We start from the raw sequence: 112,332 nt of genomic DNA, 5'->3' as shown, positions 1-112,332 counted from the left end.
CTTGTCGAGCAGGCCGGACACGGTTTCGCCCTCGACGCGGTCGCCCTCCTGCAGCCGGCGGGTGCGGTCTGGCCGGGGATCCTCGCGCCGGCCGTTCTTGAAGTCCTTCGCCAGCTTGTCGGCCTTCACGATCGCGTCGCGCACGGTCAGGCTTCCACCGCCCGCATTCGCATCCCACCGCCCCAGCGTCGGCAGGTAGGGTTTTCCGTTGACGCGGTGGAACAGCACGAATGATTTGGTGCCGGCGGCGGTGACGCGCACCGCGAAACCGGCCGGGGCCTTCTTGCCCTGCAGGCTGGCGCCGCTGAAGTAGTGCAGCTTGTTGCCCTTGGCCGGCACAGGAAGTGCGGCAACGATTTTTTCGCTGATGGTCGGACTGGCTGGCATTGTGTGGGCCCCCGTGTCTGCAGTATGTCTGCACGTCGAACCATACACGGGATATAACGAAACACAAGGCAACATGACGGGGTTATGGCGAAATGTCAGATAAAACTGTGATTTTCCCAGCCGACACGGAAAAACGTGTCTGCGTCAGCGACTTAGGAAATCGGCATATTTTCATTCGTAATGACGGGGTCACAGGTTCGAGTCCTGTTTGCGGCACCACGCCTTTCAAGAAATTGCTTGAACAGTCGGCGCGCGCGTCACCGGTGCGTGTGCGTGACCTGTCTCACATCGGGGAACCGGCTGCCCGGCATAGTCTCCGCCTCGACCTCAAGGGGAGACACAAACATGCGTAAATTCATTCTCATCACAGGGTTCGTTTTGGCATCCGCCACAGCTCAGGCTGCTGATCGGAGCTTGTCGCTGGCCGGCAGCGAGACGCAGGCCGCTCCGGCACCCATATCGAAAACCGCGGAAGCCCCGCAGGCTGCGGAAGCACCAAAATATGTCGAGCGGCCGGCCGTCGTCGAGCCTAAGCCCGAGACGAGCAAGGCCGAGACGGCCACGCCCAGGGCGGCCAGGGCAGCCAGGATGCATCGGCCCGCTGCCCGGCCTGCGAGCGCCGGTCCCGGAAGGCCTATGGCCCGGAGAGCAGCGTACATGTCGAGGAGCGCGAGGCCGCACGGCGTTCGCTACCGGATCGCGCGCATCATCGGTGCGCTGCACCGGCACGGCATCTACTGGTAATTCTGCGCCGCCGATCAATCTATGTCGTCATGCCCGGGCAACAGCGCGAAGCGCGTCTTCGCGCTAGATGTCCCGGGCATCCACGTTCTTGAACGAAGGAGCGAAGAAAGACGTGGATGGCCGGGTCAAGCCCGGCCATGACGGTGGTTGGTGAAGTGCCGACGCCCGCGGGCGCTGCTGTCCTTACTGCGAAACCGTCTGCACCACGCTGCTGATCGGGCGGCTGGCAACCGCCGGCACCTTCTGGTCCTTCACCAGCATCGCATCGTATTCCGGCAGGGTTTCGAGCTGCTCCTTGGCCTTCATCTGGACGACCTTGTAACCGCCGGCTTTCAGGCGGCGCAGCAGTGTCGGCAGCGCAATCGCTGTGTTCTTCTGCAGATCGTGCATCAGGATGACGCCCTTGCCCTGCTTGTCGAGCTTGGTCATGACGTTCTGGATGACCTGGTCGGGACCCGACGTTCTGAAGTCGTTGGAATCAACATCGACTGAAAACATCGAGATGTTGCGCGAGGCGAGATAGCCGAGGGCCGGTTGCGTGTGCGCAAGCCCCGGGAAACGGAAGAACGGTGCGGGCGCGGTCCCCAGCGCCATCTTCACGGCGCTAAAGCCCTTCTCGATCTCTTCCTTGACCTGCGCTTCGGTCAGTTTCTTGCTGTCGAGATGGGCGTGCGACCAGGTGTGCGAGCCGATGGTGTGGCCGGCGGCCGCGACCTGCTTCAGAATCTCCGGATGATAGGTGATGTGCCTGCCGACCGGGAAGAACAGGGCTTTCGTGCATTCATCTGCAAGCGCCTTGAGCACCGCCGGCGTGGTGGGCCACGGACCGTCGTCGAACGTCAGCACCACTTCCTTGTCGGTCAGGAAATCGAACTGCTTGTATTGCAGGAAGCCGAAGCCGGGACCGCCCGTGGTGTCGATCACGACCATGCGGCTAACGCCAAGGGCGTCGGGATTGGCGCAGGTCGAGCGCATCGGCTGCGGCGCGGGGATGGGCGCCGGGGCCGGGGCCGGCTTCGAGAGAGAAGCCGTGATCTCGACGTCGTCCTTCAGCGCGAGCTTTGCCGTGACCGGCGCCGGCAACGGCTCGGCCTTGCGGGCAGCGACGGTTTGAGGTGGGGCCGCGTCGGCGCGCGGCGAGGAGGTCCAGAACCAAACGCCGGTGATCAGAACCGCCGTCACTACACTGGCCAGCATCAGGCCCAACGCATTACGCATCGCTACTCTTTCCAGATACTCGGGGTACACACGCAACGACGCATTAATGCCAACAAAGTCTTAACACCTCGCGAACAAGCGCCGGTTACGCGAAGAAGATGAGGGGTTTATGTTTGAGTGACGTCAGTCACAGTCGCCGCGCGACTCCAGGCGCATGCTGCAACCATCAACAGCCGGTCCGCGTAGCTGGACCAAATGGAGCCGAAAATGACCGCACTCTTCACCGCCACCGTTCGCAAGGTCAGTTTAGTGCTGGCCTTGACCACCTCTTTCGCCGCCGTTTCCTCGACCGCGAGCTTCGCTTTCAGTTCGGAAGCGCAGCAGCAGTGCACCGGCGACGCGTTCCGCCTCTGCAGCTCGGAAATCCCGAACATTCCGAAAATCACCGCCTGCATGATCAAGCATCGCGCCGATCTCAGCACCGGGTGCCGCGGCGTGATGGACCGCGAACTCGCAGCGCAGAAGTCCGGCAAGCTCGCCGCGCACTAACCGGCTCTCTCTTTTGGCTCTCGGGAACGCTTGCGTCGATGCGACGCAGGCGTTTTTCGTTTCGCGGCGCTCACAAGGCGAGCGGTTGGGCCATTTCACCGTTCACAAATGCGTGCGGCCGGGATTTTGGCGCACTGGATTCCCGTTTTGATGCGTTTTCCTGATGCGAGCCGGTTCCCACCTCGCTCGAAAACGCTATAGAACGCGCTGATTGCGTTTCTCCGGTGTGAAGGCATAGCAAATGACCAAGATCCTTTTCGTCATTCCCCTGATCCTGATGGCCTCAAGCGTGTCGGCGCAAACACAAAAAAAGGAGGGGCATGACGAGTGCTCGCGCGACGTCTCGCGGTATTGCCGGGCGCAGATGAACGAAGGCGATCAGATCATTCTGGCCTGCCTGAAGCAGAACCGGTCGAAGATCAGCAAGGCCTGCCAGCAGAAGCTGACGAGCGCTGGGCAGTAGAAGCCGCCGGGCAGCCGCGACCTATCCCGCTCCATTGCCGTTGGCGCGCAGCGATTGGTAGAAATCATAGATCAGCAGCGCCATCACCAGTACGCAGATGATGATCAGCGGCACCGCCTTGATCCACCAGAGCATGATGCCGAGAAACGCGCAGACGCCGGCAATGCCGATCAGTCCGGTGATCAAATTGGTCATCTGCCGCTCCTTGTTTTCGCGCGTGCACCGGTCTTCGCAGGCGCAGCTCTGCCGCGGCCGCGTTTTCCGAGAGTTTTGACGAGCCAGTTGGCGGTCCGGAGCAGCCGCGCATCGTTGCCGCGGCGCCCAACCAACTGCACGCCGACGGGCAGGCCACTTTCCGATTGCAGCAGCGGCAGCGTCACCGCCGGCGTGCCGAGATATGTCCACAGCGAGCAGAATGCCGGGTTTCCGGTACTGTCGAGGCCGCGCGGCGCCGGGCCTGGCGCGGCCGGGGTCAGAATCGCGTCGTATTCGTCGAACACACCGTCGAGCGCCGCGTTGAGCGTCGCGCCGCCGGCCAGCGCCCGGGTGTAGTCGACGGCGAGAACCTTGCGCCCACGCTCGATCAATGCGCGCAGCACCTGGCTCAGGGACTCGCCGCCCTGCTCGAAATCGCGGTGCAGGTTGTGCGCCATCTCCACTTCCATGACGGTGCGATGCATGTCGATGGCGCGGTCGAAACCCTGCCCGATCGCGACCTCGGAAACGTGCTCGCCCAGCGTTTCCACCAGTTCGGCAAACGCCTTCATGGTCACCTTCTCGGCATGCGTCCAGGCCGGCGAGCGGACGAAGGCGAAGCGCGGCGGCAATGGCGGCTCGCTCGCCGCCACCTCGACGAACGGCGGACGGGCAAGGGGCTGCGTATCCGGATCCTGTTCGTCGAAGCCGGCAAGCATTTCGGCAAGCAGTGCCGCATCGTCGACCGAGCGCGCAAAGACGCCGACATGATCGAGGGCCCGCGACAGCAGCAGCGCGCCGCTCCGCGGAATCAGTCCATGTGTCGGCTTGAAGCCGACCACGCCGCAGAAGGCGGCGGGACGGATCACCGAGCCGTTGGTCTGGGAGCCGATCGCGCCCGGCACCATCAGCGCTGCAACGGCAGCAGCCGAGCCGGAAGACGATCCGCCCGGCGTGTGATCCGGGTTGTGCGGATTTCGGGTCTTGCCCGGATTGAAGTAGGCGTACTCGGTCGTCACCGTCTTGCCGAGGATCACGGCTCCGGCCGCCCGCAGACGCGCCACAGCCGCTGCATCGCGGCGCGGCGTGCGTCCGGCCCACAGTTTCGAGCCGAATTCCGTCGGCATGTCGCCGGTGTCGAAGATATCCTTGATGCCGACCGGCACGCCATGCAGCGGGCCTATGGCTTTGCCCTGCTTGCGACGATCGTCGGCAGCCGCGGCCTGCAGCATCGCGTGGTCGCGATCGAGGAACGCCCACGCGTCGATATCGCGGTCGACCTCATCGATGCGCTTGAGGCAGTCGCCAACAAGCTCCACCGAACTGAGCCGGCCGTCGCGGATTCCGGCGGCGGCTTCCGTGAGGCCGAGCGCATTGAGGCTCATGCGCACCCTTTCAGCGTCTCACCCAACCTGCTCACCGCGATCCATAGAGGTAGCCGGGCAGCCACAACGCAATTCCCGGGAAGATGTAGACCAGCGCCATGGTGAAGAAGACCAGGCCAACGAAGGGAAGCGCGCCGGAGAAGATGTCGGTGAGTTTCACCTCCGGTGGCGCCACGCCTTTCAGATAGAACGCGGCCATCGCCACCGGCGGCGTGTTGAACGCCGTCTGCGTGTTCAGGGCGACCAGGATGCCGAAGAAGATCGGATCGATGCCGTACTGGGGAAGCAGCGGCAGGAAGATCGGCACGAAGATGATGATGATCTCGGTCCATTCCAGCGGCCAGCCGAGCAGGAAGATGATCACCTGGGTCAACAGCAGGAACTGGATCGGCGACAGGTTCATCGAGGTGAAGAACTGTTCGACCACCGTCTGTCCGCCAAGGACGGCAAACACCGCGGAGAACGTCCACGACCCGATGAACAGGTAACAGACCATCGCGGTGGCGCGCACGGTCAGATACACCGATTCCTGCATCATCGTGAAGTTGAGCGAACGATAGGCGGCGGCCAGGACGATGCTCATGAGGGCACCTACCGCGGCCGCCTCGGACGGCGTCGCCAGGCCGAACAGGATCGCGCCGAGCACGGCAATGATGAGCAGCGCAAGCGGCAGGAACGATGTGGCGAGCGCCCAGATTACCGTGCCGAGCGGCACGTTGGTCTGCTCGGGCGGCAGCTTCGGCGCGAGCGCGGGATTGATCATCGCGCGCACGATCACATAGACGACGTAGAGTCCGGCCAGCAGGAACCCCGGAAAGAAAGCGGCCGCATAAAGCTTGACCGCCGAAACGCCGGCGGTCGCCGCGTAGACGATCAGAAGAATGCTCGGCGGAATCAGGATGCCGAGGCAGCCGCCGGCGCAGACGACGCCGGCCGACAGCTTGGTGTCGTAACCGGCGCGCAGCATCGCCGGCAAGGCCAGCAGGCCCATCAGCGTGACAACGGCGCCGACGATGCCGGTGGCGGTCGCGAACATCGCGCAGGTGATCAGCGTGGCCACCGCCAGCGCGCCCGGCACGTTCTTCATCGACAGTTGCAGCGCGTGAAACAGCCGGTCGAGGATGTTTGCGCGCTCGATCAGATAGCCCATGAACAGAAACAGCGGAACCGCGACCAGCACGTCGCTGGACGTGACCTCGAACGTCTTCTGCACCAGAAGCGTGAATATCCGATTCTCGAAGAAGTCCTGGCCGGCCGTGTAGTACGCATAGTAGCCGAACGAGACGCCCATCGCCATCAGCGTGAAGGCGATCGGGAAGCCGAGCATGATGATGAAGATGAACAGGCCCAGCATCAGCATGCCGAGTTGTGGATCGGTCATGCGCCTGCTCCCCTCTCGCCCTGCTGCGCAGCCGCCGCCTGCTGATGTTCGCGAATGATGAGGCTCTCGGTCTCCTCCACGTCGTGCAGGCGCTGCGGCCATCGGCCGGTGCGGATGCACAGCATGCAGCGGATGATTTCAGCCACCCCTTGCAGAAACAGAAGGACACCGGTCGCCGGGATCAGCGCCTTGAGCGGAAACACCGGCACGCCGGCCGGGCTGAAGATGCTGACTTCGCGGAAGCGCACCGACATATCGGCATAATTCCAGCCGGAATACATCAGCGCCGCGATCGCCGGCAGGAAGAACAAAATGTAGAGAACGAGGTCCATCGTCGCCTGGGTGCGCGGCGACCAGAGGCGGTAGACCACATCGGCGCGCACATGGCCATTGCGCGAGAGCGTATAAGCGCCGGCCATCAGGAACATCGCGCCGTAGGTGATGTAGCTGATGTCGAAAGCCCAGGTGGTCGGCGCACGCAGCACGTAGCGCACGAACACCTCGTAGCTGACACCCAGCGTCAGGACGAGAATCAGCCAGGCGAACGCCTTGCCGACCCATGTGCTGAGCTCATCAATGAAGAAGAGAAAATTTTTCATGCGAACTTAACTCGCCGCGAGTCGCACATGCGGATGTCCCCCACCATTTTCGTGACCGGGCGGCGCCTTGACTGCGCCGCCCTTCGTTCATACAGCATCTGCGATGCGCCGCGAAAGCCGTCAGAGCTTGATCACGCCCGGGAAGTGATGTTCGAAGGCGCCGCGGTAGTCCGTCGTGTTGTAGGTGTTGTAGTAAACCACGCGGCGCACCCATGCCTTCTGCGAGTCCATCACCTTCTTCATGAACGGATCCGAACCAAGCTGGGTGATCAGGCCATCCCATGCCTTGATCTGCGCATCGAACACCGATTTCGGCGTCCGCACGACGTTGACCTTGTCCTTGCTGATCAGTTCCTGCAGGTCCTTGGAGTAATAGTCCATCGCCTTCCATTCGTTGGCCGATGACACGGCTTCCGCCGCATACTGCAGAATGGCCTTGTGCTCGGCGGGAAGGGCGTTGAACTTGGTCTTGTTGAACATGATCTCGAAGTATTCCGTCGCCTGATGGTGGCTGCCCATCATGTAGTTCTTGGCGACGTCCTGCGCGCCGAAGCGCCGGTCCGAGGTCGGATTGTTGAACTCGAATCCGTCAATTACGCCGCGCTCCATGGCCGGCACGATCTCGCCGCCGGGAAGCTGCGCGACGGATGCCCCCATCGCCTGGAAGAGATCGGCGGCAAGGCCCACTGTGCGATACTTCAGGCCCTTGAGATCAGCCTCGCTGGTGATGGGCTTCTTGAACCAGCCGAGCGGCTGGGTCGGCATCGGCATGGCGAAGAAGCTCTTGATGTTGACCTTCATGATCTGGGTCTGGAGCTCTTCGAACAGCTCGCGACCGCCACCGTTGTGGATCCAGCCAAGGCCTTCATTGGCGTTGAAGCCAAACACCGGACCTGTGCCGAACAGCGAAGCTGCCTTGTGCTTGCCGTACCAGTAGACCGTTACCGTGTGTGCGGCGTCGATCTGGCCGCCATGCACGCCGTCGAATACCTGGAACGGATGCACGACCGAGCCGCCGACCAGATAGTCGATGCGCAGCCGACCCCCGGCCATCTCGTTGACGCGCTTCACATAGTCTTCGGCCATCTCGTTGAAGACGTCGGCCTTGCCCCACGAGCCCTGCATCTTCAGGGTCGCTGTCTGCGCCCGGCTGACCTGCGGCATCGCAATCACCGCGCCGCCAGCGGCGGCCGCCGTCAGGAAACGGCGGCGCGTCGTCTTTGTATCGCTACGCTTGCTCATGAGTTCCTCCCGGTTGAAAGATCGCCCGCTGCAGCGCGGGCTTGTTTTGTCTTGACGCCAAGTCAAAGGCTTGTGCGGCACTTTGGCAAGTGGGAAGTGCATTCGCTCATGGTGAATCGCGCATGCGGTAAGGCAGCGTGTTGTTTCGCAGGCGCGAAACGGGGCCTTTCTTTCCGCTCGGCGGAGCGAAGGCGCACCGAAGTCTTGCACTTTAGTCGCAGGAAAACTGGTTCGCGCGAATCGGCGGCGGCTTGAATCAGATTGGCCGGTTTATTCCCGCGCCATTCTGCGCCCAATAGCCGCGTCGCGTCATGCTTTTAGCGGATCAGGTCAGGTGCTGCTGCCGGCCGCCGTCGCGACCACCGGCAAGACCTCGTTTGCGGCGCGGTCGGGGGTGTCTTCCTTCCAGCGTACCGAGCCGAACGGCCGCTCCAGCATGCGGCGGACGCGGATCGGTTCGGGCCCGAGATGAAAATCGATCGCGCGTTGGTGCAGGGCGCGCTCGGACTGGGTGGAGCGGCTGCGCTGCCGCAGATAGTCCAACCAGGTCGGGCAGTGATAGCGCTCGGTCCACAGTTCGGGGTCGGCGATGTCGCGCGCGATCGACCAGCCATAGGCGCCGTTGCGCTGGCGGCTGAGCTGCACTTCCTGCATCACGTTATGGAACGCACGAGCGTTGTCCTGCGCCACGCGATACTCGATCTCGACCACCAACGGTCCGCTGCGTCCGGTGAGCGACAGCCGCACTTCGGGATCGGCAAGAAGCTCGGTGGCATCCTCGTTGCGCGCGCCGACCGGCGGCATGCGCAGCCAGATTCCGAGCAGCGGCGAAAGCAGCATCAATCCGGCGGAGACCAGCAGCGCCACCTCGACGCCGGCGATGTCGGTGAGGTTGCCCCAGCCCCAGCTTCCGATCGCAATGCCGCCTGCAATTGCGGCCTGGAACGCCGCCAGCGAGCGGCCTGCGACCCAGCGCGGCGCCGAAAGCTGCACGCCGATATTGAACAAGGCCACCGCCAGCATCCAGACCGCGCCGGCCAGCACCAGGGCAATCCCCGTCAGGACGGCGTTCGTGCTCATGGCGACGGCGGCGATCGCACCGGCCAGCGATATCGCACAGGCGCGCACCGCGGCCTCGCCGCTCATGCGCCGGCGCACCTCGCCGATATTCAGCGCACCGAACACCGCGCCCATGCCGAAGGCCCCCAACATGATGCCGTAGGTTTGCGCGCCGCCATGCAGGAGGTCGCGGGCGACCAGCGGCATCAGCGCCGAGATCGAGCCGCCGATCACGCCGGTGACCAGTGTGCGGATCAGGACGACGCGGATCGACGGCGAGTTGGCGATGTAGCGCACGCCGGAGACCATGGCGCGGTTGAGGCGTTCGCGCGGCAGGCGCGACGGTTCGTTGGTGCGGTTCCACAGAAACAGCACCACCATCAGCGGCAGATAGAGCGCGGCATTGACGGCGAACGCGGCGACAGCGCCCGCGGTTGCAACCACAATGCCGCCGACCGCCGGCCCGAAACTGCGCGCGATGTTGTAGCTGATGCCGTTGAGCGCGACCGCCGCCGGCAGCGTTTCCGCCGGCACCTGCTCGCTGACCGAGGCCTGCCAGGCCGGCCCGAAAAGCGCCATGCCGCTGCCGACGACGAAACACAGCGCCAGCAGGATATTCGGCGTGACGAGGCCGAGCCATGCCATGACGGTTAGCACGGTTGCGCCGACCAGCGCGATACCGAGCGAGACCAGCGCGACGATCCGCCGGTCGTGCATGTCGGCGATGGCGCCGGCCGGCATCGAGATCAGCATGATCGGCAGCATCAGCGCGGTCTGCACCAGCGCGACCTTGTCGGCGGAAGACGTCATCTGCGTCATCGCCCAGGCCGCGCCGACGCCCTGGATCAATATCCCCAGATTGGAAACCAGGCTGGCGAGCCAGATGCGCCGGAACACGGCATGCCGCAACGGCGCTGCGATGCCGTCAGTCGCAAGACGCGAGCGTTTCGGCTGGTCGGTCATGATAAGTTCCGTTGGCGTTCTGTCACCGGCTTGATTCCATTCGACCGTAAAGTGATGCCTGCGAAAACCCTGGCCTGTCCAGTCGCAGAGCCGCTGTCGACGGTGCTATCGCACAGCTAAAGTATTGAAAAGCAACGAGAGGTTTGGAAATGAGGCTGTCGCGGCGGTCGATCCTGAAGAGTGCAAGAGCTTTGCCTTTGCTGGCGGGCTCATTCGGTTTTCCGGCTTTTGGTTCGCAAGCCTTTGCGCAGACGGCGCCGGGCGCATCCGCGCCAGCGGAAATGCCGCCGGTTCTGTTCGTGCACGGCAATGGCGATCATGCCGCGCTCTGGATCACCACCCTGTGGCGGATGGAATCGAACGGCGTGCCGCGTGATCGGATGTTGGCCATCAATTTCACCAATCCACTGGCGCGCACCGACGACAAGGTCGAACAACCGAACCGTTCCTCGACCGAAGACCAGCGCCGCGAACTCGCCGACGCTGTCAAGGAATTCAGGCAGCGCACCGGCGCGGCGCGCATTGCGCTGGTCGGCAGTTCGCGCGGCGGCTATTCGATCCGCAATTACATCAAGAATGGCGGCGGGGCCGATATCAGCCATGCCGTGCTGTGCGGCGTTCCCAACCATGGCATCTATGAATGGGACGAGGGGCCTGGCGGCGAGTTCAACGGCCGCGGCCCGTTCCTGCGCGGCTTGAACGAAGGCGAGAGCGAGGTAACGCCGGGCACCGCGTTTCTCACCTTGCGCAGCGACGGCATCGACAAATATGCGCAAGCCGACGGGCGCTTCGTCGGCAAGCCCGGTACGCCGACCGGGGTGACGTCGGACGGCCCTGCGCTGAAGGGCGCGACCAATCTCGTGCTCGGCGCGCTCGATCATCGCGAGGTCGCATTTCATCCACGCGCGTTTCGCGAGATCTACAAATTCATCGCAGGGAGGGAGCCGTCACGCATCGAGATCGTGCCGGAAGCGGAAGTCAAGCTGAGCGGACTCGTGACGGGAACGCCGGGTGGCGTTGTCACCAACCGGCCGGTATCGGGCGCGACGGTTGAAATCTATCGCGTCTCTCCGGAGAGCGGCGAACGCATCGGCGGCCCGATCCATTCTTCGCAAACCGGCGCCGACGGCCGCTGGGGCCCGGTGCAGGTCGAGCCGGCCTGGTATCTCGAGATCGTGCTGACATCGGCCGGTTCGACAACAACGCATTCCTATCGCTCGCCGTTTCCGCGCTCCTCCGACGTGGTGCATCTGCGCGCCGCACGCCCGCTCGGGTCGGCCGATGCCGGCGCGGGTGCCGTGGTCCTGATGTCGCGTCCGCGGGGTTACTTCGGCTTGCCGCGGGACGTGGTGCTGATCGACGGCAAGGAGCCTAGGGACGTGAAATCCGGCGTGCCGGCCGATTCGGTCACGATTTTGCGGCTTCCGGCGGAGGAGGTCGGCCGTCCCGTGGTAACCATGTTCAATGGGGAGCGGATCGTGGCGCGGGCCTGGCCGGCCTCCGAGAACCGGATTGCGGTTGCCGAACTGACTTACTAGCTGTTCTGGATGGATGCGCCCTTATGGCGCCCGGATCGAAAGACATAATTTCGGCAGCAGCCCGCATGAGCGAAGCGATATGCGGGGCTTTGGCAGGATCCCGGATATCGCCGCGCTCATCCGGGCTCTACGAAAGTGGCACTCATGAGCATAGCCGAGGCCTACGACATGCCGGGCGCACGTGCGCCGCTGGTGCCGCCAAGCCCGCCGCGGGCGCCCGACGACATGACGATGTTCGGGCGGATGAAGGCGATCCGCATCAGCCCGATCGGGAGCTGGGGCCAGCGTGCCTATGAGGAAGATATCGTCCAGGGCCGCTTTCTCGGGCGCAACAGTTTCATCCTCAACACGCCGGATGCGATCAAGCACGTGCTCGTCGACAATTATGAAAACTATACAAGGACGCCGGTCGGCATCCGCGTGTTGCGTCCGATCCTCGGCCAAGGCCTGCTGATTGCCGAAGGACGCGCGTGGAAATACCAGCGCCGAACGCTGGCGCCGGCCTTCACGCCGCGCGCGGTCTCGACGCTGGTTCCGCACATGCTGGCGGCGACCGACGAGACAGTTGCCAAGCTCAGGGCCGCCAGCAATGCGCCCGTCGATCTGCGCCAAGCCATGCAGCGGATGACACTGGAAATCGCCGGCCGCACCATGTTCTCGTTCGGGATGGATCGCCATGGCGCCGCGCTGCGCGACTTCGTCATGGAATATGGCGAGCGGCTGGCGCGACCGCATTTTCTCGATATGCTGCTGCCGCTGAACTGGCCGAGCCCGCAGGATATTTCGCGCGCCCGCTTCCGCAAGCGCTGGACGGCCTTCGTCGGCATGCTGATGGCCGAGCGCCGCGCCGCCGGCAAGGACGAGGGCGCGCCGGCGCACGACCTGTTCGACCTGATGGGTGACGCGCGCGATCCTGAGACGGGCGAAGCCTTCACCGACGAGCAGCTAGGCGATCAGGTTGCAACCATGATTCTCGCCGGTCACGAAACCACAGCCACGGCGCTGTTCTGGGCGCTCTACCTTCTGGCGCTCGATCCTGCGATCCAGCAGGACGTCGCGAAAGAGGTGGAGAGCGCAACCGTCAACGGTACGCTCGATATCGAGCGGCTGAAGTTCACCCGCGCGGTCATCGACGAGACCATGCGGCTCTATCCGCCGGCGTTCCTGATTGCGCGTGCAGCCAGCGGGCCGGATACGATCATGGGGCTTCCGATCAAGAAGAAGGATGTCATCCTGATCGCGCCGTGGCTGTTGCACCGGCACGAAAAACTCTGGCGCGATCCGAACGCCTTCATCCCGTCCCGCTTCATGACCGGCACGCCGCCCGATCGCTTCGCCTATCTGCCGTTCGGTGTCGGCGCACGCATCTGCATCGGCGCGCATTTCGCACTGGTCGAGGCAACGCTGGCGCTGGCGAAGATGATCGGTGCGTTTCGCGTAACACTGGTCGACAAGGAGCCGGTGATGCCGATCGGCGTGGTGACAACACAGCCTGACCGTTCGCCGATGTTTGCCATCACGCCGCGATAGCACGGCGTTTTCGAGCGAACGGGATACCGGTTCGCATAGCAATTAAGTTTACGCAGATTGCGTAGACTTGTCTGAGGTAGAAGACGCGTCAAACAAAAAGGAGAGCACCTTGCGGTGCGGCTCCGGGAACGTCATCTAGGTTGTCAGCATGAGCAATACCCAGGCCCAGTTCTCGGTTCTGCGGCAGACCGCCGATCCCGCGGTGGTCGAGGCCATTTTGCAGTTGATCGCTAAGGGTGAGGATCGCGACCTCAACCGGATCAACCTGCTGGATTTTTCCGCGCGGAACGGGCTCGACGAGGAAAAGGTCATCTCGGCCTTCCTGCATGCAGCGCGGCTCGGGCTGTTCGATCTCAGCTGGAATGTGCTGTGCCCCGGCTGTGGCGGCGTGCTCGGTGCGCACAACACCCTGAAATCGCTACGGCACGACGATTACAATTGCGCGTTATGCGCTCAGGGCTATGAGGCATCCGTCGACGACCGCGTGGAGGTTTCTTTCACCGTCAGTCCCCGCGTCAGGCGTATCGCGGCGCATGATCCCCATACATTGCCGATCTGGGAATATAACCGCCAGATGTTCTGGAGCTCGGGGATGGACCTGAGCGAGGAATCGATCACGCGGCTGATCGATGAGGTTTCGCTCGAAGCCATCGAGTTGCCGGCCGGCGAAAAGGCGGTGCTGTCCCTGCAACTGCCCAATCAGTTCGTGATCGTGTTTGAGCCGGTGACGCATTCGGCGCATTTTCTGGATATCCAGGGTGAGCCGACCCGCGAGCGCCAGCAGTTTTCCATCGTCTTCAACAAGCTGCACGCGCCGACCGGCACGACCGTGATGCGTCCCGGGCCGCTGCGGCTATCTCTCGAAAACCAGACCGACCACCGGGTGCTGCCCGCAGTATGGATCGCCAACGACACGCTCCACGAGCTGCTCGGCAAGCGCAAGCCGATCCTCACCGCCAAGCGGATGCTGTCCAACCAGACTTTTCGCGACGTCTTCAAGGCTGATAACCTCAACGTCGATCAACGCCTCAAGATCACCTCGCTGACGTTCCTGTTCACCGACCTGAAAGGCTCCACTGCGCTCTATGAAAGGGTCGGCGATCTCGCCGCCTTCGATCTGGTGCGGGCGCATTTCCATGCGCTGCTCGAAATCATCGCGTCAGAGAAGGGCGCGGTCGTGAAGACGATCGGCGACGCCGTGATGGCCACTTTCATCAGGCCGGAACATGCGATCGTGGCAGGCTTGCGAATGCGTGCGGCGATGGCCGCACTCAATGTCGAGCGCGGCAGGGCGGACCTGATCGTCAAGATCGGCATCCACGAAGGCCCGTGCCTTGCGGTGATGCTCAACGAGCGCCAGGATTATTTCGGCCAGACCGTCAACATCGCATCGCGTGTGCAGAGCCTGTCGACCTCGCAAGAGATCCACATCACCGGCCCGGTGATCGAATCGCCGGCGGTCGCCACGATCCTTCAGAAACAGGCGATCAGGCCGATCCAGAAGGAAGCCGCGCTGCGCGGCATCGCCGACAAGATCGTGGTGTACGAGATACCTTGAGGCGCTACGCAGGCGCGAGGTCGCTATTCGATCACGATCTCGCCGGTCATGCCTAGTTCGGCATGCGTCTTGCCGTCGCTGGTCTTGATGTCGCAGCGCAGGTCGCTGGCACGGCCGGCCGCGATCGGCACCAGCCACCATTCGGCGGATTGTCCCGGATAGACCTCGATCTCGCGGATCGCGCCCTTGAATTCGGCGAGCGTCACGGCCTTGCCGTTCTGCTGCTGCGTCACCTGCACCTTGCGCGTGAACACCATCTGCGAGAACGCATGCGAGGTGAAGTAATGCGGATCGCTGCTCGTGTTGCGCAGGATCAGCTTGTAGAGCTTGCCGGTTTCAAACTTGAGTTGCTTCGGCGCGAATTCATGTTTGCCGGGTGAGCCGAGATCAACCGTCACCTCGATCGGCGTCTGCTTCGACAGGTCGCCTGCCGCCAGCGCAGCTCCCGAAGCGATTCCCAACACAACGGCAGCACCAAGTGCGAAGCGGAAGGAGGCCATGTTCGTTTCCTTTTGAAAAATCGCTTGCCGGAACAACGAGTTCACTCCTAATGCAAATGCGAATGACTTGCAATTAGATATCGGCCTCGCTGCCTGCGGCGAATCGCGCAGTCAGCCTCTGGCCGACAGGCCGTGTCTTCTGAAGGCGGCAAGGTTTCGCGCGTTGAACCCACGCCGGCGGCTCCGACCCAACAAAAAGCGAAGGCTCGGCAGGTCGCTGCGACATTGTTGGCGCTGCCTTAAGGTTTCGCGCAGATGTTTGCGTACATTCACGTGACGTCGATTTAATCTGCCTGCACTGTCAGGCATTCATCGCGTGCATTGCGCAGGCCAAGTCTTCAACCCATATTCGCAGAACAGCTTCCCCGATTTTGCAGGTAGATTGATGCTCGACGGACTGCGCCAATTCATTGCCGATATCGTTGCGCCCAGTGCGGATCCGGATCTGTCGTTCGACGATACCGGGTATCTTCTGGCGGCGACTGCGCTACTGGTTCACGTCGTCTCGCTCGATGGCGAGCCGAGCGCGGTCGAGAAGCGCAAATTGCACAGTTTGATCGAAAGCCGCTTCAAGCTCGATCCCGGTACGGCGGATCATTTGATCGCGTCGGCGACGCGGGCCGAAGGCGACGCAGTCGATCTCTATCGTTTCACCAGCGTCATCATGCGTTCGGTGAATGAGGAGGGCCGCCTCCGCATCATCGAGATGATGTGGGAGCTGGTATACGCGGACGGCCAGGTCAGCGAGTTCGAGGATAACGTGGTCTGGCGCGCCGCCGATCTGCTCGGTATTTCATCGCGCGACCGGATCGATCTCAAGCACAAGGTGGCGGAGCGGCAGCCGGCCTCTTCTGCGGGCGCGCCGAAGGCCGAAGACGCGGCGATGTGACGACAATAAGCGGTGCGGCCATGCGTCAATTGCAGATGACGAAATTTTAATGTGCTCCGCAATCGGCTGCGGTAACGTGCGGTAAGCCTGAAAATATAGAGATTTCAGCGCCTGGAGCACATGGGTCTGCATGGCGCCATGTTTGGGGGATGGCTTGCGCCGCAGCATGCGCCTATGCTCTCGTTCCAGTGCTTGCGGCGTAACCTTGAATTGATTTTAAGAGTATTCAATCGTGACCGAGCGTGTGACGCTGATTACCGGTGCATCGGCGGGCATAGGCACCGAACTGGCGCGCGTTTTTGCTTCGCACGGTCATCGCGTGGCGCTGGTGGCGCGGCGCGCCGACCGCCTGGAAGCGCTGGCCAGTGAAATCAAGACGGCCGGCGGCGCCGCGCCGATCGTCATTCCCTGCGACCTTGCGCAACCCGACTGCGGCGACAGGATTGCCGAGGCCCTGACTGCCGCCGGCGTAGAGGTCGAATACCTCGTCAACAACGCCGGATTCGGCGTGTTCGGCAGAGCGACCCAGCGCGATCGGTCCGATCAGCTCGAGATAATCGCCGTCAACATCCGCGCGCTGACCGACCTGTCACTACGGTTTTCCGATCACCTGATCCGCAATCGCGGCGGCCTTCTCAATGTCGGCTCGATTGCAGGCTTTCTGCCGGGCCCGGGAATGGCAGTCTATTACGCATCCAAGGCCTATGTACTGTCGTTCACCGAAGCCATGCGCGCGGAACTGGCGTCACATGGCGTGCGCGTGACGGTGTTGTGTCCCGGGCCCGTGCCCTCGGAATTTCAGGCGCGCGCCGGATTTAGACCTGGTTACGATTCGTCCATCCTCAACGTCTCGTCGGCCGAGGTCGCACGGCAGGCCTACAGCGGATTGATGGCGAATAAACGGGCAGTGTTGCCTGGTTTGGGCATCAAGATCGTGCCGTTCCTGCTCCGGCTGTTTCCACGCTCCTTTATCCTCGGAGCGGTTGGCCGCTTCCAGCTCCGCAAGCGCTGAAGAAATCCCGGGTTTTTGCGGGGCCAAAGCCTGTTCGCGCCGCGGTCGGGCGCGCTGACCACATCTGGCCCACGGCTTGCTTACATTCTTGGAAGCGTGCGTGAACTCACGCGAAATTAAGAATCACGTAGGTATGGTTTCGGTTTGAGACACTGAGCAACGCCGATGTCGTTCCGGTCAAACAGTGGTCACGAAAACGTGCTGCCCTTTCGGGGCCAACGCACGTTGGGTGCGACTGACCCAAATTCCCTCAAGCCAGTCCTGATCGTTCTGCACCAGGAAACCTCGACACCGGGCCGGGTCGGCAATGCGCTGCGGGCGCTCGGCCACCCCCTCGATATCAGGCGTCCGCGGTTCGGCGACGCGCTGCCGGAAACGCTGGACCAGCATGCCGGCGCGGTCATCTTTGGCGGCCCGATGAGCGCCAACGACTCAGATGATTATGTCCGCCGCGAGATCGACTGGATCGAAGTTCCCCTGCGTGAGCAGCGGCCGTTTCTCGGCATCTGCCTGGGCGCCCAGATGCTTGCCAAACAATTGGGCGCGCAGGTCGCGCCGCATCATGAAGGCCGGGTCGAGGTCGGCTACTATCCGATCCGCCCGACGGAGGCCGGACATGCGCTGTGCCCGGACTGGCCGGAGCGTGTTTACCACTGGCACGGCGAAGGATTTCAACTGCCGCATGGCGCAAAGCTGCTCGCCGAAGGCGACGACTTTCCGGTGCAGGCGTATCAGCACGGTCATGCGTTCGGCTTCCAGTTTCATCCCGACGTCACCTACGCGATGATGCACCGCTGGACCACGCGCGGGTGCGTGCGCTTGGATTCGCCGGGCGCGCATCCCTGCCATCTTCACTTTGCCGATCGCGCGGTGCATGACGTGATCGAACGCGCCTGGCTGAAGAATTTCATAACCGGCTGGCTCGCGCGCCCGTCGCGCTCGATCGTGCTGGAAGCGGCGGAATAGCCGCCGCGCGGAATTTCATCCGTGCCTGCGAGCATCTTTCAAAATTCCTGGATGTGATAGTGTCGCGGCGCGGCCGAAAGGCTCGCGCGCGAAACGCCAATGATAGAAACGACAGGGAGGTCGCGGTGAACTATCAGCATATTCTCTACGAGGTGAACGACAAGATCGCGACCATCACGCTGAACCGGCCGGATCGGATGAATGCGTGGACCGCGACCATGGAGCGCGATGTGCGCCACGCGATGGAGGCTGCGGCCGGTGATGATAACGTCCGCGTCATCGTGCTCACCGGCGCCGGTCGTGCCTTCTGCGCCGGCGCGGATATGGAGGCGCTGCAGAGTATCGATCCCAGCGAGATCAGGCGCGGCGAGAACACACCGCCGTTCGACATGAACCGCCGGGCGGACTGGCAGACGCGCTACGCCTATTATCCGGCGATCCCTAAGCCCGTGATCGGCATGCTGAACGGCGCCACCGCCGGCATCGGCCTCGTCCATGCGCTCTATTGCGACTTGCGCTTTGCCGCCGACAACACCGTTTTCACCACCTCGTTTGCGCGCCGCGGGCTGATCGCCGAGCACGGCATCAGCTGGATGCTGCCGCGCATCGTCGGCCACGCCAACGCGCTCGATCTTCTTATGTCCGCGCGGCGGGTGGGCAGCGAGGAGGCGCTGCGGATCGGGCTGGTCAACCGCCTCTATCCGCCGGACCAGTTGCGCGAGCAGACCTATGCCTATGCGCGCGATCTGGCCGATTTCGTCTCGCCCAGCGCGATTTCGGTGATCAAGCGCCAGCTCTACGACGTGCCGTTCCAGACGCTGGCGGAAGCCACCATCGACGCCAACCGCGAAATGCAGATAGCACTGAAGGGGGACGATTTTCGGGAGGGCGTGGCGAGTTTTGTGGAGAAGCGGGCGCCGAAGTTTACGGGGAGGTGAGGGGGGTCTACGGGGCGCCGAGGCCCGCCGTCGCCCTTCGGGCTATGGCGAGGCAGCCTTCGCACGATGGAGGCTTGCCCAGCCGAAGCAGGCGCAGCCTGCGAAGGCTGGTGGAGCCAGGCGGGATCGAACCGCCGACCTCGTCATTGCGAACGACGCGCTCTCCCAGCTGAGCTATGGCCCCGTCGCGACCGCCTCGAAGTGACCCGAAGCGACCGACAATCGGCGCCATTTACAGTCCGGCCCAAGGCCAAGTCAAGAACGGTGCAAGAAACTTGAAACGGCCGATTTTGGCGTCATTTTGCGGGGAACTTCCCTTGTTTGCGGGGGGATGAACCGATATCTAGCTGATACCCCTCCTCGCGAGCCCCCTCCACATGCGCGCTGTCCTCGATATCGTCATCATCGTCCTCGACCTCTATGTCTGGCTTTTGATTGCTTCAGCCATCCTGTCATGGCTGATCGCATTCAATGTCGTGAACACGCGCAACGGGTTCGTGGCGGCGGTGGCCGAGTTCCTCTACCGGATCACCGAGCCGGCGCTGGCGCCGATCCGCAGGTTCATGCCCAATCTCGGCGGTCTCGATATCTCGCCGATCATCCTGATCCTGATCATCCTGTTCATCCAGCGGGTGATTGCCTACTACATCTATCCCAACGTCGTCTGATCGCGGACGCCGATAGCTGATGGATGCCCGATGGATCCCTGGCGCTATTCCACCGAGGGCATCAGTGTCGCGCTGCGGGTGACGCCGCGCGGCGGCCGCGACGATATCGACGGGATCGAGACGCTCGCCAACGGCCGCTCGGTGGTGAAAGTTCGTGTCCGCGCCATCGCCGATGGCGGCGAGGCCAATCGTGCGGTGACCGAGCTGCTGGCAAAAGCGCTCGGCGTGCCGAAGGCGAGGGTGAAGATTCTTTCGGGCACGACCTCGCGCCTCAAGCAGGTCGCCGTCGACGGCGATCCCAGGGTTCTCGGCGAAACGCTTCGGAAGGCGACCGCCGCCAAGGCGGAAAAGACGAAGGATTGAGATGACGGCCCGCATCATCGATGGAAAGATCATTGCATCCGAGCTTCGCGCCCGCGTTGCCGACGAGGTTGCGCGGGTCAAGCGCGAGCACGGGCTGACGCCGGGCCTTGCCGTGGTGCTGGTCGGCAACGATCCTGCCAGCGAGGTCTATGTCCGCAGCAAGCACACGCAGACGCAGGCCGCCGGCATGGCTTCGTTCGAACACAAACTGCCCGCCGATGTAGCGCAGGCCGACCTGCTGGTGCTGATCGCAAAGCTCAACGGCGATCCCGCCGTGCACGGCATTCTCGTGCAATTGCCGCTGCCGAAATCGATCCACACCGAAACGGTCATCAACGCGATCGATCCTGCCAAGGATGTCGACGGCTTGCATCCCAACAATGCCGGCCGGCTGGCTGGCGGCTTTGCAGCATTGTCGCCATGCACGCCGCTCGGCTGCATCATCCTGACCAAGAGCGTGCATGCCTCGCTGGAAGGCATGAATGCGATCGTGATCGGCCGCTCCAACCTGGTCGGCCGCCCACTGGTGCAATTGCTGCTCAATGAAAATGCGACGGTGACGATCGCGCATTCGCGCTCAAAGGATCTGCCGCAACTCTGCGCCCGGGCCGACCTGGTCTATGCCGCCGTAGGCAAGCCCGAGATGGTGCGCGCCGGCTGGATCAAGCCGGGCGCCACCGTGATCGACGTCGGCATCAACCGCCTGCCTCTGGCCGATGGCAAGACGCGGCTGGTCGGCGATGTCGCGTTCAAGGAAGTGGCCGAGGTCGCCGGCGCGATCACGCCGGTGCCCGGCGGTGTCGGGCAGATGACGGTGGCGTGCCTCCTGGTGAATACGCTGCGCGCGGCGTGCGCGATTCACGGGCTGGCCAAGCCGGGGGTGTGACGCGGAACGCGCTCTCACCCGTCATTGCGAGCCACCCGGTCGGCGCGTAGCGCCGCCGGATGACAGGCTCCGCGAAGCAATCCATTTCACCGCTTGCTGAGACATGGATTGCTTCGCTCCTCGCAATGACGAAGGAAGAACTACTTCTTCTTCGCCCGTTCGATGCCTTCCAGGATCAGCCGGTGGGCGTCCTCGGCGCCGCACCAGCGCAGCACCTTCACCCATTTGCCCTTCTCGAGATCCTTGTAGTGCTCGAAGAAGTGCTGGATCTGCTGCAGCGTGATGTCGGGGAGGTCGCTGTACGTCCTGACCTTGTCGTAGCGCTGGGTCAGCTTCGAAGACGGCACCGCGATGATCTTCTCGTCGCCGCCGGCCTCGTCTTCCATCAGCAACACGCCGACCGGTCGCACGCTCATCACGGCGCCCGGCACGATCGCGCGGGTATTGGCGACCAAGACGTCGCAGGGGTCGCCGTCGCCGGACAGCGTATGTGGGATGAAGCCGTAATTGCCGGGATAGCGCATCGCCGTATAGAGGAAGCGATCGACCACCAGCGTGCCGGCTTCCTTGTCCATTTCATATTTGATCGGCTCGCCGCCAACGGGCACTTCGATGATGACGTTGACGTCGTGCGGCGGATTTACTCCGATCGGGATGGCGTCAATGCGCATGCAAGGCTCCGTCGCTGATGGTTGATACACGATCGTCATACGCGGGCTTGACCCGCGTATCCATCGCGAAAAAGGCGCTTTAGGAACGATGGATTGCCGGGTCAAGCCCGGCAATGACGGCCAGGACTCAGTTGGTCCAGGCGAAAGCGACTTTATCGAGCGACTTGGGCCCGAACTTCTCCGAGGAGCGCGCCACCATCCGGCCGCCGAGCGCGCGGTAGAATTCCGTCGCCGGGTCGTTGTCGGACAGCGCCCAGATCACCATGCTCTTCAGCCCGCTCTGCATCAGATCGCGCCGGGCGGCGGTGAAGAGGCGGCGGCCGAAGCCGAGGCCCTGGAATTCCGGCCGCAGATAGAGCTCGTAAATCTCGCCCTCGAAATGCAGGCTGCGGGCGCGGTTGCGGCCGTAATTGGCGTAGCCCGCGACCTTGTCGCCGAACACCAGCACGCTGACGCGGCTGCCTTTGCGGATCGCGCTGTCCCACCATTGCGGGCCGCGGCGGTTAATGAGTTTTTCGAGCTCGGCGCCGGGAATGATGCCCTGATAGGCGGACCGCCAGGCTTCATCATGGGTAGACGCCACCGCGGCTGCGTCTGCAGCCTTGGCCGGTCGGACCTCGATCAGGGTTGTGCTCATGATCTGATCAAAGCAAGTCGGCGGGCCGGCTTCAAGGTCCATCGTTAATTATCGGTTAACCTGTGGATTTTCTGCATCAGTTTTACGTTCTTCTGTATCGAAAGAGGACAATGGTGCTGTCCTTAACCGGTTTTTGCCGATGAATGCGGGGAAATGGTTGTCAGAATCACCTGCGGAAACGCCTCCGCGAATTCCGTTCACGGAAAAGCGTACTGGATTTGATTCGCCGGCGGTATTCTGTTGGTGACTTTCGCAAATGCCCCTCCGTCGGCTGTGTCAGGCCTGTTCATGCACCCGCCAAACCTGCTTTTTGCGCTGGTTCTCGTTGCCGCGCTCGGTGTGAAGGCCGCAACGGCGCAGCCCGCCCCTGGCGCGCAAGGTGCGGAAGGCGAGCCTCACCGGCTGCAGCAATGGCTGGTACCCTCTCCCGATCCCGTCGCCGCGGCGCATGCGGTGCTGTTTCGGCCGCCCGGCGAGGGACCGTTTCCGCTGGCCGTGATCGCGCACGCCACCACCCAGAACGTGCTGCGACGGGCGCAGATGCCGCAGCCCGAGTACCGCGCGCTCGCCGGCTGGCTGGTGGCACGCGGTTTTGCCGTGCTGGTCCCCGAGCGTCCGGGCCATGGCGCGACGGGCGGAAAGTATCTGGAGGATCAGGGCGGTTGCGACGAGGCCGACTACGCCAGGTCTGGCCGCGTCACGGCGGATGAGATCGCCGCGGCCGCCAGCTTCATACGCAAGCAATCCTTCATCCGCCCCGAGGGCATGGTCGTGATCGGCCATTCGGCCGGCGCCTGGGGCGCACTGGCGCTGGCCGGTGAAGATCCGAAGGACGTTGCCGCCATCGTCGCGTTCGCGCCGGGGCGCGGCGGGCATGCCAATGATTTTCCCAACCGGGTCTGCGCGCCGCATACGCTGATGGCCGCGGCGGGCGAGTTCGGCAAGACTGCGCGCGTAAAGGTGACCTGGCTGGTGGCTGCCAATGACAGCTATTTTTCGCCCGCATTCTCGCGTCAACTGGTCGATGCGTTTCGCGCCGCCGGCGGCAAGGCCGATTTTCGCGTGCTCCAGGCCCACGGCAGCGAAGGCCACTGGCTGGTGGAAACCGGAGGCGGTGTAAGCCTTGCCGGAGCTGAACTCGATCGCGCCTTGAAGGCGCGATCCCGGACCCCGGCGGCCAGGCGATGACGCTGTATTTCCTCGTCAAATATCTGCATGTAGCAGGCGCGATCGTCATTCTCGGCACCGGCACCGGTATCGCCTTCTTCATGCTGATGGCCCATCGCAGCCGGGACGCGGCCTTCATCGCGCGTACGGCTGAAACCGTCGTGATCGCCGACATGCTGTTCACGCTGACGGCGGTGCTGCTGCAGCCGGTGAGTGGCGGCGTGCTGATGTGGCTGTCGTCGACCACGTGGAGCGAGCGCTGGCTGATGACCTCGCTCGGGCTCTATGCGGTTGCGGGGCTGTTCTGGGTGCCGGTGATCTTCATGCAGATCGAAATGCGCGATCTCGCACGCAAGGCGGCTGAACAGAACCAGAAGTTGCCGCCGCGCTATTTCGCACTTTTCCACCGCTGGTTTCTGTTCGGCATTCCCGGTTTTGGCTCTGTCATGGCTATTCTCTGGCTGATGATCGCCAAACCGCTTTAGGCAAGCATGCGCGCCGGTAACCGAAAAATCCTCGTGCTCGGCGCATCCGGTCTGATCGGCCGCTTTGTTACCGACGATCTGCGCACCCGGGGATTTTCTGTGGTGGGCGTTGCCAGAAGATTGTCCGCCTCGCAGAAGAGCGGCCCGCTCGATCTCGAACTGCCGGTCATGTCGATGGAAGCGGCAGCGCTGGCGCGGCTGCTGCGTGATCACCGCATCGATGTCGTCGTCAATTGCCTCGGCGTGCTTCAGGACGGCCCCGGCAGCGACACCGCCGCCGTGCATCGCGATTTCGTCGTGCGGTTGTTGCAGGCGATCCGCGAAAGCGACCGCGCGATCCGGCTGGTGCATATCTCGATTCCCGGCACGGCCGAGACCGACCGAACCGCCTTCAGCACCACCAAACGCGAGGCCGAGCGGCTGATCGCGGAATCCGGCGTTGCGTTCACGATCCTGCGGCCGGGCTTTGTGGTGGCGCTTGCGGCCTATGGCGGCAGCGCCATGGTGCGCTCACTGGCGGCGTTTCCGCTCGATCTCCCGGCCGCCGAACGGGCTGCGCCATTCCAGCCGGTCGCCATGGAGGACATTGCCGCGACCATCGCCTGGCTTGCCGCGCGCGATCCTGGCGAGGCGAACGCCGTGACATGGGACCTGATGCAGGAGCAGCCGGTCACGCTCGGTGACGTGATCGATCAGTTCCGCGAGGTGTTCGGCACCGGCAGATGGTGGCGCATCGTCATGCCGATGTTCCTGCTCGATCTCGGCGCCAGGCTCGGCGATCTCGCGAACCAGTTCGGCTGGATGCCGCCGATGCGAACCACCGCGATCGCGGAGCTGCGCCGCGGCGTCAGCGGCGATCCCGCCGACTGGATGGCAGCGACCGGCATCGTGCCGAAGCGCATCGAACAGACGGCTGGAAAACGCCCGGCGACCATCCAGGACAAATGGTTTGCCCGGCTGTTTCCGATCAAGGCGCTTGTCATCGCAAGCCTCGTGCTGTTCTGGGTCGTCTCAGGCTTTATTGCGCTGGTGATTTCCTATGACGCGGCGGCGGGAATCCTGAGCAGTCACGGCTTTCCGCCGGCGCTCGTCGGCCCCATCACCGTCGGCACCAGCCTGATGGATATGGGCATCGGCGCGCTGATTGCGTTCCGCCGCACCTCGGCATTTGGCCTGATCGCGGGTATCATCGCATCGCTCGGCTACATGGTCGGTGCGGCGATCCTGACGCCGGACCTTTGGATCGAGCCGCTCGGCGCGCTGGTGAAGACCTGCCCCGCCATCGTGCTGATGCTGGTGGCGCTGCTGACCCTGGACAACCGATGACCCCAAATCCATGACCCCAAGCCCATGACGCAATGGCCCGACGATGACGTGATCCTCTATGACGGCGTCTGCGTCTTCTGCTCGCGCTGGGTCCGCTTCGTGGCCACGCGCGACGCGGCGGCGCGGTTTCGCTTCACCGCGATCCAGTCGCCTTACGGCACAAGGCTGGCACAGGCTTTTGGCATCGATCCAAACGATCCCGATACCAATGCGGTCATTCATGGCGGCGTCGCTCACTTCAAATCCGATGCCGCGCTGATGGTGCTGGGTGCACTGCCGGGCTGGCGATGGACACGCGCACTGTTCGTTGCGCCGAAACCGCTGCGCGATACCGTCTACAGCCTCGTCGCCCGTAATCGCTACCGGATTTTCGGAAAATTTGATGCGTGCTTCGTGCCAGATGCAGATATGCGCGCGAGGGTGCTGGAATAGCCTCAGCGCCAACGGTTACACGCCGATCGGTAGTTCTTGATGAAAACAGACCGAAGTTGATACGGTATTATTGCACTACCTCAGGTAATCGGGCTAGAATTGCTTGATGGCTTTTGAATGAGGACCTTTCCTTCTCCGAGCAACATCTTGCTCCGACTTACCTGATACGAAACCAAGCAATGGGTGAAAAGTGTTGGAGGAGTTGGGAAAAGATGACGCTGTCGGGCCAGCCGGCCCGGAACAACTGAGACCCGAAACGAATAACCGCAAGTCTTGGCACGTTGCGCCTGATCTCTCGATTTCCGCCTCGGAAATCTCGATCGTTCCGGGCCAGATCGAGGTGGCCGCACCGCACCGCGACCGGCGCGAAGAGCGAAACGAGACGGCGCAGAGCACGGCCGGGCATGATCGGGCAACACCGGCTTATTCGGCGTTCGAAATTCCGTGGCAGGATCGGCTGCTGGAGTGTCTTCTCAAGATGAAACCGTCGGCATTCGAGCGCCTGTGTCAGAGGATCTTGAAAGACTCCGGGTTCATCAAGGTCGATGTCACCGGACGAAGCGGGGATGGGGGAATCGACGGCATCGGCGTGCTTCGCCTGAATCTTTTATCGTTTCACGTCTTCTTTCAATGCAAGCGGTGGACAAGGATCAGTCGGCGCGTCAGTGATCAGGGATTTCCGCGGGGCGATGGTTGGCAGGGCAGACAAGGGACTGGTCATGACGACCGGAACGTTCTCCACCGACGCGCGGAAAGAGGCCACCAGGGATGGCGCGCCCGCGATCGATCTGGTCGACGGCGAAACCCTGTGTGCGCTTTTGAAAAGCCTAAAGATCGGCGTCTCGATCCGGAACGTCGAGCACGTGTTGGTGGAGCAGCACGTGTTCCTGGAATTCTAGGACAGGACGATTTTGGATTGAAGTACTCGGCCCGCGAGCGCGGCTTTAATGCGGCTGGTGATGGAGTGATCCGTCATTGCTTCACGTCGACACTCAACACTTCCCCTACTGCCTTCTCGCCGCTGTCCCGCGTCCCTACCGGATGCGGATGTGCGGACGAGGGGTGATGGAGTAGGACAGTTCGAGACGTTGGTAGCTATCCAAGAAGTCAAGGCTGCTCTAGGTTGAGGCAGATTGGGACGACGAGCCGTCGTAGGCCTTTGAGTATGACCAAAGCAGTCTTCACCACTAAGGTTACTCCGAGCTACAAAGATTTGCCTGAGGATCGATATCATTTTCCGCGTACCTATTTGAACCATGTTCAGCAGACCCTGGGCGATTACATAGTCTACTATGAGCCGCGAAGGTCTAGTGCAGAGCTTTCAAGTCGTGGCGGTCGTCAATCCTATTTTGGCGCAGCCCGGGTTATGTCGGTGATCGAAGACACCGACATGCCAAACCATTACTTCGCAATCATTGATCGCACCACTTATTTGGACTTTGACACACCGGTTCCTTTTCAGGAGGGCGGACAATATTACGAGAGTGCTCTCGAAAAGGACGATGGCACCACCAACAAAGGTGCGTTTGGCCGCGCTGTGCGTCTTATTCCGGATGCAGAGTTCGATCGAATTTTGAAGTCTGGATTTGCTCCAGTTCTTGTCGAAGCGCTTTCGACCGAAGCTATATTGCCTGGATTCTCTGAGCCTCCAGAAGTATTCGAACGTCCAATGGTCGAAATGCTTGTTTCCCGTCCATTTCGGGAAAGATCTTTCATGCACAATGTGCGTTCTGCTTATTCGAATAGATGCGCCATGACGGGATTGCGATTGATCAATGGAGGTGGTCGACCCGAAGTGCAGGCTGCGCACATTCAGCCTGTGACTTCAAAGGGGCCGGACTCTGTTCGAAATGGACTAGCTTTGTCTGGAACGGTGCATTGGATGTTTGATCGAGGTCTCATTTCGATCGGTGATGATTACAAGATTCTGGTCGCCACGAATCATGTTCCCGAAGATGCGGCTCGTCTTCTGAATCAAAACGGATCAATCAATCTACCCGAAGATGAAGCCCTCTATCCGAATGCACATTATTTGAAGTTTCATAGGGACAAGGTTTTCAAGGGTTAGTGCCGTATGACAGGTGCCGTTGCGTATCCAAAACTGCATGTGCCGAAGGGTGAAGACTTCCTGCTGCTTTCGCCGACGGCGCAGGCCCACGCCTACCGGAATGTGGATCGGATGTTTGCGACGCGGACGATCCGCCGAGGCAATTCGGTTCTGCAACTGGAGCGCGGACAGGAGATTTCGCCCCGCTATCAAGCGGGGCAAGAGGTCCATGGCGTTGACGCGTACATGGATCGCGCCAACGTCGCGGGGCTGCTCGTCATCAGCCACGAAAAGATTGTGCTGGAGCGCTACTCTCTCGGATTGGAGGAGAACGTACGCTGGTCATCGATGTCGATGATCAAGTCGCTGACGGCGACTTTGGTTGGCGCCGCCCTGCAGCAGGGGACGATCTCAAGCCTGGACGACGCGGTGTCCAAATATATCCCGGCGCTGCGCGGCTGCGCCTATGACGCGGTAACCATTCGCAACCTGATCACCATGTCTTCGGGTGTGCACTGGAATGAGGACTACACGGATCGGAATTCAGACGTTAATCGTTACAGCAAATCGCTTGGTGACAAGGTTCCGGGAGGCGTTCTGGCGCTGATGCGGAGTTTGAAAGCCGAACATCGGCCTGGCAGTCAATTCAATTACAATACCGGCGATACCTACATCCTCGGCAGCTTGATATCGGCGGCCACGGGAAAAACCCTGGCCGACTACATGTCCGAGATGATCTGGTCCCGCCTGGGTATGGAGTTCGACGCGTTCTATACGCTGGAATCCGAAGATGGGCAGGAGATCGGCGGCAGCCGCGCTGGGATCGCGCTGCGGGATTTCGGCCGCTTCGGCGTCTTTCTTCTGCGCAACGGCGTTATCGATAGCACGCCTGTCCTCCCGCCCGACTGGGTCGAACATGCAGGACGCCCGGCATTCGTCCTCGACCCAGCAACCAATCGCTACGGAGCGACGGGATATGGTTACAGTTGGTGGCTCGATCCGGACGGTTCGATGGTTGCCGTCGGTTTTGCCGGTCAATCGCTCTACGTCAATCGGAAGGACAAGGCCGTCATCGTCACGCTGTCGTGTCAGCCGCAGCCGCCCTATTCGGCCGCCAGTGACGTCGATCTCCAGACCGAGTACCACGCTTTCAAGAATGCCGTGCTCGCCGTGTGCGGCTGATCCGGGAACGTGAGCTACTCGCTCGCGAGCGAAGCCATAACTTCCTGCGCCGCCCGCTCTCCGCTGTCCCTCGCGCCATGCGCCGTCGAGAAAAATTCCGGCGAGGTAGCTTCTCCCGCAAAGAACAGCCGTCCATCGACCGGCGCGGCGAGCACTTCGCGATCTCCTGCGTGGCCCGGCAGCGCATGCGAATACGAGCCTCGCGCGAAGGGGTCATGAGCCCAGCGCGATTCCGCGAGCGGCTTCAGCTTGCGGCGAAAATCGTTGCCGAGGATTGAGACGATCTCGTTGATGCTCTCGGCCGCGAGCGAGCCGGGGCCGGCGTCTTCCAGCGCTTGCGCGAAACGGCCGCCGAAAAAACCTTCGATGCAGGGCTGGCCGAACGGGCGCAAATGATACGTGCCCATTTCGGTGCGCATGGTGGCGGCGCGCAGATTGCCCTCGGTCGGCAGTGCCTCCGGCTCGTCAAGCGCGAGCGTCACCTTGTCGGCGAGGCCAAGCGGCAGGCCGCGGGCGGCGTCGACTTTTGCCGGCAAGGGCGGGTGAAAGCGGATCGTCCCGTCGGCGATCAGGCTGGTCGGCACGGTGACGATGACCTTGTCGGCCGTCAGCGCGCCCTGCGAGGTCTCGATGCGGACGCGTTTTGCCGAATGATCGATCAGCGTTACCTTGCAATTGAGCGCGGTCGGACATGTCGCGCCATAGGCGGCAATCAGCGCACCGTAGCCGCGGCGGATGCGCCAGTGGATGTCGGTGTCCTCATAGGCGTCCATGTCGAGAGTGGAGACCTGATCGAGCTCGCAGCCGTTGACGTAGGTCGAGATCGCATCGATCATCGGATTCCAGCGATTGCCGGGTTCGAGATAGAGGCTGGCGGCGCAGTCGCGGCCGGTCTTCGCAGCTGCCACCGCACCCTGCTCGGCGCGGTCATAGAAGGCATTGAGCGCGCGCATGAAGTCGTCGCGGTCGTCTTGTGGAAACGCCTTGCCATAGGCGCGTTCGTCCCAGGGCGGCAACGACCGGTTGATCTCGAAGCCGAGCTGCTCGGCGAGTGCGACGAAGGAATTCTCGTCTGCCGAATGCAGCCAGCCGCAGCCGACGTCGAAGGTGACGTCAGGCGAGGCCATGATGGTGTGCGCCCGGCCGCCGACGCGGTCGCGCGCTTCCAGCACGAGGACGGAGAGGCCGGAATTCTTCAGCGCATTCGCAGCGCCAAGGCCCGCGGCGCCGGCACCGATGATGGCGACATCGACTGAGGAGGGGAGGGACATTGCGTCGTCTGCTTCATTGTCATGCCCGGGCAAAAGCGCGAAGCGCGTCTTCGCGCCAGATGTCCCGGGCATCCACGTTCTTGTTTAGCAGTATCGAAGACGTGGATGGCCGGGACAAGCCCGGCCATGACGGGTTGTTCGGTGGACAGCGGCTTACGCCACCGCTTCCTTGGCCTTTTCCGCGCGCTTGCGGTCGTTGGCGTCCAGGAACTTCTTGCGCAGGCGGATCGACTTCGGGGTCACTTCGACCAGCTCGTCGTCCTCGATATAGGCCAGCGCCTTTTCCAGCGTCATCCGGATCGGCGGCGTCAGGCGCACCGCTTCGTCCTTGGAGGTGGTGCGGATGTTGGTGAGCTGCTTGCCCTTGAGCACGTTGATCTCGAGGTCGTTGTCGCGGGTGTGCTCGCCGACGATCATGCCCTTGTAGACCTTGCAGCCCGGCTCGATCATCATCGGGCCGCGGTCTTCCAGCTTGAACATCGCGTAAGCCACCGCGTCGCCCTGATCGTTGGAGATCAGCACGCCGTTGCGGCGGCCCTGGATGTCGCCCTTGTAGGGCGCGTAGCCGTGGAACAGGCGGTTCATGATCGCGGTGCCGCGGGTGTCGGTGAGCAGTTCGCCCTGGTAGCCGATCAGGCCGCGGGTCGGCGCGTAGAACACCAGCCGCAGGCGGTTGCCGCCGGACGGGCGCATCTCGATCATCTCGGCCTTGCGCTCGCTCATCTTCTGCACGACGACGCCGGAATGCTCCTCGTCGACGTCGATCACGACTTCCTCGATCGGCTCCTTCCACTGGCCGGTCGCCTCATCCTTCTGCAGCACCACGCGCGGACGCGACACCGAGAGTTCAAAACCCTCGCGGCGCATGGTCTCGATCAGGATCGCAAGCTGCAATTCGCCGCGGCCGGACACTTCCATGGCGTCCTTATCGGAGGCCTCGACCACGCGCAGCGCGACATTGCCTTCGGCCTCGCGCAGCAGGCGGTCGCGGATCATGCGGCTGGTCACCTTGTCGCCTTCGGTACCAGCGAGCGGCGAGTTGTTGACGATGAACGACATCGACACCGTCGGCGGATCGATCGGCTGCGCCACCAGCGGCGTTTCGACCGACGGATCGCAGAAGGTGTCGGCGACGGTGCCCTTGGTGAGGCCCGCAATCGCAACGATGTCGCCGGCGTCGGCTTCATCGAGCGGGGTGCGTTCGATGCCGCGGAAAGCCAGGATCTTGGTGATACGGCCCTGCTCGATGGTCTTGCCGTCGGCGCCAAGCACCTTCACGGCCTGGTTCGGCTTGATCGAGCCGGAAGTGATGCGGCCGGTGATGATGCGGCCGAGATAGGGATTGGCTTCGAGGATGGTGCCGATCATCCGGAACGGGCCTTCCTCGACGGTCGGCGGCGCGACGTGGCGCACGATCAGGTCGAACAGCGGCTGCATGCCGACGTCTTGCGGACCATCCGGGCTGTCGGCCATCCAGCCTTGCTTGGCCGACCCGTAAAGAATTGGGAAATCGAGCTGCTCCTCGCTGGCGTCCAGCGCTGCAAACAGGTCGAACACCTCGTTGATGACTTCGGTCGGGCGGGCGTCGGGACGGTCGACCTTGTTGATGACGACGATCGGCTTCAGTCCGACCTTGAGCGCCTTGGAGACCACGAATTTGGTTTGCGGCAGCGGACCTTCGGCCGCGTCCACCAGCACCAGTGCGCCGTCCACCATGTTGAGGATGCGCTCGACCTCGCCGCCGAAATCGGCGTGGCCGGGGGTGTCGACGATGTTGATGCGGGTGTCCTTCCACTGCACCGAGGCGGCCTTGGCCAGAATGGTGATGCCGCGCTCGCGCTCCAGGTCGTTGGAGTCCATCGCGCGCTCGGTCACCTTCTGGTTCTCGCGATAGGTGCCGGATTGCTGCAGCAGACGGTCGACCAGCGTGGTCTTGCCGTGGTCGACGTGGGCGATGATGGCGACGTTACGAAGGTTCATGGTTCTTCTTCTGGTCGTGCAAAGGTTGACGCGCGATCTCACCGGAAAACCGGGACCCACTTTTCCGGATCGCGCTCTAAAACCTGGAATACTGGCGCGTGATGACGCTTCTTCGAATCGTCATCCCGCTCCATCTATTTTGTTTGAGCATGATCTCCGGGCAAACGCGTACCGCGTTTGTCCCGAGGGAAAACCGGTACCCACTTTTCCGGATCATGCTCCAGGGGCGCTTTTCCCCTAAAAAGGAAGCCCGGCCAAAAGGACCGGGCACACCTTACGCGTTGCGGCGCAATATATTCAGAAAACGCCAAAAAACAATGGTTGGTTTGGCATTTGGTTAGCCGATTTTGGGCGTGTCGCCGGCCTCAATTGCTCTTTTCGGGATCGGGGTAGACCCCCGCAAAACCTCGTCAAATTGACCCTTCACGGCCTCGTTGCAGCCGCAGGACCGGTTTCGCAGCAGATTCGGGTTGCGGATCAGGATCGAGCCGCGCCGGGTTCTCCGTTTATGTGTTCAGTAGTGGACAGACGGTAGAACTTACATGTGGTGGTCTCAGTTCCGGAACCGGCGATGCGCTTTTACGGGCGTCGGCTGGCGATGCGCGTTCCGCGGCTTCGGCCCGGGCCTCTGATCCAATGCTGAACCTTGAACTGGCGAGAGACATGGACCCCGCCTCTTACGACGGCATGCCCAACGATGTCTTGATCGTCGAAGACGATCCAATCATTGCGCTCGACTGCGAAGACACGATTTTGGAGTTTGGCGTGAAAACGGTGCGGACCGCCGCGAACGTGGCCAAAGCGCTCGATATGATCGCCGACCGGCCGCCGGAATTCGCGCTGCTCGATGTCAGCCTCATTCGCGAGAAGAGTTTTGCCGTGGCCGAACGGCTGGAGGCGCTCAAGATTCCGTTTGCCTTCGTCACCGGCTATGGCGCCGACGCCCGGCTCCCGGCCGCATTCGCGGCTAAGCCGAGGCTACCGAAGCCCTATTCGACCGACGCGCTGCAGGCGATAGTGAAGAACGGCGGCATAAAGCCCTGAGCGGTTGCGGCCGTCGCGACGGCTACACCGGTTTGGGATCGAGCGTTGTCGACCACAGCGCCACGTCGGCGCGGTCGCGCAAGGCCACCGTCATCTGCCCGCTGGCACCGTCGATCCTGACGTGGCCGAAGAACTGCATTCCGGCCGACGGCGGCAGGTTTTGATTGCCGGGCCCCGGCGCCTTGATGAACTTCAATTCGGGTCCGAAGGTGTTGTCGAGTTCGTTCGGGCCAAACGTGCCGGCGTGCAACGGTCCGGCAACGAACTCCCAGAACGGGTCGAACTCCTGAAACTGCGCCTTGTCGGGGTTGTAGTAGTGCGCGGCCGCATAGTGCACATCCGCCGTCAGCCACACGGTGTTGACCATGCCTGATGTCTTGATGAAGCGCAGGAGGTCGGCGATCTCCAGTTCGCGGCCGCGCGGCGGCCCGTCGCCCCGCGCAACGGCCTCCGAGCCCTTCTTGTTGCGTGCATCGTCATAGACGACGATGCTGAGCGGCATGTCGGATGCGATCACCTTCCAGGTGGCGCGCGAATTCAACAGCCCCCGTTTCAGCCAGGCGAGTTGCGCAGGCCCGAGAAAGAAGCTTTCCGGCCCGTAGGCCGTCTCCTGGTTCTCCCCGTTGGCGCCGCGATAGCTGCGCTCGTCCAGCATGAACACGTCGAGATGCGGACCGTAACTCAGCGTGCGATAGACCCGCCCCGGCTCCGTGATGCTCTCGCGCATCGGATACATTTCGTGGAACGCGCGCGCCGAACGGGCGGCGAGCAGGGTTATGTTGCGTTCCTTGTAGGCCGCGGGCAATTCCTTCGACGGCGACCAGTTGTTGGTGACTTCGTGGTCGTCCCATTGCACCAGGACCGGCACCTCGGCGTTGAACGCGCGCAGATGCTCGTCCATGAAATTGTACTTGTGCGCGGCGCGGAATTCGTCGAGCGTTTCGGCGACTTTTGACTTCTCCGGGGTCGTGAAATTCTTCCAGACCTTGCCGTCGGGAAGCGTCACCTCGCTCTTGATCGGTCCGTCGGCATAGACGGTGTCGCCGGAGTGCAGCAGGAAGTCCGGGCGATGCTTGCGCATGGTGGCGAAGGTGAACATGCCGCCATCGTCAGGGTTGATGCCCCAGCCCTGTCCGGCAACGTCGCCGCCCCAGACGAAACTGACGTCGCGGCGATCGGCCGGCGCGGTGCGGAATCGTCCGACCACCGGCTCGCTTTCGATGCCGGTATGCGCGAGGTCGCGAAACCGGACACGGTAGAAGATATCCTGCCCGGCAGGCAGGTTCTCCAGCAGCATTTTCGCGGTGAAGTCGCTTTCGGGCAACGCCGCGATCGGCGGCAAGGTCCGTGCGTTGGCAAAGGACTCCGACGTGGCGACCTCGACCAGCATTTGCGAGGGGCGGTCGGCGCGCGCCCACACCACGCCGCCATCGGCGCCGATATCGCCGGATTGCACGCCGGAGGTGACGACCGGCCGGTCGGCGGCGCGGCTGAGGTAAGGCATTGCAAGGGCGCCCATCGCGCCGGCGCCAGCAAGAAAACGCCGCCGGGAAAGTCCGCGAGAAATCCTGAACGTCATGCGTGCTCCCTTCGGTCCGGTGCGAGAATGCAGTGCCGGCCCCGCCAGAGCTAGAAAGAATTGATGACCGTTCGATTACGGGATTTGCAGATCAGGCGTTGCCGGCCGCGCGGAATTGCGCGCTCGCCCGTTGCAGGTTTTGCGGCATGCTCATCAACAGCGCCTTGCGGTCGGCCACCGCGTTGTGGAACTGCTCGATCGCGATGTTGAACGCGGTCAACGTGCCTTCCTCGATCGCGCCGTGCTCGAAGCATTGCAGCGTGTCGCGCAGAATGGCGTCCGCTTCCGACTGCATCTGGTCGAGTTCTTCCATCGAATCGCATTGGCGGGCGGCGGTCAGCATGTCGAGAAGCCGGTCGCGCTGCGACGTGTTGATGCCGCGATCGTCCTTCTTGAGATATCCGGCGAACCATGCGCCGGCGGAACCCATCGCCGACAGCGCCATCAAGGCCCACCAGATGTAATCGCTGTAGCGGTCGAGGAAGGTTTTTTCCTCGCCGTCGACAAAGGCTGCGGCGCCGGGATGAACCGGGATCGTGGCGTCCTTGTCGGTATCGGGCGTCTCGATCTTGGCGGCCAGCGGAAATTCGTTCTTCAGCGTCTGGCGGATCGCAAACAACTGCCGCGTAAAGATGGCGATGGTCGATTCCGCAATACCCCTGCGCGCCACGATGTGGTGCGAGAAGCTGATCGTCTTGATCTCTTCCTCGGGCCGGCCCGGCGCGCCGCCAAATGTTCCGGCCGGGATGTCGGAGGCTTCGTAGGGAGGATGGTTCTGCGCAATCGCCTCGGCCGAATCGATCGCGAGGAATTTCGGCGTGCCGCCGTCGCGCACGGAGGCGGCGATCGCGTCCGCCGTGATCTTGCTGTTGACCGGGCCGGCGGCGAGATAGGCGTCTGCCTTTTGGCTACGAATGGCCTCGGCAGCCTCGTTGGCGGGGAACTGGACGATCTCGACCTTTGCCGGATCGACGCCGTATTGCCGCAGGATCACCTTGAGCAGATTGACGTTGGCCTGTGTGCGGCCGACGACGCCGATGCGGCGCCCGGCGAGCTGGCCGATTTTCGTGATGGCGGGCGCGGCCTTCTTTCCCTTGGTCTTGGCCGCAGGCGGCACCCACAGCACCACGACATTCTTGCGCAGCGTCGCCACGGCCTGCGCATTCTTCGGCACATCGAGGTCGCCCCTGATGATGGCGAGATCGGCCTTGCCTTCGCCGAGCAGGCTGGCGCTCGCCAGCGCGCCATCGGTCTGCACCGGGCGCAACCGGACCACGCTGTTTCGCTGGGTGTTGAAGGCCTGCGTCAGGTTCTGAACGACTTTGAGGTCGTCGCTGTTGGCCGGGCCGACGGCGATCCGCAGCGTCACTGGCCGCATGGCAAAGTAATAACCGGCGACCAGCGCGCCGACGATGGCCAGCACGCCGGCCAGCGTGACGAATGTCAGCCGTTGTTTCGCTGAGCGGGGCGAGGGTGGGGCCGGCTTTTCCGAAGGGAGGGGGCCGTCGCTCATCAATCCCTGGATGATCGTTCGAGGTGCAATTTTATGCCGCCGGCACGCTTACACGAATACTCTAGCAAATTTCCCGCTTAACCATTGTTACATCTCCGTCATGGTTACCGGCGCCCACGCCGCCATTGTGCGCCTGTTGCGGCCTATTTTGGGCTGGGGGACCCCGATGCGGCCTTCGGTGTTAGAGTACGAGGAGCTGAAACGGGAGGCGATCATGGCGGAACGGCTGTCGGCGGAGGCGCGGAAATCGGCGCTGGCGGAACTTCCCGGCTGGTCCGAGACGCCGGGACGCGAGGCGATCGGGCGGACCTTCACCTTCAGGGACTTCAACGAAGCCTTCGGATTCATGTCCCGCGCTGCTCTGGTGGCGGAAAAGAACGACCATCATCCGGAATGGAAGAATGTCTACAAGACGGTGGACGTGGTGCTGGCGACCCACGACGCCGGCGGCGTGACCCTGCTCGACATCGAGCTGGCCAAGGCGATGAACGCGATCGCCAGGCAATTGGGCGTGGCCTGAGTTGGCGTGGCCCGCGATCTTGTAGCGGCGGCCCGACATCCCCAATTCTTGAATCATACGAAGCGGCCGCGGCGATCTGCCGCGCCGGGTTCCGAGGAGCGCCGCGATGGCATCGTCCGATCATACCGCGGGTTCTGAACCGGCCGACCGGCTGGCGCAGGACCGCGAGAGCGCGCGTCGGCGCTTCTGGATCAAGTTCAAGCAGGTGGTGGCGCAGCTTCCCTTCGCCGAAGACCTGCTCGCAGCCTATTACTGTGCGTTCGACAAAGAGACGCCGCGTCACGTGCAGGCGGCGCTGCTCGGCGCTGTCGCCTATTTCATCCTGCCGCTCGATTTCATGCCGGACATGCTGCCGTTGCTCGGCTTTACCGACGATGCCGCCGTCCTGGCCACCGCCATCCGCTTGGTCGCGGGCCACATCACGCAGGAGCATCGCGATGCCGCCCGCGCTGCGTTGAAGCGCGGGATCGACACTGGGGACGCGACGAAATAGTAGCCGCCCGTAGTCTTTTGCGTTCCGATTGAATCGGAACGGGCTCAGGATTTTTGGTGTGACGCGTTTTCTTGACGCGAACCGGTCCCCACCCCGGATCAAGTCCGGGGCAGGTTTTCGCTGGAAGACGCTTTAGTTAGCGCTGCGCCGGAGCCTGCGCCCTTGCGCTTCGCTCGGCTTCCCAGGCCTGGAATTGCCTGAACAGGGTTTCCTTGTCCGCGTCCGTCTTGACGTTTGCCGCGGTCGCCGGGCTCTGTTTCAGGAAATCATCGAACCTGGCGCGCGATACGGCCTCCACGTTGTGGCTCTTGAGCCATTGCTCGGCGACCGGCAGGCGCTGCCAGTCGGGCAACGGCGTCGACAGCGAGACCTCCTTCCACTTCGGGTGGAACGGGGGGTTCTGGAACTTCGGAAACTTCGTGAAAAACGCGTCCACGAACAGAGCCAGCTTGCGATAACGGTCGGTGTTGGGGGCCCAGTTGTAGGCCGCGAGCACAGCGGGCACCGCGATGGTGTCGACGCGTGCGCCTTCCGCAATCAGGTTGGGATAATCCTTTGAGGTGAGCGTGGCCGGCAGATAGTCGGTCTGCAGCGGCTTTGAATAGTCGACCGGAACCAGATGGAAGCGGTCGTCCTTGAACGCTGCGACGGACTTGTACGGTTTGCCGCCGACGGCAATTACGGCGTCGATCTCGCCGGCCCTCATCTTCTCCATCGCGATGCGCTGTTCGAGATAAAGGAAGTTGGGCTTGATGCCGAGCCGCTCGAACACGATCGCGGCGGTGACGAAGGTGCCGCCATTGGGAAGATCGACACTGACCTTCTTGCCGTTGAGCTGGCTGATGTTGGTGACCGATTTCGAGGCGAGGACGTACATTTCTTCATTGTAAAGCTTGGTCACATAGGTGAACTGCTTCTTGATGTCCTTCGCAAAGCCCTTCTTCTCGAGATAGTCGAGCGTGTCTGCGCGCACAATGCCGAGGTCGACGCCCTGCAGGAACAGGATGTCGGCGACGCTCTGCACGGAGCCGCGCCCGACGATCGGAAGTACGCGCAACTTGTTTCCGTCGTCGAGCACGGAAGCGAGGTCAGCACCGAACTGCACATAGGTGCCGCCGATGGTTCCCGAGATCAGCGTGACAGTATTGGCGTTCAGCGCCTGCTTGGTGGCAACCGAACCGAACTGAAAAATGGCCTTCAGGCTTTCGCTGACTTTGGCCGGATCGTATTCCGGCTCTGCGGCACGGGCCGCTGTGTTGCTGCATGCCATCGTCATGGCAAGCAACGCCATTCCGAACAAATGTCGCATAGATACCTCTGCGCTGATCTAGAGTAATTGCTTAGTTCTGCAGCTGACCGAGCCGCCGTTTCGCGTCCGCCGAACCGAGATCTGCGGCCTTCTGATACCAAACCCGCGCTTCCGCAGGATCGGGTGCGACACTCCGCAAGTCCTGGCTGCCCAGCACCTGCGGATCGTATGTCCCCGCCAGCATCAGCGCCGCGTCGGCCTCCTGCGCGTCCGCGGCCCGTTCGAGCAGCAGTCGGGCGGAAGTGATGTCGCCGATTGAAAGCAGGCTCTTCGCCCGCTTCAGCAGCGCCGCAAGCTCGTCCGGATCGATGCGTCTTGCCGGAACCACCTCCCGCGTCACCGGAACGGGCTCACGAACGGCCGGAGCAACCGCGACGACCGTGGCCGCCGGAGTTAGCGCAGCGACCTCGCGGGCAGCGTCGCGCGCCACCGGCTCAGGCGCTGCGACCTTGCCCTTGAGCGCGCTCTGATAAGCCGCGGCGATTTCGTCGCGCGTCGGCGATGCCGATGCCAGCGCATTGGGCGGCGAGCGGCGAGCGGCCGCAATCTCCGCGCCGGACGGCTCGGCGGCCAGCGGCGGTGCGGCAATGCGCTGCGGCTGCGCAGGCTCCGGCATCGCCGCGGCAAGCTGGGCCGGCGGCGGCGCGCTGCCGCCACCGCCGCCGAGCGAGGCGTTGAAGATGACGGCACGCGTCGAGTCGATGGAAAACAGCGCGAGAACGGCCGCTATTGCCGACACCACCACGACGCCGGTTACGATGCGCCCCGCGCGCGGTTTCTTCCGGCTGCCGCTCGCGAAAGTATATTCGGAGAGTGCCTGATGAGCCTCTTCCTCATAGTTGGAAAGGAAAAGCGGCACCGGCTCGTGCGGCGGCAGCTCCTCTGGCAGCGCATCCGTCCGATCATACTGCAGCGCAAAGGGCTGCTCGTATTGAGGTGGCTCATATTGGGGCTGCTCATATTGAGGCTGCGGCTCATATCGCAGCTGCTCTCGTAGCTGCTGGTATCGAGCTTGATCGGCCTCATACAACCGAGGATCGCTGATGGCTTCGTCGAACCTGTCGAACGGATCTCTCGGCTGAGTTGGCAGCCTTGTATTCTCCACCATGGTGATGCTCCCCACTACTGAACGCAACGACGGGCGTTCCCCTGCACCTACTTCTTGCTCTTCTTGACGTACAGGAGCCCCTTAACTGATGGTTAAAGTCGCACACGGAATGGGCTCAAAAAACGGCGGCGGCAGGCGCGAATTGGGATATATTTTGGTATAATTGAGGCAGACAAGCGGCATAAGGGGGTTCTGGAACACGCATTGTTACCGAGAAATGATCTCGGTGATATGACGTGGAGGCATGTGTCACACAGCGACACACCTCTCCGGCCCGCGCATCGCACGGACCGTTTGCACTTCTTCAAGCGGACGACAATTCAACAATTCAACGATTCAACGGGCGATCCGGCATCTCCACTCAGGGATGCAGGATCACCTTGCCCATCGCCTTGCGGCCGGCGAGCACCTTCAGCGCTTCGGCGGTTTGCGCCAGCGGAAACGTGCGATCGACATGCGAGGAGATCTTGCCTTCCGCAGTCCACCTCACGAGCTTTTCCAGGTTGGCGCGGTTCTTCTCCGGATTGACCCTGGTCCACGCGCCCCAGAACACGCCGCGGATATCGCAGCCCTTGAGCAGCGCGAGGTTGAGCGGCATCTTCGGAATGTCGCCCGCGGCGAAGCCGATCACCAGGAAGCGACCTTCCCAGGCGATCGCGCGCAAGGCGGCTTCGGCGTAAGTGCCGCCGACCGGATCGAAGATGATGTCGACGCCCTTGCCGCCGGTGAGCCGGCGCAAACCCTCTTTCAGGTCTTCCTTGCTGTAGTTCAGGGTGAGCTCGGCGCCATGCGCCTTGGCAAATTCGAGCTTCTCGTCCGATGACGCGCAGGCGATCACCTTCAGGCCCATCAGCTTGCCGAGTTCGCAGGCCGCAAGTCCGGTGCCGCCGGCAGCGCCCAGCACAGCAAGCGTTTCACCGGGCTTCGGGCTGGCGCGGTCTTCCAGCGCGTGCAGCGCCGTGCCGTAGATGATGATGATGCCCGCGGCGCGATCGAAATCGAGGTTGTCGGGAATCTTCACAATAGAGCTTGCCGGCAGCGCGATCTTTTCGCGCGCGCCGTTATGGCCGCATGACGCGACCACGCGGTCGCCGACCTTCAGGTCGGTGACCCCTGCGCCGACGCTTTCGATCACGCCGGCAACCTCGGCGGCCGGCGAAAACGGGAATGGCGGCTTGATCTGGTACTTGCCCTGGATCATCAGGATGTCGAAGAAATTCAGCGCCGCGGCCTTGATCGCAATCACGGCCTGTCCCGGTTCGGCCACCGGATCGGGGACGTCGGCCAGCACGAGGTCGTCGGGTTGGCAATATTGCGAGCAGAGAATGGCTTTCATGGGCGCACCTGATTTTCGAAACCGGAAGGCTGGCAGCTTCATGCCGGATTTGAAGCCGGGCTACAATCCGCTTCGGATGCATGGCTTCATGGTGGTCGAGGGAGATTCAAACGATGTTTGAAAAGGGCTTGCTGGCGGGAAAGCGGATATTGGTCACCGGTGGCGGATCGGGGCTCGGGGCTGCGATGGGACACCGCTTCGTCGAGCTCGGCGCCGAACTGATCATTTGCGGCCGCCGGCTCGAACTGCTGGAGGCGACGGCCGCGCGGATGCGCAGCGAACTCGGCGGCAAGGTGGGCGTGATCGGTTGCGATATCCGCAACAGTGCTGCGGTCGATGCCATGATGGAAGAGATATGGCGCGAGGCGCCGATCGATGTGCTGGTCAACAATGCCGCCGCGACCTTCATCGCGCAGACCGAACATCTGTCGCCGCGGGCGGCCGACGCGATCCTGGCGCCGACACTGCACGGCACGATGTATTGCACGCTCGCCGCGGGCAGGCGCTGGATCGACGGCAAGCATAGCGGCGTGGTGCTGAGCATCCTCTCGACCTCGACGATCACCGGCCGCGCCTTCACGGTGCCATCGGCGATGGCGAAATCCGCCGTGCTCGCGATGACCAGGAGCCTTGCGGTGGAATGGGGACCCAAGGGTGTGCGCACGGTCGCGATCGCGCCCGGCGCGTTTCCGACACCTGGTGCTTCGGGTCAGCTCCGCCCCGAGGGCCGCGATGAAAGCTGGGCGCAACGCAATCCGCTCGGCCGCGCCGGCGAGCATGGCGAACTTGCTGACCTGGCGAGCTTTCTGATTTCGGACCAGGCCGCTTATATCAATGGCGAGATGGTGGTGCAGGATGGCGGCGCCCATTTGCGAAGTTCCGGCGCCGAGGATCTGTTGCAATGGACCGATGCGCAGTGGCAAAAGCAGCGCGAGCGCCGTCCCAAGGGCTGAAACCAAGGCTCGCGTTTTTGATTCGCCAAAGGGATCTGGGACGAAGCGTCGCCGCGGCGGTAGGCAACACTGTAACTGCCTTCCCAAAAAAGCATTTCCCGGCTATCCATCCCCGGCGGCGCGAAGCGCTCTCGGGCCATCTTCCAGTCACAATGATAAGGGAACCAGTTGTCCGTGTTGCGAATACTGACATTTCTGGTTGCGGTTGCGGCATTGTGTGGGGCGGCATCCCTCGCGCAAGCACAGAGCGCTGCGTCGAAGGGCGCCAAAGAATCGGCAAAGGAAGCGGCCAAGCCTGCGCCTGCACCGGCGGCAAAGCCTGGGGCCAAACCTGCGGAACCGGCGGCGGCCGCTGCAGGCGGCGCAGAGCCCACCTTGATCGGTCAGTACGGCACCTGGGGCGCCTACACGGCGACGCCGAACGGCAGGAAGGTCTGCTTCGCGCTGGCGAAGCCATCGTCATCCAAAACCAATCCGCCGAATCGCCCGCGCGATCCCGCCTACGCTTTCGTCTCGACGCGTCCGGCGGAAAAAGTCGTCAACGAAGTTTCGATCATGATCGGCTACGCGCTGAAGCCGGGCTCGGAATCCGCTCTCGAGGTCGGCGGCTCGTCGTATGCGATGTATACCCAGGGCGACGGGCTCTGGATCAAGAACGCCGCAGAGGAAGAGCAGATGGTCAGCGCCATGCGCAAATCCGCTGAAGTCACCGTCAAGGGCGTTTCGGCCAAGGGCACCGAGACCACGGACGTCTTCTCGCTGAAGGGGCTGTCCCAGGCGCTCGACCGGCTGGCGCAGGACTGCAAGCGCTAAGCCGCTTTTAAGCCCAGAATGACGTTGTTTACCGGCCCTGGAAGGCCTATTTGAGTGCTACCTCGTAGGGTGGACAAAGGCGCATTGCGCCGTGCCCACCGTTAACGCTTGCGGTGGGCACGGCGGAGTTCATCATCGGGCGCGCATTCGCGCGAGCCGGTGGCTTTGCCCACCCCACGTATCTCAAGAACAGAAACACAATGACCGTCGCTTCAATCGAGAGCAGTTCCTCGGCCCAGGCTCCCCTCGAGAAGGTTCCGCTCGAAACCTACGTGTCGCCCGCAAAACCCTCGCTGATCGGCCTGTCGCGCGCCGAGATCGCCGACCGGCTGGGCGAGGTGGGCGTTGCGTCGGCGCAGCGCAAGATGCGCACGCAGCAGCTCTGGCACTGGATGTATGTCCGCGGCGCCAAGGCGTTCGACGAGATGACCAGCATTTCGAAGGAAATGCGTGCGCAGCTAGAGCAGCATTTTACCGTCGATCGCCCCGAAGTGGTGGCCGAGCAGGTTTCCAACGACGGGACCCGCAAATGGCTGTTGCGCCTGCCGAGCGGTGACGCGTTCCAGAAGGCGCATGAAGTCGAGTGCGTCTACATTCCCGAAACCGATCGCGGCACGCTGTGCGTTTCCTCGCAGGTCGGCTGCACGCTGAATTGCTCGTTCTGCCACACCGGTACGCAGCGGCTGGTGCGCAATCTCACCGCCGGCGAAATCGTCGGCCAGATCATGGTGGCGCGCGACCGCCTCAATGACTGGGCCGATCGCGAGACGCCGACCGGCAGCCGCCTCGTCACCAATGTCGTGATGATGGGGATGGGCGAGCCGCTCTATAATTTCGACGCGGTGCGCGATGCGCTGCTGATCACAGCCGACAATGAAGGCATCGGCATTTCCCGCCGCCGCATCACGCTGTCGACCTCGGGCGTGGTGCCGAACATCATCCGCACCGGCGACGAAATCGGGGTCATGCTGGCGATCTCGTTGCATGCGGTGCGCGACGAGTTGCGCAACGAGCTGGTGCCGCTGAACCGCAAATATCCGATTGCCGAATTGCTGCAGGCCTGCCGCGACTATCCGGGCTCATCGAACGCGCGGCGCATCACCTTCGAATATGTGATGCTCAAGGGCATCAACGATTCCATGGATGATGCCAAGCTGCTGGTGAAGCTGCTCAAGGGCATTCCGGCCAAGATCAATTTGATTCCGTTCAACCCATGGCCCGGCACGAAGTATGAGTGCTCGGACTGGGATCAGATCGAAAAATTCTCCGAATATATCTTCAATGCCGGCTACTCCTCGCCGGTCCGCACGCCGCGCGGCCGCGACATCCTCGCCGCCTGCGGCCAGTTGAAGTCGGAGACCGAAAAACTGTCCGCGCGCGAGCGCCAGGCGCTGCGCGCCATGGCGATGACGGATTGAGTGAATGATGCGTCGCCACGCAGGCCGTCATTGCGAGCGAAGCGAAGCAATCCATCTTTCCGCTTGCTGTGAGATGGATTGCTTCGTCGCGGAGCCTGTCATCGGGCGCGCATTCGCGCGACCCGTTGGGTCCTCGCAATGACGGTGCGGGCATGGCGTTAATCGGCCGCATTTTCGTCATCCTGTTCGCATTTCTCGCCGCCTGCTTCGTGGCGGGAATGATCGTGGTTGGCGCGGTGCTGTATCCGGAGTTCAGCGATCTCGACGGCGGGGCAATAGACCAGAGCGCGATCAATGTCGTGCTCGGCTTCGGCTTCATCTTCCTGTCCGGCTTTGCGCTGCTGCCGGCGCTGATCGTGGTTTTGATCACCGAGGCCTTCTATATCCGCAGCGTGCTCGCTTATGCGGTCGGCGGCGCAATCGTCGGAGCGGCCTGCTATCTCGGTCTTATTCCGTTCGACCCCGAGACGCTGCGTTTCGACGGCATCGTGCGCCGCCACCTCGAAATCATGACCGGCGCGGGCATCGTCGCCGGCCTGGTCTACTGGATGATCGCGGGCCGATCCGCCGGCGCCTGGCGCGAACCGCGGCCTCCGCTGCGGCCACCGCCGCCATTGCCGTCGCAGTCCCGGCCGCTGTCGTGACGCTAGGTGTCGTCCCTTTCTTCCTTCTGGGTTTGAGCCTTTTCATCCCCGACCGCCTCGGCTAAACCCCGCGCCATGAACCGGACCGGACTTGTTATCGCGTTGGGCCTATCGCTCGTCATCGGACTGCTGTTCGGGATTTTCCCCGAACTCGACTTGAAGCTGGCGGCGTTGTTCTACGATCCCACGAGCACATCGTTTCCGCTGAAGCAGAACGGGCTTGCCGCCTTTGCGCGCGATGGCGCGATGTGGATCGCCTGGGCGCTGGCGCTGCCGGCGCTGATTGCCATCGTGGGAAAGCTGGTGCGGCCGGATCGGCCGATGCTGGTTTCGGGACGCGCGGCGGTGTTTCTGCTGGTCACCATCCTGCTCTCCGCCGTCGTGCTGACCAACCTCACCTTCAAAAGCTATTGGGGACGGCCGCGGCCGGTGATGGTGACAGAGTTCAATGGCCCCTGGCAGTTCGTGCCGTGGTGGGATCCGCGCGGGGAGTGCGGGCGAAACTGTTCATTCTTCTCCGGCGAGGGTGCCACCGCGTTCTGGACCTATGCACCCGCGGCCCTGACGCCGCCGGCATGGCGGCCTCTGGCCTATGTCGCGGCGACCGCGTTCGGGGTTGTGACCAGCGTGCTGCGGATGGCGTTCGGCGGGCATTTCTTTACCGACGTCGCCGCCGCGGGCCTCGTCAGCTTTTTCGTGATCTGGCTCTGCTATGGCTGGATTTACCGCTGGCCGTCGACCCGGCGGTCAGACGAGCAAATTGAGGCCGCGCTGGCGCGTTGGGGCTGGCCCGGCTACCGGCTGTTGCAGCGCTGGCGCGGGCGTGAAGTAGGGTAATCCGATCCCGCCGCCGTACCTCACTATTAAACGCGTGCCCATCAGCGCGAAATTTGATATTCGCGCCCCCAAGCCGCATCCGCCATTTCGACCGATTGGAAGCTCCATGAGTACGATCTTGAAAAGCCTGCCCAAGGGGGAAAAAGTCGGCATCGCTTTCTCGGGCGGTCTCGACACCAGCGCGGCGCTGCTCTGGATGAAGCAAAAGGGCGCGCGCGTCTTTGCCTATACCGCCAATCTCGGCCAACCTGACGAGGCCGATTACGACGAGATTCCGCGCAAGGCGCTCGAGTTCGGTGCCGAAAAAGCCCGGCTGGTGGATTGCCGCATGCAATTGGTCCACGAAGGCATCGCCGCCATCCAGGCCGGCGCCTTCCACGTCTCTACCGGCGGCATCGCCTACTTCAACACCACCCCGCTCGGCCGCGCTGTGACCGGCACGATGCTGGTGTCGGCAATGAAGGAGGACGGCGTCAACATCTGGGGCGATGGCTCCACCTACAAGGGCAACGATATCGAGCGGTTCTACCGCTACGGCCTGCTGGCCAATCCGAGCTTGCGGATCTACAAGCCCTGGCTCGACCAGCAGTTCATCGACGAGCTGGGCGGTCGTGCGGAAATGTCGGCATTCATGACCGCCAGTGGATTCGCCTACAAGATGAGCGCCGAGAAGGCGTATTCGACCGACAGCAATATTCTCGGCGCAACCCACGAGGCCAAGGATCTCGAGCGCCTCGACAGCGGCATCAAGATCGTCAATCCGATCATGGGCGTGCCGTTCTGGCGCGACGACTGTGTCGTCAAGGCCGAAACGGTCGTCGTGCGTTTTGTGGAGGGCCAGCCGGTCGCGCTGAACGGCCAGACGTTCGCCGACCCGGTCGCGCTGTTGCTCGAAGCCAACGCCATCGGCGGCCGGCATGGCCTCGGCATGAGCGACCAGATCGAGAACCGGATCATCGAGGCCAAGAGCCGCGGCATCTACGAAGCGCCCGGCATGGCGCTGCTGCACATCGCTTACGAACGCCTCGTCACCGGCATCCACAACGAGGACACCATCGAGCAATACCGGATCAACGGCATGCGCCTCGGCCGATTGCTCTACCAGGGGCGGTGGTTCGATTCACAGGCCCTGATGCTGCGCGAAACCGCCCGTTGGGTGGCACATGCCGTCACCGGTGAGGTGACGCTCGAGCTGCGCCGCGGCAACGACTACTCGCTCCTGAACACCGAGAGCCCCAATTTGACCTATCAGCCGGAACGGTTGAGCATGGAGAAGGTGGAGGATGCGGCGTTCACGCCGGCGGACCGTATCGGCCAGCTGACAATGCGCAACCTCGATATCGCCGATACCCGCGCCAAGCTGAAGCTCTATTCAGACACGGGCTTGCTGACGAGTGGCGACGGTTCCGAGATCTTCAAGCTCGGTAACGACAAGAGCTGAACCGCGCGGCTCGAGTGCTGCGAGCCAGGGCCCATTCTACTTTGCATGGGGTCGTTTTCGCGATTTTGTTTCCGGGCTCCTGCCGGCACCGCCCAAGGCGCTTCCGACCAATGTCCGGATGCCGTTGTAATCGCGGCGTCATTTGGCACGGCTAGATTCGCCACCCAGCGCGTGCACGTGTTCGTCGGCGCGCCATCGACGATTGCGGAGTACAAGACATGACCATGATCAAGCCATTCGTCGCAACCGCGCTTGCGGCCGTGCTGTCGGGATCGCCTGCGCTGGCCCAGACCATCTATCCGATCGACCGCGCCGAGATCCTTGCCGGCGCGCGCTTCGACTTCAAGGTCGAATTTCCAGATCGGGTCGATCCCTCGAAATTGAAGGTGACCGTGAATGGCGAGGACTTCGCCGCCGCCTTCGGCCAGCCCGGAACGTTCGTCGAGCGCGAAGACGGCAAGGATCAGTCGGCGCTGACGCTTCGCGGCGTAACCCTGACCAGGCCGGGCAACGTCACGGTGGAAGTCAGCGACGGCACGCGCAGCCGCACCGTCGCGTGGACGGTTTACAATACCGGGCCGCGCAAGGCGAAGAACGTCATCCTGTTTATCGGCGACGGGCTGTCGCCGGCGCATCGCACGGCCGCCCGTCTGCTCTCCAAGGGCATCGCGGAAGGCAAGAGCCTCGGCAAGCTTGCGATCGACCACATGCCGCACATGGCGCTGGTGGCGACCGCCGGCTCGGATTCGATCATCACCGATTCGGCGAATGCCGCCAGCGCCTACGCTACCGGCCACAAGACTGCGGTCAATGCCATGGGCGTCTATGCCGACCGTACCGCCAATCCGTTCGACGATCCCCGGGTCGAAACCATCGCCAGCCTGGCGAAACGACGGCACGGCATGGGCATCGGCATTGTCACCAATACCGAAGTCGAGGACGCCACGCCGGCGGCAATGGTGACGCATACCCGCAGGCGTGCCGCCTATGACGAGATTGTTGAACAGCTTTTTGCGGCAAAGCCCGACGTATTGATGGGCGGCGGAGCTGCGAATTTCCTTCCGCAAACCGCCCCCGGGTCGAAGCGCAAGGACGACGTCGATTATGTCGCCAGATTTCGCGACGCCGGCTACTCGGTTGCGACGACAAAGACCGAACTCGATGCGGTGAACGCCAGATCCGACACGCGCAAATTGCTCGGCCTGTTCGCCACGGGAAATATGGACGGTGCGCTGGACCGCAAATTTCTCAAGGGCGGCGACGTCAAGAAATTTCCCGACCAGCCCGATCTGACCGAGCAGGTGCAAACCGCGTTGAACATTCTGTCGAAAAACGATGCCGGCTTCTTCCTGATGGTAGAGTCCGGGATGATCGACAAATACGCTCATCTGCTGGATATGGAGCGCGCGGTCTACGACACCATCATGCTCGACAACGCTGTCAGCCTTGCCCGCAAATGGGCGCAGGCGCGCGGCGAAGATACGCTGATCCTGGTGCTCGCGGACCACAATCATCCCAACAGCCTTGTCGGAACCATCAGCGACGACATGAGCACGACGCCCAACGTGCCGCTGCGCGAGCGCGTGGGCACCTACGACAAAGCCGGATTTCCCAACTATCCGGCTCCCGATGCCGATGGCTATCCGTCGCGCGTCGACGTCAGCCGGCGGCTCGCGATTTTCTCGGCGAGCCTCCCGGACCATTACGAGACCTTCCGTCCCAAGCTCGACAATCCCAACGAGCCCAGCGTCAAGGGCGATGCGCCGGGCACGTTCAAAATCAACGAGAAGTACAAGGATGTCCCGGGCGCCGTGCTGCGCTTCGGCAATCTGCCAGCGATGATGGGCGCCAGCGTGCATTCAGGAGAGGACGTCATCCTGACCGCGGTCGGTCCGGGCAGCGAACGGATTCACGGCTCGATGGACAACACCGATGTGTTCCGCATCATGGCGGACGCGCTTGGCCTCGCAGCCGCGGGCCAATAGCTTCGCGCCAGCGTTCCCCGCGCGTCAGGAGACCGGCGGCGCGGCAAACATCAGCTTGACGCAGCTGCGGAAGATCAGGATCTGCCGTTCGAGACGGCTCGGATCGTTCAGCGTCTTCGACATGATGATGGCGCCGTCGACGATGCAGGACAGCATGTCGGCGACATCGTCGAGGTCGACCGGTTCTCTCGGCGGATACACCGCGGCGATGCCGTCGAGAATCCCGCGGAAGCGCGCGTTCCAGTCCCGCACCGACTGCGCGGTCAATTCGCGCACCTCGCGATCGAACAACCGTTCCTGATAGCAGATGCTGGCAATCAGGCAGCCGGGATGGCCGTTCGGCAGGTCGGACATCGTTTCTGCGAGCAGCTTCAGCGAAATCAGGAAGGACTGCAGCGGATCGTCGGACAATTGGCGGCCGCGCGCGAAGATTTCGTCGAACAGGTGGTCATTGGTCGCGACATAGCGGCGAAGCATCTCGCGGGCGAGCGCATTCTTGTCCTTGAAGTGGTAGAAGAAGCCGCTCTTGGTGAGGCCGGCCTCGGCGATCACTTCGTCGATCGAGGTCGCGCCAAATCCCTTGGCGAGAACTGCGGCCTCCGCGATTTCGAGAATTCGCTCGCGCGTTGCCTCGCCCTTTCCCATCCGCTTCTCCAAAACTGCACTCACGGTACGGTTTCTCCATTGCCGACGGTGCGGCGGCTTTGCGTCTTAAGCCGCAACCATTTGAATTTGTATGTTTTTGCAGCTTCAGGTTCATCCGCACCACGGGCCGCCTAGCAAGCCGCGACACTATGAGGCACCAACATCGCCCGACCCAGACCTGGGCGGGAACGACCTACCGACGGCACGAAACGTTCCGGAGATGTTGAGATGGCCAAATACAGAGACGATCTTCCGCAACGGCGCGGCGGCATTTTCCTTACCGATGGCGGCATGGAAACCACGCTGATCTTTCACGAAGGAATCGAACTGCCGCATTTCGCCGCCTTCGTACTGCTCGACAGCGCTGAAGGCCGGCAGCAGTTGAAGCAGTATTATGCCAGCTATCTCGCGGTCGCGCGCGAGCATGGGGTCGGTTTCGTGCTCGACAGCCCGACATGGCGTGCCAATCCGGATTGGGGCACAAAGCTCGGCTACGACGCGGTCGCGCTTGAGGAGATCAATGTCCGCTCGATTGCATTTCTTGAGGAGTTGCGCGCCGGTTGGGAGAGGCCAGGCGCGCCCTGCGTCATCAGCGGCGCGATCGGCCCGCGCGGCGATGGCTACAAGGCAGGCAACATGGCGGCTGACGAGGCCGAGTCCTACCATCAGGCGCAGATCGCCGCCTTCGTCGAGGGCGGCGCCGACATGGTCACGGCCTACACGCTCACCAGTATCAACGAAGCGATCGGTGTCGCGCGGGCAGCGCGGGCGCTGCGGATTCCGGCGGCCATCTCGTTCACCGTGGAGACCAACGGCCGTCTGGTGAAGGGAGAGACGTTGCGCGAGGCGATCGAGACCGTGGATCGCGAGACCGGAGGGTCGCCCGAATACTTCCTGATCAATTGCGCGCATCCAACGCATTTCGAGGATGCGTTGAAGGCGAGCGAAGCCTGGACGGCGCGCATCCACGGCGTCAGGGCGAATGCTTCGACGAAGAGCCACGCCGAACTTGACGAGTCCGTAACTTTGGATTCGGGAGATCCGTCCGACCTCGGGCGGCGTTACCTCAATCTCAGAGGTGCATTTCCGAAGATGCGTATTCTCGGCGGGTGCTGCGGCACCGATCACCGGCACGCCAAGGCGATTTGCGATGCCTGTGTGCCGCCACGTGCGCTCAGCGCCTGAAGGGATAAAAAATGGCCGGGATTGCTCCCGGCCATTTTTCATTTTGTAACGATGTGCCTCAGCGTGGCGGCGCGGTGCCGGGCGGGGGCGGCGGCAGCGACGCCTGACCGCCAGTGAGCAGCGGCGTGATGTTGCGGATGGTGACGCGCCGGTTGATCGGGCTCGGCCCGTCGATCTGCTCCTTCAGATACTGCTCGCCATAGCCTTGCGAGGTCAGGTTTTCCGCCGGCACGTTGAACTGCTGCGTCAGCAGGGTGGCCGCGGACTCGGCGCGGCGATCCGACAGCGACAGATTGTCGACGTCGTTTCCGACCGCGTCGGTATGGCCCTCGATCAGGAATACCGCGCGCGGATTTTGCTGGATCGCCCGGTTGAGGCCGTCGGCGATCGCCTGCAGCTTCGATGCCTGATCGGGCGGGACTTCCCAGGATCCGGTTTCGAAGTTGATGGTGTTGACGTCGATGCTCGGCATCCGCTGCCGCACCGTGGGGCTGTAGCGGATTTCGTCCAGCGAATAACGCCGTTCGATCCGCTCCACTGGCGGCGCCATCATGGTCTCGTAGAGCACCTCCGGCGACGCCTCCTCGGCGTCGACGATGTAGCGGTTGTAGGGAATGCGGACCACCGGCGGCGCCAGGTTGACATAGAATCCGCCGCCCCCGCGCGGATCGCGGTAGCTGTTGTCGATGATGATGATCTCGCGACCGCGCTCGTCGCGGCGGATCCGCCGCAGCAACTGGCCGTCGCGGCCGACCACGGTGATCACCTGCGTGCCGTCGGGCCTGATCACGACGGTGCGGGTTTCCCCGCCGACGGTCTGGGTCTGGATGTCACGCGCACCGTAGCGGAAGCGGTCCACCTCGCTGTGACGGACATATTGCTGTCCGCCGGGATCGCGAATGATGATCCGGCCCGGCTCGGTGATGATGGTGCGGCCGCCCTCCTGGCTCTCACGGCGCTGGCCGCGGAAGTCGTCCAGCCGGGTCGGTCCGGATGGCGGTGCACCGCGGGCAATGGCTCTGAGCCCGGCTTCCGGCGGCGGGGCCGCTGGCAGCGGTGCGGTGACCTGAGGTGCCTGGCGGAAGGCCGGCGCGACGGTCGGTGGTGCGTTCTGTGCCCGGCCGGCCGGTGGCGTGGCGGCGGGCGTGCCTGGCACGGCGGCTGGCGCCGCGGGGGCCGCGGCTCCCGGTGCCGTCGGAACGCCGCCGGCGCCCGGCGCGGGGCTCGTCGTCGGTGCAGGGGTTGCCGTCGGTGCGGTTGCGCCCGGCGTAGCCGGAGGCAGTGCGCCGGGTCGTCCCGGCGGTGTGGTCGGCGCAGTTGCGCCCGGTGTAGTCGGAGCTGGCGCGCCGGGTCGTCCCGGTGCTGCGGGTGTCGGCGCAGCTGTCGGGGCGCCCGCGCTCGGAGGCGGTGTCGGCGCGCCAGGACGCGGCGGCGGCGCCGTCGTCGTTCCGCCGGGCGGAGGGGCGGTGGTCGGTGGCGCGGTTTGGGTTTGCGGAGCCGGCGTGGTGGCAGGCGCCGGCGGCTGCTTGGCGCCGGCCGGCGGGGGCGGCGTCGGCGCAGGCGATGGCGTCGCCTTCTGAGATGAAGGCGGCGGCGGTGGCGGAGTCGGTGCAGCCGGTTGCTTCGGCGCGGCAGGCGCCGCTGCCGGCGGAGGAGGTGGCGTCGGGGTCGGGCGCGAAGGGGCAGCCGCCGGAGGTGGCGGAGGCGGTGTGGGTGCCTTCGGCGCGGCAGCCGGGGGCGGCGGAGGCGGTGTCGGCGCCTTCGGTGCGGCAGCCGGAGGCGGCGAGGGCGGTGCCGGCGTCGGACGCGGCGGCGGAGCCGCAGCAGGCGGTGGGGGCGGCGGAGCCTGACGGGGTGGCGGTGCAGCCGCCGGAGGCGGCGGCGGAGGGGCTGCCGGACGCGGAGGTGCCGCAGCCGGGGGTGGTGGGGCAGCCGGCGCCGGTGCCTTCGGTGCGGCAGCCGGCGGCGGAGCACCCTTCGGCGCCTCCTTGGGCCTACCGCCCGGGGCTCCTTCTTCCCTTTCCTTGGCTTGCGCCACGACAAGCGGCGCGGTCTGCGCATGCGATGTGAAGGTCGCGAGCTGCGTCGCCGTCAAGGCAGTCGTGGCGAGCAGCAGGATGCGAAGGTTTGTCATGATGTCCTTTGTCCCCGAAGAAAGGCCTGACAGCAACGGAACGGCCTTCATTGACATGTCAGTTGGTCGATTGAGCGGCTAATCATTAGGCCGGATTGTGGCGGCCTACAAATGGTCGGATGCTTTTTATTTCATAAGCACAATGGGTTGCATGCAGCATTATTCATTGTGCGTTCAGGCGAGGCAATTCATCCGGCCCCCGGATCGGTGGCTGGATTGGGGGTGTGGGGGCCGTTCGGCCCGCGTATCGGCAACTCATCCGGCATCTTGCCCGGCAACTCCTGCGGTTGCGGTGGTTGACCGGGTTCATGGAGTGGCGGTGGTACCTCCGGACGAGGACTGCCCGGAGGGCTCTCGCGCGGCGGCTCGGTCGGTTGTCCCGGTGTCGCCGGCGGTATCTCCGGCGGTTCGATCGGCATCACGCCTCCTGAAGCTTCAACTCCAAGAACAGCAACGGCGAGGCCGCCGCAAAGTTCCCGCGCGTCTCGCCAATGGAACCGGCTAGCTAGGCTGGCGCGTGGCAGACGGCTTCGATGTTGTGGCCGTCGGGGTCGAGCACGAACGCGCCATAATAGCTCGGATGATAGTGCGCTCGAATTCCCGGGGCGCCGTTGTCGCGCCCGCCGGCGGCCATGGCTGCCTTGTAGAAAGCGTCCACCGTGGCACGGTCCTTCGCCACGATCGCGACATGCAACGGCTTGTCCAACCCGCCTTCGCCGCCGATCCAGAAATCCGGCTTTCCATTGGCGCCGAACCCTGCGGCGGGATCGTGGCCGTGTTGCTCCTGCGTGACTTCCATCACGAGGGTGTAGTCGAGCGGCGCCAATGCCTTCAGATAGAAGGCCTTGGAACGATCGTAATCCGAAACCGGAAATCCAACGTGGTCGATCATCAAGCTCTCCTGCGGTTTGAGGAATGGCCGGGCAAAGGAAATTCAGCCTCGCGCCAGCAGCGTGTTGCTGCGGGTCTTGCCCGTCTCGATATAGCCCCGCGCGCGCATATCGGCGATGCAGTCTGCCAGCCACTCGTCCTTCGACAGATGCTCGATCACGATCGCGCGGGGCCACAATGCCTGCGGTGCGTCGGCGAAGAAACCGGTCAGCACGCGATCCTCAAAACCTTCGACGTCGATCTTGAGCGCGTCGACACGCGAGACACCGGCTTCCTCGAGGATGCGCTGCAGCCGCAGCGACGGCACCTTGATCGCCTTGCCGGACGCCTCGCCCGACACGATGTGGCTGGCGCCGAGATTGTCGCCGTCGGTTTCGATCAGCAATTCGCCATCGTCAGGACCGGCGGCGGCCGCGACCAGTCTCACCTGGGTGGTGCCGGAGGCTGTGTTGTTGAAGGCGAGTCGCGCATGGGTGACCGGATGCGGCTCGATTGCAATCACCTTGCCGCCGGCGCCGACATGACGCGCCAGCGCCAGCGCATAGGTGCCGACATTGGCGCCGACATCGACGAAGACGCCGCCGGCGGGCACATGCGCACGCAAGAAATCCAGCTCCTCGATGTTGTAGGCGGGGTTGAACAGCGCGCCCCGCTCGGTGGCGCTGGCCTGATGGTAGAAGCGGAACGAGGCGCCCTGATATGGTACGTCGACCGGACCTGCGCGCAGCAGATTCACCAGCCGCGATAGCATCGGTCGAAACGCGCCGCGCTTCAGCCGCGTGCGGTGGGCCAGCGAAATGATCGCGGCCTGTGCGGCATTCGGGGCGAATGCGCCGAACGGCGCGGGCGAAGGATCGTTGTCGGGCGTCAAACCTGTGTCCTCGATGAAGCGGCGCATGCATAGCCGGTTTTGCGGCCGTGAAACAGGTTCGATTGTGGTGGTATTCGGCCGGTCGCTATGCCCTTGCAAAGGCGGAGTATCAGTACGCCACGGCCTATTCGCGTCATTGCAAGGACGGGGAAGTGGCGGTTCAAATCACTTCGTTGGTGCGCTTCACCTTCTGCCGGCCTGTCCGGTGCAGCACGCGGGAAAGCTGCTCGACGGAATAGGGCTTTTGCAGCAGCTCGAAACCGTAGCTGCCGTGCTCCGACAGCACGTGACTGTAACCGCTGGTCAGCACGACCGGCAGGTCGGCGTGCCGACGGCGGATTTCCTGGGCGAGTTCGATGCCGGTCATGCCCGGCATCACCACGTCGGTGAACACGACATCGAAACGATCGGCGCCGGCGGCCAGCTCTTCGAGCGCATGCGCGGCGCTGCCGACCAGGCGGGTGGTGTAGCCGAGATCGGCCAGTGCGTCGGTGGCAAATTGCCCGACCTCGGCGTTGTCTTCGACCACCAGCACCGACATCCCCCGTCCGTCGAGCGCCCGCACATCTTCCGCCGGCATCAGTCGCGATTTCCCGCTGCCGGCGGTGCGCGGCAGATACAGCGTGAAAATGCTGCCTTTGCCGACTTCGCTGGCAACTGCTACCTCGCCGCCGGATTGCTTGGCGAAACCGAACACCTGCGACAGGCCGAGCCCGGTGCCATGGCCGGCCTGCTTGGTCGTAAAGAACGGCTCGAAGATACGTTCGAACTGATCCGGCGGAATGCCGCTGCCGGTGTCGGCGACGGATACGGCAACATAGCCATATGGATTTCGCGACAAGGGCGCGGCGTTGGGCAGACTGGCCGCCATTCCCACTGCAATCGTCAGCCGTCCACGGCCCTCCATGGCATCCCGCGCGTTCACGGCCATGTTGATGATCGCCGTTTCGAACTGGCCGGCGTCGGCGTTGACGAAGCACGGCTCGTCCGGACCGAGGATGACGATCTCGATGCGCGAACCGATCAGGGTGCCGATCATTTCGGCCAGCGTCTGCACGCTTCGCCCGACCTCGAACACCTCCGGCTTCAACGTCTGCCGCCGCGCGAAGGCCAGCAACTGCCCGGTCAGCTTGGCGGCGCGGGTCACCGTATCCGAGATCGCCTCGATATAGCGCAGCCGCCGCGGCTCCGGCAGGTCGGGCCGCCGCAACAGGTCCGCGGAAGCGCGGATCACCGTGAGCAGATTGTTGAAGTCGTGCGCGACACCGCCGGTGAGCTGGCCCAGCGCCTCCAGCCGCTGGCCGTGCTTCAGCGCTTCCTCGGCCACCTGCCGCTTGTCGGCCTCCAAATAAAGATGCCGCGTCCGGCGCAAGGCCAGCCCCAACAGGGCAAACAGCAGCGCGGTGGCCGGCGCGCCGAAGACCAAATGCTGGCTCACGGTGGAGAGCCAGCGCGCGCGTATCGCCGAGGTCTCGAGGCCGGCGCCGACATAGATCGGGTATTCCGCGAGCCGCCGGTAGCCGAGACGGCGTTCGATGCCGTCGGTCGGAGACGTCACGGTGATGAGGCCGGCCTTGGGATTGGCCGCGATCAATTGTCCGATCGGCCCGTTGCGGTCGAGGCGGATGTCACGATCGATCGTGGGGAAGCGCGCCAGCACGGTGCCGTCCGTCCGGCCGAGCGCGAAGTAGCTGCCGGGCTCGCGGCCGATCCGGGCGTAGTAATTCTCGAAATATTCCGGGAACACGGAAGCCTGCAGCACGCCGGCGAAGCTGCCGTCCTCGCTCGGGCGCCGTCTGCTGACGCCGAAGAACGCGGCACCCTGATAGGGCGGTCGCGGCTTCAGCGCTTCACCGATATAGGTTCCGATATCGCCGGCCGCGTGGGCCCTGAAATAGTCCCGGTCGGAAAAATCGATCTCCGGCGCCGGGACGACGAGGCTGTTGACGAGCGCGTGGCCCTTGGCGTCGAAGATCCAGACCGACTTCACCTGCGGCAGCGACGCGACCAGTTGCTTCAGCCGCAAATGCAGCGTTTGTTCGCGGGCAATGATATCAGCATCGGGAGTGCCGCGGATGATCTCGGCGACCTCCGACAGGCTGCGGTCGATGGTCTCGAAGACTTTCAGCCCATGCTCGTGCGCGATATCCAGCGCGCGCTCGATTTCGCGGTCGGCGGTTTCGCGGATCGAGACCCAGGAGACGGCGGATGCAAATACAAACAGCGCCAACGGAAGGGCCAGCGAAGCGACCATCATCCATTGCAGCAGTCTCAGCGAATTACGTTGCGGGGTCTGCACGGGCGCTCCGACTCCGCGCCAAGCTTAACGCAAGATTTCGTTGAGAACAAAGTTGAGCGGCAATGGAACCGGGATTGATAACAATCGATTCAAATCCGGCCGCTTGCGCTCCCGTAGCCCGGATGGAGCGCAGCGTAATCCGGGGTTCTCGCCGCTGGATAAACCTGTCCCGGATTGCGCTTCGCTCCATCCGGGCTACGGGACGACGCCAGCCGCCTAGATCTGCCGCTCGACCATCTTCAGCTTGAGCTCGGCGATGGCCTCCGACGGGTTGAGGCCCTTCGGGCAGGCCTTGGCGCAATTCATGATGGTGTGGCAGCGGTAGAGGCGGAACGGGTCTTCGAGGTTGTCGAGCCGCTCGCCGGTGGCTTCGTCACGGGAATCCTTCACCCAGCGCGTCGCCTGCAACAGCGCGGCAGGGCCTAAGAAGCGGTCGCTGTTCCACCAATAGCTCGGGCAGGAGGTCGAGCAGCAGGCGCAGAGGATGCACTCGTAGAGGCCATCGAGCTTTTCGCGGTCCTCGTGGCTCTGCTTCCATTCCTTCTGCGGCGTCGGCGTGGTGGTCTTCAGCCACGGCTCGATGGAAGCGTATTGCGCGTAGAAATTGGTGAGATCCGGCACCAGGTCCTTCACGACCGGCTGGTGCGGCAGCGGATTGACCTTGACGGCGCCGCCCGCGGCCACATCGTGCATCGATTTGGTGCAGGCCAGCGTGTTCTGGCCGTCGATGTTCATGGCGCAGGAGCCGCAAACGCCTTCGCGGCAGGAGCGGCGGAAGGTCAGCGTCGGATCGATGTAGTTCTTGATCCAGATCAGTCCGTCCAGCACCATCGGCCCGCAATCATTGATGTCGACGTGATAGGTGTCGACGCTCGGGTTCTTGCCGTCGTCCGGGTTCCAGCGATACACCCTGAACTCGCGCGTTTCGGTCGCGCCCGCCGGTTTCGGCCAGGCCTTGCCGCCGATGATCTTCGAATTTTTCGGAAGCGCGAATTCAGCCATATGTCCTGCCTCTACGGTTCTCCTCGTCATTGCCGGGCCTGACCCGGCAATCCATCCTCTCTCGAAGATGGATGCGCGGATCAAGTCCGCGCATGACCAGTGCGATCAATAAACCCGCGCCTTCGGCGGGATGTACTGAACGTCGTTCGTCATCGTGTAGTCGTGCACCGGGCGGTAATCGATCGTGGTGTTGCCACGTTCACTGATCCACGCCAGCGTATGCTTCATCCAGTTCTTGTCGTCGCGCTCGGAAAAGTCCTCGCGCGCATGCGCACCGCGGCTTTCGGTGCGGTTGGCCGCCGAATCCATGGTGACGACCGCCTGCACGATCAGATTGTCGAATTCGAGCGTCTCGATCAGGTCGGAGTTCCAGACCAGCGAGCGGTCGGTGGTCGCGATGTCGCCGATGCCGCCATGCACCTTGTGGATCAGGTTCTGGCCTTCGTGCAGGATCTCGCCGGTGCGGAACACCGCGCAATTGCTCTGCATGACGTGCTGCATGCTGTCGCGCAGCTTCGCGGTCGGCGTGCCGCCGGAGGCGTAGCGGTAGTGGTCGAGCCGGCCGAGCGCCAGATCGGACGAATCCTTCGGCAGTTCCGGCTGCTTGCCGTTCGGCGTCAGCTTTTCCGCAAGCCGCAGCGCAGCCGCACGGCCGAACACGACGAGGTCGATCAGCGAATTGGAGCCGAGCCGGTTGGCGCCGTGCACGGAGACGCAGGCCGCTTCGCCGATCGCCATCAGGCCGGGCACCACGGCATTGTCGTCGCCGTTCTTCTTGGTCAGCACCTCGGCGTGATAATTGGTGGGAATGCCGCCCATGTTGTAGTGCACCGTCGGCACGATCGGGATCGGCTCGCGGGTAACGTCGACATTGGCGAAGATCTTGGCCGATTCGGAAATGCCGGGCAGGCGCTCCTGTAGCACGTTCGGATCGAGATGATCGAGGTGCAGGTAGATGTGGTCTTTCTTCTTGCCCACACCGCGGCCTTCGCGGATCTCGATCGTCATCGAGCGCGAGACCACGTCGCGCGAGGCGAGGTCCTTGGCTGAGGGCGCGTAGCGCTCCATGAAGCGCTCGCCTTCGGAATTGACGAGATAGCCGCCTTCGCCACGCGCACCTTCGGTGACAAGGCAGCCGGCGCCGTAAATGCCGGTCGGATGGAACTGGACGAACTCCATATCCTGCAGCGGCAGGCCGGCGCGCAGCGCCATGCCGCCGCCGTCGCCGGTGCAGGTATGCGCCGAGGTGCAGGAAGCGTAGGCGCGGCCGTAGCCGCCGGTCGCCAGGATCGTGGTCTGGGCGCGGAAACGATGCAGCGTGCCGTCGTCGAGCTTGAGCGCGATGACGCCGCGGCAGACGCCCTGGTCGTCCATGATCAGGTCGATGGCGAAGAACTCGATGTAGAATTCGGCCGAGTGGCGCAACGCCTGGCCGTACATCGTGTGCAGCATGGCGTGGCCGGTGCGGTCGGCGGCGGCGCAGGTGCGCTGCGCCTGGCCCTTGCCGTAGTCCATGGTCATGCCGCCGAACGGGCGCTGGTAGATCTTGCCGTCCTCGGTGCGCGAGAACGGCACGCCCCAGTGCTCGAGTTCGTAGACGGCTTCCGGCGCGTTGCGCACCATGTATTCGATCGCGTCCTGGTCGCCGAGCCAGTCCGACCCCTTGACGGTGTCGTACATGTGCCAGCGCCAGTCGTCCGGATGCATGTTGCCGAGCGAAGCCGAAATGCCGCCTTGTGCCGCAACTGTATGCGAGCGGGTCGGGAACACTTTGGTGATGCAGGCGGTGCGCAGGCCGGCCTCGCTGCAGCCGACCACGGCGCGCAAGCCGGCGCCGCCGGCGCCGACCACCACGACGTCGTAGGTGTGGTCCTCGATCGGATAGGCTTTTCCGTTGGTGGCCGGACCACTGCCGTTGGTGGTCTTGCCGTTACCTTGAGCCGCCGTCCTTTGAGCAGCCATGGGTTAAACTCCCGATGACAATTTGAGGATCGCGTAAATCGAGGCCAGGGCCACCGCGATACAGAAGAAATTATTGGCCATCACGCCGGCGAGCTTCAGCTTCTCGTTGTGCACATAGTCCTCGATCACGATCTGCATGCCGATCCGCATGTGCCAGGTGCTGGCGATGATGAAGAGGACCAGGATGATCGCGATCGGAAGCGAGCCGAGGATTTGGGCGGCACCGGCCTGATTGCGGCCGATCAGCATCAGGACGATCACGATAACAGGCACGATCAGCAGCGCCATCGCCACCGCCGTGAGACGCTGGCGCCAGAAATCGGTGGTGCCGGAATGCGAGGAACCGAGATTGCGGACGCGGCCGAGCGGCGTGCGCATCGAGCGAGGGCCGCTCATCGTCCGCCTCCGACCGTGTAGGCGATGATCCAGACCAGGACGGTCAGCGAAATGCCCGCGATCAGCGCCCCCCAGGTCAGCGCCTCGCGCTCATTGGCCTTGAAGCCGTAGCCGAGGTCCCAGAAGAAGTAGCGGATACCGCTGCACAGATGATGCAGCAGCGCCCACGTGTAGCCGAACACGATCAGCTTGCCGATGATGCTGCCGGTGAAGGCCTGGACATTGGCGTAGGCCCCGGGGCCGGACGCCGCGGCAATCAGCCACCAGGCGAGCAGCAACGTGCCGAAATAGAGCGCCATTCCCGTGATGCGGTGGATGATGGAGAGCGCCATCGTCAGGGTGACGCGATAGGTCTGCAAATGTGGCGATAGCGGTCGTTCGATCCTGGCGGTCATTCGGCGGCTTTATGTTGTGTGGAACCGCAGCCGGCCCATCGGGGAGCGCGGTAGATAAATTCTATTTACGTAGTCGCACCAGTCCGCGCAACGATCAAATCGCTCGAAATCGAACCATCGTTCATTGCTAGGAGGCTATGAAACGCGGTTCATCAGCGGCTTGGTATACCACGGCCATTTGGCACGGTTTAAGAATTGAATATTGATTCTGTTTATCTGCCAGCGCAGGGCTGTGCGCCAAACGGAACGATGCCGCGCCAGCGCTCGACGAGATAGTCCACGAAGGCCGTGATCTTCGGCGAAGCCAGCCGCGACGGCACGCGCACGATGCCGGCGCCTTCCTTCGCGGCGGCGGCGAGCCCGTCGAGGCTATTCATCCAGAGCCGACCGGATATGCGGATTTTGCGGCCCGCTTTGCTGCCGTCGGCGAAGCGCCATTCGGCGCTGCCGGGCGCGTCCGAGAACACAGGCAGTCATGATGCGCGCGATCGCTCGGCGTCTGCGGCACGCCGCGCGCCGCGAGATAGGCGGGCGACGCGCAGACAATCATCCGCAAATCCGCAAGCTTGCGCACGACCAGTTGCGAATCGTGCAGGCGGCCGCCGCGAATGACGAGATGGATGTCTTCCTCGACCATGTCGACGGCGCGGTCGACCAGCAGAAGATCGACCGACAGCGCCGGATAGCGGCGCAAGAATTCCGCGAGCAGGGGCGCGATCACAAGCCGGCCTATCAAACTTGACGAACTGACCCGGATCCGCCCCGACGGCTGGTGACGGTCGCGCGACAACGCCGCCTCTATCTCCTTCACCTCGCCGAGGATCGCCTTCGCGCGCTCGTAAGCGCGTAGCCCGGATGGAGCGAAGCGAAATCCGGGAACGATCTGTCCATTTGCGAGAACCCCGGATTGCGCTTCGCTCCATCCGGGCTACGACATCGAGTTACTTCGCGTAAATTTTCGCGTACGTATCCCGCAAAATATTCTTCTGCACCTTGCCCATGGCATTGCGCGGCAGTTCATCGACGACGAACACGCGCTTGGGCATCTTGAATTTGGCAAGTCGTCCGTCGAGCGCGTTCAGCACGCCCGCTTCGGTGACGTCGGCGCCCTTGTTGCAGACCACCACGGCGGTAACGCCTTCGCCGAAGTCGGCATGCGGCACGCCGATCACGGCGGATTCGATCACGCCCGGCATGGCGTCGATCTCGCTCTCGATTTCCTTCGGGTAGACGTTGAAACCGCCCGAGATCACGAGGTCCTTGCCGCGGCCGAGGATGTGCACATAGCCCTTGGGATCGATCTTGCCGAGATCGCCGGTGATGAAGAAGCCGTCGTCGCGGAATTCGGCTTTTGTTTTCTCCGGCATCCGCCAGTAGCCCTTGAATACGTTCGGGCCCTTCACCTCGATCATGCCGATCTCGTTGCGCGCGAGTTCCTTCGCCGTTTCAGGGTCGGTGACGCGCACAGAGACGCCGGGCAGGGGATGGCCGACCGCGCCGGGCACGCGCTCGCCGTCATAGGGGTTGGAGGTGTTCATGTTGGTTTCGGTCATGCCGTAGCGCTCCAGCACGGCGTGGCCGGTGCGCGCGGCCCATTCGCGATGGGTATCGGCGAGCAGCGGCGCCGAGCCAGAAATGAACAGCCGCATATGTTTGGTCGATTCCTTCGAAAGCGCCGGGCTCTGCAACAGCCGCGTGTAGAAGGTCGGCACGCCCATCAGGACGGTTGCGCGCGCCATCAGCTTGATGATCATTTCGGGGTCGAATTTCGGCAGGAAGATCATCGAGGCGCGGGCGAACAGCGTGACGTTGCTCGCCACGAACAGGCCGTGGGTGTGATAGATCGGCAGCGCGTGGATCAGCACGTCCTTGTCCGTGAAGCGCCAGTAGTCGACCAGGCTGTAGGAGTTCGACGCCAGATTGTCGTGCGTCAGCATCGCGCCCTTGGAACGGCCTGTCGTGCCGGAGGTGTAGAGGATGGCAGCGAGGTCGTCATTGGCGCGCGCGACGGTCGCAAACGCCGCTTCGGCCTTGGCGGCGGCCTCCGTCAGCGATCCCTTGCCGTCGGGCCCAAGCGTTTCGACTTTTGCCCTTACTTTCGCGGCGATCGCGCCGATGCCTTCCGCTTTCGAGGGGTCGCACACGACCAGCGACGGCTCGGCGTCGGAGATGAAGTAGTCGAGTTCGTTGAGCGTGTAAGCGGTGTTGAGCGGCAGATAGACGCCGCCCGCGCGCACGGTCGCGAGATAGAGCACCAGCGCCGGCACCGATTTCTCGGTCTGGGCTGCCACGCGGTCACCGGGCTTGACGCCGCGCGCAACCAGCACATTCGCCATCTGGCCGGCACGGGCGATCAGATCGCCATAGCTGATGCGCGTGCCGTCAAGCATTTCGATCGCGAGCCGGTTCGGATCGTCGAGCGTATCGAACAGGCGGGAAAACAGGTTGGCGTTGGCGGCGGTGTTCATGCAACATTCCCTGAGGGGCGGAAAGCCAGCGGAATTTCGCGGGCTGGAATAGCAAGAACGCCCTTCATAAAGCAACGGAGACAGTTTGCATGACAAATAGCGGGAAACGCGTGGCCTGGGTGACGGGCGGTGGCAGCGGAATCGGCGCGTCAGGAGCGGAATTCCTGGCGGCGGATGGCTGGACCGTGGTGGTTTCGGGACGGCGGAAAGACGCCCTCGACAAGGTCGTGGCGGATATCGCCAAAAAGGGCGGCAAGGCCGAGGCGATCGCGCTCGATGTCAGCAACAAGGCCGACGTGGACAAGGCGGCCGACCAGATTCTCGCCAAACACGGCCGGATTGATCTTCTCGTCAACAGCGCCGGCATCAACGTCCCGAAGCGAAGCTGGGCCGACATGGAACTGGAGGGTTGGGACAAGGTCGTCGAGATTAACCTGAACGGCGTGCTCTACTGCATGCGCGCGGTGCTGCCGGCGATGCGAAAGCAGCAGGACGGCTGCATTATCAACGTCGCGTCCTGGGCCGGCCGTCACGTCTCGAAAATGCCGGGCCCGGCCTACACCACCACAAAACACGCCGTGCTGGCGCTGACCCATTCCTTCAACATGGACGAATGCGTCAACGGCCTGCGCGCCTGCTGCCTGTCGCCCGGCGAGGTCGCGACCCCGATCCTCAAATCGCGCCCCGTGGTGCCGTCGGAGGAGGAGCAGGCGAAAATGCTGCAGCCGGAAGATTGCGGCCGCACCATCGCCTTCGTCGCCAGCATGCCGCCTCGCGTGTGCATGAACGAGATCCTGATCAGCCCGACGCATAATCGCGGATTCATCCAGACGCCGCACAGCCGGGATTGAACTCCCCGTAGCTCGGGTGGAGCGCAGCGTAACCCGGGATATCTCTCGGCTCAGAAGAATCCCGGATTGCGCTGCGCTCCATCCGGGCTACGGCTCTGCGCGCCGCCACCGCACGATCCGCGTCCGCAAAAGTTTCAGCCATCACGATAATTTATTCGCCGAAACCGCACCTAAAACCTCCCGTAGCTCGGCCCAACGACGACGAAATCAACCGGTCAATGACCAGCGTCGTTGTTTCCACCACCGGCGGATGCCCCGCCGGCCATCGCAATCCTCGGGAGAAGATTCCATGTCCAAACGTATTGCACTTCTGTCCGCCGCCGTGTTCAGCGCTCTGGCTTTCACCGCCACCATCACCGCGCCCGCCAGCGCGGAGGAAAAGACCGTGATGGTCGGGGGCGCGGCGATGTTCCCCTCCAAGAACATCGTCCAGAACGCCGTCAACTCGAAGGACCACACCACGCTGGTTGCCGCGGTGAAGGCTGCCGGCCTGGTCGCAACCCTCGAAAGCAAGGGCCCGTTCACGGTGTTCGCGCCGACCAACACCGCCTTCGGCAAGCTGCCGGCCGGCACGGTCGAGACGCTGGTGAAGCCTGAGAACAAGGCGACGCTGACCAAGATCCTCACCTACCATGTCGTGCCCGGCAAGCTCGCCGCGTCCGACCTGAAGGACGGCATGAAGCTCAAGACCGCCGAAGGCGAGCAACTGTCGGTCAAGCTCCAGGACGGCAAGACCTGGATCGTCGACGCCAAGGGCGGAACCTCGATGGTCACGATCTCGAACGTCAATCAGTCCAACGGCGTGATCCATGTGGTCGACACCGTGCTGATGCCGGCGTCCTGAGCTCCCGCGCGCCCCTGACTGGTCCCAACAGGGCGTGTGGATTGGCGGGCCGGGGCAACCCGGCTCGCTTTTTTGTGAATTCGATACGCGCCAGGCATCGATCTGATAGCGTCACGGCAGTAACGAAAACCCGGTCCCGGGCGTATAATTGATAGCGAATTGCAAGCGGGGAAGAGCTATGTCGGCCCTCACAGTCAGCGATGAACACGCCGCGTCAACCAAGGCCAAGGTCATTCAGCCGGCCTGGGTGCGGGTGCTGCATTGGACCAACGCCTTTGCGATGGTCCTGATGATCATGTCGGGATGGCAGATCTATAACGCCTCGCCGCTATTCGGCTTTACGTTCCCCCGTTCGATCACGCTGGGCGGTTGGCTCGCCGGGGCGCTGCTCTGGCATTTCGCCGCGATGTGGCTGTTGATGGTCAACGGCCTGATCTACCTGGTGATGGGCTTTGTTACCGGCCGCTTCCGCAAGAAGCTGCTGCCGATCACGCCGGAGGGCGTGATTTCAGACACGAAAGCTGCGCTGACCGGCAAGCTGTCGCACGGCGACCTCACCAGATACAACTACGTGCAGAAGCTGCTCTACGCCGGCATCATTGTCGTCGGCATCCTCATCGTGCTGTCAGGTCTGGCGCTCTGGAAACCGGTGCAACTGCAATACCTCGCGGCGTTGTTCGGCGGCTACGAGGGCGCCCGTTACGTCCACTTCTTCTGCATGGCGGCGATTGTCGCCTTCATGGTGGTTCATGTTGTGCTTGCGCTTCTGGTGCCGAAGAGCCTGCGCGCCATGATCATCGGCCGCTAGTTCAAGGGAGCAACAACCATGGGCCGTATGCGCAAGCTTCTGATCCCGGGCGTCGACAAGACGCTTCTGGTCAGGGATGTCATCAAGACCATGCCGGATCTGACGCGCCGGCGTTTCATCTCGGGTGGCGCCAGTCTCGGCGCGCTGACACTTTTGACCGGATGTGACGTGACCGACAGCTTTTCGGCCGAAGAGATGCTGAAGCAGGTCTCGAAATTCAATGACGGCGTGCAGTCGTGGATGTTCAATCCCAATGCAATGGCGCCGACCTTCCCGGAAAGTGCGATTACAAAGCCGTTCCCGTTCAACGCCTATTACGACCTCGACGAGGCGCCCGAAGTCGACGGCAGGACCTGGAAACTCGAGGTGCGTGGCCTCGTCGAGAACAAGAAGTCCTGGACTCTGGAAGAGCTCTATCAATTGCCGCAGGTCAAGCAGGTGACGCGCCACATCTGCGTCGAAGGCTGGAGCGCGATCGGAAGCTGGACCGGTACGCCGCTGCGGGATTTCCTGAAACTGGTCGGCGCGGATACGCGCGCGAAATATGTCTGGTTCCAGTGCGCCGACAAGGACGGCTACAATTCGCCGCTGGATATGCAAAGCGCGCTGCATGCGCAGACCCAGATGACGTTCAAGTTCGGCGACGAGATCTTGCCCCGCGCCTACGGTTTTCCGATGAAGATCAGGGTGCCGACAAAACTCGGCTTCAAGAATCCGAAATACGTGATGTCGATGGAAGTCACCAACGACTACAAGGGCGGCTTCTGGGAAGACCAGGGGTATAACTCGTTTAGCGGGAGTTAGCCCGCGCATTTGTGGAGTGTTGTCCAAAACCGGCGCGAAAGCGAACATACCTGCGAGTCGACTTTGGGCAAGAGGACTCGCCGGGCTCGATCACTTTGCTCGCTTCCAAATCACGTCGACCACCTCTCCACCTGGAGGACGAACAGTCAGCGTCAATTGATCTCCCACAATCGCGACGAAGCGTTTCTGATCCGACCCATTCCAGTTTGGAAAGGAGCTGCCTTCGACGTGAATTGTGATGCTGTCATCTACCTCGTTTGTCGAATATGTTCCAAAATAGGTTATCGTGCCGTCGGCCGTCTCTTTATTTTCCTGAGGGCTCCCCTGCCACAAGGTATTGCTCACATATTTGGCGCGGTCGGACTTCATCACCGTGATAATGTATCGTCCATCTGCATCAAAGAAGGCGATGCCCTTCGGGTTGGTCCCGTAACGCTCGACCTTGGTGCCGTCAGCCTTCTTCTGCTCCCATGAGAGCAGAGTCCAAGTGCCAACCAGTTGCTCTTTGAACGGTCGTTTCTGCCCGAGCGCGTCGAATGTCATCGTTGACGATCCAAAAGCCGCGACAGCGCATGCTACAAAAATCACTCGCAAATTCATTGGTCTTTCCCAAAGGGAAGACGAAGAGTGTTTGGTCGAGTGCTGCAATCTCTAGACGTTAGCACGCTCCTGCGAAACGAGTAAGATAGCGCCGGCATGGCCGTTGAGGTCAAAGGCGGCTGTGAGGTGGCTATTTTCGGGTTAAGGCCAAATCCAACCGGCGCGCGAAACGACTACGCGGCTGCCATGTCCATCCGACGGCAGAAGCAGGATGCCTTTATCGGAATCTCCGCCCGCGCCTGCGCCAGGTCGAGCCGCTGCCTGATCAAGGCCGTCTCGACCTTTTCTCCGCGACGAACCAGGCATTCGTGCAGACCGTGCAGCGACCACAGATTATCGGGATGCTGGCAGGCGCGGCTCAACTTGCCGTCAAGACCGAGATCAGAGCGGTATACCGCCTCGGCTTCCTCGATCCGTCCCTGCTCGAGGAGAAGTGCCCCCAGCGCATGGCGGGTCGGCTGCATCCATCCCCATGGCTCATCATAGGGTAGTCCGTCGCTGAGTTCGACCGACCGGCGCAGGTGCGCGAAGGCTGTGTCATGGTTGCCCTTTCGATATTCCAACTCGCCATTCAGCATCGCTTCGGCCACGCTCAGCAGACCAACGACATGATTGTTGTGTACGCGGCGGCTCTCGGGCACCCGGGTCTTCGCCGCCATGAACAATGCCTTCTCCTTCTCAGCTTCGGCGACATTGCCGAGCGCCGAATGCGCTACCGCCTTGGCGTAATGGATCATGGCGACATTGGAGCAGTAGAGATCCCGATCCCTGGGTAACTCCTGTTCGATGATTTCTCGCCATTTGCCGAAGCGCACGAGGACGTGCTGCTTCATCGTCAGGTAGCCTTCGAGGAAATCCGCCATCGGTGGCGATTCAATACGCAGTACCGCCTCGGGGATCGTGGCGATCAATTCCTCGGCTGCCGCGATTGCGGGTGTGTACTGGCCAAGGAACATTGCGCCGTAGATCGCGAAGTGGAAGTCGTGGATGACGTAGACCAGATAGACACCCGGATCGTCCGAATAGGCGAGGAACCTGCGGTCGGTCGCCAGCGCCTTCTGATTATGGACAAGGACGTCGTTGTAGTGCCCACACAGCACATCGAGATGCGTCGGCATGTGGATGAGGTGACCGGAGTCCGGGACGATCTCGCGTAACCGATCTCCGGCTCGCAGCGCCCGCTGCGGAAAAGGCGACATCTCCATCAGGTGGACATAGAGATGTAACAGGCCCGGGTGATCCCATGCAGTGGGCATTCTGCCTAAAGCGTATTCCAGCAGCGCCCTGCATTCCTCGGTGCCCGCTCCCTCGGCAGGTTTGCCGGAGGGCAGGTCCCACATCTGCCACGGTGTCTCGTTCATGAGCGACTCGGCAAAGACCGCCCGGACCTCGAGATCGTCGGGAAAGGCATCGAAGACCTTGCGCATTTCCCTGGTGTAGGCCTTGTCCCAGGGTGCCATATCCTCGATCGCCTCGCGCTGGGGATAGCGCGCGGTAAGGGCCTGGATCATCGCCCGCTCGACTGGACTCGCCTTCGCGGCGTGCGCGAGCGCTCCCTGCATGGCATCGTAGGATGCCGACAGCGCCATCTGCCGGCCGAGCGGGTCATAGCGAACCCAGGGCAGATTATAGTTGGGCCCCGAGGCGTAGCTTATGCCCCAGTGGGCCATGGCGCATTCGCCGTCGTGCTTCAGCGCCTTCTGAAAGCACTTGATCGCTTCGCTATGGTTGAACCCAAACAGCCAGTTGAGGCCCCGGTCGAACCAAAGCTGGGTGTCAGGCGACAAAGTGGTGACTTTGCGGCTGTACGGCCCGAGATCAAAATAGGTCATGCCCGTTTGCATGGTCGCTTCTCCCTTTTTGCGTCGCCGATTGCTTCGGGATGTCAGCTGCCTGGCTTGGTGTGCCGCTTACGCGGCAGTGCCGAGCAGACACCTTACCACAAGGCAACGTCACTTTACGCCGCAAACTGCCGCAGGCGATCGTCACCTTAGAGCCAGAAGCATCCGAACTATGCGAGCACAAGGGTGAGCTGCCAGCGCTCTCGTTCAAGAGCTTCGTATCTTCCTCTGAAACGCCGATAACACCGCACCCAACGCCAGCATCGCGGCCGAAACGTTCAGCGCAAACGACAGGCTCCCCACCGCATCCGTGATCGCACCGACCACGATCGGCCCCAGCGTCTGGCCGATGCCGAACGAAATCGTCATCGCGGCAATCGCCGTCGGCCAGGCCTGCGGCGGATAGTTGAAGCGCACGAAAGCGGTGGTGGAGCCGACCACCGCGAAGAACGCGACGCCGAACACCAGCGCCGAGATCGCGAGCAGCCATACCGAATGCCCGAAGATCGGCATCGCCGCGCCAACGGCATTGACGCCGAGAATGATCGTGGTGGCGAGGCCGCCGCGGTCGAGCGCGAGCACGCGCCGCCACACCCATGGGGTCACGAATGCGCTGAGGCCGATCAGGCTCCAGAATGCACTCTGTGCCAGGGCGCCGCCACCGGCGTCGCGGACATAGGCGATCATGAAGGTCATGTAGGCGATGTAGCCGGCACCGAACAGGAAGTAGCCGGCGAGGTAGATCAAGACCGGCGCCACCGCGAATTTGGCCGTTGTGGTCGCGGCGGCGGTCGCGCCGTCATGGAGCGGCGCGAGCAGCACGGGGATCGTCATGACAACGGCCAGCCCCGTCATCGCCCACCAGACGATCCACCACGAGCCCGGCCCAAATCCCTGCAAGACAAACGGCGCCACCAACCCAGACGCCAAAATGCCGATTCCGGGTCCGGCATAGAACAGGCTGAGCAGGAAGTTCGCCCGTTCGGGCCGCGACTGCGCGATCGTTGCCGCCAGCGCGCCGCCGCCGACAAATCCGGCCGCGGCGCCGACCCCCGCCAACAGCCGCGCGAAACTCAGCACGTAGAAATTGCCTGATACGGCGCAGAGCGCCAGCGACAGCACGCATGCAAACGTGCCCCATCGCACCGAGTTGGCCAGCCCAAAGGTCCTGATCATGCGTGAGGCGAGCAGGGCGCCCGCGAGATAGCCGGCCGCGTTGATGGTGTTCATGAATCCGGCTGCGGAATAGGACCACGCCAGCGTATCGCGCATGTCCGGCAGCACCAGCGCATAGGCAAAGCGGCCGATTCCGAGGCCGACGGTCGGCGCCAGCGACAGGATGAGGATCAGCCGCGCGGGATGCGGGTAAATCAGGGGGCGGTCGGGGGCGTGCAATAAATTACTCCGGCGAACATTATTGTGGCAGGCATGGCCGGGCTTGCACAGGCCGCGCGGCCGCAATGGTGTCTTGCCAACCGCGCAATGCCGCTTTAGCACTCCGGCCGACCCGCCATTCCGGGGCGCGAACCATGATGTGCAATTGCACATCAGGGAATCTCGTTGCATCAAAATCTGGGGATTCCGGGTCCGGCGCGTTGCGCCGTCCCGGAACGACGAACAAAGCAAGGACCTTCCATGGCGACCCATAAACTGCTGCTTCTCCCCGGCGACGGCATCGGCCCCGAAGTGATGGGGGAGGTGCAGCGCCTGATCGACTGGCTCAATGCGCAAGGCATTGCGACATTCGAGACCGAGCAGGGCCTGGTCGGCGGCTCCGCCTATGACGCGCACAAGGTGTCGATCTCGGAAGCCGATATGGCCAAGGCTGTGGCCGCTGATGCCATCATCTTCGGTGCGGTCGGCGGTCCGAAGTGGGACAGCGTGCCCTATGAGGTGCGGCCCGAGGCCGGCCTGCTGCGGCTACGCAAGGATCTCGGCCTGTTCGCCAATCTGCGCCCCGCGGTGTGCTACCCGGCGCTGGCGGATGCCTCGAGTCTGAAGCGCGAGGCGGTCGAAGGCCTCGACATCATGATCGTGCGCGAATTGACCGGTGGCGTCTATTTCGGCGAGCCGAAGACGATCACCGATCTCGGCAACGGCCAGAAGCGCGCCATCGACACGCAGGTTTACGACACCTATGAAATCGAGCGCATCGGCCGCGTCGCCTTCGATCTGGCGCGCAAGCGCCGCAACAAGGTGACCTCGATGGAAAAGCGCAACGTCATGAAGTCGGGCGTGCTCTGGAACGAGGTCATGACCCAGGTCCATGCGCGCGAATACAAGGACGTGACGCTGGAGCACCAGCTCGCCGATTCCGGCGGCATGATGTTGGTGAAGGCGCCGAAGCAGTTCGACGTCATCGTCACCGACAATCTGTTCGGCGACATGCTGTCCGACATCGCGGCGATGCTGACTGGCTCGCTCGGCATGCTGCCTTCGGCCTCGCTTGGCGAAGTCGATGCCAAGACCAAGAAGCGCCGCTCGCTGTTCGAGCCGGTGCACGGTTCGGCGCCCGATATCGCAGGCCAAGGTCTCGCCAATCCGATCGCGATGATCTCCTCGTTCGGAATGGCGCTGCGCTATTCCTTCGACATGGGCGCGCTGGCCGACAAGGTCGACGCGGCGATCGCGGCCGTGCTCGCCAGCGGCCTTCGTACCGCGGACATCAAGTCCGAGGGCACGACTTCTGCCTCAACCACACAGATGGGCGAGGCGATTCTGAAGGAGCTGCAGAAGCTGCACGCGTAAGCGATTTGTGGGGGGCGTAGCCCGGATGGAGTGAAACGAAATCCGGGGTCTATCTCGCAAGTGGCTGGATTTCCCGGATTGCGCGGAGCCTGTCACCGGGCTCGCATTCGAGCGACCCGTTGGCTCTATCCGGGATTTGGGGTGGATGGTGGACACGGCGCCAATGCGCCTTTGCCCCACCCTACAAACCTACGCCACGCTTTCCAGAAACGCCTCTTCCGCGGCCTGCACCGCGTCGGGGGTTCCGACATGCATCCAGACACCGTCGAGCCGCAGGCCGAACAGCCGTTCCTGCTCGTTGGCGCGGTCGAACATCTTGGTCAGCGAAAACTCGCCGGCGGGCGCGTCGGCGAACAGCGAGGGCGACATGATCGCCGCGCCCGCATAGACGAACGGAACCACCTGATGTTCACGCCGCTTGCGCAATGCGCCGTCCGGCAGCATGGCGTAGTCGCCGCGGCCGGCATAGCCGATGCTGCTCGTGGTCGGCGCCATCAGGAGCAGGATGTCCATCCGGTCAGGATCGAAGGTTTCGGCCAGCCGCTCCAGATTGGGCCGCACGCCGTCGATCCACATCGTGTCGGCGTTGACGTGGAAGAACGGCTCCTGGCCGAGCAGGGGCAGCGCCTTCACGACAGCGCCGCCGGTGCCAAGCACCTCGTCGCGTTCGTCGGAAATGATGATGCGGGGCCGGGCACGGTTCGCGGTGTGCTCAATGATCTGGTCGGGCAGGTAATGCACGTTGACAACGGCCTCGCTGACGCCGGCACCGGCGAGCTTGTCCAGCACGTGATCGAGCAATGGCTGGCCGGCCACGCGGACCAGCGGCTTCGGCATATGGTCGGTCAACGGTCGCATGCGCAAACCGAGACCGGCGGCAAGGACCATGGCTTTGGCGGGCGTAACGGACATTCCTGGAATTTCTCGAACCATCAAATCGCGCCGCGGATCATACCACGGCGATTCGCTTGAACCAGCAACCATGAGGCCTTAGTGGCCGCAGATGACGGCCGTACGACGGCCGCCGGCGCGGCCAAACCTCAGACTTCGGCGTCCTCGGCCCCGCGCTTGGCCGCCTTCTTCTTCTTGTCGCCCTGCTTCAGGAAGTTGACGCCGATCTGATCGCCATTGACCCAGGCCAGTTCGCAGCGCCGATAGGCCAGCCCGGTGGACGACAGCAGCAGGAAGAATTCCTTCAGGTGCAGGCCCTCGACCGAACCTTCGACCGTCAGTTTGGCGCCGGTCTCGGAGACATCTTCCATCACGCAGTCACGCCGCCAGGTGCCGTCGATGCCCATCATGTGCGCCGCAAAGCCGCGCTCGAATACGACTCGATCTCCCTTGCGCCGTTCCGCCGCCGCCATGGCCGTCTTCCCACTTCAAAACTGGCTGCGCCACGCCGGCTCGGCATGGCCGGTTCCAGATTAAGTGCAGGGTGGCTAACAGGAGGTAAATCAGGAGAGCGGCGGCGGCACGTTGGCGGCATACCATTCGCGAAACGCCGCCAGCGCCGGGTGCGCCAGCGAGCGGTTCAGATAGGTCCAGATCCGGGGCTGGTGGCGCAGATATTGCGGCTTGCCGTCCCGCCGGTTGAGCCGGGCGAAGGTGCCGAGCAGGCGGGTATTCCGCTGCGCCGACATAATGGCGTAAAGCTCGGCAAAGCTGGCCGGATCGAACTGACCATCCGCCGCGCGGCGCGCCTTGATGTAGCGGGTCAAGAGCGTCAATTCGAGCTGCTCGGGAACGTCGAGCCGCGCGTCCTGCAGCAGCGACACCAGATCGTAGGCGGCGGGGCCAAGCACGGCATCCTGGAAGTCGATGATCCCGACGCGCAAGATCCCCGTGCGCTCGCCGAGCCAGATGATGTTGGGCGAATGGAAATCCCGCATCACCCAGGTTCGCGGCGCGGCCGCCGGCTTTTCCAGCAGCGTTCGCCACATCGTGACGAATTCGTCGCGCCGTTGCTGGCTGACTTCAGTGCCGCGGTCCGGCAGATACCATTCGAGCATCAGGCCGATCTCGACCAGCCATGCATCGATATCGTAGACCGGAATTTGGTATGAGCCTTCCGGCTCCAGCGGCGCCGTTTCGGGCAGGGTTTTGCGATGCAGCTCCGCCAGCATGTCGGTCGCCGCCTCGTAGCACTCGACGATCGGCCGCGGCGGGTCGCCCTCGACGATGCCGGCGCTGCCGAAATCTTCGGTGATCAGGAAACCGGAATCGAGATCGGCGTGGCGAATCGCGGGCGCCGAGAAGCCGTGCGCGCGCAGGCCGTTGTCGATGGCGACGAACGGCTTGACATCCTCGGCGAGATGAACCGCAGCGCTGTAGGATTTTCCCTCGTAGACCGCCGGGCCATCCGGACGGCGCGGCGAATTCATCAGGATCGACGTGCCGTCGTCGCGGATCAGCCGCGCATAGGAGCGCGTCGAGGCGTCGCCGGGCATGCGCTCGCGCCCCGCATTCAGGAAGCCGGCATTCTCGAGAAATTTGCGCAAGCCCTCCAATCGCGCCACCTGCGCCGCCGCCTTGCCGTAGCCGGTGATCTCGGCGGCGCGCGCGGTGGACCCGAGCGCCGGGCGATGGCTGAAGGCGATCTCGATGCGATCATCGGGCAGCGCATCGCCTGCGCGTTCCGGCCATTCGATCAGCGCCAGCGCGCCTTCCGGCAGCGGCGACAATCCGATTTCCTCCAGCTCGCTCGAATCATTGATCCGGTAGAGATCGGCGTGAAGAAGCGGGAACGACAGATCGTAGCTCTGCGCCAGCGTGAAGGTCGGGCTTGGCACTTCCAGCGCGGAATCGTTGGCGAGATAGCGGATCATGGCGCGCGCCGCCGCGGTCTTCCCCGCACCGAGATCGCCCGAGAGCGTGATGACGTCGCCCGGACCGACCAGCAGTGCGAGGTCGGCCATCAGATGCGCCGTTGCCGTCTCGTTCGCCAGCGCTGACGTAAATGTCGCTGATACGGTCATTCGGCGGCGTTGCGATGCGCGTTCTGGTCGATCGGAAAGTCGCAGGTGACCGTCGTGCCCTTGCCGACCACCGAATCGACGCGCACCTTGCCGCCATGCAGCTCGACGAAGGAGCGCACCAGCGACAGGCCGAGGCCGGCGCCGCGGTGCCGCGAGCCATGGGAGTGGCTCTCGAACCAGTCGAACACCTTGTCCTTCACGTCAGCCGGAATGCCGGGTCCGGAATCGCTGACGGTAAAGATCACGCGATGCTCGGTCCGCTGCGCGCTGATCGTGACCGCGGCATCGTGCGGCGAGAATCCGACGGCGTTGGCGAGCAAATTATAGAGCACCTGCACCACGCGCCGCTCGTCGCCGATGAAGTTGCCGATATCGGGATCGATGTCGACCTTGAGTTCGATGCGGTCGGTTGCCAGCCGATCCTGAATGCCTTCGGCGGCAGCCTGGATGGCTTTTTCGATATTGACCGGGCCGAGCTCGAGCTTCATGGCGCCGGCATCGATGGTGGCGAGATCGAGGATGTTGTTGGTGAGCGCAAGCAGCGCGTTGGTCGATTTGGTGACGTAGTCGAGGTACTCGGCCTGCTTTGGCGTCAGCGGGCCGGTCGAGGGGTCGCTGAGGAAATGCGCGAAGCCGATGATGGTGGTGAGGGGGGCGCGCAGCTCATAGGACACGTGGTGGACGAAATCGACCTTCATCTGGTCGGCGGCTTCCAGCGCCTCGTTGCGCTCGCGCAGCGCCCGCTCGACATTTTCGGTGTCAGTGATGTCCTGGAAGGTCAGCATGGTCGCGCCATCCGGCAGCGGCATGGTCATGCAGTCCAGCACGCTGCCGTCCTTGCGCTCGAGTTTCAGCGCCACCTGCGCCCGGTTCTCGATCGCGGTGATCGCTTCGCGCAGCGCCCGCCAGGTCAGCGCGTCGTCGAACAGCGGTTTGCACCATGCTTCGACGGTCTCGATGTGGGGTTGCTCCTTCAGCGCTTCCGCCGACAGCTTCCACATTTTCTCGAAAGCGGGATTGAACAGCTCCACGCGGCCATTGCTGCCGAACACCGCGACCGCTTCAGCGAGATTGTCGAGCGTCTCATGCTGAACCCGGGTCAGCCGGTCGTAGCGGCGCGCGAGATCGAGGCTCTCGGTGACATTGTCGAACAGATAGGTGACGCCGCCTTCGAGGTTCGGCGTGGTGACGACGCTGACGGCGCGGCCGTCGGGCAGGAACCAGGTGTAGTTCACGGGCTCCACGGCGCGGTAGGCTTGGTGCAGCTTGGCCTTCCAGGCCCGGAAGTCGGGCTGTTCGGGCAGTTTGCGCGCCGCGCGCAGCCGGTCGAGCACGCTTGAATCGTCGGGATTGGAATCGAGGAAGGCCTGATCGAGGCCCCACAGCCGCCGGTAGGATTCGTTGTAGAAGGCAAGCCGCCGCTGGCCGTCGAACACGGCCACCCCCGACGACCAGCTGGTCGAGGGTGCGGCGATGGGCTTCCGCCATCCGCTCCATCGCGTCGCGCAATGCGGTCGCCTCGCTGGCGTCGATGGCGATGCCGGCGCTGCCGCTCCCGAGCTTGAGCGCCTGAACATCATAGATGCGCCGCTCGCCGCCCACCACGATCGGCAGCCGCGCGCTAAAGGTGGAATTGTCGTTCAGCACCCGGCCCATCTCGGTGCGCTGGTCGTTCTCCAGCAGTTCGAGGCTGCGGTGGATCGTATCCGCGACGCTTGCGCCCTCGGTGGCCCGCACATAGGCCGCATTGGCGTAACGCAGATTGCCCTCGACGCTTTTGGCCCAGATCGGCCAGGGCGCAGAGGCGGCGAAGTCGCGCAGCAGCTCGGTCTCTTCCACAAGCGTCCTGTAACGGAGATTGGATTCGGCGAGCTCCCGGCGCAAGCCGCCGAGTTCGCGAATCCGCACAATGGCTTGCCCCCCGATGGCGCGGCCCATCGCTTCGATGGCGCGGCCGCTCGAGGTGGAGAGATTGAGCAGAAAACCTTCGCCAGCCTCGCGCAGCGCGTCGACCGCACGGTCCATCTGCAGCGCCGGTTCCGGTGGCAGCCAGGTTCCAAAGGCGAGGATACGCTGCGGCGAATTGGACAGCGCGTCCTGCGAGATCAGAAGCGAGGTGTCACCGCTGATCTGGGGCCGGTTGTCGCCCGCGGCCCAGGCGATCAGGATCTGGGGCTCGGCAAACAAGAGCGCGCGCAGCCGGTCGGCCTGCACCTGCAGGTCGGCGATGTCGGAGCGCAGGTTGAGTTCCATCCGAGTGGCCTGGACGCGCGTGCGCATCAGCAGGATCGCAGCCACCACGGTAAAGCCGAGCAGCGACAGCGCCGTCGTCAGTACCGCAAATTCCTGGTGATTGAGGTCGAATAGGGCGGAAATCGTCTGCGTGATGGTCAAGTCAGCGGCCAACGCGGGTTCCGGCGAGACGGAGAGGGCGGTGGCGAGCGCAATCACGCCGTGGCGCGCCGGTGAGGTGCACGACAGCAGGGTTCGACGCATCGCCGCGACTACGCCCGACATTATTTGCCCCAAAAACGCACGACTGGGCCCGGCGCTACCCCCGCCGAGCACGAATCGGGTCGAGAGTATCCCCTTCGGGAGTCGACCGGTAAGAGTCCAGACCGTGAACGCAAATATGGCTGTGAAAAATTCAGCCGGTTACCGTTGAGCATAGTCTTTACTAAACGATTCAGCGTCCAGTCGAGCCGAAACCGCCACTGCCGCGATCGGTTGTTGAAAGCGAGGCCACCGGAACGAGTTGCGCCTGCACGACCGGCGCGATCACCATCTGCGCGATGCGCTCGCCGCGCCGGATCGGGAACGGCGTGTCGCCATGATTGATCAGAAGCACGTTGACCTCGCCACGGTAATCCGCATCCACCGTGCCCGGCGAATTCAAGACGGTAACGCCATGCTTGGCGGCAAGCCCGGAACGCGGCCGCACCTGCGCCTCAAAACCGGAAGGCAGTGCGATCGTCAGCCCGGTCGGCACCATCGCATATTTGCCCGGAGGCAGGATCAAGGGCGTGTCCGTCGGAACTGCGGCCAGCAGGTCGAGCCCGGCGGCGTCAGCGCTTTGATAGGCCGGCAGCGGAAGGCCTTCGCCATGCGGCAGTTGGCAGACCTCGACTTTCACGTTCGCGCTCACGAATTCTTCTCCACGGTCTTGGCAATCTTCGCCACCAGTTCGGCGGCGACCTGCTCCTTGGTCATCACCGGCCAGGACTCCACCTTGATGCCATCGCCATTGATGTCCTCGCCGTCGCGCGTCAGCAGATGAACGGTGTTGCGGTCGCCGCCCATCACCCCCAGCGCGGGCGAGACGTCGTTGGCGACGATCCAGTCGCAGCCCTTGCGCGCGATCTTGGCCTTGGCATTGTCGATCAGATGCTCGGTCTCGGCGGCAAACCCGATCACCAGCGGCGGACGCTTGTCCTGCAGCTTCGAGATCGTCGCGAGAATGTCGGGGTTTTCGACCAGTTGCAGCGGCGGCATTCCCGCAGAAGTCTTTTTCAGCTTCTGCTCGCCCTCGTTGGCGACGCGCCAGTCGGCAACGGCGGCTGCGAAGATCGCGATGTCGGCCGGCAACGCAGCCTCCACCCGATGCAGCATGTCGCGCGCCGATTCGACACGGATGACGGTTACGCCCGCGGGATCGCGCAATTCCACAGGTCCGGAGACCAGCGTGACATCGGCGCCCGCGGCCTGTGCGGCGGCGGCGATGGCAAAACCCTGCTTACCGGAGGAGCGGTTGGCGATATAGCGCACGGGATCGATCGCCTCATGCGTCGGCCCCGCCGTGATCAGCACGCGCTTGCCCGCCAGCGGACGCGGTCGCGGTGGGCGGAGAATGTCGACGGCGGCGGCTGCGATTTCGATCGCCTCCGACATCCGCCCGACCCCCGCTTCCCCTGCCTCGGCCATTTCGCCGGCGCTGGGGCCGATCATATGGATACCGTCGCGCCGAAGCTGCAGCACGTTGCGGCGGGTGGCGGCATTGTTCCACATCAAGGGGTTCATCGCGGGCGCCAGCAGGATCGGCCGGTCTGCCGCCAGCAGGATCGCGCTGGCGAGATCGTCGGCGTGGCCGTGCGCCATCTTCGCCATCAGATCCGCGGTTGCCGGCGCCACCACGATCAGATCGCATTCGCGCGCCAGACGAATATGGCCGGCGTCGAATTCGCTGCCGGGATCGAACAGATCGGTATAGACGCGCTCATGCGACAGCGCGCTGGCGGACAGCGGCGTGACGAATTGCTGCGCGGCCTTGGTCAGCACGCAGCGGACGTTAATGTGGCGCTCCTTCAGCCGCCGGATCAGTTCCAGCGATTTGAACGCGGCGATGCCGCCGCCTATGATCAGGGTAACATTCCGTTCGCTGTGAGGGCTGACGGACCGCGAGGCCTGCTCGGGAGCCTCTGTGGCCGGCGAGGAGACGCCGCCCGGCAATTCGGGGCGCCCCTGTATCAGCTCCCCGAGGATGACCCGGACTTCCTCTTCGACGGAGCGACCGTTCCCGGCCGAGCGGAGACGCAGATAGGCTTTGACGGTTTCGTCGAGTTTTCGGATGGTCAGGCTGGCCATGGTGGCCTCCGGCAAACGATGCAATCAATGCTATCATATTATGACAGCATTGCAATCATAGCTGCCGGATAGCTACCAAAATTCCGATAAAGGTCGCCGCGATCACCCAGAGCGCCACCGTCCGCCAGCGGCTCTTGCGGCCCTCGGCCCGGCCTATGGCCGCAATCGTCTCCGGCGACAGCGTTAGGCCTTCCCGGGTCATCTTCTCCATGTTCTCGATCACGGCAACCGCCCGTGAGGCGATTGCAGGCAGGCCCGCCATCACGCGGCCGAGTTCGCCCGCGCCGGACATCGCGCCTTGAACCCGCCCGAGCGGACCGAGATTGCGCTCGATCCATTCGCGCACCACGGGGTCGGCGACCTTCCAGATATCGAGCTTGGGGTCGAAGCCGCGCGCCACGCCTTCGACCACCACCATCGTTTTCTGCAGCAGGATCAGTTCGGGCCGGGTCTGCATGTCGAACAGCCCGGTGACCTCGAGCAGCAGCGTCAACAGCTTCGCCATCGAGATTTCTTCGGCGGTACGGTTATGGATCGGCTCGCCGATGGCGCGGATGGCTTGCGCGAAATTCTCCACCGAGTGATGGCCCGGCACATAGCCGGCCTCGAAATGCACTTCGGCAACGCGGCGATAGTCGCGCGTGATGAAGCCCAGCAGAATCTCCGCAAGGAAACGCCGCTCCTTCAGCCCGAGCCGGCCCATGATGCCGAAATCGACCGCCACCAGCCGGCCGGCATCGTCGAGAAACAAATTGCCGGGATGCATGTCGGCATGGAAGAAGCCGTCGCGCAGCGCGTGACGGAGAAAGCTCTGGATCACCTTGCGGCCGAGATCGGGCAGGTCGACATGCGACGCTTCGAGGCGGGCGTGGTCGTTCAGCGCGATGCCGTCGATCCATTCCATCGTCAGCACGTTGTGGGTGGTGCGGTCCCAGTCGACGGCCGGTACGCGGAAGTCCGGATCGTCGCGGCTGTTCTCCGCCATCTCGGACAGCGCGGCCGCCTCGAGCCGCAGGTCCATTTCCATCGCGACCGAGCGCGACATCGTGTTGATGACCTCGATCAGCCGCAGCCGCCGCGCTTCGGCCGAATGCGCTTCCGCATTGTGCGCGACGAAGAAGAAATCACCGAGGTCGCGCCGGAAGCGCGTGGCGACATTGGGCCGGAGCACTTTGACGGCGACCGGCTGGCGTACACCATGCCGCTCGATCTCGCCGCGATGCACCTGTGCGATCGAGGCGGCGGCGACCGCCGGCCCGAGGCTGACAAACACTTTAGCCACAGAGCGTTCCAGCGACGCGGCAATCATGGCCTCGGCTTCGGCCTGCGAAAACGGCGGCAGCCGGTCCTGCAGGGCTTCCAGATCGCGCGCCATCGCAACGCCGACCACGTCGGGCCGCGTCGCCAGAAACTGGCCGAGCTTGAGGTAAGCGGGGCCGAGCCGCGTCAGCGCGCGCGACAGCCGTGGGCCGGATTTGGCGCCCGGGCGTTCGATCAGCCGCGCCAGCCGCAGTGCGAGTTGCCCGGGCGGCGGCACGAGACTTGGATCGACGACGCCGAACACGCCTTCGCGCGCGAACACGTAAGCGGCGCGGACAAGCCGCGCGATGTGGGTCGCCGCAGAAATCACAAACGCCAGCCCGAATGCAACGCCACGATGCCACCGGAGAGGCTTTCCCACTTCACCCGCGCAAAGCCGGCGTCGCGGATCATCTCGGCAAATGCATTGGGCCGGGGGAATTTCCGGATCGATTCGACGAGGTACTGATAGGACTCGGCATCACCCGTTACGGCACGGCCGAGCGGCGGGATTACCTTGAACGAAAAGAAGTCGTAGAGCCGGTCGAGCCCGGGGACGTCGACGGTGGAGAATTCCAGGCACAAAAATCTACTGCCGGGTCGCAGCACGCGATAGGCTTCGCGGAGCGCGGCGTCGATCCGCGGCACGTTGCGAATGCCGAACGCGATGGTGTAGGCATCGAAGCTGCGATCGCCGAACGCGAGCGCCTCGGCATTGCCCTCGACGAATGAAACCTGGTGGTCGAGATGCCGCGCCATGGCGCGGTTGCGGCCGACCTCGAGCATATCGGTGTTGATGTCGCAGACGGTGGCGTGGAAGCCGTGGCCTGCCGTCTCGGCGGCGCGGAAGGCGATATCGCCGGTGCCGCCGGCGACGTCGAGCAGGGCAAAGGGCGCATCGTTTTTCGGCGGATTGAGCGCATTGATCATGACGTCCTTCCAGGCCCGGTGCAGGCCCGCCGACATCAGATCGTTCATCAGGTCGTAACGGGACGCCACGCTATGAAATACGTCGTTCACCAGCGTCTGCTTGTCCCCCAGGGGCACGTCCCTGAAGCCAAAATGGGTGGTTTGATCCGGCCGATCCATCATATTTACTCCACTACCGGACCATAGCGCGCCCGCTGCAATGGCGCTATCACGTCACCTCCATAAGGTGAATGCCTGCATGCCTGAATTGCCTGAAGTTGAGACCGTCCGCCGCGGCCTGCAGCCCGCCATGGAGGGGTCGAAAATCCTCAAAGCGGAAGCCCGGCGCAAGGATTTGCGGTTTCCCTTTCAAAAAGACTTTATCGCGCGGCTGGAAGGCCAGACCGTGACCGGTCTCGGCCGCCGCGCCAAATATCTGATGGCGGATCTCGGCTCCGGCGATGTACTATTGATGCATCTGGGGATGTCCGGCTCGTTCCGGGTGCTCGAAGGCGGCAATAACAACACGCCGGGTCAATTCCACCATCCGCGCAGCGAGGATCGCGCGCACGATCACGTGGTGTTTCACATGTCGTCAGGGGCTTCCGTCGTGTTCAATGATCCGCGCCGCTTCGGCTACATGAAGATCATCGCCCGCAACGCGCTGGAGGACGAACCGCTGTTGAAGGACCTCGGCCCGGAGCCGCTCGGCAACGAATTCGACGCCGCGATGCTGGCGCGCTCGTGCTTCAACAAGAAGACCAGTCTGAAGGCCGCGCTGCTCGACCAGCGCGTGGTCGCAGGGCTCGGCAACATCTATGTCTGCGAGGCGCTGTACCGGTCGCGTCTGTCGCCGCGCCGATTGGCAGCGACGCTGGCGACGAAAGCCGGACAACGCAAGGGCGTTGCCGGGGGCGAGCCGACCGATGACGCCGGGCGGCTGGTGAGTGCGATTCATTCGGTGCTCAATCAGGCGATCAAGGCCGGCGGCTCCTCGATCAACGATCACCGCCTGACCTCGGGCGAGCTCGGCTATTTCCAGCACTCCTTTCAGGTCTATGACCGGGAAGGCGAGAAATGCCAGACCGCCCGTTGCGACGGCATCGTGCGGCGCTTCGTTCAGAACGGCCGCTCGACCTTTTGGTGCCCGAAATGCCAGAAATAACCAACACCCCGACGCTCCAAACGGCGCGGCTGATCTTGCGGCCGCTCGCGCTGTCCGATGCGCCGGCGATCCAACGTCATTTCAACAACTGGAACATCATCCAGCATCTCGCATCGGTTGTTCCCTGGCCCTATCCGGAGGACGGCGCGGAGACTTTCATTAGGAGGGAGCTGGAGAGGGTCGCCGCGGGAGAGGAGATCTATAATTGGATGCTGGTGCTACGCGGCGGTGATGGCGAGGCGATCGGGAATATTCGCTTTCGCCCCGGGTCGGACGATGCGAAGGGCAACCGCGGCTTCTGGCTCGCGGAGCACTATTGGAATCAGGGCCTGATGAGCGAAGCCGTCTCGGCGGTGAACGATTTTGCCTTCCGCACGCTCGGGATCGAGAGCTTCTACGCCTGCAATGCGGCGACCAACGTGGCGTCACGCCGGGTCAAGCAAAAGACCGGCGCCGAACTTGTCGGCTACATCGAGCTTGCCCACCACAGCGGTCAGACACTCGCGGAAAAATGGCGCGTGACGCGGGAGAACTGGCTGCGCCGAAATCCATAGCGAAGCGAAGCAATCCGATGGGGCTGGCGGTCCGGATTGCTTCCGCCTTCGCTCGTTGAGCTTCGGCGGACAAGTCGTCGCCTTGCTCTCCGTGATGACGCTGCGGGAGCGGGGTATCAGCTTCGGGCGGGTGCTCTGAGGAAGTGCGCGTTGTCAGTGTCGAAAGACGGAAGCGCAGCCCATTTTGGAATAATTGCGGGTATTTCCACGAACTCCTCGATGATCGGTTCGTCAGTCGCCGCAACCGCATTGTCCAGCCGCGATTCGACCCACTGCCAGAGGGCGCGCATTTCCTCGGCGGACTTGCCGCCCGGTGCATGTTCGCAGACGGCGAGGCCGGCGCTCAGCGCGTCCTGGTGATCGTTGCGCATCACGATAAGGGGTTTGGCAACGATCTCGGCGGCGTCGAGCGCGGCCTCGTTGCCCAGCGCATTTTCCGCACCGGCGAGGCGTGCCGCAGCCCGGATCGGGGTCTGGTTCAGGACGTAGGCGAACGGCTTGTGCCAGGCCCTGATGACGCGGAGCGTCGCGGCGGTCGCCTCGATGTCGGCGATGCTCGGTCGCGTCGGAATCAGGCAGAAGTCGGAATAGCGAATGGCCGAATTGGTCGCGGCGGTTTCGCCGCCCGCGGTATCCACGATCGTCACCGTAACGCCGGTGTTCGCGAGCGATTGCAGGCGCTGTTCGACTTCCCGCGCGGCGTAAATCGGCTCGACGATCGGCGAGGCATAGGGACGGCGGCGCTTCCAGTTCGAAACGGTGCCCTGGGGGTCGGTCTCGATCAGGCGGACATTGTGGCCGGCCCGGATGGCGGCAAGTGCAAGGCTGATGGAAAGCGTGCTTTTTCCCGACCCGCCCTTCTGGGTGGTCAATACGATCGTCTGCATTTCAAGTCCTTTGGATGGCTTTCAGCGGTCTTGGGGGTACGCTTTACAAGACAGCCCGCATTCTGCGGCGGCGAGCCGCAGCTCGCCCAGACGTACCCAGCCCGATCCAAAGGAAGAGATCGCGGATGTCCGAATCACTCACCTTGCAATGATGCAGGATTGTGGAATTCTGGCTATCCCGGGCGAGCACGGCCATGCTCGAATCTCGTCGGCTGATGCCTGAAAACGACAGTAAGAAGCGGATAGCAGCATGACGGGTTATTGGCAGGATCGTGCAACCACCGGTTTTACCTGTCAAAAGCGGCCGGCGACCGGGAGCCGCGGCATGGTGGTCAGCAATCATCCGCTGGCCTCGAGCGCGGGCGCCGAAATGCTGGCGGCCGGCGGCAACGCCATCGATGCGGCGATCGCGACGCTGTTTGCGCTGACGGTGGTCGAGCCGATGATGGTCGGCATCATCGGCGGCGGCATGGCCCATATCCGGCTGGCCGACGGCAGCCATCGCTTCGTCGATGGCGAGAGCACCGTGCCGCTGGCGGTCAAGCCCGATACCTACACATCGAAACCCGGCTCGGCGCACGACGTGTTCGATACCGTCGGCGATGAAAACCTCAACGGCCCGAAAGCGGTGGCGGTGCCGGGCTCGCTGAAGGCCTGGTGCGAGACCCTGCAGCGGTTCGGTACCATGTCGCTCGCCGACGTCATGCAGCCCGCGATCAGGCATGCCTCGCGCGGCTATGCGGCGACGCCTTATCTGCACGAATGCATCGCCGATGGCGCCGAGGAGATGCTGAAGGACAAGGCGATCTCGGCGATCTATCTGCCCAAGGGGACGCCGCTGAAAGCCGGCGAGCGCGTGGTGCAGTCGGAATATGCGGAGATGCTGCGCTACATTTCGCAGCATGGCGAAGCGGCGCTATATCACGGGCCGCTCGGCGATATCATCGTCGATTACATGAAGAACAATGGTGGTTTCATCGCCCGCGAGGATCTTGCGACCTACAAGACCGTCGAGCGCCAGCCGATCCGCGCCGATTATCGCGGCTGGCAGATTCTGGGGCCGCCACCGCCTGCGGCCTCCGGCGTGCACATCGCGCAAATGCTCAACATTCTCGAAGGCTACGATATAGCGAAGCTCGGCTTCGGCTCCGCTGCCACGATCCATTATCTTGCCGAGGTGCTCAAGATCGCCTTTGCCGACCGCGCCGCTGCAAGCGGCGATCCCGATTTCATCAACGTGCCGATTGAACGCCTGATCTCGAAGGCTTATGCCGACGAACGTCGCCGAGCGATCGATCCGAATCGCGCGCAGGCATGGGGCGCCGGCATTGCGCAGCTCGAAAGCGCGCACACTACGCATATGACGGCGGCGGATGGGTTCGGCAACGTGGTCGCGACCACCCAGACCATCAACAATCTGTTCAGGGCGAAAATTCTGATTCCCGGCCTCGGCGCCATCCCGAACAATTACATGAACCTCTACGATCCCCGGCCCGGCCATGCGCTATCGCTGGCGCCGGGCAAGCGCGCCACCACCTCGATGTCGCCTGTCATGGCGTTGCGCGACGGCAGGCTCGTCTACGCGCTCGGCCTGCCCGGCGGAAAGCGGATCTTCCCGAGTGCGATGCAGGCGCTGATCAACTTGATCGACCACGGCATGAGCCTGCAGGAGGCGGTCGAAGCGCCGCGGGTGTGGACCGAGGGCAACGCGCTCGAAGTCGAGCTGGCGGTGCCCGACGCTGTTCGCGCCAAACTTGTCTCGATGGGTCACACGGTGCTGGCGGTGCCGACGGTTGCCGGCGGCATGAATGCCATCGAATTCCACGCGGACGGAACGATGACAGGCGCGGCCTGCTGGCGCGCAGACGGAACGCCGATTGGCATCGCCGGCGGGCTCGCGCGTGCCGGGGTGCGATTCGGCCTTGCGTGAGCGGCATAGGTCCCGGCTCTGCGGAGCAGCGTTACACGCTGCACCGCGTCCGGGACACGAGTGACTTACTTCCTTACGCAGATCACGCGGACCACCGACGCATTCGCATCGCTCGATCCGCCGGCTGCGTTGACGCCATTTGCCTTGAGGAAATCGCGCAACGTTTCGGCGGTCACCAGCACCGCCTGCGCAGCGGGTACGCCGTTGGTGGGTCCCGCCACCTGAACCGGCTTCAACAGCGCGATGCCGGCAAACCTGCCGTCGCCATCCTGCGCGGGCGCGCCGGAAAAGCCGAGCGCCGGCGCGGGTGTCAGCGCGATATCGCTGCCGCCGCCAAGCTGGGCCACCGAAGCCTTGACGCTGGTCACCGCGGCGCCACCGCCCTGGTTCTGCGGATCGGCAATGCCTGTGAGGTCGAGCGCCGTCTTGGTGGCGGCGTTGGCGAGATTGAGCGCTTTCAGCCCGCGCGCACCGTAGATGCGCAGCAGCGCGAGATCGTGTTCCTTGTCCTCGGCGACGCGATCGGCATTGCCAAATCCCGCAATCGCGACCGTCAGGCAGCCGTCGGTGATCTGGCGGTCGGTGATGATCGCGCCGTCATCACTGACGACGACGCCGGTGCCGTATTCCACGGCCTTGCGCGGGGGAGGGCCGGCCGTTTGCACGGCAGCCGGAAACGCATTGAACGCGCTCGACATCGCGATCACGACCGGTTCCACGGCATTCTCGGTCGCCTGATCGTAGAGGATGGTGAGGATACGGACCTCGTCGCCCCTGAAGGTGCCGCGGAGATAAAATTTCTTCAGGCCCTGCAGGCCGGACAGCACGAAGAAGTCCGGCTTGACCACGGTGTAGTCGATGTTGCGTCCCGGCTCTTTCTTCTCGCGCTCGGCGAGCTTTGCCGTAACGGGGCCGGCTTCCTTGCGCCGGGTCAGTTGAATCTGGATCGTGCCGGTAGGCGACGTCCATTTGGTGCCGTTGGCGTCACTGGCTTGCTGCGGCACCAGTTTGGTGGGGATGCCCAGCCGCACGCCGGTGCCGGGATCGGTGACGATCTTCCAGCCGACGCTTTCCTGCTTTCGCCTGGCGGTGTCCGCGAGGATGCCGCGCTCCTGCGAATTGAGCACGCCGGTCTGCTTGGCCCCGCGGGATTTCTGGAATTCCTTGATCGCATTGACCATGCGCTCGCTGACGTCGCCCGTGATCGCGCCGTTGTACTGCCCGACCCAGGCGAGATCCGACTGCAGCGCCAGCCGCTCGGCCTGCCCCAATGCCTTGGCCGTGTCCTCCGGCTTTTGCAGCGCGGGACGGATCGGCACCGTCGCGACCGGTTTCGCCTTGGCGCCGGCCGTGGATGGTGGCGTCATCTGCGCCCGCGCGGACGGTCCCGAGATCGCCAAAGCCGAGGCCGCCATCAATCAATGTTGCCGAAAGCACCGATCTCATGACAAATCCGGGAGAATTCAGGAGTGGAGTATTGGAGCGATCATTGACGTCCGGCCAATTAAGCACATCTGCTTAGTCGGCAACAACCGCGCCCCGGTTCAGGGATTGATTGAGGTCGTCATCCTGAGGAGCCGCCAACGGGTCCGCGCGAAGCGCGGCCCGATGATAAACTCCGCGGCCGTCTCGAAGGATGGCCGCCGCGCTCCTCACCGTGAGGATTGATTGGCGTGATGTGGAAGGATTTGACACGACCATGCTGACGGCCGACGAACTCGAACGTTATGCCCGCCATATCGTGCTGCGCGAAGTCGGCGGCCCGGGGCAAACCGCGCTGAAGGAGGCGTCGGTGCTGGTGATCGGCGCCGGCGGCCTTGGCGCCCCGGTCCTGATGTATCTGGCGGCCGCCGGTGTCGGCACGCTCGGCGCGGTGGACGACGACATCGTCTCGCTGTCCAACCTGCAGCGCCAGATCATCCACACCACGCCCGACATCGGACGGCGCAAGGTCGACAGCGCCGCCGAAGTGATTCACGCGCTCAATCCGCATGTTCATTTCGAGGCGCATGCGGTCCGTCTCGATGCAAAGAATGTGATGTCGCTGATCGGCGGTTACGATCTCGTGCTCGACGGCTCCGACAATTTCGAAACCCGCTATCTGCTATCCGATGCCTGTTTCCTCGCCGGCAAGCCGCTGATCACGGCGGCGCTGGGGATGTTCGACGGATCGTTGACCACGATCCGCGCCCATGAGCGCAACGAGCAGGGCGAGTTCAATCCGACCTACCGCTGCCTGTTTCCCGAGCCGCCGCCGCCCGGTACCGTGCCGGCCTGCGCCGAAGCCGGCGTCATGGGCGCGCTGGCGGGCATGCTGGGCTCGATGATGGCGCTGGAGGCGATCCGCGAAATCGTCGGCTTTGGCGAGAGCCTGGTCGGACGGCTGGTGATGGTGGACGCCCGCGCGATGCGCTTTGAAACCTTGCGCTACACGCGCGATCCGCAAAACCCGCTCAACGGCGATACGCCTGTCATCACCGATCTGAGCGGGCACGCCGCGTAGTATTCATCGTTTCTCGCTGTCCATATGCGCGAGCTGCGCCTCGGGATAGCGCGCTCCTGCGGCCGCGCCCGGCGGGAACGCATCGGCAAGTGCGGCCAGATGAGCCGGCGTCAGCTTCACGTCGAGTGCACCGAGCGCTTCAGCGAGACGGTCGCGACGGCGGGCGCCGACCAGCGGCACGATATCGTTGCCCTGCGCCGCGACCCAGGCGATGGCGACCTGCGCTGGCGAGGCGCCGACATCGTCGGCAACTCGCCGCAACGAGTCCACCAGCGTCAGGTTGGCGTCGAGATTGGAGCCCTGAAAGCGCGGGCTCATGGCGCGAAAGTCCTGCGCGCCGGAACGCTCTTTGGTCCAGTGACCGCTGATCAGGCCGCGCGCCAGCACGCCGTAGGCGGTGATGCCGATGCCAAGTTCCCGGCAGGTTTTCAGGATGTCTGGCTCGATGCCGCGTGCGAGCAGTGAATATTCGATCTGCAGGTCGACGATCGGATGCACCGCGTGCGCCCGACGAATGGTGTCGGAGCCCACTTCGGAAAGGCCGATATGTCCGATCCAGCCGGCTTTCACCATGTCGGCCATCGCGCCGACGGTTTCTTCGATCGGCACGTCCGGATCGAGTCGCGCCGGCCGATAGATGTCGATGGTGTCGACGCCAAGCCGCTGCAGCGAATAGGCGACAAAGTTCCGGATCGCGGCCGGGCGGCTGTCATAGCCGAGAAAGCCCTTGTTGGGATCGCGCAGCGCGCCGAACTTCACGCTGATCTGCAGATTGTCGCGGTTGCGCCTCGTGAGCGCTTCGCGGATCAGCATCTCATTGTGGCCCATGCCATAGAAATCGCCGGTGTCCAGCAGGGTGATGCCGGCATCGAGCGCGGCGTGGATCGTGGCGATGCTCTCGCTGCGGTCGGCGGGGCCGTAAAAATCTGACATGCCCATGCAGCCGAGGCCGATCGCCGAGACGATGGGGCCGGTGGAGCCGAGTTTGCGCTTTTCCATGATGGTTCTCCTCGAAATCGGCGGCGGACGTTCGCGCCGTGGTGACGCGGCTGATATGAACCCTCCCGGCCAAGGCGATAAGCTGGACAATCATAAATAGCTTGTTCAGTATATCGAACAATGAAGAATTTCGATCTCCGCGACCTCGATGCGTTCGTCGCCGTGGCGCGCACCCGGAATTTCCGCCGCGCCGCGATCGAGCAGGGCGTCTCCGTCTCGAGCCTCAGCCAGCGGCTGCGCGACATGGAGGAGCGGCTCGGCGTCCGCCTGATGAACCGCACCACGCGCAGCGTCGCCCTCACCGAAGCCGGTGAATTGTTGCTGGCCGGTGTCGGTCCTGCGATGTCGGATGTCGGCGCGGCACTCGATCGGGTGCGCGGCCTGCGGGCTGTGCCCTCGGGGCGTCTGCGCATCAATGCGCCGCCGCCGGCGATCGATCTGGTGCTGGCGCCGATGGTCGCGCCGTTTCTTGCAGCCCATCCCAAGATCGATCTGGAGATCGTCGGAGAGAGCTCTTTCATCGATATCGTGGCCGGAGGCTTTGACGCCGGCGTGCGCTACGGCGAACATCTGGCGCAGGACATGATCGCGGTCTCGCTAGGCGCGCCGCAGCGCTACGCGGTGGTGGCCTCGCGCGAATATGTTGCGCAGCATGGACGGCCCAGACATCCCAAAGATCTGCTCGATCACGCCTGTATCCGTACCCGCTTCGGCAGCGGCGCGCTGCTGGATTGCGAGTTCGAGAAAGCTGGACGTGTCGTGAAGGTCTCACCGCCAGCGAAGCTGGTCGCGACCTATCTGGGACTGGCATTGCGCGCGGTCCACGATGGCGTCGGCTTCTGGCTGACGTTCGAGGGTTACGTTCGTTACGGCATCAAGTCCGGCGCGCTGGTCAGCGTGCTCGATGACTGGTGCGCGCCGTTTCCGGGACCGTTCCTGTATTACCCAAGCCGCCGCCAGCCGCCGCCGGCGCTCGCCGCGTTCGTGACCTTTGTCGCGGAATGGCGGAAGCGCGAGCGGCGGAAGAGCAGATAATGTGCTCAGAGATAAATCTCACAGCATGCTGGGCAGCACGCGGTCCGGCGGCTTGTGGTTGTCGAGGAAGGTTCTGATATTGATGATCACCTTCTCGCCCATCTCGACGCGGCCTTCGATGGTGGCCGAGCCCATATGCGGCAGCAGCGTCACCTTGCCGGCCCTGGCGAGCCGCACCAGTTTTGGATTGATCGCGGGCTCGTGCTCGTAGACGTCGAGGCCGGCGCCGCCGATGTCGCCGGCTTCGATCAGCTTGATCAGCGTGTCCTCGTCGATCACCCCGCCGCGCGCGGTGTTGACGATATAGGCGTCTTTTCGGATCAGCTTCAGCCGCCGCGCCGAGAGCAGATGATAGGTCGCCGGCGTATGCGGACAGTTCACCGAGATGATGTCCATCCGCGCCAGCATCTGGTCGAGGCTTTCCCAATAGGTCGCGCCGAGCTCCTCGGCGATCTTCGGCGCCACCGGTCGGCGATTGTGATAGTGGATCTGCAGGCCGAAGGCGCGCGCGCGGCGGGCCACCGCCTGCCCGATGCGGCCCATGCCGACGATGCCGAGCCGCTTGCCGCCGATGCGGTGGCCGAGCATCCAGGTCGGCGACCATCCCTCCCAGTTCTTGCCCTCGGTCAGGATGGTGGAGCCCTCGATCAGCCGCCGCGGCACCGCGAGAATCAGCGCCATGGTCATGTCGGCGGTGTCTTCGGTCAGCACTTTCGGCGTGTTGGTCACTGTGATGCCGCGCGCATGCGCCGCCGTGACGTCGATATTGTCGACGCCGTTGCCGAAATTGGCGATCATGCGCAGCTTGCACTCGGGATCTTTGAGGATCACCTCGCTGATCATGTCGGTGACGGTCGGCACCAGCACGTCGGCGGTGCGGACCGCGTCCGCGATCTGTTCCGGCGTCATCGGCGTGTCGTCGAGATTCAACCTCGCGTCGAACAGCTCGCGCATCCGGGTCTCGATCGAGTCCGGCAGCTTGCGGGTAACGACGACGAGAGGTTTTTTCTTGACCGACATGTCCTGCTCTCATGAGGGACGGCGGGAAGCGCGCCGTTCAGACCTCATTAACCCGGTTGTTCGACACTGCGTTGGCCACGCGGTCCCGGTATCCGGCTGTTTCCTTAGGCGAGTCCCTTGGGTTCCCCAATACTTGCCTCGGATTTTCGGCAGAAACTCCGGGCGTTCTGGTTCTTGGCGTTCCGTCCTCTCTATCAGAAGGCCGGGCCAAGACAAGAACCCCTCGTACGTTCGCAAGCCGGGGGTGCGGCCAAAGCGGGGCACAGGGGTCTGGGGTTTTTCGGGTGTTAGCGGGCGGTTTCAACTCGAAGAACTCGAGTTGCGGGTAGCTCGGCAGGAGACGGGTTGATGGCGTTGGGGCGTTTCTGTTCGGTGGCGGTGCTGGCGGGGTGCTGGCTTTTGGCATCGGTCAGCACAGGGTTTTCGGCCAAGGATTCGGCCACCACCACGAGCGGCCTGCCGGTGCCGCGATATGTCAGCCTCAAATCCGACCATGTGAACGTCCGGGCCGGTCCGACCAAGGATAACGATGTCGCCTGGGTCTATACCCGCTCGGGCCTGCCGGTCGAAATCACCGCCGAGTTCGAGAACTGGCGTCGCGTGCGCGATTCCGAGGGCTCCGAGGGCTGGGTCTATCATTCGCTACTGTCCGGCCGCCGCACTGCGGTCGTCACCATGAAGACCAAGGACGAGCTGGCGTCGCTCTATGATCGTCCCGATCCGACCAGCGCAGTCGCGGCCCGCCTGCAGGTTGGCGTCGTCGCCCAGGTCAAGAAATGCATCAATGGCTGGTGCCGCGTGATCGGCAACGGCTTTGACGGCTGGATCGAGCAGCAGCGCCTGTGGGGCGTTTACGCGGATGAGAAGGTGGAGTGAATATTCCGTCGTCCCGGCCTTGAGCCGGGACCCATACGCCGCGGCCCATCGGTGATGGCGAGCGCGTAGACGCCTTCCCAAACAACAAGCATTTGTGGTTATGGGTCCCTGCGCCCGTGCGCAATTGCGCACTAGGCAGGGACGACTCGGAGAGAGGCGCGTTAGCGCTTCTTGCGCAGGCGCACGACCATGTCGACGCGGGCGATTTCGTAGCCTTCCGGCACATCCGGCATCTTCGACAGCACCAGGTGCGGATCGGGAATGTCGACCAGCTCGTGGTTGTTCTCGAGATAGAAGTGGTGGTGCGCGGTGACGTTGGTATCGAAATAGGTCTTGGTGCCGTCGACCGAGACCTGGCGCAAGAGACCCGCATCGGTGAGCTGATTGAGCGTGTTGTAGACGGTCGCCAGCGACACCGGGACCTTGGCCAGCGTCGCTTCCTCGTACAGCATTTCCGCGGTCAGATGGCGGGCGCCCTTGCCGAACAGGAGCCAGCCCAGCGCCATGCGCTGGCGGGTCGGCCGAAGACCGGCGGCCTGCAGCATTTCATTGACGTCGTGCCAGGGACAGCCGGTCAACGCCGGCTGATGTCCGGCGGCGCGGGCGGCCGGATCGATACCGTCGTCATTCGGGGTCGGGGCTTGGTCGTTCATGTCCACTTCGGGCACCACGCTATAACTCTGGCAATAATCTTGCCCAATATAAAAGGAAATCAGGTAGATGCAAGTTTTTCGCAACTAGAACAGGCCCAAGGTCAAGCGGAACCAGTGTGTTGACGCGGCGTTTTAGCCCGTTCCAGTGCTTTGCCGGGCCCTAATGCCTATGTTACAGAGCGCGCGGACCACATATGCGATTTCGGTAGAGGCTAATGCCGATAGCACCCTAAGTAGCGCCAATTTGCGGGAAGCAAGTGTTCTCCCGTAGGGAAACGGGTCCGGTTCGCTCAAAAGCGCTCCATCGGGACATCTAGGTTAGAGGCTGAAAACGATGCTGGATCGGCGCAGCGGTTATGAATACGAGGACTTGCTGGCCTGTGGCCGCGGCGAGATGTTCGGGCCCGGCAATGCGCAATTGCCGCTGCCGCCGATGCTGATGTTCGACCGCATCACCGAAATCTCCGAAAATGGTGGGGAATTCGGCAAGGGTCTGATTCGGGCCGAACTCGATGTGAAGCCGGACCTGTGGTTTTTCGGCTGCCATTTCAAGAACGATCCGGTCATGCCGGGTTGCCTCGGCCTGGACGCGATGTGGCAGATGGTCGGATTCTACCTCGGCTGGATCGGCGGCGAGGGACGCGGCCGGGCGCTGGGGCTGGGGGAATTGAAGTTCTCCGGCCAGGTGCTGCCGAATGCCCGCAAGGTTGTGTACAACATCGACATGAAACGCGTGATGCGTGCAAAGCTGGTGCTTGGCGTCGCCGACGGCTGGCTTTCCATGGATGGCGAGATTATCTATCGCGCCAAGGACCTGAAGGTCGGGTTGTTCAAGCAGGGCACCGCGCCCGCCTGAGCGACGCGAACACGCGATCAGAATGTCTTCACGCAAAATATCTTCACGGACGAACGGAAACGGTAGGGCGAGGCGATCATGAAGCGGGTTGTCATAACGGGGATGGGCATTGTCTCGTCCATCGGAAACAACACCCAGGAAGTGCTTGCGAGCCTTCACGACGCGAAATCCGGCATCAAGCGCGCCGATAAATACGCCGAGATGGGCTTCCGCTCGCAGGTGCAGGGCGCGCCGACGCTCAATCCGGCCGACGTCGTCGACCGGCGCGCGATGCGATTCCTCGGCGAGGGCGCGGCGTGGAATCATATCGCCATGGAGCAGGCGATCCAGGATGCCGGGCTGTCGCCTGAAGAAGTGTCCAACGTCCGCACCGGCATCATCATGGGCTCCGGCGGGCCGTCCGCCCGCACCATCGTCGAAGCCGCCGATATTACGCGAAGCAAGGGGCCCAAGCGGGTCGGACCGTTCGCGGTGCCGAAGGCGATGTCGTCGACGGCGTCGGCCACGCTTGCGACCTGGTTCAAGATCAAGGGCGTGAACTACTCGATCTCGTCGGCCTGCGCGACCTCGAACCATTGCATCGGCAACGCCTATGAGACGATCCAGATCGGCAAGCAGGACGTGATCTTCGCCGGCGGCTGCGAGGAACTCGACTGGTCGCTGTCGGTGCTGTTCGACGCCATGGGCGCGATGTCCTCGAAATACAACGACACCCCCGCGACCGCTTCGCGGCCCTACGACGTCAGCCGCGACGGCTTCGTCATTGCCGGCGGCGCCGGCGTGGTGGTGCTGGAAGAGCTCGAACACGCCAAGGCGCGCGGCGCGCGCATCTATGCCGAAGTGGTCGGCTATGGCGCGACGTCAGACGGTTACGACATGGTCGCGCCGTCGGGTGAGGGCGCCGAGCGCTGCATGCGCATGGCGATGTCGACCGTGAAGACCCCGATCGATTACATCAACCCGCATGCGACCTCGACGCCGGCCGGCGATCCCCCGGAAATCGAGGCGATCCGAAAGGTGTTCGGCACCGGCGACAAGTGCCCGCCGATCTCGGCGACCAAGGCGCTGACCGGCCACTCGCTCGGCGCCACCGGCGTGCAGGAAGCGATCTATTCGCTGCTGATGATGAACAACGGCTTTGTCTGCGAAAGCGCCCACATCACCGAGCTTGATCCGATCTTCGCCGACATGCCGATCGTGCGCAAGCGCATCGACAACGCCAAGCTCGGCACCGTGCTGTCGAACTCCTTCGGCTTCGGCGGCACCAACGCCACGCTGGTGTTCAAGCGGATGGATGCGTGAGATTCCGGTTGTCATGCTCCGCGAAAGCGGGGCATCCAGTACGCCGCGGCCTCTCGGCTAAATCACTGACCCCTCTGGAATACCGGATCACCCGCATTCGCGGGTGATGACGTCGAAGACAATGGGAGCGAGCGTACGATGCAAGACCTGATGAAAGGCAAGCGTGGCCTGATCATGGGCGTAGCCAACGATCATTCGATCGCATGGGGCATTGCCAAAACGCTTCATACGCAGGGCGCCGAACTCGCCTTCACCTATCAGGGCGAGGCGCTCGGCAAGCGCGTCAAGCCCTTGGCGCAATCGCTGAACGCCGACATCGTGTTGCCTTGCGATGTCGAAGACATCGCCAGCGTCGACGCCGTGTTCGAGGCGCTGCGGGCGAAGTGGGGTCATCTGGATTTTCTGGTTCACGCCATCGGCTTCACCGACAAGGACGAACTTCGCGGCCGCTATGCGGACACGACGCGCGAAAATTTTTCCCGTTCGATGGTTATCTCGTGCTTTTCCTTCACCGAGACGGCCAGGCGCGCCGCCGATCTGATGCCCGAGTCCGGGGGCTCGATCATTACCTTGACGTTCGGCGGCTCTACCCGCGTGATGCCGAACTACAATGTCATGGGAGTGATCAAGGCTGCGCTGGAAGCCTCCGTGCGTTATCTCGCGGCCGATTTCGGCCGGCGGAAAATTCGCGTTAACTCGATCTCCGCCGGTCCCGTGCGAACGCTTGCAGGAGCGGTCATCGGCGATTCCCGTGCGATGTTTGCGTACATGCAGAAGCATTCGCCGCTCGGTCGCGGCGTAACGCTGGACGAACTCGGCAACTCGGCGCTCTACTTGTTGTCCGATCTGTCGGGCGGCGTCACCGGCGAAATCCACTATGTCGATTCCGGCTACAACGTGATCTCGATGCCGCGGCCGGAAGAATTGAAGGGCGAATAAGATTGTAGCCCGGATGGAGCGAAGCGAAATCCGGGGTATCTCTCAAGCGGTGCCACTTTCCCCGGATTACGCTGCGCTCCATCCGGGCTACGTTTCTACCTCACCCTGCCGCGATTTTCTCCGCGCGCTGGAACGCCGGGCGCGCCACGCAGCGGTCGATATAGGCGTCGAAAGACGGTCGCGGTGGCACCATCTTGAACATTCGTACCGCAAAATGCAGCCCGGAGCCGAGCATGATGTCGGCGGCCGAGAAGTTCTCGCCGAGAATCCAGGGGCCTTTCTGCAGGGCGGTATCGAGCACGTCAAAGGTCTGGGCAGCACTTCCCCACGCCGCCGTGCTCGCCGGCACTTCGAGCTTGGTGAAGAGCTGGATCAGCGCCGGCTCGATGCAGCTTGGCGAAAAGAACAGCCATTGTAGATATCTCGCCCGCAGCGGATCGGTGGCGGCCGGCGCCAGTTTCGTTTCCGGATAGCGATCGGCAATATAGGCGCAGATCGCGGCCGCTTCGCCGAGCGCGGCGTCGCCGTCCTTCAGCCCCGGCACCTTGCCTATCGGGTTGATCGCGAGATATTCCGGCGCCTTCTGCGCGCCAGTCGATATGTCAGTCAGCACGCGTTCGTAAGGTAGCCCGGCTTCTTCGAGCAGCCAGATCGCGGAGAATGAGCGCGAGCGGGGCGACCAATAGAGCTTTATCATCAGACGTTTCCTCTTCGGATCAATTGCGAAATGTCGCGCAGGATTGCGTCAGCGTCAGGACCGGTGGGCTGAAATTATGCCGGAGCGTCAGCTCAGCGTTGCTCTGCAAGCATCGCTGGCATGGTCTGGTCCAGGCAGCCGGTGCACCGGTTTGCGTGGTCGCTCCCTGCGGAGACGGGGCTTGTGCGGATGCGGAAATGACAAAGCACGCAAGGAAAATCGCGGCTGTGAATACTCTAACCATAGGAACTCAGTAAAGTGCGGGGTGCATCGGAACGTTCGTGAAACTAGAGCGTGCGCGAGCGATGCGCAAGGCGACGATGCTACGCGCGCCTCGGATCAGTCGCTCTGCTTCCATCGATAATATTTCATGACACGGCCCGTCATCGGCTCGACCTGCTCCTTCTCAAACACAAATCCCTCGCGCTCATACCAGCGCCATGCCCTTTCGTTCTCGCGCACGCAGCGCAGCCAGATTTCATCAGGTAATTGTTGTCGTGTGAAAGCAAGCAAGCGCCGCCCGAGACCGCTGCGCTGATATTCCGGGGCGACGAACAACTGGTCGAGATAGCGGTCGGGCAGATGCAAGGCCAGCATTGCCGCCAGCGCGCCATTGTCATCGGCGACGTAGAGGCTCCAGCCCTTCTCGACCTCCATCGGAACGCGGGCGCGCAGTTTCGCCAACAGGAAATTGCTGGCGTCTTCCAGCCCGGTCGATACCCAACTGTCCATCCAGACCCGCGCGACCTCGTCATATTCGTCCGCACGGGCGGGGCGGATGACGGGTTGTGGCAAATCGGTATCTCCCGAAGCGGGCATGTTGGTCAGGCCCGTCATTTCCGCGATGGCGATTTCGCCTTGCGCTGTTCGCGCAACGCGTCGGCTGCGAGACAAACCACCTCAGAGATTTGCTGGAGCTGTGCGGCGAGCGGACTTTTCTTGCGCCAGACCATGCCAATGGTCCGTGACGGCTGCGGATTCCCGAAGCGCGCGACCGACACCGGCGCCGAGCGCGTTTCCACCGCGACCGCCATTTCCGGGATCAGGGTGACGCCGATGCCGGCGCCGACCATTTGCACGAGCGTCGACAGCGAGCTTGCGTCCAGCACTTCCCGTGGCGGCGACTGCATGTTGCAGAACGACAGCGCCTGGTCGCGGAAGCAGTGTCCCTCTTCGAGCAGCAAGAGCCGCATCTCGCGCAGCGTCTCGTGGCTCGGCACCGGCGTTCCCTCGTCCTGGCCCGGCCGCACCAGCAGGAAATTCTCCGAGAAGCACGCGACCTCGGTCAGCGAAGGTTCGGATACCGGCAGCGCGACGATCGCCGTATCGAGCCGGCCTTCCACGACCTCCTTGATCAGCTTCGGCGTCAACGTTTCGCGGACGTGAATGTCGAGCTCTGGATGCATGCGTGCGAGATTCTCGATCACCTTGGGCAGCAGATAGGGCGCAATCGTCGGGATCATGCCGATGCGCAGCCGCCCTGCGAGTCGGTCCCGCGACGCGCGCGCAAAATCGCCGAGTTCGTCGACCGAGCGCAGGATTTCGCGGACGCGCTGGACGATCTCTTCGCCGAATTTCGTCAGCGTCACCTGTCGCGCGCTGCGCTCCAGAAGCACGCCGCCGAGCGTTTCCTCCATCTCCTTGATCTGCATCGACAGCGCCGGCTGCGAGATCGAGCACGCCTCGGCCGCGCGTCCGAAATGGCTATGGCGTGCCAGTGCATCGAAGTAGCGAAGCTGTCTGAGCGTCATCTGGATCATCAGCTCATCTTATCGGATCGATCACTAAAATCAACTTTACCTGATGGGAGGCGGTGCTTAGATTGCTTCCAATCCGAACAGGACCGATCAGGAGACGACCATGGATGATAGAACCAAATGCCCGTTCACGGGCGCACGCGGACCCAAGAACCGCGACTGGTGGCCGGACGCGCTGGACGTTTCGGTGCTCCACCGCAACTCCACTTTGTCCGATCCAATGGGCGAGGCGTTCGACTACGCCAAGGAGTTCAAGACGCTCGACCTCAACGCCGTGATCAAGGACCTGCATGCGCTGATGACGGAATCGCAGGAGTGGTGGCCGGCCGATTTCGGTCACTATGGCGGCCTGATGATCCGCATGGCGTGGCACAGCGCGGGCACCTACCGCATCACGGATGGCCGCGGTGGTGCCGGCGCGGGTCAGCAGCGCTTCGCGCCGCTGAACAGCTGGCCTGACAACGCCAACCTCGACAAGGCGCGCCGGCTATTGTGGCCGATCAAGCAGAAATACGGCCGGAAACTCTCGTGGGCCGACCTGATGATTCTTGCAGGCAACGTCGCCCTCGAATCGATGGGCTTCAAGACGTTCGGCTTCGCCGGCGGCCGCGCCGACGTCTGGGAGCCCGAAGAGCTGTTCTGGGGTCCCGAAGGCACGTGGCTCGGTGACGAACGCTACAGCGGCGAACGCCAGCTCGCCGAACCCTTAGGCGCCGTGCAGATGGGCCTCATCTACGTCAATCCGGAAGGGCCGAACGGCAATCCGGACCCGCTCGCGGCGGCCAAGGACATCCGCGAAACGTTCTTCCGCATGGCGATGAACGACGAGGAGACCGTAGCCCTGATTGCCGGTGGCCACTCCTTCGGCAAGACCCACGGCGCCGGCGATCCGTCGCTGGTCGGACCGGACCCGGAAAGCGGTGCGCTCGAGGATCAGGGCCTCGGCTGGAAGAGCAAGCATGGCACCGGCGTCGGACCTGACGCCATCACCGGCGGCCCGGAAGTCACCTGGGTGCAGACGCCGACGAAGTGGAGCAATCTGTTCTTCAAGAACCTGTTCGAAAACGAATGGGAGCTGACCCAGAGCCCGGCCGGTGCGAAGCAGTGGAAGGCGAAAGGCGCGGAAGCCACGATCCCGGATGCCTACGACAAGTCGAAGAAGCATGTGCCGACCATGCTGACCACCGACCTGTCGCTGCGCTTCGATCCGGCCTACGAGAAGATCTCGCGGCGCTTCTACGAGCATCCGGACCAGTTCGCCGACGCGTTCGCGCGGGCCTGGTTCAAGCTCACGCACCGCGACATGGGCCCGATCGCGCGCTACCTCGGCCCGCTGGTGCCGAAGGAAACACTGATCTGGCAGGACCCGATCCCGACAGTGGATCATCCGCTGATCGGCGAGCCGGACGTCGCCGCGCTGAAGGCGAAGATTCTTGGCTCAGGCCTGTCGGTGTCCCAGCTCGTCTCGACCGCATGGGCGTCGGCGTCGACGTTCCGCGGCTCCGACAAGCGCGGTGGCGCGAATGGCGCGCGCATTCGTCTGAGCCCGCAGAAGGACTGGGAGGTCAACCAGCCGGCCGAGCTCAAGACGGTCCTGCAGAAGCTCGAAGCGATCCAGAAGGAGTTCGGCAAGAAGGTTTCGCTTGCCGATCTGATCGTTCTCGGCGGCTGCGCGGCGGTCGAAAAAGCCGCCAAGGACGCCGGTGTCGACGTGAAGGTGCCCTTCACGCCGGGGCGCATGGATGCGTCGCAGGATCAAACCGACGTCGAGTCCTTTGCCCCGCTCGAACCGCGTGCCGACGGCTTCCGCAACTATGTCAGCAGCAAGAAGCATCAGTTCATGGCGCCTGAGGAGGCGTTGGTGGACCGGGCGCAATTGCTGCGGCTGACGGGGCCCGAGATGACGACTCTCCTCGGCGGCCTGCGCGTGCTCGGCGCAAATTTCGGCGGGGCCAAGCACGGCGTGTTCACCAAAAAGCCCGAGACGCTGACGAACGATTTCTTCGTCAACCTGCTCGACATGGGCACGCAATGGCAGCCCGCCGGCTCCGACGGCGTATACGAGAGCCGCGACCGCAAGACGAATGCGGTCAAGTGGACCGGCACCCGCGTCGACCTGATCTTCGGCTCGCACTCGCAGCTCCGCGCTTTCGCGGAAGTTTATGCGTGCACGGACTCGAAGGAGAAATTCGCCAGGGATTTCGTGGCGGCGTGGAACAAGGTGATGAACCTCGATCGTTTCGAGGTCGCCTGATCCCTGACGTTCTCGCGCCGTTCGCGCGAGCCATCCGGAAACGAAACAAAAAGGGCGGCCGAGAGGCCGCCCTTTTTCACAGGGATTGCGATCAGGCGCCGAGCGTACCGGCCTTCGCCGCGGCATAGCGCTCCGCGATCTTGGCCCAGTTCACCGTATTCCACCACGCCTTCAGGTAATCCGCGCGGCGGTTCTGGTAATTCAGGTAATAAGCGTGCTCCCAGACGTCGTTGCCCATCAAGGCCCGCTTGCCGTCCATCATCGGGTTGTCCTGGTTCGGGCGGGTCTCGATCGCGAGCTTGCCGTCCTTGGCTACGGTCACGAATACCCACCCCGAACCGAACTGGCGTCCGCCGGCGGCGTTGAAGTCGTTCTGGAATTTTTCCATGCCGCCGAGATCGCGGTCGATCGCCGCCAGCACCTCGCCCTCGGGCTTGCCGCCGTTCGGGCCCATGATCTCCCAGAACATGGTGTGGTTGGCATGGCCGCCGAGATTGTTGCGGACGGTGAATTTGATGCTGTCGTCCAGCGCATTCAGATTGCCGAGCACGTCCTCGATCTTCGCCGTGCCCAACTGAGGATGGGTCTTGGCGACGTTGTTGATGTTGGCGATATAGGCGGCGTGGTGGCGGTCGTGATGGATTTCCATCGTCTTGGCGTCGATATGCGGTTCGAACGCATTGGTCGGATAGGTGAGCGGCGGCAGCGTGAAGGGGCCGGTTGGGGCTGCGGCCGGGGCAGGAGCGGCGGCCTGTGCAAAGACAAGACGTGGGGCTGCGGCTACAGCCGCGATACCGGTTGCAGCAAACATCAACTGGCGCCGGGACATGGATGACATCGACTTCTCCTTACCTGTAGGTGAACCGGGTGAATATGTGTGAACGAACGCCGTAGGCGCTGCGCGCCGAAGCTACGGGCGGCGGGCGCGATCGGGTCTCGTTTTCTGCCCTCGTGAGCCTGCGACGTAATCGCACAGGTGCTGTGGTCTCGGCAATGTAACTCGGGCGAATAACAAAAAAGGGCGGCCGTTCGGCCGCCCTTTTGTTCACATTTTAGCGACGCCTTACTCGCCGGCGGCTTCGCGCTGCGGCGCTTCCGCCTTCTGCTTGGCCTCGAGGTCCTCGCCGGTCTCCTGATCGACCACCTTCATCGACAGCCGCGTCTTGCCGCGGTCGTCGAAGCCGAGCAGCTTGACCTTGACCTTGTCGCCTTCCTTGACGACGTCGGAGGTCTTCTGCACGCGCGCCGAAGCGAGCTGGCTGATGTGGACGAGGCCGTCCTTGGCGCCGAAGAAGTTCACGAACGCGCCGAACTCCATCACCTTGACCACGGTGCCTTCGTAGATCTGGCCGATCTCCGGATCGGAGGCGATCGACTTGATCCACTTGATCGCGGCCTTCATCGCCTCGCCGTCGTTGGAGGCGACCTTGACGGTGCCGTCGTCCTCGATGTTGACCTTGGCGCCGGTCTTCTCGACGATCTCGCGGATCACCTTGCCGCCGGTGCCGATCACTTCACGGATCTTGTCGGTGGCAATCTTGAAGGTCTCGATGCGCGGCGCGTATTCGCCGAGCTCGGCGCGGGCATTGGTCAACGCCTTGGCCATTTCGCCGAGGATGTGGATACGCCCGTCCCTGGCCTGGCCGAGCGCGACCTTCATGATCTCCTCGGTGATGCCCTCGATCTTGATGTCCATCTGCAGCGAGGTGATGCCCTGGTCGGTGCCGGCCACCTTGAAGTCCATGTCGCCAAGATGATCCTCGTCGCCGAGAATGTCGGACAGAACCGCAAAGCGCGAACCTTCCAGGATCAGGCCCATCGCGATGCCAGCGGTCGGCCGCTTCAAGGGAACGCCCGCATCCATCAGCGCCAGCGAGGCGCCGCACACCGAGGCCATCGACGAGGAGCCGTTGGATTCGGTGATCTCGGAGACCACGCGCACCGTGTAGGGGAATTCGTGGTGCGGCGGCAGAACGGGGTGGATCGCGCGCCAGGCAAGCTTGCCGTGGCCGATTTCGCGGCGCTTGGTGCCGCCGAGGCGTCCGGTTTCACCGACCGAGTAGGGAGGGAAGTTGTAGTGCAGCAGGAACGTCTCTTTGTACGTTCCCGACAGCGCGTCGATGTACTGCTCGTCCTCGCCGGTGCCGAGCGTGGTCACGACCATCGCCTGGGTCTCGCCGCGGGTGAACAGCGCCGAACCGTGGGCGCGCGGCAGCACGCCGACTTCGGCGATGATGTTGCGCACGGTCTTGGAATCGCGGCCGTCGATGCGCTTGCCGGTGTCGAGGATGTTCCAGCGAACGATCTTGGCTTCGAGTTCCTTGAACACGGCGGCGATGCGCAGCTTGTCGTATTTCGGCTCCTGCCCTTCCGGGAAGTAGTGCGCCATCACCTTTTCCTTGGCCTTGCCGACCGCGGCGTAGCGGTCCTGCTTGACCGGGATCGCGTAGGCGGAGCGCAGCTCCTGCTCGATCAGGCCGAGGATTTCCTTTTCCAGCGCGCTTTCGTCGACGATCTTGACTTCGCGCGGCTCCTTGGCGGCCTTCTCGGCCAGTTCGATGATCGCCTTGATCACCGGCTGGAAGTGGCGATGGCCGAACATCACGGCGCCGAGCATGATGTCTTCGTTGAGCTCTTTCGCTTCCGATTCCACCATCAGCACGGCATCCGCGGTGCCGGCGACGACCAGGTCGAGCTGGGTCTCGACCATTTCGTCGAGCGTCGGGTTGAGCACATATTCGTCGTTGATGAAGCCGACGCGGGCCGCGCCGATCGGGCCCTTGAAGGGAGCACCTGATATCGTCAGCGCCGCCGAGGAGGCGACCAGTGCCAGGATATCAGGATCGTTTTCCATGTCGTGCGACAGAGTCGTCACGATCACCTGGGTTTCATTGCGCCAGCCGTCGACGAACAAGGGACGGATCGGGCGGTCGATCAGGCGGGAGACCAGCGTCTCCTTTTCGGTCGGACGGCCCTCGCGCTTGAAGTAGCCGCCGGGAATGCGGCCCGCGGCGTAGGTCTTTTCCTGATAGTCGACGGTCAGCGGCAGGAAATCGACGCCTTCGCGCGGCGTCTTGGCGGCGACGACGGTGGCGAGCACGATGGTCTCGCCATAGGTGGCGAGCACGGCGCCGTCGGCCTGACGGGCGATCTTGCCGGTTTCCAGCTTGAGGGGACGTCCACCCCAGTCGATCTCGACGGAATGCTTATTGAACATAGTGGTTTCTTTCATGGGTTCACGAGAGAGCGGGGCCCAAAAACACAAAGACCATGCGCAAGATTGCGGGACGCTGATCGCAATACGAGATCAGCGTTCGGCGATCCTGCCATGGTCTTTATCTTTCGGATGGCGTCCATCCTCTCGGCAGTCACGGGCACCTTGCCCTGTCCAGCGGCCGGATTGCTGCTGGACGTTTGTCGGGCATGATCCATTTTCGGATGATGCCCTTGCGCATGATCGTCTCCGAACAATTCGGAGTCCGTCTCCCGGAAGATCATGCGAAAACGCGCGCAAACTGCGCGCGCGTACTCTCAAATCAACGACGAATGTTATGCTTTTCGAGCAACGCCTTGTAACGCGCCTCGTCCTTCCGCTTGATGTAATCGAGCAGGGAGCGGCGTGTTGCGACCATTTTCAAAAGACCTCGGCGCGAATGATTGTCCTTCACGTGGGATTTGAAGTGCCCGGTGAGGTTGTTGATGCGTTCCGACAGGATCGCAACCTGAACCTCGGGCGAGCCGGTGTCGCCGGCCTTGTTGGCATTCGTCTTGATGACTTCCGCTTTGCGTTCGGCGGTAATCGACATCGTCAAACTCTCTCATTGCTGCGACCGGGACTGGCAGTCAGCCCGGTCAGGTTGAACACGCGCTTGGGGATGAGTTCGCCATTGCCAATTTCGGCGAGGGCCAGAAGCCGGCCTGCCACCGTGACATAGACTGTGCCGCTACTATTGGGCGCATCCCGTCCGCGCAACAAAACGGCCTGGCCCCTGTGGAGCCTTGCCGCATCAGCCCGTGTGACGGCCAGTGCCGGGATGTCGTCCAGCGCGGTCTCAACGGGCAAAAGCGCGTCGGCGAGGCTTCCCTCGCCAGACGCGGCTCTATTGCATAAAGCCTCCAACTCTTCCAGCGGAATCATGTCCGCCTCGCGGAACGGGCCCACCAACGTCCGCCGCAACGCGCAGATATGGCCGAAACAGCCCAGAATCCGGCCGATATCGCGGGCCAGCGCCCTTACATAGGTGCCCTTGCCGCACTCGGCCTCGAACACGGACTGTCCGTTATCTCCATGTTCTACAAGGGCTAATTCGTGAATTTCGATCGGCCGGGGCTTCAATTCAACGGTTTCGCCGTCCCGCGCCAAGTCATAGGCGCGTTCGCCCTGGACCTTGATCGCGGAATATTGCGGCGGGATCTGCTCGATCAGGCCGGTGAACTGCGGCAGCAGGGCCCGGACCGCGTCGGCCTGCGGCCGGAGCTCGCTGGTCCTGACCACCCGGCCCTCGGTATCGTCGGTATCGCGCTCCTCGCCCCAGGCCACCGTGAAGCGGTAGCGCTTGCGGCCGTCCATTACGAAGGCCACCGTCTTGGTGGCCTCGCCCAGCGCGATCGGCAGGCCGCCGGACGCCAGCGGGTCGAGCGTGCCGGCGTGGCCGGCGCGCTTGGCCTGGAACAGGCGCTTGAGCACGGCAACCGCGTGCGTCGAGGTCATGCCGATCGGTTTGTCGAGCACCACCCACCCAGCCGTGAACGTCGCGCTTGTCGCGCCGCGGCTGGCTGTTCTGGCGCGGCTGCTTGGTGTGGCGCGGATTGTTGTTGCTGCGGCGTTCGCCTTCGCCGGCGCGACGCTCGTCTTCGCCAGCGCGGCCCTCGCCGTCGCCGGCGCGACGTTCATCGTCGCCAGCGCGACCTTTGTCGTCGCCACGCGGCTCACCTGAAAAGATATTTTTTTCGGCGTCGTGCGAATCGGCAGTTTGCTGCGCGATCCCGCCGTTGGCGGTGGGCATAGTCATCACTTGTCGTCCGAATCGGGTGCGAGGTCTCTTTGCACCGCAGGTGTTCTCAGTAATTTCTCGATCCGTTCCGCTTCGTCGAATCGTTCGTCGACGCGAAAGCGAAGGTCAGGAGCAAATTTCAGGTTAACGCGGTGCGCGATCTCGCCGCGCAGGAATTTTTTGTTGCGCGCGAGCGCCGCGAGCACGACATCGGTATCGCGGCCGCCGAGCGGCATCACGTAAATCGTCGCAAGCTTCAGGTCAGGCGACATCCTCACCTCGGGAACGGTGATGATTTGGCCTTCGAGATCGGGATCGTGCACATGACCCTGCGACAGAATATCGGCGACGGCATGGCGCACGGTCTCGCCAACGCGCAATTGCCGTTGCGAGCCGCCGGGGGCGGAACCCTTGGTATGATGGCGGGGCATTGTCGTCCTTCGAAAACAAATCGTCATGGCCGGGCTTGTCCCGGCCATCCACGTCTTTCTCGCTGCTGATTTCTCAAGACGTGGATGCCCGGCATAAAGCCGGGCATGACGTCGACCTACTTCAATATCCTTCTGACGAAGCTGTAAGGTTCCGACTTACAGGCTGCGCTGGATCGTCTCCACGCGATAACACTCGATCACGTCGCCGGCACGCATGTCGCCGTAATTCTCGAACGCCATGCCGCATTCCTGGCCGGACTGTACTTCCTTTACTTCGTCCTTGAAGCGCTTCAGCGTCGAGAGCTTGCCTTCATGCACGACGACGTTGTCGCGGATCAGGCGTACATTGGCGCCGCGTTCCACGGTGCCGTCGGTGACGCGGCAGCCGGCGACCTTGCCGACCTTGGAAATGTTGAACACTTCCAGGATCTGCGCATTGCCCAGCATGGTTTCGCGCAGCGTCGGCGCGAGCAGGCCGGACATCGCCTTTTTGATATCGTCGACGAGATCGTAGATGATGTTGTAGTAGCGGATCTCGATGCCGTTGCGTTTCGCGGCAGCCGCAGCTTCCTTGTTGGCGCGCACCGAGAAGCCGATGATCGCGGCGTTGAAGCCTTCCGCCAGCGTGACGTCGGATTCGGAGATGCCGCCGACGCCTGCATGCAGGATGCGGGCGGCGACCTCGTCGGTGCCGAGCTTTTCCAGCGATCCCAGGATCGCTTCGAGCGAGCCCTGCACGTCGGCTTTCACGATGAGCGGGAATTCCTTGCGGCCCGCGGTCTTGAGCTGCGACATCATCTGTTCGAGCGAGCCGCGCATGCCGGAAATCGAGGCGGCGGCGTTCTCGCGCTTCTGGTGGGCGCGATAGCTCGTGACCTGACGGGCGCGGGCTTCGTTCTCGACCACAGCGAGGCGGTCGCCGGCTTCCGGCGGGCCGTTGAAGCCGAGCACCTCGACCGGCACGGAGGGGCCGGCTTCGTCGAGATTCTCGCCCTGGTCCGAAATCAGCGCACGGACGCGGCCCATTTCGGCGCCGGCCACGATGATGTCGCCGACCTTGAGCGTGCCGCGCTGAACCAGCACGGTGGCCACCGGACCGCGGCCGCGATCGAGCTTGGCTTCGATCACGGTGCCTTCGGCCGGGCGTTCCGAATTGGTCTTGAGGTCGAGCAGTTCGGCCTGCAGCGCGATCATCTCGAGCAGCTTGTCGAGATTGGTCTTGTTCTTGGCGGAAACCTCGACGTCGACGACTTCACCGCCGAACGATTCGACCTGAACCTCGTGCTGCAGCAGTTCGGTGCGTACGCGCTCCGGCTTGGCGTCGGGCTTGTCGATCTTGTTGATCGCGACGATCATCGGAACCTTCGCCGCCTTGGCGTGGTTGATCGCCTCGATCGTCTGCGGCATGACGCCGTCATCGGCTGCCACCACCAGGATCACGATATCGGTGACCTTGGCGCCGCGCGCGCGCATCGCGGTGAACGCGGCGTGGCCGGGCGTATCGATGAAGGTGATCTTCTTGCCGCTTTCCGGCGAGGTCACCTGGTAGGCGCCGATATGCTGGGTGATGCCGCCCGCTTCGCCCGAAACCACGTTGGCGTGGCGAAGCGCGTCGAGCAGCGAGGTCTTGCCGTGATCGACGTGGCCCATCACGGTGACCACCGGCGAGCGCGGCTCGGTATCGGTGGAATCGTCGACGACGTCGAACAGGCCCTCTTCGACGTCGGACGCGGCGACGCGCTTGACGGAGTGGCCCATTTCCTCGGTGATCAGTTGCGCAGTGTCGGCATCGATCACGTCGGTGATCTTGTGCATCGCGCCCTGCTTCATCAGCAGGCGGATGACGTCGACCGCGCGCTCCGACATGCGGTTGGCGAGTTCCTGGATCGTGATCGCTTCCGGGATCACCACTTCACGAATAAGCTTTTCCTTCGGCTCGTTGGCAGCGTGGCCCTTCAGGCGCTGGGTGCGGCGGCGGAACGAGGCGATCGAACGCTCGCGCACGTCGTCGGCATTGAGCGCGGTGACCAGCGTCAGGCGGCCGCGTTCCTTCTGCGGACCCGGCTTCTGGGTCGTTTTCGGGGGCGTCACGGCACGGACGGCGCCGCCGGGGCCGCGGCGAATCTGGCGCGGACCTTCGTCTTCATCGGAACCGTCGGCAGCAACGCCCGGGGCGCGCGCGGGCGGAACTGCTGCTGCAGTCGGACGGGCGCCAGCCGGGCGGGCTGCGGCCGGTCGGGCCGCAGCGGTCGTCGGCGCCGTCGCGGGCTTGGCCTCGGCCTCGCCAAATCGCTTCTTGGCCTCGACTTCGGCCTTGCGCTTGGCTTCCTCTTCCAGCCGGTGCCGTTCTTCCTCGGCCTTGCGGCGGGCTTCGGCGGCTTCGCGTTCGGCCTGCTCGATCCCTTCCTTGCTGGCGCGGCGCCTGGCTTCTTCCTCGGCCAGCCGCCGTTCCTCGACTTCGCGCACCTTGGCGTCGGCCAGCGCGCTTGCGCGCGCCGAACGCTCGTCTTCCGTCAGGGTGCGCAGCACCACGCCGGAACCGCCGCGCGGTGCGCCGGGCGTTGCCGCAGGGCGGGCGAGGGGGGCAGCCTTTGCGGGCGCCGCCTTGACGGCGGCCGGTTCGGGCGCATGCGTTTCAGTGGCGGGCGCATCGCCGCCAACGCGGCGCTTGCCACGCTTTTCGACCACGACCTGCTTGGTCCGGCCATGGCTGAAGCTCTGGCGCACGGTGCCCGTCTCGACCCGCGGCTTCAGCGTCAAGGTCTTGGTCGGAACACTCAGAGTCTTGTCGCCAGGCGTTTTGGTATCAACCATTCAGCAGTCCTAATCTCGTTACGTCGTGCGCATCCGCACATTCATTGAAGCAAAGGCTTCGGAACCAATCTTCGTCCGTCAGAATTTCTGGCCGCCGTCCCCGGTCTTGTCGTCATCGTCCATCCGGTATCGAACCAGGATATGGCAGCGCGACAGGAACGTTTTGCTCGCCGGGCCCGCGAGCAGCGCAGCATGTATCACATTTGACCGGCCCAGTGCCAAATCCAATTGTGCCGAGGTTAAAGCGGTAACGATCGGTAAACCCCGCGATTCACCGATATTTCCGGTCCTTTGCCCGGCGATAGCGTCCAATTTGCGGATTCCGTCGGCCGCGCCGTCGGAAGCGTGAATCAGAGCTTCGGCCCTGCCCTGTTCGAGCAGGCCCTCGACCTTGGCAAAGCCCGAAATGACCTGACCGGCCTTGGCCGCCATGGCCAGCGCCTCGGTACAGCTTCGTTCCAGCAGGGCCTCGGTATCGGCGGGAAGGGTCGCCGCGGCGCGAACGTTGCGCTTGAAGCCTCTGCTAAATTGGTGACGCCGCACCGCTTCTGCAACCGTCCGGCGCGAGGCCTGGACCCACAGGCCGCGGCCGGGCAGCTTGCGCTTCAAATCGGGGATTACTTCGCCCGACGGGGCGACCACAAAGCGGATCAGCTCGTCGATCGGGCGGACCTCGCGACTGACCGCGCACATCCGCATGGTCGCGGACTTGTCGGTCCGCGGCCCACGGTCGAGATCGGGGTCAGCCAAAGCGAGCATGCCTGTTTAGTGGCTCCGGTCATCTGCGCACGGTCGGCGCGCAGAAAAGATTTTCGGCTTTGCGGAACACCCGCATTACGCCGTCTGGTCTTCGGTGGTCTCGGCCGCCTCGGGTTCCTTGGCGAGTTCGGCTTCGGTGATCCAGCCGGCAATGACGCGGGCCTGCATGATCATGCGCTCGGCATCGTCGCGTGAGACCTCGTTGGCGTCGAGAATGCCGGGGTGCTTGGTCGGCTCGCTGCCTTCCTTGCGCTCGGTCCAGCCGACCAGATCGTCGGTCGCACAGCCCGCCAGATCCTCGACGGACTTGATGTCGTTTTCGCCGAACTTGACCAACATCTTCGAGGTCACGCCGGGCACCGTCTTCAAAGCATCATCCACACCGAGTTCCTTGCGCTTGTTTTCCAGCTCGGTCTCGAGCTGTTCCAGATATTCCTTGGCCCGGCTCTGCAGCTCGTTGGCGGTTTCCTCGTCAAAGCCTTCGATCCCGGCCAGTTCCTTGACGTCGACCAGCGCGAGTTCCTCGACCGAAGTAAAGCCTTCAGACGCCAGCAACTGGCCGACCACCTCGTCGACGTTCAGCGCTTCCATGAACACCCGCGTGGAGTTCTCGAAGTCGGCCTGGCGGCGCTCGGATTCTTCCTGTTCGGTGAGGATATCGATATCCCAGCCGGTCAGTTGCGAGGCGAGGCGGACGTTCTGGCCGCGGCGCCCGATCGCCAGCGAGAGCTGGTTGTTGGTGTCGGGAACCACTACTTCGATCCGCTCGCGGTCCTCGTCGATCACGACCTTGGCGACTTCGGCGGGCGCCAGCGCGTTAACGACAAAGGTCGCGATGTCGGGCGACCACGGAATGATGTCGATCTTCTCGCCCTGCAGCTCGTTCACCACCGCCTGCACGCGCGAGCCGCGCATGCCGACGCAGGCGCCGACCGGATCCACCGAGGAATCCCTTGAAATCACGCCGATTTTCGCACGTGAGCCGGGATCGCGGGCCACCGCCTTGATCTCGACGATGCCGTCATAGATTTCCGGCACTTCCTGCGCGAACAGCTTTGCCATGAATTGCGGATGGGTGCGGGAGAGGAAGATCTGCGGTCCGCGGGTTTCGCGGCGAACATCGAAGATGTAGGCGCGGACGCGGTCGCCGTTGCGGAACACCTCGCGCGGCAGCATTTCGTCGCGGCGTATGATGGCTTCACCGCGGCCGAGATCGACGATCACGCTGCCATATTCGACGCGCTTGACGACGCCGTTGACGATGTCGCCGATGCGGTCCTTGAATTCCTGGTATTGCCGGTCGCGCTCGGCCTCGCGCACCTTCTGCACGATCACCTGCTTGGCGGATTGTGCGGCGATGCGGCCATATTCCAGCGGCGGCAGGGTGTCGGCGATGGTGTCGCCGACCTGGGCGCCAGGGTTGGCGCGCTGCGCGTCCGCCAGCGAAATCTGGTTCGAGGAGTTCTCGACCTGCTCGACGACGAGCATGTGGCGCGACAGCCGCAGCTCACCCTTCTTGGCGTCGATCTCGGCGTGAACGTCGGTCTCGCTGCCGTAACGGGCGCGGGCCGCCTTGGCGATGGCGTCCTCCATCGCAGCGATCACGATCCCGCGGTCGATCGACTTTTCGCGGGCGACCGCGTCTGCGATCTGCAGCAGCTCGAGTTTGTTGGCACTGACGGCCATGGCTAGTCTCCTTCAGTAGGATCGGTGTCGCCCCTGCGCAGTCTTTCTGCGGCGAGGCGGTGTTTCTTTGTATTGGTCGGCTCCGGCTTGTTGCCGGCCTTGCTCGCGATCTTGGGCTTCGGCTTGTTGCTCTTGGCCGGATCGCTCTTCTTCGCGTGCGGCGGCGGTGGCGGCGCCAGCCCGAGATTCTGCTTCAATTCGCGCTCGGCCTGCTTGCCGCGCCGCATCGATTCCGCAATCAATTCGTCGGTCAGAACCAATCGCGCGTCGGAGATGTCTTCCATCACCAGCAGCACGTCGGCATCTTCGCCCGCGCGTATGTCATCCCGATGTAGCCGCACGGCATCGCCTTCGACGCCGGCCAGGAGCCCGCGGAAACGCTTGCGGCCCTGATGGGCGACCGCCATTTCGATTTTCACGAGATGACCGGCGTAGCGCTCGAAATCGGAACGGCGCACCAGCGGGCGATCGATGCCCGGCGAGGATATCTCAAGCCGGTAGGCGCGGTCGATCGGATCGGCGACGTCGAGCACCGGCGATAGCGCCCGC

104 protein-coding genes, 1 tRNA gene and 3 pseudogenes (2 of these 108 cut by a window edge) are annotated in these 112,332 nt (G+C 63.3%); 48 read left to right on the top strand and 60 right to left on the bottom strand.

All coding sequences use genetic code 11. The annotated features are described in order from the left end of the window. On the bottom strand, positions 1-387 hold the 5' end (the start) of the coding sequence (locus tag V1279_RS35080) for a tyrosine-type recombinase/integrase (RefSeq protein WP_334445346.1). The gene continues 951 nt to the left of window position 1, outside the view; only the first 387 of its 1,338 coding nucleotides appear in the window; its start codon is at positions 385-387; its stop codon lies off the left edge, out of view. Between the two features lie 345 nt (positions 388-732). On the opposite strand from V1279_RS35080, the gene V1279_RS35075 reads away from it, so the two are divergent. Beyond that, positions 733-1,131, top strand: a complete 399-nt coding sequence (locus V1279_RS35075) for a hypothetical protein (protein WP_334445345.1) — start codon at positions 733-735, stop codon at positions 1,129-1,131. A 183-nt stretch (positions 1,132-1,314) separates the two neighbouring features. On the opposite strand, the gene V1279_RS35070 is transcribed toward V1279_RS35075, so the two are convergent. Then, the gene (locus V1279_RS35070; RefSeq protein ID WP_334445344.1) at positions 1,315-2,349 is read right to left on the bottom strand and encodes a polysaccharide deacetylase family protein; all 1,035 of its coding nucleotides are present in this window, start codon (positions 2,347-2,349) and stop codon (positions 1,315-1,317) included. Between the two features lie 207 nt (positions 2,350-2,556). Here V1279_RS35070 and V1279_RS35065 point away from each other — a divergent pair, with 207 nt between their 5' ends. Both V1279_RS35065 and V1279_RS35060 read left to right on the top strand, forming a co-directional pair. Next, on the top strand, positions 2,557-2,838 hold the full coding sequence (locus tag V1279_RS35065; RefSeq protein ID WP_334445343.1) for a hypothetical protein: 282 nt from the start codon (positions 2,557-2,559) through the stop codon (positions 2,836-2,838). A gap of 241 nt (positions 2,839-3,079) precedes the next feature. Then, the gene (locus tag V1279_RS35060; RefSeq protein ID WP_334445342.1) at positions 3,080-3,301 is read left to right on the top strand and encodes a hypothetical protein; all 222 of its coding nucleotides are present in this window, start codon (positions 3,080-3,082) and stop codon (positions 3,299-3,301) included. A gap of 21 nt (positions 3,302-3,322) precedes the next feature. On the opposite strand, the gene V1279_RS35055 is transcribed toward V1279_RS35060, so the two are convergent. From V1279_RS35055 to V1279_RS35030, 6 genes are all read right to left on the bottom strand, one after another. Beyond that, entirely contained in the window at positions 3,323-3,496 is a 174-nt protein-coding gene (locus V1279_RS35055) for a hypothetical protein (protein WP_334445341.1), read from the bottom strand. Further along, positions 3,493-4,881, bottom strand: coding sequence for an amidase (locus V1279_RS35050; RefSeq protein ID WP_334445340.1), 1,389 nt, complete (start codon positions 4,879-4,881; stop codon positions 3,493-3,495). Before V1279_RS35050 ends, V1279_RS35055 begins: the two co-directional genes overlap by 4 nt. A gap of 31 nt (positions 4,882-4,912) precedes the next feature. Then, entirely contained in the window at positions 4,913-6,262 is a 1,350-nt protein-coding gene (locus V1279_RS35045) for a TRAP transporter large permease (protein WP_334445339.1), read from the bottom strand. After that, the gene (locus V1279_RS35040; protein WP_334445338.1) at positions 6,259-6,861 is read right to left on the bottom strand and encodes a TRAP transporter small permease subunit; all 603 of its coding nucleotides are present in this window, start codon (positions 6,859-6,861) and stop codon (positions 6,259-6,261) included. The genes V1279_RS35045 and V1279_RS35040 overlap by 4 nt, the downstream gene beginning before the upstream one ends. A 120-nt stretch (positions 6,862-6,981) precedes the next feature. Further along, positions 6,982-8,103, bottom strand: coding sequence for a TRAP transporter substrate-binding protein (locus V1279_RS35035; protein WP_334445337.1), 1,122 nt, complete (start codon positions 8,101-8,103; stop codon positions 6,982-6,984). Between the two features lie 330 nt (positions 8,104-8,433). Beyond that, complete coding sequence (locus V1279_RS35030) at positions 8,434-10,125, bottom strand: MFS transporter (RefSeq protein WP_334445336.1); 1,692 nt, start codon at positions 10,123-10,125, stop codon at positions 8,434-8,436. A 149-nt stretch (positions 10,126-10,274) separates the two neighbouring features. Between V1279_RS35030 and V1279_RS35025 the strand changes: the two genes are divergently transcribed. From V1279_RS35025 to V1279_RS35015, 3 genes are all read left to right on the top strand, one after another. Continuing rightward, on the top strand, positions 10,275-11,663 hold the full coding sequence (locus V1279_RS35025; RefSeq protein WP_334445335.1) for a hydrolase: 1,389 nt from the start codon (positions 10,275-10,277) through the stop codon (positions 11,661-11,663). Positions 11,664-11,807: 144 nt separating this feature from the next. Next, on the top strand, positions 11,808-13,193 hold the full coding sequence (locus V1279_RS35020; RefSeq protein WP_334445334.1) for a cytochrome P450: 1,386 nt from the start codon (positions 11,808-11,810) through the stop codon (positions 13,191-13,193). 148 nt (positions 13,194-13,341) lie between these two features. Beyond that, positions 13,342-14,751: an adenylate/guanylate cyclase domain-containing protein gene (locus tag V1279_RS35015; protein ID WP_334445333.1), complete on the top strand. Its 1,410-nt coding sequence runs from the start codon at positions 13,342-13,344 to the stop codon at positions 14,749-14,751. 23 nt (positions 14,752-14,774) lie between these two features. Here the strand turns inward: V1279_RS35015 and V1279_RS35010 are convergent, their stop codons facing one another. Further along, positions 14,775-15,251, bottom strand: a complete 477-nt coding sequence (locus V1279_RS35010; protein ID WP_334445332.1) for a hypothetical protein — start codon at positions 15,249-15,251, stop codon at positions 14,775-14,777. A 385-nt stretch (positions 15,252-15,636) separates the two neighbouring features. On the opposite strand from V1279_RS35010, the gene V1279_RS35005 reads away from it, so the two are divergent. The 4 genes from V1279_RS35005 (at position 15,637) to V1279_RS34990 (ending at position 19,056) form a co-directional block, all read left to right on the top strand. After that, a complete protein-coding gene (locus tag V1279_RS35005; protein ID WP_334445331.1) occupies positions 15,637-16,140 on the top strand; it encodes a tellurite resistance TerB family protein in 504 nt (167 codons plus the stop codon). A gap of 232 nt (positions 16,141-16,372) precedes the next feature. Then, the gene (locus V1279_RS35000; protein WP_334445330.1) at positions 16,373-17,152 is read left to right on the top strand and encodes an SDR family NAD(P)-dependent oxidoreductase; all 780 of its coding nucleotides are present in this window, start codon (positions 16,373-16,375) and stop codon (positions 17,150-17,152) included. Between the two features lie 165 nt (positions 17,153-17,317). Next, positions 17,318-18,118 (top strand): glutamine amidotransferase, encoded by an 801-nt coding sequence (locus tag V1279_RS34995; RefSeq protein WP_334445329.1) that lies wholly within the window; start codon positions 17,318-17,320, stop codon positions 18,116-18,118. A 125-nt stretch (positions 18,119-18,243) separates the two neighbouring features. Continuing rightward, positions 18,244-19,056: an enoyl-CoA hydratase gene (locus V1279_RS34990; RefSeq protein WP_334445328.1), complete on the top strand. Its 813-nt coding sequence runs from the start codon at positions 18,244-18,246 to the stop codon at positions 19,054-19,056. 108 nt (positions 19,057-19,164) lie between these two features. Here V1279_RS34990 and V1279_RS34985 read toward each other — a convergent pair. Beyond that, a tRNA-Ala gene (locus V1279_RS34985) sits at positions 19,165-19,240 on the bottom strand. A gap of 193 nt (positions 19,241-19,433) precedes the next feature. Here V1279_RS34985 and V1279_RS34980 point away from each other — a divergent pair. Genes V1279_RS34980 through folD form a run of 3 tightly spaced genes read left to right on the top strand, consistent with a single transcriptional unit; the run spans position 19,434 to position 20,973 of the window. After that, positions 19,434-19,724 carry a YggT family protein gene (locus V1279_RS34980; protein WP_334445327.1) on the top strand — a complete coding sequence of 97 codons (291 nt, stop codon included), beginning with the start codon at positions 19,434-19,436 and terminating at the stop codon, positions 19,722-19,724. Between the two features lie 30 nt (positions 19,725-19,754). Further along, positions 19,755-20,087, top strand: coding sequence for a DUF167 domain-containing protein (locus tag V1279_RS34975; RefSeq protein WP_334445326.1), 333 nt, complete (start codon positions 19,755-19,757; stop codon positions 20,085-20,087). A 1-nt stretch (position 20,088) separates the two neighbouring features. Further along, a complete protein-coding gene (gene folD, locus V1279_RS34970) occupies positions 20,089-20,973 on the top strand; it encodes a bifunctional methylenetetrahydrofolate dehydrogenase/methenyltetrahydrofolate cyclohydrolase FolD (RefSeq protein WP_334445325.1) in 885 nt (294 codons plus the stop codon). A gap of 140 nt (positions 20,974-21,113) precedes the next feature. Here the strand turns inward: folD and ppa are convergent, their stop codons facing one another. Both ppa and V1279_RS34960 read right to left on the bottom strand, forming a co-directional pair. Next, on the bottom strand, positions 21,114-21,644 hold the full coding sequence (ppa, locus tag V1279_RS34965) for an inorganic diphosphatase (RefSeq protein ID WP_334445324.1): 531 nt from the start codon (positions 21,642-21,644) through the stop codon (positions 21,114-21,116). A 127-nt stretch (positions 21,645-21,771) separates the two neighbouring features. Next, positions 21,772-22,281: a GNAT family N-acetyltransferase gene (locus tag V1279_RS34960; protein ID WP_108520852.1), complete on the bottom strand. Its 510-nt coding sequence runs from the start codon at positions 22,279-22,281 to the stop codon at positions 21,772-21,774. Positions 22,282-22,569: 288 nt separating this feature from the next. Here V1279_RS34960 and V1279_RS34955 point away from each other — a divergent pair, with 288 nt between their 5' ends. From V1279_RS34955 to V1279_RS34920, 8 genes and pseudogenes are all read left to right on the top strand, one after another. Next, positions 22,570-23,469 (top strand): alpha/beta hydrolase family protein, encoded by a 900-nt coding sequence (locus V1279_RS34955; RefSeq protein WP_334445323.1) that lies wholly within the window; start codon positions 22,570-22,572, stop codon positions 23,467-23,469. Next, positions 23,466-23,933: a DUF2269 family protein gene (locus V1279_RS34950; protein ID WP_334445322.1), complete on the top strand. Its 468-nt coding sequence runs from the start codon at positions 23,466-23,468 to the stop codon at positions 23,931-23,933. Before V1279_RS34955 ends, V1279_RS34950 begins: the two co-directional genes overlap by 4 nt. Before the next feature lie 6 nt (positions 23,934-23,939). Beyond that, the gene (locus tag V1279_RS34945) at positions 23,940-25,259 is read left to right on the top strand and encodes an SDR family oxidoreductase (protein ID WP_334445321.1); all 1,320 of its coding nucleotides are present in this window, start codon (positions 23,940-23,942) and stop codon (positions 25,257-25,259) included. 24 nt (positions 25,260-25,283) lie between these two features. Beyond that, the gene (locus V1279_RS34940; RefSeq protein WP_334445320.1) at positions 25,284-25,691 is read left to right on the top strand and encodes a thiol-disulfide oxidoreductase DCC family protein; all 408 of its coding nucleotides are present in this window, start codon (positions 25,284-25,286) and stop codon (positions 25,689-25,691) included. Between the two features lie 478 nt (positions 25,692-26,169). Further along, a pseudogene (locus V1279_RS34935) lies at positions 26,170-26,280 on the top strand (restriction endonuclease); the annotation flags it as partial. Positions 26,281-26,380: 100 nt separating this feature from the next. Continuing rightward, the gene (locus V1279_RS34930) at positions 26,381-26,590 is read left to right on the top strand and encodes a restriction endonuclease (protein WP_334446717.1); all 210 of its coding nucleotides are present in this window, start codon (positions 26,381-26,383) and stop codon (positions 26,588-26,590) included. A 266-nt stretch (positions 26,591-26,856) separates the two neighbouring features. Next, complete coding sequence (locus V1279_RS34925; RefSeq protein ID WP_334445319.1) at positions 26,857-27,759, top strand: HNH endonuclease; 903 nt, start codon at positions 26,857-26,859, stop codon at positions 27,757-27,759. Positions 27,760-27,765: 6 nt separating this feature from the next. Then, positions 27,766-28,920 carry a serine hydrolase domain-containing protein gene (locus tag V1279_RS34920; RefSeq protein WP_334445318.1) on the top strand — a complete coding sequence of 385 codons (1,155 nt, stop codon included), beginning with the start codon at positions 27,766-27,768 and terminating at the stop codon, positions 28,918-28,920. Positions 28,921-28,934: 14 nt separating this feature from the next. On the opposite strand, the gene V1279_RS34915 is transcribed toward V1279_RS34920, so the two are convergent. Together V1279_RS34915 and typA are read right to left on the bottom strand one after the other, a co-directional pair. Continuing rightward, positions 28,935-30,191 (bottom strand): flavin monoamine oxidase family protein, encoded by a 1,257-nt coding sequence (locus V1279_RS34915; RefSeq protein ID WP_334445317.1) that lies wholly within the window; start codon positions 30,189-30,191, stop codon positions 28,935-28,937. Between the two features lie 153 nt (positions 30,192-30,344). Next, complete coding sequence (typA, locus tag V1279_RS34910) at positions 30,345-32,171, bottom strand: translational GTPase TypA (RefSeq protein ID WP_334445316.1); 1,827 nt, start codon at positions 32,169-32,171, stop codon at positions 30,345-30,347. Positions 32,172-32,834: 663 nt separating this feature from the next. Here typA and V1279_RS34905 point away from each other — a divergent pair. Continuing rightward, complete coding sequence (locus V1279_RS34905; protein ID WP_334445315.1) at positions 32,835-33,215, top strand: response regulator; 381 nt, start codon at positions 32,835-32,837, stop codon at positions 33,213-33,215. A 22-nt stretch (positions 33,216-33,237) separates the two neighbouring features. On the opposite strand, the gene V1279_RS34900 is transcribed toward V1279_RS34905, so the two are convergent. Beyond that, positions 33,238-34,794, bottom strand: a complete 1,557-nt coding sequence (locus V1279_RS34900; protein ID WP_334445314.1) for an alkaline phosphatase D family protein — start codon at positions 34,792-34,794, stop codon at positions 33,238-33,240. 91 nt (positions 34,795-34,885) lie between these two features. After that, the gene (locus V1279_RS34895; protein WP_334445313.1) at positions 34,886-36,307 is read right to left on the bottom strand and encodes a TAXI family TRAP transporter solute-binding subunit; all 1,422 of its coding nucleotides are present in this window, start codon (positions 36,305-36,307) and stop codon (positions 34,886-34,888) included. Positions 36,308-36,521: 214 nt separating this feature from the next. Here V1279_RS34895 and V1279_RS34890 point away from each other — a divergent pair, with 214 nt between their 5' ends. Beyond that, positions 36,522-36,827, top strand: a complete 306-nt coding sequence (locus V1279_RS34890; protein WP_334445312.1) for a 4a-hydroxytetrahydrobiopterin dehydratase — start codon at positions 36,522-36,524, stop codon at positions 36,825-36,827. 106 nt (positions 36,828-36,933) lie between these two features. Further along, positions 36,934-37,320 carry a YkvA family protein gene (locus V1279_RS34885; protein ID WP_334445311.1) on the top strand — a complete coding sequence of 129 codons (387 nt, stop codon included), beginning with the start codon at positions 36,934-36,936 and terminating at the stop codon, positions 37,318-37,320. A 136-nt stretch (positions 37,321-37,456) separates the two neighbouring features. On the opposite strand, the gene V1279_RS34880 is transcribed toward V1279_RS34885, so the two are convergent. From V1279_RS34880 to V1279_RS34870, 3 genes are all read right to left on the bottom strand, one after another. Continuing rightward, positions 37,457-38,629, bottom strand: a complete 1,173-nt coding sequence (locus V1279_RS34880) for a TAXI family TRAP transporter solute-binding subunit (protein WP_334445310.1) — start codon at positions 38,627-38,629, stop codon at positions 37,457-37,459. Between the two features lie 31 nt (positions 38,630-38,660). Beyond that, positions 38,661-39,737, bottom strand: coding sequence for a hypothetical protein (locus tag V1279_RS34875; RefSeq protein ID WP_334445309.1), 1,077 nt, complete (start codon positions 39,735-39,737; stop codon positions 38,661-38,663). 361 nt (positions 39,738-40,098) lie between these two features. Further along, positions 40,099-41,073 carry an NADPH:quinone oxidoreductase family protein gene (locus V1279_RS34870; RefSeq protein ID WP_334445308.1) on the bottom strand — a complete coding sequence of 325 codons (975 nt, stop codon included), beginning with the start codon at positions 41,071-41,073 and terminating at the stop codon, positions 40,099-40,101. Between V1279_RS34870 and V1279_RS34865 the strand changes: the two genes are divergently transcribed. The 8 genes from V1279_RS34865 (at position 41,063) to V1279_RS34830 (ending at position 49,164) form a co-directional block, all read left to right on the top strand. Then, entirely contained in the window at positions 41,063-41,194 is a 132-nt protein-coding gene (locus V1279_RS34865; RefSeq protein ID WP_334445307.1) for a hypothetical protein, read from the top strand. The genes V1279_RS34870 and V1279_RS34865 overlap by 11 nt on opposite strands. After that, positions 41,187-42,026 carry an SDR family oxidoreductase gene (locus V1279_RS34860; RefSeq protein WP_334445306.1) on the top strand — a complete coding sequence of 280 codons (840 nt, stop codon included), beginning with the start codon at positions 41,187-41,189 and terminating at the stop codon, positions 42,024-42,026. The genes V1279_RS34865 and V1279_RS34860 overlap by 8 nt, the downstream gene beginning before the upstream one ends. A 168-nt stretch (positions 42,027-42,194) precedes the next feature. Continuing rightward, positions 42,195-42,839: an invasion associated locus B family protein gene (locus V1279_RS34855; RefSeq protein WP_442894857.1), complete on the top strand. Its 645-nt coding sequence runs from the start codon at positions 42,195-42,197 to the stop codon at positions 42,837-42,839. A gap of 200 nt (positions 42,840-43,039) precedes the next feature. Continuing rightward, positions 43,040-44,257, top strand: coding sequence for a 23S rRNA (adenine(2503)-C(2))-methyltransferase RlmN (gene rlmN, locus V1279_RS34850; protein WP_334445304.1), 1,218 nt, complete (start codon positions 43,040-43,042; stop codon positions 44,255-44,257). Positions 44,258-44,409: 152 nt separating this feature from the next. After that, positions 44,410-44,901 (top strand): hypothetical protein, encoded by a 492-nt coding sequence (locus tag V1279_RS34845; RefSeq protein ID WP_334445303.1) that lies wholly within the window; start codon positions 44,410-44,412, stop codon positions 44,899-44,901. 75 nt (positions 44,902-44,976) lie between these two features. Further along, positions 44,977-45,738, top strand: a complete 762-nt coding sequence (locus tag V1279_RS34840; protein ID WP_334445302.1) for a phosphatase PAP2 family protein — start codon at positions 44,977-44,979, stop codon at positions 45,736-45,738. Between the two features lie 106 nt (positions 45,739-45,844). Beyond that, positions 45,845-47,179 carry an argininosuccinate synthase gene (argG, locus tag V1279_RS34835; RefSeq protein ID WP_334445301.1) on the top strand — a complete coding sequence of 445 codons (1,335 nt, stop codon included), beginning with the start codon at positions 45,845-45,847 and terminating at the stop codon, positions 47,177-47,179. A 224-nt stretch (positions 47,180-47,403) separates the two neighbouring features. Further along, positions 47,404-49,164: an alkaline phosphatase gene (locus V1279_RS34830; protein WP_334446715.1), complete on the top strand. Its 1,761-nt coding sequence runs from the start codon at positions 47,404-47,406 to the stop codon at positions 49,162-49,164. 24 nt (positions 49,165-49,188) lie between these two features. On the opposite strand, the gene V1279_RS34825 is transcribed toward V1279_RS34830, so the two are convergent. After that, a complete protein-coding gene (locus V1279_RS34825) occupies positions 49,189-49,809 on the bottom strand; it encodes a TetR/AcrR family transcriptional regulator (RefSeq protein ID WP_334446714.1) in 621 nt (206 codons plus the stop codon). Positions 49,810-50,037: 228 nt separating this feature from the next. Between V1279_RS34825 and V1279_RS34820 the strand changes: the two genes are divergently transcribed. After that, positions 50,038-50,994: a homocysteine S-methyltransferase family protein gene (locus tag V1279_RS34820; RefSeq protein WP_334445300.1), complete on the top strand. Its 957-nt coding sequence runs from the start codon at positions 50,038-50,040 to the stop codon at positions 50,992-50,994. A gap of 58 nt (positions 50,995-51,052) precedes the next feature. Here V1279_RS34820 and V1279_RS34815 read toward each other — a convergent pair whose 3' ends face one another. From V1279_RS34815 to V1279_RS34760, 12 genes are all read right to left on the bottom strand, one after another. Further along, on the bottom strand, positions 51,053-53,128 hold the full coding sequence (locus tag V1279_RS34815; RefSeq protein WP_334445299.1) for an OmpA family protein: 2,076 nt from the start codon (positions 53,126-53,128) through the stop codon (positions 51,053-51,055). Between the two features lie 188 nt (positions 53,129-53,316). Next, a complete protein-coding gene (locus V1279_RS34810) occupies positions 53,317-53,547 on the bottom strand; it encodes a hypothetical protein (protein ID WP_334445298.1) in 231 nt (76 codons plus the stop codon). 86 nt (positions 53,548-53,633) lie between these two features. Beyond that, on the bottom strand, positions 53,634-54,020 hold the full coding sequence (locus tag V1279_RS34805; protein ID WP_334445297.1) for a VOC family protein: 387 nt from the start codon (positions 54,018-54,020) through the stop codon (positions 53,634-53,636). A 42-nt stretch (positions 54,021-54,062) separates the two neighbouring features. After that, complete coding sequence (locus tag V1279_RS34800; RefSeq protein WP_334446712.1) at positions 54,063-54,890, bottom strand: FkbM family methyltransferase; 828 nt, start codon at positions 54,888-54,890, stop codon at positions 54,063-54,065. A gap of 160 nt (positions 54,891-55,050) precedes the next feature. Further along, on the bottom strand, positions 55,051-57,189 hold the full coding sequence (locus tag V1279_RS34795) for a hybrid sensor histidine kinase/response regulator (RefSeq protein ID WP_334445296.1): 2,139 nt from the start codon (positions 57,187-57,189) through the stop codon (positions 55,051-55,053). Positions 57,190-57,405: 216 nt separating this feature from the next. Further along, a complete protein-coding gene (locus tag V1279_RS34790) occupies positions 57,406-58,191 on the bottom strand; it encodes a succinate dehydrogenase iron-sulfur subunit (RefSeq protein ID WP_334445295.1) in 786 nt (261 codons plus the stop codon). A 105-nt stretch (positions 58,192-58,296) separates the two neighbouring features. Then, positions 58,297-60,153 carry a succinate dehydrogenase flavoprotein subunit gene (sdhA, locus tag V1279_RS34785; protein WP_334445294.1) on the bottom strand — a complete coding sequence of 619 codons (1,857 nt, stop codon included), beginning with the start codon at positions 60,151-60,153 and terminating at the stop codon, positions 58,297-58,299. A gap of 3 nt (positions 60,154-60,156) precedes the next feature. Continuing rightward, positions 60,157-60,531, bottom strand: a complete 375-nt coding sequence (gene sdhD, locus V1279_RS34780; protein WP_334446710.1) for a succinate dehydrogenase, hydrophobic membrane anchor protein — start codon at positions 60,529-60,531, stop codon at positions 60,157-60,159. A gap of 14 nt (positions 60,532-60,545) precedes the next feature. Next, on the bottom strand, positions 60,546-60,944 hold the full coding sequence (gene sdhC / locus V1279_RS34775) for a succinate dehydrogenase, cytochrome b556 subunit (RefSeq protein ID WP_334445293.1): 399 nt from the start codon (positions 60,942-60,944) through the stop codon (positions 60,546-60,548). Positions 60,945-61,156: 212 nt separating this feature from the next. After that, positions 61,157-61,411 (bottom strand): hypothetical protein, encoded by a 255-nt coding sequence (locus V1279_RS34770; protein ID WP_334446788.1) that lies wholly within the window; start codon positions 61,409-61,411, stop codon positions 61,157-61,159. After that, the gene (locus V1279_RS34765; RefSeq protein ID WP_334446708.1) at positions 61,318-61,665 is read right to left on the bottom strand and encodes a LysR substrate-binding domain-containing protein; all 348 of its coding nucleotides are present in this window, start codon (positions 61,663-61,665) and stop codon (positions 61,318-61,320) included. Before V1279_RS34765 ends, V1279_RS34770 begins: the two co-directional genes overlap by 94 nt. A gap of 220 nt (positions 61,666-61,885) precedes the next feature. Then, a complete protein-coding gene (locus V1279_RS34760) occupies positions 61,886-63,412 on the bottom strand; it encodes a malonate--CoA ligase (RefSeq protein WP_334445292.1) in 1,527 nt (508 codons plus the stop codon). A gap of 89 nt (positions 63,413-63,501) precedes the next feature. Between V1279_RS34760 and V1279_RS34755 the strand changes: the two genes are divergently transcribed. The 4 genes from V1279_RS34755 (at position 63,502) to V1279_RS34740 (ending at position 66,719) form a co-directional block, all read left to right on the top strand. After that, entirely contained in the window at positions 63,502-64,263 is a 762-nt protein-coding gene (locus tag V1279_RS34755) for an SDR family oxidoreductase (protein ID WP_334445291.1), read from the top strand. A gap of 289 nt (positions 64,264-64,552) precedes the next feature. After that, complete coding sequence (locus tag V1279_RS34750; protein WP_334445290.1) at positions 64,553-65,107, top strand: fasciclin domain-containing protein; 555 nt, start codon at positions 64,553-64,555, stop codon at positions 65,105-65,107. 178 nt (positions 65,108-65,285) lie between these two features. After that, a complete protein-coding gene (locus V1279_RS34745) occupies positions 65,286-65,915 on the top strand; it encodes a cytochrome b/b6 domain-containing protein (RefSeq protein ID WP_334445289.1) in 630 nt (209 codons plus the stop codon). A gap of 18 nt (positions 65,916-65,933) precedes the next feature. Beyond that, on the top strand, positions 65,934-66,719 hold the full coding sequence (locus V1279_RS34740; protein ID WP_334445287.1) for a molybdopterin-dependent oxidoreductase: 786 nt from the start codon (positions 65,934-65,936) through the stop codon (positions 66,717-66,719). Between the two features lie 90 nt (positions 66,720-66,809). On the opposite strand, the gene V1279_RS34735 is transcribed toward V1279_RS34740, so the two are convergent. The 3 genes from V1279_RS34735 to V1279_RS34725 form a co-directional block, all read right to left on the bottom strand. After that, positions 66,810-67,319, bottom strand: a complete 510-nt coding sequence (locus V1279_RS34735; RefSeq protein WP_334445285.1) for a lipocalin-like domain-containing protein — start codon at positions 67,317-67,319, stop codon at positions 66,810-66,812. A gap of 173 nt (positions 67,320-67,492) precedes the next feature. Beyond that, on the bottom strand, positions 67,493-69,163 hold the full coding sequence (locus V1279_RS34730) for a tetratricopeptide repeat protein (protein ID WP_334445283.1): 1,671 nt from the start codon (positions 69,161-69,163) through the stop codon (positions 67,493-67,495). A 204-nt stretch (positions 69,164-69,367) separates the two neighbouring features. Further along, on the bottom strand, positions 69,368-70,555 hold the full coding sequence (locus V1279_RS34725) for a YbfB/YjiJ family MFS transporter (RefSeq protein WP_334445281.1): 1,188 nt from the start codon (positions 70,553-70,555) through the stop codon (positions 69,368-69,370). Between the two features lie 240 nt (positions 70,556-70,795). Between V1279_RS34725 and leuB the strand changes: the two genes are divergently transcribed. Next, entirely contained in the window at positions 70,796-71,908 is a 1,113-nt protein-coding gene (leuB, locus tag V1279_RS34720; RefSeq protein WP_334445279.1) for a 3-isopropylmalate dehydrogenase, read from the top strand. A gap of 189 nt (positions 71,909-72,097) precedes the next feature. Here leuB and V1279_RS34715 read toward each other — a convergent pair whose 3' ends face one another. The 8 genes and pseudogenes from V1279_RS34715 to ubiE all read right to left on the bottom strand — a co-directional run bounded on the left by V1279_RS34715 (position 72,098) and on the right by ubiE (position 81,852). After that, positions 72,098-72,820 carry a nucleotidyltransferase family protein gene (locus tag V1279_RS34715; RefSeq protein ID WP_334445277.1) on the bottom strand — a complete coding sequence of 241 codons (723 nt, stop codon included), beginning with the start codon at positions 72,818-72,820 and terminating at the stop codon, positions 72,098-72,100. Between the two features lie 128 nt (positions 72,821-72,948). Then, entirely contained in the window at positions 72,949-73,272 is a 324-nt protein-coding gene (locus tag V1279_RS34710; RefSeq protein WP_247782166.1) for a PilZ domain-containing protein, read from the bottom strand. A 90-nt stretch (positions 73,273-73,362) separates the two neighbouring features. After that, positions 73,363-74,883 carry a tRNA (adenosine(37)-N6)-threonylcarbamoyltransferase complex ATPase subunit type 1 TsaE gene (tsaE, locus tag V1279_RS34705; RefSeq protein WP_334445274.1) on the bottom strand — a complete coding sequence of 507 codons (1,521 nt, stop codon included), beginning with the start codon at positions 74,881-74,883 and terminating at the stop codon, positions 73,363-73,365. After that, positions 74,880-77,400: pseudogene (locus V1279_RS34700) on the bottom strand (ATP-binding protein). Before V1279_RS34700 ends, tsaE begins: the two are co-directional and overlap by 4 nt. Positions 77,401-77,569: 169 nt before the next feature. Then, entirely contained in the window at positions 77,570-78,028 is a 459-nt protein-coding gene (dut, locus tag V1279_RS34695) for a dUTP diphosphatase (protein ID WP_334445272.1), read from the bottom strand. After that, positions 78,025-79,464, bottom strand: coding sequence for a bifunctional phosphopantothenoylcysteine decarboxylase/phosphopantothenate--cysteine ligase CoaBC (gene coaBC / locus V1279_RS34690; protein WP_334445269.1), 1,440 nt, complete (start codon positions 79,462-79,464; stop codon positions 78,025-78,027). The genes dut and coaBC overlap by 4 nt, the downstream gene beginning before the upstream one ends. 55 nt (positions 79,465-79,519) lie before the next feature. Then, positions 79,520-81,094 carry a 2-polyprenylphenol 6-hydroxylase gene (ubiB, locus tag V1279_RS34685; RefSeq protein ID WP_334445267.1) on the bottom strand — a complete coding sequence of 525 codons (1,575 nt, stop codon included), beginning with the start codon at positions 81,092-81,094 and terminating at the stop codon, positions 79,520-79,522. Further along, positions 81,091-81,852 carry a bifunctional demethylmenaquinone methyltransferase/2-methoxy-6-polyprenyl-1,4-benzoquinol methylase UbiE gene (ubiE, locus tag V1279_RS34680; protein WP_334446706.1) on the bottom strand — a complete coding sequence of 254 codons (762 nt, stop codon included), beginning with the start codon at positions 81,850-81,852 and terminating at the stop codon, positions 81,091-81,093. The genes ubiB and ubiE overlap by 4 nt, the downstream gene beginning before the upstream one ends. A gap of 79 nt (positions 81,853-81,931) precedes the next feature. Between ubiE and mutM the strand changes: the two genes are divergently transcribed. After that, a complete protein-coding gene (gene mutM / locus V1279_RS34675; protein ID WP_334445265.1) occupies positions 81,932-82,837 on the top strand; it encodes a bifunctional DNA-formamidopyrimidine glycosylase/DNA-(apurinic or apyrimidinic site) lyase in 906 nt (301 codons plus the stop codon). Further along, complete coding sequence (locus V1279_RS34670; RefSeq protein WP_334445263.1) at positions 82,825-83,391, top strand: GNAT family N-acetyltransferase; 567 nt, start codon at positions 82,825-82,827, stop codon at positions 83,389-83,391. Before mutM ends, V1279_RS34670 begins: the two co-directional genes overlap by 13 nt. A 116-nt stretch (positions 83,392-83,507) precedes the next feature. Here V1279_RS34670 and V1279_RS34665 read toward each other — a convergent pair whose 3' ends face one another. After that, positions 83,508-84,278 carry a ParA family protein gene (locus V1279_RS34665; protein ID WP_334445261.1) on the bottom strand — a complete coding sequence of 257 codons (771 nt, stop codon included), beginning with the start codon at positions 84,276-84,278 and terminating at the stop codon, positions 83,508-83,510. A 250-nt stretch (positions 84,279-84,528) separates the two neighbouring features. Between V1279_RS34665 and ggt the strand changes: the two genes are divergently transcribed. Further along, positions 84,529-86,208 (top strand): gamma-glutamyltransferase, encoded by a 1,680-nt coding sequence (gene ggt, locus V1279_RS34660; protein ID WP_334445259.1) that lies wholly within the window; start codon positions 84,529-84,531, stop codon positions 86,206-86,208. A 65-nt stretch (positions 86,209-86,273) separates the two neighbouring features. Here ggt and V1279_RS34655 read toward each other — a convergent pair whose 3' ends face one another. Then, on the bottom strand, positions 86,274-87,575 hold the full coding sequence (locus V1279_RS34655) for a serine protease (protein WP_334445258.1): 1,302 nt from the start codon (positions 87,573-87,575) through the stop codon (positions 86,274-86,276). Positions 87,576-87,907: 332 nt separating this feature from the next. Here V1279_RS34655 and V1279_RS34650 point away from each other — a divergent pair, with 332 nt between their 5' ends. Next, positions 87,908-88,711 (top strand): HesA/MoeB/ThiF family protein, encoded by an 804-nt coding sequence (locus V1279_RS34650; RefSeq protein ID WP_334445256.1) that lies wholly within the window; start codon positions 87,908-87,910, stop codon positions 88,709-88,711. Between the two features lie 3 nt (positions 88,712-88,714). Here V1279_RS34650 and V1279_RS34645 read toward each other — a convergent pair whose 3' ends face one another. Next, positions 88,715-89,710, bottom strand: a complete 996-nt coding sequence (locus V1279_RS34645; protein ID WP_334445254.1) for an aldo/keto reductase — start codon at positions 89,708-89,710, stop codon at positions 88,715-88,717. A 120-nt stretch (positions 89,711-89,830) separates the two neighbouring features. Between V1279_RS34645 and V1279_RS34640 the strand changes: the two genes are divergently transcribed. Beyond that, the gene (locus V1279_RS34640; protein WP_334445252.1) at positions 89,831-90,745 is read left to right on the top strand and encodes a LysR family transcriptional regulator; all 915 of its coding nucleotides are present in this window, start codon (positions 89,831-89,833) and stop codon (positions 90,743-90,745) included. An 18-nt stretch (positions 90,746-90,763) separates the two neighbouring features. Here the strand turns inward: V1279_RS34640 and V1279_RS34635 are convergent, their stop codons facing one another. Next, a complete protein-coding gene (locus V1279_RS34635) occupies positions 90,764-91,765 on the bottom strand; it encodes a 2-hydroxyacid dehydrogenase (RefSeq protein WP_334445249.1) in 1,002 nt (333 codons plus the stop codon). A gap of 348 nt (positions 91,766-92,113) precedes the next feature. Here V1279_RS34635 and V1279_RS34630 point away from each other — a divergent pair, with 348 nt between their 5' ends. After that, entirely contained in the window at positions 92,114-92,641 is a 528-nt protein-coding gene (locus tag V1279_RS34630) for an SH3 domain-containing protein (protein WP_334445247.1), read from the top strand. A 161-nt stretch (positions 92,642-92,802) separates the two neighbouring features. Here V1279_RS34630 and irrA read toward each other — a convergent pair whose 3' ends face one another. Beyond that, positions 92,803-93,294 (bottom strand): iron response transcriptional regulator IrrA, encoded by a 492-nt coding sequence (gene irrA, locus V1279_RS34625; RefSeq protein ID WP_057854836.1) that lies wholly within the window; start codon positions 93,292-93,294, stop codon positions 92,803-92,805. Positions 93,295-93,628: 334 nt separating this feature from the next. Between irrA and fabA the strand changes: the two genes are divergently transcribed. The 3 genes from fabA to fabI all read left to right on the top strand — a co-directional run bounded on the left by fabA (position 93,629) and on the right by fabI (position 96,391). Further along, complete coding sequence (fabA, locus tag V1279_RS34620; RefSeq protein WP_334445244.1) at positions 93,629-94,150, top strand: 3-hydroxyacyl-[acyl-carrier-protein] dehydratase FabA; 522 nt, start codon at positions 93,629-93,631, stop codon at positions 94,148-94,150. 78 nt (positions 94,151-94,228) lie between these two features. After that, positions 94,229-95,452 carry a beta-ketoacyl-ACP synthase I gene (gene fabB, locus V1279_RS34615; protein ID WP_334445242.1) on the top strand — a complete coding sequence of 408 codons (1,224 nt, stop codon included), beginning with the start codon at positions 94,229-94,231 and terminating at the stop codon, positions 95,450-95,452. 138 nt (positions 95,453-95,590) lie between these two features. After that, entirely contained in the window at positions 95,591-96,391 is an 801-nt protein-coding gene (fabI, locus tag V1279_RS34610) for an enoyl-ACP reductase FabI (protein WP_334445240.1), read from the top strand. Between the two features lie 100 nt (positions 96,392-96,491). Here the strand turns inward: fabI and V1279_RS34605 are convergent, their stop codons facing one another. The 3 genes from V1279_RS34605 to V1279_RS34595 form a co-directional block, all read right to left on the bottom strand. Continuing rightward, complete coding sequence (locus V1279_RS34605; protein ID WP_334445238.1) at positions 96,492-97,088, bottom strand: glutathione S-transferase family protein; 597 nt, start codon at positions 97,086-97,088, stop codon at positions 96,492-96,494. A gap of 339 nt (positions 97,089-97,427) precedes the next feature. After that, the gene (locus V1279_RS34600) at positions 97,428-97,883 is read right to left on the bottom strand and encodes a GNAT family N-acetyltransferase (protein WP_334445236.1); all 456 of its coding nucleotides are present in this window, start codon (positions 97,881-97,883) and stop codon (positions 97,428-97,430) included. 38 nt (positions 97,884-97,921) lie between these two features. After that, a complete protein-coding gene (locus tag V1279_RS34595; RefSeq protein ID WP_334445234.1) occupies positions 97,922-98,848 on the bottom strand; it encodes a LysR substrate-binding domain-containing protein in 927 nt (308 codons plus the stop codon). 100 nt (positions 98,849-98,948) lie between these two features. Here V1279_RS34595 and katG point away from each other — a divergent pair, with 100 nt between their 5' ends. Continuing rightward, entirely contained in the window at positions 98,949-101,099 is a 2,151-nt protein-coding gene (gene katG / locus V1279_RS34590; RefSeq protein ID WP_334445232.1) for a catalase/peroxidase HPI, read from the top strand. Positions 101,100-101,190: 91 nt separating this feature from the next. Here katG and V1279_RS34585 read toward each other — a convergent pair whose 3' ends face one another. From V1279_RS34585 to rimP, 9 genes and pseudogenes are all read right to left on the bottom strand, one after another. After that, positions 101,191-101,937 (bottom strand): superoxide dismutase, encoded by a 747-nt coding sequence (locus V1279_RS34585; protein ID WP_334445230.1) that lies wholly within the window; start codon positions 101,935-101,937, stop codon positions 101,191-101,193. A gap of 225 nt (positions 101,938-102,162) precedes the next feature. Further along, a complete protein-coding gene (gene pnp / locus V1279_RS34580) occupies positions 102,163-104,316 on the bottom strand; it encodes a polyribonucleotide nucleotidyltransferase (protein ID WP_334445228.1) in 2,154 nt (717 codons plus the stop codon). A gap of 319 nt (positions 104,317-104,635) precedes the next feature. Further along, on the bottom strand, positions 104,636-104,905 hold the full coding sequence (rpsO, locus tag V1279_RS34575) for a 30S ribosomal protein S15 (RefSeq protein WP_074272228.1): 270 nt from the start codon (positions 104,903-104,905) through the stop codon (positions 104,636-104,638). Positions 104,906-104,907: 2 nt separating this feature from the next. Next, positions 104,908-105,925 (bottom strand): annotated as a pseudogene (gene truB / locus V1279_RS34570) (tRNA pseudouridine(55) synthase TruB); the annotation flags it as partial. Between the two features lie 185 nt (positions 105,926-106,110). Next, positions 106,111-106,524, bottom strand: coding sequence for a 30S ribosome-binding factor RbfA (gene rbfA, locus V1279_RS34565; RefSeq protein WP_334445226.1), 414 nt, complete (start codon positions 106,522-106,524; stop codon positions 106,111-106,113). Positions 106,525-106,680: 156 nt separating this feature from the next. Further along, positions 106,681-109,338, bottom strand: coding sequence for a translation initiation factor IF-2 (infB, locus tag V1279_RS34560; protein ID WP_334445224.1), 2,658 nt, complete (start codon positions 109,336-109,338; stop codon positions 106,681-106,683). 78 nt (positions 109,339-109,416) lie between these two features. Then, the gene (locus V1279_RS34555) at positions 109,417-110,097 is read right to left on the bottom strand and encodes an RNA-binding protein (protein WP_334445222.1); all 681 of its coding nucleotides are present in this window, start codon (positions 110,095-110,097) and stop codon (positions 109,417-109,419) included. Positions 110,098-110,172: 75 nt separating this feature from the next. Then, positions 110,173-111,783, bottom strand: coding sequence for a transcription termination factor NusA (gene nusA, locus V1279_RS34550; protein WP_334445220.1), 1,611 nt, complete (start codon positions 111,781-111,783; stop codon positions 110,173-110,175). A gap of 2 nt (positions 111,784-111,785) precedes the next feature. Continuing rightward, on the bottom strand, positions 111,786-112,332 hold the 3' portion of the coding sequence (gene rimP / locus V1279_RS34545) for a ribosome maturation factor RimP (RefSeq protein ID WP_334445218.1). 230 nt of this gene lie beyond the right edge of the window; only the last 547 of its 777 coding nucleotides appear in the window; its start codon lies beyond the right edge, outside the window; the stop codon is at positions 111,786-111,788.

Origin of the sequence: Bradyrhizobium sp. AZCC 1610 (assembly GCF_036924515.1) — a bacterium.
Classification (GTDB): domain Bacteria; phylum Pseudomonadota; class Alphaproteobacteria; order Rhizobiales; family Xanthobacteraceae; genus Bradyrhizobium.
The sequence above is the reverse complement of the archived record's forward strand: the minus strand, read 5'-3'. Positions and strand labels throughout refer to the sequence as shown.

What these genes read in the sequence shown, in the direction of transcription:
- leuB (WP_334445279.1), top strand. Translation starts at nt 70,796, where the DNA reads ATGGCGACCCATAAACTGCTGCTTCTCCCCGGCGACGGCATCGGCCCC.
- V1279_RS34955 (WP_334445323.1), top strand. Translation starts at nt 22,570, where the DNA reads ATGCACCCGCCAAACCTGCTTTTTGCGCTGGTTCTCGTTGCCGCGCTC.
- V1279_RS34665 (WP_334445261.1), bottom strand. Translation starts at nt 84,278, where the DNA reads ATGCAGACGATCGTATTGACCACCCAGAAGGGCGGGTCGGGAAAAAGC.
- V1279_RS34885 (WP_334445311.1), top strand. Translation starts at nt 36,934, where the DNA reads ATGGCATCGTCCGATCATACCGCGGGTTCTGAACCGGCCGACCGGCTG.
- V1279_RS34820 (WP_334445300.1), top strand. Translation starts at nt 50,038, where the DNA reads ATGGCCAAATACAGAGACGATCTTCCGCAACGGCGCGGCGGCATTTTC.
- V1279_RS34645 (WP_334445254.1), bottom strand. Translation starts at nt 89,710, where the DNA reads ATGGAAAAGCGCAAACTCGGCTCCACCGGCCCCATCGTCTCGGCGATC.
- V1279_RS35020 (WP_334445334.1), top strand. Translation starts at nt 11,808, where the DNA reads ATGAGCATAGCCGAGGCCTACGACATGCCGGGCGCACGTGCGCCGCTG.
- V1279_RS34815 (WP_334445299.1), bottom strand. Translation starts at nt 53,128, where the DNA reads ATGACAAACCTTCGCATCCTGCTGCTCGCCACGACTGCCTTGACGGCG.
- V1279_RS34630 (WP_334445247.1), top strand. Translation starts at nt 92,114, where the DNA reads ATGGCGTTGGGGCGTTTCTGTTCGGTGGCGGTGCTGGCGGGGTGCTGG.
- typA (WP_334445316.1), bottom strand. Translation starts at nt 32,171, where the DNA reads ATGAACCTTCGTAACGTCGCCATCATCGCCCACGTCGACCACGGCAAG.
- V1279_RS34945 (WP_334445321.1), top strand. Translation starts at nt 23,940, where the DNA reads ATGCGCGCCGGTAACCGAAAAATCCTCGTGCTCGGCGCATCCGGTCTG.
- V1279_RS34585 (WP_334445230.1), bottom strand. Translation starts at nt 101,937, where the DNA reads ATGTCATCCATGTCCCGGCGCCAGTTGATGTTTGCTGCAACCGGTATC.
- V1279_RS35030 (WP_334445336.1), bottom strand. Translation starts at nt 10,125, where the DNA reads ATGACCGACCAGCCGAAACGCTCGCGTCTTGCGACTGACGGCATCGCA.
- V1279_RS34830 (WP_334446715.1), top strand. Translation starts at nt 47,404, where the DNA reads ATGATCAAGCCATTCGTCGCAACCGCGCTTGCGGCCGTGCTGTCGGGA.
- V1279_RS34750 (WP_334445290.1), top strand. Translation starts at nt 64,553, where the DNA reads ATGTCCAAACGTATTGCACTTCTGTCCGCCGCCGTGTTCAGCGCTCTG.
- sdhC (WP_334445293.1), bottom strand. Translation starts at nt 60,944, where the DNA reads ATGACCGCCAGGATCGAACGACCGCTATCGCCACATTTGCAGACCTAT.
- V1279_RS34595 (WP_334445234.1), bottom strand. Translation starts at nt 98,848, where the DNA reads ATGATCCAGATGACGCTCAGACAGCTTCGCTACTTCGATGCACTGGCA.
- V1279_RS34740 (WP_334445287.1), top strand. Translation starts at nt 65,934, where the DNA reads ATGGGCCGTATGCGCAAGCTTCTGATCCCGGGCGTCGACAAGACGCTT.
- V1279_RS34875 (WP_334445309.1), bottom strand. Translation starts at nt 39,737, where the DNA reads ATGGTGGAGAATACAAGGCTGCCAACTCAGCCGAGAGATCCGTTCGAC.
- V1279_RS34805 (WP_334445297.1), bottom strand. Translation starts at nt 54,020, where the DNA reads ATGATCGACCACGTTGGATTTCCGGTTTCGGATTACGATCGTTCCAAG.
- V1279_RS35005 (WP_334445331.1), top strand. Translation starts at nt 15,637, where the DNA reads ATGCTCGACGGACTGCGCCAATTCATTGCCGATATCGTTGCGCCCAGT.
- sdhA (WP_334445294.1), bottom strand. Translation starts at nt 60,153, where the DNA reads ATGGCTGCTCAAAGGACGGCGGCTCAAGGTAACGGCAAGACCACCAAC.
- V1279_RS34890 (WP_334445312.1), top strand. Translation starts at nt 36,522, where the DNA reads ATGGCGGAACGGCTGTCGGCGGAGGCGCGGAAATCGGCGCTGGCGGAA.
- V1279_RS34860 (WP_334445306.1), top strand. Translation starts at nt 41,187, where the DNA reads ATGTTTGAAAAGGGCTTGCTGGCGGGAAAGCGGATATTGGTCACCGGT.
- V1279_RS34980 (WP_334445327.1), top strand. Translation starts at nt 19,434, where the DNA reads ATGCGCGCTGTCCTCGATATCGTCATCATCGTCCTCGACCTCTATGTC.
- V1279_RS34930 (WP_334446717.1), top strand. Translation starts at nt 26,381, where the DNA reads ATGGTTGGCAGGGCAGACAAGGGACTGGTCATGACGACCGGAACGTTC.
- V1279_RS35045 (WP_334445339.1), bottom strand. Translation starts at nt 6,262, where the DNA reads ATGACCGATCCACAACTCGGCATGCTGATGCTGGGCCTGTTCATCTTC.
- V1279_RS34870 (WP_334445308.1), bottom strand. Translation starts at nt 41,073, where the DNA reads ATGAAAGCCATTCTCTGCTCGCAATATTGCCAACCCGACGACCTCGTG.
- irrA (WP_057854836.1), bottom strand. Translation starts at nt 93,294, where the DNA reads ATGAACGACCAAGCCCCGACCCCGAATGACGACGGTATCGATCCGGCC.
- fabA (WP_334445244.1), top strand. Translation starts at nt 93,629, where the DNA reads ATGCTGGATCGGCGCAGCGGTTATGAATACGAGGACTTGCTGGCCTGT.
- katG (WP_334445232.1), top strand. Translation starts at nt 98,949, where the DNA reads ATGGATGATAGAACCAAATGCCCGTTCACGGGCGCACGCGGACCCAAG.
- V1279_RS34605 (WP_334445238.1), bottom strand. Translation starts at nt 97,088, where the DNA reads ATGATAAAGCTCTATTGGTCGCCCCGCTCGCGCTCATTCTCCGCGATC.
- V1279_RS34845 (WP_334445303.1), top strand. Translation starts at nt 44,410, where the DNA reads ATGGCGTTAATCGGCCGCATTTTCGTCATCCTGTTCGCATTTCTCGCC.
- V1279_RS34865 (WP_334445307.1), top strand. Translation starts at nt 41,063, where the DNA reads ATGGCTTTCATGGGCGCACCTGATTTTCGAAACCGGAAGGCTGGCAGC.
- coaBC (WP_334445269.1), bottom strand. Translation starts at nt 79,464, where the DNA reads ATGGCCAGCCTGACCATCCGAAAACTCGACGAAACCGTCAAAGCCTAT.
- V1279_RS34655 (WP_334445258.1), bottom strand. Translation starts at nt 87,575, where the DNA reads ATGACGCCACCATCCACGGCCGGCGCCAAGGCGAAACCGGTCGCGACG.
- V1279_RS34670 (WP_334445263.1), top strand. Translation starts at nt 82,825, where the DNA reads ATGCCAGAAATAACCAACACCCCGACGCTCCAAACGGCGCGGCTGATC.
- V1279_RS35060 (WP_334445342.1), top strand. Translation starts at nt 3,080, where the DNA reads ATGACCAAGATCCTTTTCGTCATTCCCCTGATCCTGATGGCCTCAAGC.
- sdhD (WP_334446710.1), bottom strand. Translation starts at nt 60,531, where the DNA reads ATGCGCACGCCGCTCGGCCGCGTCCGCAATCTCGGTTCCTCGCATTCC.
- V1279_RS35015 (WP_334445333.1), top strand. Translation starts at nt 13,342, where the DNA reads ATGAGCAATACCCAGGCCCAGTTCTCGGTTCTGCGGCAGACCGCCGAT.
- V1279_RS34755 (WP_334445291.1), top strand. Translation starts at nt 63,502, where the DNA reads ATGACAAATAGCGGGAAACGCGTGGCCTGGGTGACGGGCGGTGGCAGC.
- ggt (WP_334445259.1), top strand. Translation starts at nt 84,529, where the DNA reads ATGACGGGTTATTGGCAGGATCGTGCAACCACCGGTTTTACCTGTCAA.
- V1279_RS35075 (WP_334445345.1), top strand. Translation starts at nt 733, where the DNA reads ATGCGTAAATTCATTCTCATCACAGGGTTCGTTTTGGCATCCGCCACA.
- folD (WP_334445325.1), top strand. Translation starts at nt 20,089, where the DNA reads ATGACGGCCCGCATCATCGATGGAAAGATCATTGCATCCGAGCTTCGC.
- V1279_RS34760 (WP_334445292.1), bottom strand. Translation starts at nt 63,412, where the DNA reads ATGAACACCGCCGCCAACGCCAACCTGTTTTCCCGCCTGTTCGATACG.
- infB (WP_334445224.1), bottom strand. Translation starts at nt 109,338, where the DNA reads ATGGTTGATACCAAAACGCCTGGCGACAAGACTCTGAGTGTTCCGACC.
- V1279_RS35025 (WP_334445335.1), top strand. Translation starts at nt 10,275, where the DNA reads ATGAGGCTGTCGCGGCGGTCGATCCTGAAGAGTGCAAGAGCTTTGCCT.
- V1279_RS34900 (WP_334445314.1), bottom strand. Translation starts at nt 34,794, where the DNA reads ATGACGTTCAGGATTTCTCGCGGACTTTCCCGGCGGCGTTTTCTTGCT.
- rlmN (WP_334445304.1), top strand. Translation starts at nt 43,040, where the DNA reads ATGACCGTCGCTTCAATCGAGAGCAGTTCCTCGGCCCAGGCTCCCCTC.
- V1279_RS34745 (WP_334445289.1), top strand. Translation starts at nt 65,286, where the DNA reads ATGTCGGCCCTCACAGTCAGCGATGAACACGCCGCGTCAACCAAGGCC.
- V1279_RS35055 (WP_334445341.1), bottom strand. Translation starts at nt 3,496, where the DNA reads ATGACCAATTTGATCACCGGACTGATCGGCATTGCCGGCGTCTGCGCG.
- V1279_RS34960 (WP_108520852.1), bottom strand. Translation starts at nt 22,281, where the DNA reads ATGAGCACAACCCTGATCGAGGTCCGACCGGCCAAGGCTGCAGACGCA.
- tsaE (WP_334445274.1), bottom strand. Translation starts at nt 74,883, where the DNA reads ATGACCGTATCAGCGACATTTACGTCAGCGCTGGCGAACGAGACGGCA.
- V1279_RS35035 (WP_334445337.1), bottom strand. Translation starts at nt 8,103, where the DNA reads ATGAGCAAGCGTAGCGATACAAAGACGACGCGCCGCCGTTTCCTGACG.
- V1279_RS35040 (WP_334445338.1), bottom strand. Translation starts at nt 6,861, where the DNA reads ATGAAAAATTTTCTCTTCTTCATTGATGAGCTCAGCACATGGGTCGGC.
- V1279_RS34810 (WP_334445298.1), bottom strand. Translation starts at nt 53,547, where the DNA reads ATGCCGATCGAACCGCCGGAGATACCGCCGGCGACACCGGGACAACCG.
- rpsO (WP_074272228.1), bottom strand. Translation starts at nt 104,905, where the DNA reads ATGTCGATTACCGCCGAACGCAAAGCGGAAGTCATCAAGACGAATGCC.
- V1279_RS34915 (WP_334445317.1), bottom strand. Translation starts at nt 30,191, where the DNA reads ATGTCCCTCCCCTCCTCAGTCGATGTCGCCATCATCGGTGCCGGCGCC.
- V1279_RS34940 (WP_334445320.1), top strand. Translation starts at nt 25,284, where the DNA reads ATGACGCAATGGCCCGACGATGACGTGATCCTCTATGACGGCGTCTGC.
- fabB (WP_334445242.1), top strand. Translation starts at nt 94,229, where the DNA reads ATGAAGCGGGTTGTCATAACGGGGATGGGCATTGTCTCGTCCATCGGA.
- V1279_RS34555 (WP_334445222.1), bottom strand. Translation starts at nt 110,097, where the DNA reads ATGCTCGCTTTGGCTGACCCCGATCTCGACCGTGGGCCGCGGACCGAC.
- V1279_RS35010 (WP_334445332.1), bottom strand. Translation starts at nt 15,251, where the DNA reads ATGGCCTCCTTCCGCTTCGCACTTGGTGCTGCCGTTGTGTTGGGAATC.
- ubiE (WP_334446706.1), bottom strand. Translation starts at nt 81,852, where the DNA reads ATGGATCGGCCGGATCAAACCACCCATTTTGGCTTCAGGGACGTGCCC.
- V1279_RS34635 (WP_334445249.1), bottom strand. Translation starts at nt 91,765, where the DNA reads ATGTCGGTCAAGAAAAAACCTCTCGTCGTCGTTACCCGCAAGCTGCCG.
- V1279_RS35070 (WP_334445344.1), bottom strand. Translation starts at nt 2,349, where the DNA reads ATGCGTAATGCGTTGGGCCTGATGCTGGCCAGTGTAGTGACGGCGGTT.
- V1279_RS34925 (WP_334445319.1), top strand. Translation starts at nt 26,857, where the DNA reads ATGACCAAAGCAGTCTTCACCACTAAGGTTACTCCGAGCTACAAAGAT.
- mutM (WP_334445265.1), top strand. Translation starts at nt 81,932, where the DNA reads ATGCCTGAATTGCCTGAAGTTGAGACCGTCCGCCGCGGCCTGCAGCCC.
- V1279_RS34905 (WP_334445315.1), top strand. Translation starts at nt 32,835, where the DNA reads ATGGACCCCGCCTCTTACGACGGCATGCCCAACGATGTCTTGATCGTC.
- V1279_RS35065 (WP_334445343.1), top strand. Translation starts at nt 2,557, where the DNA reads ATGACCGCACTCTTCACCGCCACCGTTCGCAAGGTCAGTTTAGTGCTG.
- V1279_RS34825 (WP_334446714.1), bottom strand. Translation starts at nt 49,809, where the DNA reads ATGGGAAAGGGCGAGGCAACGCGCGAGCGAATTCTCGAAATCGCGGAG.
- V1279_RS34650 (WP_334445256.1), top strand. Translation starts at nt 87,908, where the DNA reads ATGCTGACGGCCGACGAACTCGAACGTTATGCCCGCCATATCGTGCTG.
- V1279_RS34995 (WP_334445329.1), top strand. Translation starts at nt 17,318, where the DNA reads ATGTCGTTCCGGTCAAACAGTGGTCACGAAAACGTGCTGCCCTTTCGG.
- V1279_RS34715 (WP_334445277.1), bottom strand. Translation starts at nt 72,820, where the DNA reads ATGTCCGTTACGCCCGCCAAAGCCATGGTCCTTGCCGCCGGTCTCGGT.
- V1279_RS34920 (WP_334445318.1), top strand. Translation starts at nt 27,766, where the DNA reads ATGACAGGTGCCGTTGCGTATCCAAAACTGCATGTGCCGAAGGGTGAA.
- V1279_RS34730 (WP_334445283.1), bottom strand. Translation starts at nt 69,163, where the DNA reads ATGCAAACGGGCATGACCTATTTTGATCTCGGGCCGTACAGCCGCAAA.
- V1279_RS34640 (WP_334445252.1), top strand. Translation starts at nt 89,831, where the DNA reads ATGAAGAATTTCGATCTCCGCGACCTCGATGCGTTCGTCGCCGTGGCG.
- V1279_RS34950 (WP_334445322.1), top strand. Translation starts at nt 23,466, where the DNA reads ATGACGCTGTATTTCCTCGTCAAATATCTGCATGTAGCAGGCGCGATC.
- V1279_RS35050 (WP_334445340.1), bottom strand. Translation starts at nt 4,881, where the DNA reads ATGAGCCTCAATGCGCTCGGCCTCACGGAAGCCGCCGCCGGAATCCGC.
- V1279_RS34710 (WP_247782166.1), bottom strand. Translation starts at nt 73,272, where the DNA reads ATGGCGGCGGCGGAACGGCGCAAGGGAGATCGAGTCGTATTCGAGCGC.
- argG (WP_334445301.1), top strand. Translation starts at nt 45,845, where the DNA reads ATGAGTACGATCTTGAAAAGCCTGCCCAAGGGGGAAAAAGTCGGCATC.
- V1279_RS34790 (WP_334445295.1), bottom strand. Translation starts at nt 58,191, where the DNA reads ATGGCTGAATTCGCGCTTCCGAAAAATTCGAAGATCATCGGCGGCAAG.
- pnp (WP_334445228.1), bottom strand. Translation starts at nt 104,316, where the DNA reads ATGTTCAATAAGCATTCCGTCGAGATCGACTGGGGTGGACGTCCCCTC.
- nusA (WP_334445220.1), bottom strand. Translation starts at nt 111,783, where the DNA reads ATGGCCGTCAGTGCCAACAAACTCGAGCTGCTGCAGATCGCAGACGCG.
- V1279_RS34840 (WP_334445302.1), top strand. Translation starts at nt 44,977, where the DNA reads ATGAACCGGACCGGACTTGTTATCGCGTTGGGCCTATCGCTCGTCATC.
- ppa (WP_334445324.1), bottom strand. Translation starts at nt 21,644, where the DNA reads ATGCGCATTGACGCCATCCCGATCGGAGTAAATCCGCCGCACGACGTC.
- V1279_RS34735 (WP_334445285.1), bottom strand. Translation starts at nt 67,319, where the DNA reads ATGAATTTGCGAGTGATTTTTGTAGCATGCGCTGTCGCGGCTTTTGGA.
- V1279_RS34895 (WP_334445313.1), bottom strand. Translation starts at nt 36,307, where the DNA reads ATGAGCGACGGCCCCCTCCCTTCGGAAAAGCCGGCCCCACCCTCGCCC.
- V1279_RS34975 (WP_334445326.1), top strand. Translation starts at nt 19,755, where the DNA reads ATGGATCCCTGGCGCTATTCCACCGAGGGCATCAGTGTCGCGCTGCGG.
- V1279_RS34880 (WP_334445310.1), bottom strand. Translation starts at nt 38,629, where the DNA reads ATGCGACATTTGTTCGGAATGGCGTTGCTTGCCATGACGATGGCATGC.
- rbfA (WP_334445226.1), bottom strand. Translation starts at nt 106,524, where the DNA reads ATGCCCCGCCATCATACCAAGGGTTCCGCCCCCGGCGGCTCGCAACGG.
- fabI (WP_334445240.1), top strand. Translation starts at nt 95,591, where the DNA reads ATGCAAGACCTGATGAAAGGCAAGCGTGGCCTGATCATGGGCGTAGCC.